The 115,343-nt window shown below is 45.0% G+C and carries 98 protein-coding genes, 2 tRNA genes and 3 rRNA genes (2 of these 103 only partly in view); 31 read left to right on the top strand and 72 right to left on the bottom strand.

Annotated elements, in window-relative coordinates:
* From FNC98_RS01540 to FNC98_RS01495, 10 genes are all read right to left on the bottom strand, one after another.
* A protein-coding gene (locus tag FNC98_RS01540) for a nitrate reductase (protein ID WP_143579608.1) crosses the window boundary here: on the bottom strand, positions 1-990 show its start. The gene continues 1,812 nt to the left of window position 1, outside the view; the window shows 990 of its 2,802 coding nt (coding positions 1-990); it begins with the start codon at positions 988-990; the stop codon falls past the left edge of the window.
* A 19-nt stretch (positions 991-1,009) separates the two neighbouring features.
* Positions 1,010-1,393: a nitrite reductase small subunit NirD gene (gene nirD / locus FNC98_RS01535; RefSeq protein ID WP_143579607.1), complete on the bottom strand. Its 384-nt coding sequence runs from the start codon at positions 1,391-1,393 to the stop codon at positions 1,010-1,012.
* A 29-nt stretch (positions 1,394-1,422) separates the two neighbouring features.
* Positions 1,423-3,954: a nitrite reductase large subunit NirB gene (gene nirB, locus FNC98_RS01530; RefSeq protein WP_143579606.1), complete on the bottom strand. Its 2,532-nt coding sequence runs from the start codon at positions 3,952-3,954 to the stop codon at positions 1,423-1,425.
* 72 nt (positions 3,955-4,026) lie between these two features.
* Positions 4,027-5,229 (bottom strand): alginate export family protein, encoded by a 1,203-nt coding sequence (locus FNC98_RS01525; RefSeq protein WP_143579605.1) that lies wholly within the window; start codon positions 5,227-5,229, stop codon positions 4,027-4,029.
* A gap of 13 nt (positions 5,230-5,242) precedes the next feature.
* Positions 5,243-6,094: an ABC transporter ATP-binding protein gene (locus tag FNC98_RS01520; protein ID WP_143579604.1), complete on the bottom strand. Its 852-nt coding sequence runs from the start codon at positions 6,092-6,094 to the stop codon at positions 5,243-5,245.
* Positions 6,095-6,107: 13 nt separating this feature from the next.
* Positions 6,108-7,106, bottom strand: a complete 999-nt coding sequence (locus FNC98_RS01515; RefSeq protein ID WP_143579603.1) for an ABC transporter permease — start codon at positions 7,104-7,106, stop codon at positions 6,108-6,110.
* Positions 7,107-7,151: 45 nt separating this feature from the next.
* Complete coding sequence (locus FNC98_RS01510) at positions 7,152-8,495, bottom strand: CmpA/NrtA family ABC transporter substrate-binding protein (RefSeq protein ID WP_409574570.1); 1,344 nt, start codon at positions 8,493-8,495, stop codon at positions 7,152-7,154.
* A 653-nt stretch (positions 8,496-9,148) separates the two neighbouring features.
* A complete protein-coding gene (locus FNC98_RS01505) occupies positions 9,149-10,213 on the bottom strand; it encodes a CmpA/NrtA family ABC transporter substrate-binding protein (RefSeq protein ID WP_143579602.1) in 1,065 nt (354 codons plus the stop codon).
* On the bottom strand, positions 10,206-10,823 hold the full coding sequence (locus FNC98_RS01500) for an ANTAR domain-containing response regulator (protein ID WP_143579601.1): 618 nt from the start codon (positions 10,821-10,823) through the stop codon (positions 10,206-10,208). The genes FNC98_RS01505 and FNC98_RS01500 overlap by 8 nt, the downstream gene beginning before the upstream one ends.
* A gap of 229 nt (positions 10,824-11,052) precedes the next feature.
* Complete coding sequence (locus FNC98_RS01495; protein WP_143579600.1) at positions 11,053-12,288, bottom strand: alginate export family protein; 1,236 nt, start codon at positions 12,286-12,288, stop codon at positions 11,053-11,055.
* Between the two features lie 158 nt (positions 12,289-12,446).
* On the opposite strand from FNC98_RS01495, the gene thpR reads away from it, so the two are divergent.
* Both thpR and FNC98_RS01485 read left to right on the top strand, forming a co-directional pair.
* Entirely contained in the window at positions 12,447-13,043 is a 597-nt protein-coding gene (thpR, locus tag FNC98_RS01490; protein ID WP_143579599.1) for an RNA 2',3'-cyclic phosphodiesterase, read from the top strand.
* Between the two features lie 96 nt (positions 13,044-13,139).
* On the top strand, positions 13,140-14,057 hold the full coding sequence (locus FNC98_RS01485) for a hypothetical protein (protein WP_143579598.1): 918 nt from the start codon (positions 13,140-13,142) through the stop codon (positions 14,055-14,057).
* 28 nt (positions 14,058-14,085) lie between these two features.
* Here FNC98_RS01485 and FNC98_RS17040 read toward each other — a convergent pair whose 3' ends face one another.
* Both FNC98_RS17040 and pepB read right to left on the bottom strand, forming a co-directional pair.
* On the bottom strand, positions 14,086-14,322 hold the full coding sequence (locus tag FNC98_RS17040; RefSeq protein WP_409574569.1) for a KTSC domain-containing protein: 237 nt from the start codon (positions 14,320-14,322) through the stop codon (positions 14,086-14,088).
* 263 nt (positions 14,323-14,585) lie between these two features.
* Positions 14,586-15,875: an aminopeptidase PepB gene (gene pepB, locus FNC98_RS01475; protein ID WP_143579596.1), complete on the bottom strand. Its 1,290-nt coding sequence runs from the start codon at positions 15,873-15,875 to the stop codon at positions 14,586-14,588.
* A gap of 155 nt (positions 15,876-16,030) precedes the next feature.
* Between pepB and sfsA the strand changes: the two genes are divergently transcribed.
* The 7 genes from sfsA (at position 16,031) to panC (ending at position 22,050) form a co-directional block, all read left to right on the top strand.
* Positions 16,031-16,738 carry a DNA/RNA nuclease SfsA gene (gene sfsA / locus FNC98_RS01470; protein ID WP_143579595.1) on the top strand — a complete coding sequence of 236 codons (708 nt, stop codon included), beginning with the start codon at positions 16,031-16,033 and terminating at the stop codon, positions 16,736-16,738.
* A gap of 149 nt (positions 16,739-16,887) precedes the next feature.
* Positions 16,888-17,337 (top strand): RNA polymerase-binding protein DksA, encoded by a 450-nt coding sequence (dksA, locus tag FNC98_RS01465; protein WP_143579594.1) that lies wholly within the window; start codon positions 16,888-16,890, stop codon positions 17,335-17,337.
* 8 nt (positions 17,338-17,345) lie between these two features.
* Positions 17,346-18,263, top strand: coding sequence for a tRNA glutamyl-Q(34) synthetase GluQRS (gluQRS, locus tag FNC98_RS01460; RefSeq protein WP_143579593.1), 918 nt, complete (start codon positions 17,346-17,348; stop codon positions 18,261-18,263).
* A gap of 291 nt (positions 18,264-18,554) precedes the next feature.
* Positions 18,555-19,862, top strand: a complete 1,308-nt coding sequence (gene pcnB, locus FNC98_RS01455) for a polynucleotide adenylyltransferase PcnB (protein ID WP_221932937.1) — start codon at positions 18,555-18,557, stop codon at positions 19,860-19,862.
* A 2-nt stretch (positions 19,863-19,864) separates the two neighbouring features.
* Positions 19,865-20,356 carry a 2-amino-4-hydroxy-6-hydroxymethyldihydropteridine diphosphokinase gene (gene folK, locus FNC98_RS01450; RefSeq protein WP_143579591.1) on the top strand — a complete coding sequence of 164 codons (492 nt, stop codon included), beginning with the start codon at positions 19,865-19,867 and terminating at the stop codon, positions 20,354-20,356.
* A 48-nt stretch (positions 20,357-20,404) separates the two neighbouring features.
* Positions 20,405-21,196 carry a 3-methyl-2-oxobutanoate hydroxymethyltransferase gene (gene panB, locus FNC98_RS01445; RefSeq protein WP_143579590.1) on the top strand — a complete coding sequence of 264 codons (792 nt, stop codon included), beginning with the start codon at positions 20,405-20,407 and terminating at the stop codon, positions 21,194-21,196.
* A 5-nt stretch (positions 21,197-21,201) separates the two neighbouring features.
* Positions 21,202-22,050, top strand: a complete 849-nt coding sequence (gene panC, locus FNC98_RS01440) for a pantoate--beta-alanine ligase (RefSeq protein ID WP_143579589.1) — start codon at positions 21,202-21,204, stop codon at positions 22,048-22,050.
* Between the two features lie 2 nt (positions 22,051-22,052).
* Here panC and panP read toward each other — a convergent pair whose 3' ends face one another.
* Genes panP through FNC98_RS01420 form a run of 4 tightly spaced genes read right to left on the bottom strand, consistent with a single transcriptional unit; the run spans position 22,053 to position 26,094 of the window.
* Positions 22,053-23,687: a pyridoxal-dependent aspartate 1-decarboxylase PanP gene (gene panP / locus FNC98_RS01435; RefSeq protein ID WP_143579588.1), complete on the bottom strand. Its 1,635-nt coding sequence runs from the start codon at positions 23,685-23,687 to the stop codon at positions 22,053-22,055.
* 43 nt (positions 23,688-23,730) lie between these two features.
* Positions 23,731-24,393, bottom strand: coding sequence for a tRNA (guanine(46)-N(7))-methyltransferase TrmB (locus tag FNC98_RS01430; RefSeq protein WP_143579587.1), 663 nt, complete (start codon positions 24,391-24,393; stop codon positions 23,731-23,733).
* Entirely contained in the window at positions 24,393-25,166 is a 774-nt protein-coding gene (locus FNC98_RS01425; protein WP_143579586.1) for an ABC transporter permease, read from the bottom strand. The genes FNC98_RS01430 and FNC98_RS01425 overlap by 1 nt, the downstream gene beginning before the upstream one ends.
* 1 nt (position 25,167) lies before the next feature.
* Positions 25,168-26,094, bottom strand: coding sequence for an ABC transporter ATP-binding protein (locus FNC98_RS01420; protein ID WP_143579585.1), 927 nt, complete (start codon positions 26,092-26,094; stop codon positions 25,168-25,170).
* Between the two features lie 180 nt (positions 26,095-26,274).
* On the opposite strand from FNC98_RS01420, the gene FNC98_RS01415 reads away from it, so the two are divergent.
* Entirely contained in the window at positions 26,275-26,742 is a 468-nt protein-coding gene (locus FNC98_RS01415) for a GreA/GreB family elongation factor (RefSeq protein ID WP_143579584.1), read from the top strand.
* A gap of 44 nt (positions 26,743-26,786) precedes the next feature.
* Here FNC98_RS01415 and FNC98_RS01410 read toward each other — a convergent pair whose 3' ends face one another.
* Together FNC98_RS01410 and FNC98_RS01405 are read right to left on the bottom strand one after the other, a co-directional pair.
* Positions 26,787-28,148, bottom strand: a complete 1,362-nt coding sequence (locus FNC98_RS01410; RefSeq protein ID WP_143579583.1) for an MFS transporter — start codon at positions 28,146-28,148, stop codon at positions 26,787-26,789.
* Positions 28,149-28,312: 164 nt separating this feature from the next.
* Complete coding sequence (locus FNC98_RS01405) at positions 28,313-28,720, bottom strand: acyl-CoA thioesterase (RefSeq protein ID WP_143579582.1); 408 nt, start codon at positions 28,718-28,720, stop codon at positions 28,313-28,315.
* A gap of 81 nt (positions 28,721-28,801) precedes the next feature.
* On the opposite strand from FNC98_RS01405, the gene FNC98_RS01400 reads away from it, so the two are divergent.
* The 3 genes from FNC98_RS01400 (at position 28,802) to FNC98_RS01390 (ending at position 31,637) form a co-directional block, all read left to right on the top strand.
* On the top strand, positions 28,802-29,497 hold the full coding sequence (locus FNC98_RS01400; RefSeq protein WP_143579581.1) for a 2OG-Fe(II) oxygenase: 696 nt from the start codon (positions 28,802-28,804) through the stop codon (positions 29,495-29,497).
* Positions 29,498-29,507: 10 nt separating this feature from the next.
* On the top strand, positions 29,508-31,088 hold the full coding sequence (locus tag FNC98_RS01395; protein WP_143579580.1) for an amidohydrolase family protein: 1,581 nt from the start codon (positions 29,508-29,510) through the stop codon (positions 31,086-31,088).
* 81 nt (positions 31,089-31,169) lie between these two features.
* Positions 31,170-31,637 (top strand): hypothetical protein, encoded by a 468-nt coding sequence (locus FNC98_RS01390; protein WP_221932910.1) that lies wholly within the window; start codon positions 31,170-31,172, stop codon positions 31,635-31,637.
* 94 nt (positions 31,638-31,731) lie between these two features.
* Here FNC98_RS01390 and FNC98_RS01385 read toward each other — a convergent pair whose 3' ends face one another.
* The 10 genes from FNC98_RS01385 to FNC98_RS01340 form a co-directional block, all read right to left on the bottom strand.
* Complete coding sequence (locus FNC98_RS01385; RefSeq protein WP_143579579.1) at positions 31,732-32,265, bottom strand: hypothetical protein; 534 nt, start codon at positions 32,263-32,265, stop codon at positions 31,732-31,734.
* Between the two features lie 12 nt (positions 32,266-32,277).
* Complete coding sequence (locus FNC98_RS01380; RefSeq protein ID WP_260680406.1) at positions 32,278-34,047, bottom strand: OPT family oligopeptide transporter; 1,770 nt, start codon at positions 34,045-34,047, stop codon at positions 32,278-32,280.
* 911 nt (positions 34,048-34,958) lie between these two features.
* The gene (locus FNC98_RS01375; protein ID WP_143579578.1) at positions 34,959-36,209 is read right to left on the bottom strand and encodes a M20 family metallo-hydrolase; all 1,251 of its coding nucleotides are present in this window, start codon (positions 36,207-36,209) and stop codon (positions 34,959-34,961) included.
* The gene (locus FNC98_RS01370; RefSeq protein WP_143579577.1) at positions 36,209-37,120 is read right to left on the bottom strand and encodes a dimethylarginine dimethylaminohydrolase family protein; all 912 of its coding nucleotides are present in this window, start codon (positions 37,118-37,120) and stop codon (positions 36,209-36,211) included. Before FNC98_RS01370 ends, FNC98_RS01375 begins: the two co-directional genes overlap by 1 nt.
* Positions 37,121-37,157: 37 nt before the next feature.
* Positions 37,158-38,555, bottom strand: a complete 1,398-nt coding sequence (locus FNC98_RS01365; RefSeq protein ID WP_143579576.1) for an NAD(P)/FAD-dependent oxidoreductase — start codon at positions 38,553-38,555, stop codon at positions 37,158-37,160.
* Positions 38,556-38,665: 110 nt separating this feature from the next.
* Positions 38,666-39,493: a helix-turn-helix transcriptional regulator gene (locus FNC98_RS01360; protein ID WP_143579575.1), complete on the bottom strand. Its 828-nt coding sequence runs from the start codon at positions 39,491-39,493 to the stop codon at positions 38,666-38,668.
* Positions 39,494-39,577: 84 nt separating this feature from the next.
* Positions 39,578-40,978 (bottom strand): APC family permease, encoded by a 1,401-nt coding sequence (locus tag FNC98_RS01355; RefSeq protein WP_143579574.1) that lies wholly within the window; start codon positions 40,976-40,978, stop codon positions 39,578-39,580.
* A gap of 154 nt (positions 40,979-41,132) precedes the next feature.
* A complete protein-coding gene (pssA, locus tag FNC98_RS01350; protein ID WP_143579573.1) occupies positions 41,133-42,473 on the bottom strand; it encodes a CDP-diacylglycerol--serine O-phosphatidyltransferase in 1,341 nt (446 codons plus the stop codon).
* A 154-nt stretch (positions 42,474-42,627) separates the two neighbouring features.
* A complete protein-coding gene (gene gabT / locus FNC98_RS01345; RefSeq protein WP_143579572.1) occupies positions 42,628-43,908 on the bottom strand; it encodes a 4-aminobutyrate--2-oxoglutarate transaminase in 1,281 nt (426 codons plus the stop codon).
* A 33-nt stretch (positions 43,909-43,941) separates the two neighbouring features.
* On the bottom strand, positions 43,942-45,393 hold the full coding sequence (locus FNC98_RS01340) for an NAD-dependent succinate-semialdehyde dehydrogenase (protein ID WP_143579571.1): 1,452 nt from the start codon (positions 45,391-45,393) through the stop codon (positions 43,942-43,944).
* Positions 45,394-45,507: 114 nt separating this feature from the next.
* On the opposite strand from FNC98_RS01340, the gene FNC98_RS01335 reads away from it, so the two are divergent.
* Complete coding sequence (locus FNC98_RS01335; RefSeq protein WP_313904111.1) at positions 45,508-46,428, top strand: LysR family transcriptional regulator; 921 nt, start codon at positions 45,508-45,510, stop codon at positions 46,426-46,428.
* A 422-nt stretch (positions 46,429-46,850) separates the two neighbouring features.
* Here FNC98_RS01335 and rrf read toward each other — a convergent pair.
* The 5 genes from rrf to FNC98_RS01310 form a co-directional block, all read right to left on the bottom strand.
* Positions 46,851-46,965, bottom strand: a 5S ribosomal RNA gene (rrf, locus tag FNC98_RS01330).
* A gap of 187 nt (positions 46,966-47,152) precedes the next feature.
* Positions 47,153-50,040: ribosomal RNA gene (locus FNC98_RS01325) — 23S ribosomal RNA — on the bottom strand.
* A gap of 374 nt (positions 50,041-50,414) precedes the next feature.
* Positions 50,415-50,491: transfer RNA gene (locus FNC98_RS01320), tRNA-Ile, on the bottom strand.
* A 30-nt stretch (positions 50,492-50,521) separates the two neighbouring features.
* Positions 50,522-50,597 (bottom strand) — tRNA-Ala (locus tag FNC98_RS01315).
* An 84-nt stretch (positions 50,598-50,681) separates the two neighbouring features.
* Positions 50,682-52,224 (bottom strand): 16S ribosomal RNA (locus tag FNC98_RS01310).
* The 16S, 23S and 5S rRNA genes sit together here with 2 tRNA genes alongside, the layout of an rRNA operon.
* A 740-nt stretch (positions 52,225-52,964) precedes the next feature.
* Here FNC98_RS01310 and FNC98_RS01305 point away from each other — a divergent pair.
* Entirely contained in the window at positions 52,965-53,417 is a 453-nt protein-coding gene (locus FNC98_RS01305; RefSeq protein WP_143579570.1) for an RNA recognition motif domain-containing protein, read from the top strand.
* A 72-nt stretch (positions 53,418-53,489) separates the two neighbouring features.
* Here FNC98_RS01305 and purD read toward each other — a convergent pair whose 3' ends face one another.
* The 6 genes from purD to prmA all read right to left on the bottom strand — a co-directional run bounded on the left by purD (position 53,490) and on the right by prmA (position 59,875).
* Positions 53,490-54,776, bottom strand: a complete 1,287-nt coding sequence (gene purD / locus FNC98_RS01300) for a phosphoribosylamine--glycine ligase (RefSeq protein WP_143579569.1) — start codon at positions 54,774-54,776, stop codon at positions 53,490-53,492.
* Between the two features lie 28 nt (positions 54,777-54,804).
* Complete coding sequence (locus FNC98_RS01295) at positions 54,805-55,611, bottom strand: class I SAM-dependent methyltransferase (protein WP_143579568.1); 807 nt, start codon at positions 55,609-55,611, stop codon at positions 54,805-54,807.
* A 113-nt stretch (positions 55,612-55,724) separates the two neighbouring features.
* A complete protein-coding gene (gene purH / locus FNC98_RS01290; RefSeq protein ID WP_143579567.1) occupies positions 55,725-57,311 on the bottom strand; it encodes a bifunctional phosphoribosylaminoimidazolecarboxamide formyltransferase/IMP cyclohydrolase in 1,587 nt (528 codons plus the stop codon).
* A gap of 172 nt (positions 57,312-57,483) precedes the next feature.
* Positions 57,484-57,771, bottom strand: coding sequence for a DNA-binding transcriptional regulator Fis (gene fis, locus FNC98_RS01285; protein ID WP_136734824.1), 288 nt, complete (start codon positions 57,769-57,771; stop codon positions 57,484-57,486).
* Between the two features lie 17 nt (positions 57,772-57,788).
* Positions 57,789-58,754 (bottom strand): tRNA dihydrouridine synthase DusB, encoded by a 966-nt coding sequence (dusB, locus tag FNC98_RS01280; RefSeq protein ID WP_185968026.1) that lies wholly within the window; start codon positions 58,752-58,754, stop codon positions 57,789-57,791.
* Between the two features lie 239 nt (positions 58,755-58,993).
* The gene (gene prmA / locus FNC98_RS01275) at positions 58,994-59,875 is read right to left on the bottom strand and encodes a 50S ribosomal protein L11 methyltransferase (protein WP_143579565.1); all 882 of its coding nucleotides are present in this window, start codon (positions 59,873-59,875) and stop codon (positions 58,994-58,996) included.
* A 460-nt stretch (positions 59,876-60,335) separates the two neighbouring features.
* Between prmA and FNC98_RS01270 the strand changes: the two genes are divergently transcribed.
* The gene (locus tag FNC98_RS01270) at positions 60,336-61,277 is read left to right on the top strand and encodes a bifunctional precorrin-2 dehydrogenase/sirohydrochlorin ferrochelatase (RefSeq protein ID WP_143579564.1); all 942 of its coding nucleotides are present in this window, start codon (positions 60,336-60,338) and stop codon (positions 61,275-61,277) included.
* An 8-nt stretch (positions 61,278-61,285) separates the two neighbouring features.
* Here the strand turns inward: FNC98_RS01270 and FNC98_RS16750 are convergent, their stop codons facing one another.
* Positions 61,286-61,462, bottom strand: a complete 177-nt coding sequence (locus tag FNC98_RS16750) for a hypothetical protein (RefSeq protein ID WP_185968025.1) — start codon at positions 61,460-61,462, stop codon at positions 61,286-61,288.
* Between the two features lie 141 nt (positions 61,463-61,603).
* Positions 61,604-62,278, bottom strand: a complete 675-nt coding sequence (locus tag FNC98_RS01265) for a type 1 glutamine amidotransferase domain-containing protein (RefSeq protein WP_143579563.1) — start codon at positions 62,276-62,278, stop codon at positions 61,604-61,606.
* Positions 62,279-62,525: 247 nt separating this feature from the next.
* On the opposite strand from FNC98_RS01265, the gene FNC98_RS01260 reads away from it, so the two are divergent.
* On the top strand, positions 62,526-62,909 hold the full coding sequence (locus tag FNC98_RS01260) for an Hsp20/alpha crystallin family protein (RefSeq protein WP_143579562.1): 384 nt from the start codon (positions 62,526-62,528) through the stop codon (positions 62,907-62,909).
* A gap of 45 nt (positions 62,910-62,954) precedes the next feature.
* On the opposite strand, the gene FNC98_RS01255 is transcribed toward FNC98_RS01260, so the two are convergent.
* A complete protein-coding gene (locus tag FNC98_RS01255) occupies positions 62,955-63,959 on the bottom strand; it encodes a Gfo/Idh/MocA family protein (protein ID WP_185968024.1) in 1,005 nt (334 codons plus the stop codon).
* Positions 63,960-64,131: 172 nt separating this feature from the next.
* Between FNC98_RS01255 and FNC98_RS01250 the strand changes: the two genes are divergently transcribed.
* Positions 64,132-64,551, top strand: a complete 420-nt coding sequence (locus tag FNC98_RS01250) for a hypothetical protein (RefSeq protein WP_143579560.1) — start codon at positions 64,132-64,134, stop codon at positions 64,549-64,551.
* Complete coding sequence (locus FNC98_RS01245; protein ID WP_143579559.1) at positions 64,548-64,745, top strand: helix-turn-helix transcriptional regulator; 198 nt, start codon at positions 64,548-64,550, stop codon at positions 64,743-64,745. Before FNC98_RS01250 ends, FNC98_RS01245 begins: the two co-directional genes overlap by 4 nt.
* On the opposite strand, the gene FNC98_RS01240 is transcribed toward FNC98_RS01245, so the two are convergent.
* From FNC98_RS01240 to FNC98_RS01230, 3 genes are all read right to left on the bottom strand, one after another.
* Positions 64,742-65,140: an MmcQ/YjbR family DNA-binding protein gene (locus FNC98_RS01240; RefSeq protein WP_143579558.1), complete on the bottom strand. Its 399-nt coding sequence runs from the start codon at positions 65,138-65,140 to the stop codon at positions 64,742-64,744. The genes FNC98_RS01245 and FNC98_RS01240 overlap by 4 nt on opposite strands.
* 89 nt (positions 65,141-65,229) lie before the next feature.
* Positions 65,230-67,047, bottom strand: a complete 1,818-nt coding sequence (locus tag FNC98_RS01235) for a S8 family serine peptidase (RefSeq protein ID WP_143579557.1) — start codon at positions 67,045-67,047, stop codon at positions 65,230-65,232.
* 353 nt (positions 67,048-67,400) lie between these two features.
* Positions 67,401-67,799, bottom strand: a complete 399-nt coding sequence (locus FNC98_RS01230; protein WP_143579556.1) for a hypothetical protein — start codon at positions 67,797-67,799, stop codon at positions 67,401-67,403.
* Positions 67,800-68,137: 338 nt separating this feature from the next.
* Here FNC98_RS01230 and FNC98_RS01225 point away from each other — a divergent pair, with 338 nt between their 5' ends.
* Both FNC98_RS01225 and FNC98_RS01220 read left to right on the top strand, forming a co-directional pair.
* Positions 68,138-69,391 (top strand): serine protease, encoded by a 1,254-nt coding sequence (locus FNC98_RS01225; RefSeq protein ID WP_143579555.1) that lies wholly within the window; start codon positions 68,138-68,140, stop codon positions 69,389-69,391.
* Entirely contained in the window at positions 69,382-70,362 is a 981-nt protein-coding gene (locus FNC98_RS01220; RefSeq protein ID WP_143579554.1) for an FHA domain-containing protein, read from the top strand. Before FNC98_RS01225 ends, FNC98_RS01220 begins: the two co-directional genes overlap by 10 nt.
* A 73-nt stretch (positions 70,363-70,435) precedes the next feature.
* Here FNC98_RS01220 and trpS read toward each other — a convergent pair whose 3' ends face one another.
* Together trpS and rpe are read right to left on the bottom strand one after the other, a co-directional pair.
* Positions 70,436-71,440: a tryptophan--tRNA ligase gene (trpS, locus tag FNC98_RS01215; RefSeq protein ID WP_143579553.1), complete on the bottom strand. Its 1,005-nt coding sequence runs from the start codon at positions 71,438-71,440 to the stop codon at positions 70,436-70,438.
* 45 nt (positions 71,441-71,485) lie between these two features.
* A complete protein-coding gene (rpe, locus tag FNC98_RS01210; RefSeq protein WP_143579552.1) occupies positions 71,486-72,163 on the bottom strand; it encodes a ribulose-phosphate 3-epimerase in 678 nt (225 codons plus the stop codon).
* Positions 72,164-72,462: 299 nt separating this feature from the next.
* Between rpe and FNC98_RS01205 the strand changes: the two genes are divergently transcribed.
* The 5 genes from FNC98_RS01205 (at position 72,463) to FNC98_RS01185 (ending at position 78,133) form a co-directional block, all read left to right on the top strand.
* Entirely contained in the window at positions 72,463-73,113 is a 651-nt protein-coding gene (locus tag FNC98_RS01205) for a TorF family putative porin (protein ID WP_143579551.1), read from the top strand.
* A gap of 305 nt (positions 73,114-73,418) precedes the next feature.
* Positions 73,419-74,204, top strand: a complete 786-nt coding sequence (locus FNC98_RS01200; protein ID WP_143579550.1) for a gamma-glutamyl-gamma-aminobutyrate hydrolase family protein — start codon at positions 73,419-73,421, stop codon at positions 74,202-74,204.
* On the top strand, positions 74,197-75,540 hold the full coding sequence (locus FNC98_RS01195; RefSeq protein WP_143579549.1) for a glutamine synthetase family protein: 1,344 nt from the start codon (positions 74,197-74,199) through the stop codon (positions 75,538-75,540). The genes FNC98_RS01200 and FNC98_RS01195 overlap by 8 nt, the downstream gene beginning before the upstream one ends.
* Positions 75,541-75,553: 13 nt before the next feature.
* The gene (locus tag FNC98_RS01190) at positions 75,554-76,909 is read left to right on the top strand and encodes an aspartate aminotransferase family protein (RefSeq protein ID WP_143579548.1); all 1,356 of its coding nucleotides are present in this window, start codon (positions 75,554-75,556) and stop codon (positions 76,907-76,909) included.
* A 375-nt stretch (positions 76,910-77,284) separates the two neighbouring features.
* Entirely contained in the window at positions 77,285-78,133 is an 849-nt protein-coding gene (locus FNC98_RS01185) for a hypothetical protein (RefSeq protein ID WP_143579547.1), read from the top strand.
* A gap of 99 nt (positions 78,134-78,232) precedes the next feature.
* Here the strand turns inward: FNC98_RS01185 and FNC98_RS01180 are convergent, their stop codons facing one another.
* Both FNC98_RS01180 and FNC98_RS01175 read right to left on the bottom strand, forming a co-directional pair.
* Positions 78,233-79,954, bottom strand: coding sequence for an amidohydrolase (locus tag FNC98_RS01180; RefSeq protein WP_143579546.1), 1,722 nt, complete (start codon positions 79,952-79,954; stop codon positions 78,233-78,235).
* Positions 79,955-80,012: 58 nt separating this feature from the next.
* Positions 80,013-81,296 carry an NAD(P)/FAD-dependent oxidoreductase gene (locus tag FNC98_RS01175; RefSeq protein WP_143579545.1) on the bottom strand — a complete coding sequence of 428 codons (1,284 nt, stop codon included), beginning with the start codon at positions 81,294-81,296 and terminating at the stop codon, positions 80,013-80,015.
* A 220-nt stretch (positions 81,297-81,516) separates the two neighbouring features.
* Here FNC98_RS01175 and FNC98_RS01170 point away from each other — a divergent pair, with 220 nt between their 5' ends.
* On the top strand, positions 81,517-82,065 hold the full coding sequence (locus FNC98_RS01170) for a cupin domain-containing protein (protein ID WP_143579544.1): 549 nt from the start codon (positions 81,517-81,519) through the stop codon (positions 82,063-82,065).
* Positions 82,066-83,590: 1,525 nt separating this feature from the next.
* Here FNC98_RS01170 and FNC98_RS01165 read toward each other — a convergent pair.
* From FNC98_RS01165 to FNC98_RS01145, 5 genes are all read right to left on the bottom strand, one after another.
* On the bottom strand, positions 83,591-84,268 hold the full coding sequence (locus FNC98_RS01165; protein WP_143579543.1) for a hypothetical protein: 678 nt from the start codon (positions 84,266-84,268) through the stop codon (positions 83,591-83,593).
* 224 nt (positions 84,269-84,492) lie between these two features.
* Positions 84,493-84,792, bottom strand: a complete 300-nt coding sequence (locus FNC98_RS01160; protein WP_143579542.1) for a hypothetical protein — start codon at positions 84,790-84,792, stop codon at positions 84,493-84,495.
* 177 nt (positions 84,793-84,969) lie between these two features.
* Positions 84,970-85,452, bottom strand: coding sequence for an AAA family ATPase (locus FNC98_RS01155; RefSeq protein WP_143579541.1), 483 nt, complete (start codon positions 85,450-85,452; stop codon positions 84,970-84,972).
* A 122-nt stretch (positions 85,453-85,574) separates the two neighbouring features.
* On the bottom strand, positions 85,575-88,001 hold the full coding sequence (locus FNC98_RS01150) for a TonB-dependent receptor (protein ID WP_143579540.1): 2,427 nt from the start codon (positions 87,999-88,001) through the stop codon (positions 85,575-85,577).
* Positions 88,002-88,311: 310 nt separating this feature from the next.
* Positions 88,312-89,805, bottom strand: coding sequence for an aldehyde dehydrogenase (locus FNC98_RS01145; protein WP_143579539.1), 1,494 nt, complete (start codon positions 89,803-89,805; stop codon positions 88,312-88,314).
* Between the two features lie 183 nt (positions 89,806-89,988).
* On the opposite strand from FNC98_RS01145, the gene FNC98_RS01140 reads away from it, so the two are divergent.
* Positions 89,989-91,275 carry an NAD(P)/FAD-dependent oxidoreductase gene (locus FNC98_RS01140; protein WP_143579538.1) on the top strand — a complete coding sequence of 429 codons (1,287 nt, stop codon included), beginning with the start codon at positions 89,989-89,991 and terminating at the stop codon, positions 91,273-91,275.
* An 87-nt stretch (positions 91,276-91,362) separates the two neighbouring features.
* On the opposite strand, the gene FNC98_RS01135 is transcribed toward FNC98_RS01140, so the two are convergent.
* The 5 genes from FNC98_RS01135 to FNC98_RS01115 all read right to left on the bottom strand — a co-directional run bounded on the left by FNC98_RS01135 (position 91,363) and on the right by FNC98_RS01115 (position 98,079).
* The gene (locus FNC98_RS01135) at positions 91,363-92,772 is read right to left on the bottom strand and encodes an NAD(P)/FAD-dependent oxidoreductase (protein WP_143579537.1); all 1,410 of its coding nucleotides are present in this window, start codon (positions 92,770-92,772) and stop codon (positions 91,363-91,365) included.
* An 84-nt stretch (positions 92,773-92,856) separates the two neighbouring features.
* Complete coding sequence (locus FNC98_RS01130; protein WP_185968023.1) at positions 92,857-94,332, bottom strand: aldehyde dehydrogenase family protein; 1,476 nt, start codon at positions 94,330-94,332, stop codon at positions 92,857-92,859.
* Between the two features lie 126 nt (positions 94,333-94,458).
* Positions 94,459-95,133 (bottom strand): hypothetical protein, encoded by a 675-nt coding sequence (locus tag FNC98_RS01125; RefSeq protein ID WP_143579535.1) that lies wholly within the window; start codon positions 95,131-95,133, stop codon positions 94,459-94,461.
* A 56-nt stretch (positions 95,134-95,189) separates the two neighbouring features.
* Positions 95,190-96,680 (bottom strand): CoA-acylating methylmalonate-semialdehyde dehydrogenase, encoded by a 1,491-nt coding sequence (locus FNC98_RS01120; RefSeq protein WP_143579534.1) that lies wholly within the window; start codon positions 96,678-96,680, stop codon positions 95,190-95,192.
* Positions 96,681-96,741: 61 nt separating this feature from the next.
* On the bottom strand, positions 96,742-98,079 hold the full coding sequence (locus FNC98_RS01115) for an aspartate aminotransferase family protein (protein WP_143579533.1): 1,338 nt from the start codon (positions 98,077-98,079) through the stop codon (positions 96,742-96,744).
* 132 nt (positions 98,080-98,211) lie between these two features.
* Here FNC98_RS01115 and FNC98_RS01110 point away from each other — a divergent pair, with 132 nt between their 5' ends.
* Both FNC98_RS01110 and FNC98_RS01105 read left to right on the top strand, forming a co-directional pair.
* Entirely contained in the window at positions 98,212-99,123 is a 912-nt protein-coding gene (locus tag FNC98_RS01110; protein ID WP_143579532.1) for a LysR family transcriptional regulator, read from the top strand.
* Between the two features lie 39 nt (positions 99,124-99,162).
* Positions 99,163-99,378, top strand: coding sequence for a DUF2970 domain-containing protein (locus FNC98_RS01105; protein WP_221932909.1), 216 nt, complete (start codon positions 99,163-99,165; stop codon positions 99,376-99,378).
* 14 nt (positions 99,379-99,392) lie between these two features.
* On the opposite strand, the gene FNC98_RS01100 is transcribed toward FNC98_RS01105, so the two are convergent.
* The 8 genes from FNC98_RS01100 to FNC98_RS01065 form a co-directional block, all read right to left on the bottom strand.
* A complete protein-coding gene (locus FNC98_RS01100) occupies positions 99,393-100,223 on the bottom strand; it encodes a Dam family site-specific DNA-(adenine-N6)-methyltransferase (protein WP_143579531.1) in 831 nt (276 codons plus the stop codon).
* An 11-nt stretch (positions 100,224-100,234) separates the two neighbouring features.
* Positions 100,235-101,329, bottom strand: coding sequence for a 3-dehydroquinate synthase (gene aroB, locus FNC98_RS01095; protein WP_143579530.1), 1,095 nt, complete (start codon positions 101,327-101,329; stop codon positions 100,235-100,237).
* 6 nt (positions 101,330-101,335) lie between these two features.
* Positions 101,336-101,854 (bottom strand): shikimate kinase AroK, encoded by a 519-nt coding sequence (gene aroK / locus FNC98_RS01090; RefSeq protein ID WP_143579529.1) that lies wholly within the window; start codon positions 101,852-101,854, stop codon positions 101,336-101,338.
* Positions 101,855-102,007: 153 nt separating this feature from the next.
* Positions 102,008-104,071 carry a type IV pilus secretin PilQ gene (locus tag FNC98_RS01085; protein WP_143579528.1) on the bottom strand — a complete coding sequence of 688 codons (2,064 nt, stop codon included), beginning with the start codon at positions 104,069-104,071 and terminating at the stop codon, positions 102,008-102,010.
* 2 nt (positions 104,072-104,073) lie between these two features.
* Complete coding sequence (locus FNC98_RS01080; protein WP_143579527.1) at positions 104,074-104,610, bottom strand: pilus assembly protein PilP; 537 nt, start codon at positions 104,608-104,610, stop codon at positions 104,074-104,076.
* Complete coding sequence (locus FNC98_RS01075) at positions 104,610-105,212, bottom strand: type 4a pilus biogenesis protein PilO (RefSeq protein WP_143579526.1); 603 nt, start codon at positions 105,210-105,212, stop codon at positions 104,610-104,612. The genes FNC98_RS01080 and FNC98_RS01075 overlap by 1 nt, the downstream gene beginning before the upstream one ends.
* Positions 105,212-105,811: a PilN domain-containing protein gene (locus tag FNC98_RS01070; protein WP_143579525.1), complete on the bottom strand. Its 600-nt coding sequence runs from the start codon at positions 105,809-105,811 to the stop codon at positions 105,212-105,214. Before FNC98_RS01070 ends, FNC98_RS01075 begins: the two co-directional genes overlap by 1 nt.
* On the bottom strand, positions 105,799-106,878 hold the full coding sequence (locus FNC98_RS01065; RefSeq protein ID WP_143579524.1) for a pilus assembly protein PilM: 1,080 nt from the start codon (positions 106,876-106,878) through the stop codon (positions 105,799-105,801). Before FNC98_RS01065 ends, FNC98_RS01070 begins: the two co-directional genes overlap by 13 nt.
* 309 nt (positions 106,879-107,187) lie before the next feature.
* On the opposite strand from FNC98_RS01065, the gene FNC98_RS01060 reads away from it, so the two are divergent.
* Positions 107,188-109,782, top strand: coding sequence for a penicillin-binding protein 1A (locus FNC98_RS01060; protein ID WP_143579523.1), 2,595 nt, complete (start codon positions 107,188-107,190; stop codon positions 109,780-109,782).
* 89 nt (positions 109,783-109,871) lie between these two features.
* Here FNC98_RS01060 and argH read toward each other — a convergent pair whose 3' ends face one another.
* The 5 genes in view from argH to argC are tightly spaced (at most 32 nt apart) and all read right to left on the bottom strand, a layout consistent with a single transcriptional unit that may run on beyond the window.
* The gene (gene argH, locus FNC98_RS01055) at positions 109,872-111,761 is read right to left on the bottom strand and encodes an argininosuccinate lyase (RefSeq protein ID WP_143579522.1); all 1,890 of its coding nucleotides are present in this window, start codon (positions 111,759-111,761) and stop codon (positions 109,872-109,874) included.
* A 1-nt stretch (position 111,762) separates the two neighbouring features.
* A complete protein-coding gene (locus FNC98_RS01050; RefSeq protein ID WP_185968022.1) occupies positions 111,763-112,977 on the bottom strand; it encodes an argininosuccinate synthase in 1,215 nt (404 codons plus the stop codon).
* Between the two features lie 14 nt (positions 112,978-112,991).
* Positions 112,992-113,900, bottom strand: coding sequence for an ornithine carbamoyltransferase (locus FNC98_RS01045; RefSeq protein ID WP_143579520.1), 909 nt, complete (start codon positions 113,898-113,900; stop codon positions 112,992-112,994).
* A 32-nt stretch (positions 113,901-113,932) separates the two neighbouring features.
* A complete protein-coding gene (argB, locus tag FNC98_RS01040) occupies positions 113,933-114,724 on the bottom strand; it encodes an acetylglutamate kinase (protein ID WP_143579519.1) in 792 nt (263 codons plus the stop codon).
* Positions 114,721-115,343, bottom strand: partial view of an N-acetyl-gamma-glutamyl-phosphate reductase gene (gene argC / locus FNC98_RS01035; protein ID WP_143579518.1) — the 3' portion only. Its footprint extends 430 nt past the window's final position; the window shows 623 of its 1,053 coding nt (coding positions 431-1,053); its start codon lies off the right edge, out of view — the gene reads right to left on this strand; it ends in the stop codon at positions 114,721-114,723. Before argC ends, argB begins: the two co-directional genes overlap by 4 nt.

The following is a 115,343-nucleotide window of genomic DNA, read 5'->3' as shown; positions in this document are numbered from 1 at the left end:
GCGGGCAATTTTGCCACTAGCCAGGTGACAATTAATGATGGCATTACATTTATCGACACCAGAACTGGATTGATTAATGCCCATGGAATAAAAGCTAATGGCTTTATGGCTATCAATAAACCACTGATAGCATTTGACTAATTTTGCCAAAGGCAATTCACAAATCTCACTGACTCGTTCAGGCGTGTAACTGCTAGCTGCCTCTAACGCCTGCTCAAAACCTTCGCTATGGTGTTGAATAAAATCACTGTCGCAAGCATTACTGGCAGCAATGAAAGCTAATAAACCATTGAAGAATACGCCGTCGGTGCCTGGTTTTAACGGCAAGTGTAGATCCGCCATAGCTGCGGTTTGCGAACGTCTGGGGTCAATGCTGACCAGCTTCATTTTCGGATTGATTTGTTTGGCGTGTTGCATGCGTTGGAACAACACTGGGTGGGTCCACGCTGCATTGGAACCTACCAATAATATTAAGTCGGTTTGCTCTAAATCCTGATAACTGCAGGGCACCACGTCTTCGCCAAACGCTCGCTTATAAGCGGCGACTGCAGAAGACATGCAAAGACGGGAATTGGTATCGATATTACCGCTGCCAATATAACCTTTCATCAGTTTGTTAGCTAAGTAATAGTCTTCGGTAAGCAATTGACCAGAAACATAAAAAGCGACGGAATCCGGCCCATATTGATTAATGATGTCGGTAAATTTATCGGCAACATGATCAATGGCTTGTGGCCATGTCACTCGTTGATCGTTAACCTGAGGATACAGTAATCTGTCTTCAGAATTGGTGGTACCGAGAAGGTTCTGGCCTTTAACACACAAACGGCCGAAGTTAGCGGGATGATCTTTACTACCTTCAAGTGCAACCGGCTGGGGTAAATCCGCTGCCGAACCCGATTGCTGGTGAATATCAACCCCACAACCCACACCACAATAAGCGCAGGTGCTTTGTTTGATACCAGCAATATTTGTCACTTGTTCGCTCATAGTTCCCGCCACGTTAAACCTATAACTCAACGCTTAATTCGACTTTTCCGTCGACGATCCGAGCCGGATACACGGCAATGGAAACACTTTCATCATCAAGACAGCGACCATCAACAAGCGAGAAATGCTGTTTGTATAACGGTGAGGCTACAACCGGCTCACCATCGACACTGCCGACGATGCCACGATATAAAACATTGGCTTCACCGATAGGATCAAAGTTGCCAACGGCAAAGACTTTATTTGCTTCAAGCGGTAGGTGGAAAATTGCCACCTGCGCGCCATTATCGAGGAGCGCTGCAACACCGGTGTCTTCAATCAACTGACTTTGCTGACAGATTTCTATCCATTGAGATTGGGCTACTGCAACTTCAAGTTCTTCTGCATAGGCTAATGTGGTCATGTTAAGTTCCTCTGGTTAATCCTGAATCATTAGTCTTGAACGACAACGGCAATGGCTTTTTCTTCCGGGCGCGCCGGACGGATCTGACCGCGCTCGTCAACAAACTGAATATTGCTATCGGGTTTATCTGAATTTACAAACGGCTTGAAGCGTTCCAACGCTTTCGGGTCTTCAAGGGTAGTTTTCCACTCACACTGGTAAGTACCAACGATGCTATCCATGTGCTGCTCAAGACGAGCCGCAAGTCCTAAGCTGTCGTTAATGACAACGTCCTGAAGGTATTCAAGACCGCCTTCCATGTTATTCATCCACACAGAAGTACGTTGCAGACGATCGGCGGTTTCGATGTAGAACATCAATACCCGGTCGATGTATTTGATTAGGGTTTCATCATCAAGATCGGTGGCGAATAAATCTGCATGACGAGGTTTCATGCCGCCGTTACCACAAACGTATAAGTTCCAGCCACTTTCGGTGGCGATGACACCGATATCTTTACTCTGGGCTTCGGCACACTCACGGGTGCAACCGGATACCGCAAATTTCAATTTATGAGGAGAGCGGATACCTTTGTAACGGTTTTCAATAAATAGCGCCATCGACACGCTGTCCTGAACACCGTAACGACACCAGGTGCTACCGACACAGGATTTGACGGTGCGTACCGATTTGCCATAGGCATGACCGGTTTCAAAGCCGGCATCCACTAACTGACGCCAGATATCCGGTAATTCTTCTTTGCGAGCACCAAATAAATCGATTCGCTGGCCACCGGTGATCTTGGTATACAGATTGTATTGCTTGGCAACCTGGCCAATCACAATCAGTTTATCCGGGGTAATTTCGCCGCCAGGAATACGTGGCACGACAGAATAGGTTCCGTCTTTTTGCATATTCGCCAGGAAGGTATCATTGGTATCCTGCAGAGGCTGATGCTTCTTATCGAGAATATATTCATTCCACACCGATGCAAAAATCGATGCCGCCGTTGGTTTACAGATATCGCAACCCAGGCCTTTACCGTGGGCGGCTAATAAATCTTTAAAGTTGGTGATTTTTTCAATTTTGATCAGATCAAATAGTTCGCGACGCGAATACGGGAAGTGTTCACAGATATCCTTTTTCACTTCCACACCGCGGTTGCTCAGCTCGCTGGTGGTCACGTCTTTTAGTAACGCTGCACAACCACCGCAGCCCGTACTGGCTTTGGTGCAGGTTTTTACTGCATCAAAGGTAACCGCGCCGCCATCGATAGCGGCGATAACATCACCTTTGGTGACGTTATGACATGAACACAAGGTTGCGGTATCTGGAAGCGCATCGGCGCCAAGTAATGGTTTGTCGGAACTGGAGGGTAAAATCAGGCTTTCAGGCTGCTCTGGTAAATCAATACCATTTAGCATGTATTGCAGCAGGCTGTCGTACTCAGTGGTATCACCAATTAATACCGAGCCCAATAATTTTTTCTGCTCGCTATCAACCACCATGGTTTTGTAAACACCGTTTACCTGATCTTCATAGCGATAGGTTAAAGCGCCAGGCGTTTTACCATGAGCGTCTCCAATAGAACCCACATCAACACCCATCAGCTTTAACTTGGTGCTCATATCTGCACCGGTAAATGCGCCGGCCTCACCTTGCAGATGTTCAGCGGTCACTTTCGCCATAGTGTTTCCTGGAGCCACTAAGCCAAAGATAAAATTATTCCACAGCGCACACTCACCGATGGCATAGATGTTTTCATCGCTGGTCTGACACTGGTTGTTAATGACGATACCGCCGCGTTCACCCACTTCGAGATCGGATTTACGAGCCAGTTCATCGTATGGACGAATACCTGCAGAAAAAAGCACTAAATCGGTTTCTAATTCTTCGCCATTACTGAAACATAATTTATGACGACAGCTATCACCGCGAACAATTTCCGTGGTGGCACGGTTGGTATGCACCTGCACACCTAAAGATTCGATTTTCTGCTTGAGAATATCGCCGCCAGGACGGTCGATCTGCACTGCCATCAACTGCGGCGCAAATTCAACAACATGGGTTTCAAGGCCAAGATTATGTAAGGCATTTGCGGCTTCAAGACCTAACAAGCCACCACCGATAACCACGCCAACTTTGCTTTTCGAGGCGCACTGACTGATAGCCTGCAGATCTTCAATGGTGCGATAAACCAGACAGTCTGGATTATCGTTACCTTTAATTGGGGGAACAAATGGGTAAGAACCTGTGGCCAAAACCAGCTTGTCATAGCTCAGCACTTCCCCGGTTACCGTGGTAACGGTTTGTGCCTGACGGTCAATCGTATCGACCTTGGCATTCACCCGAAAGTCTACCTGCCACTGTTGATACAATTCGATGCTCGTCATCGCCAAATCGTCGGCACTTTTACCGGCAAAGTACTCCGATAAATGAACACGGTCGTAGGCCAGACGTGGTTCTGCGGATAACACAGTGATTGCAAATTGTTCGCCATTGGCCGACTGACTCAGCTGCTCAACAAAATGATGTCCTACCATGCCGTTACCTACGACGACGATGTGCTGTTTATTACTCATAATATTCCCCGTTTACATCTAAGCCGCTCTGGTTTTAGCGGCTTTAGAGCTTTTTAAACATATTTCTGCCGATTAGAACTTAGCGCCTAACCAGAACCAGACTTTGTCGGTATCAACTTTACCAGTGGCGTTATCGCCTTCCTGATACAAGCCAACTTTTACACCAGCGCTATAGTGCTTAGCGAAACCGATAGTGAATTGCGCATCCCATTCGCTTCCAAAATCATCAATTTCTGCAGTACCGTCATCGGCAGAGAAATCGTGATAAGCAACTAGCCAGTTACCGGAAAAGACCTGGCCAGATAGTGAGATATAGGCATCTTCAAGACCCTGAGCAGGTGTGCCTAAAAATTGGTCGGTCCAACCGTTAAATTTGTGCAGAGTTGCAAGTGGAGTTGAGAAACCAAAGGCACCATCATCACTGCCCAGAACCTCATAACCTAGCTTGGCGGTGACGCCAGAGAACACCACACCACCCTCTAACAGGTAGTAATCGGCGTCAAAGTCGTTGCCATTGATTTCAGCAGATTGAGTGGCGTATTCACCGGTATATACAAATGCCAGGCTGTCACCGTCGGATTTACCGGCAAAACGTGCACCCCAGGTGTCATAGGTTTTGGTCATGCCTTCGTCTTCATCAAGCAAGTAACCATAACCGGTTAAGGTACCCAGAGAGGTTTTATAACCCACATTGAAAAGGTGATCTTTTGAGTCCAGATCTCTCTGGTCGGCAAAGATACGGTTACGTTTGGTGATGTAGCTGTATTGCATCGTCAGCTTATCGATACCACCGTAAACCAAGGTAGCAGCGTCAAAGGTCTGCTTATCCTGACGCCAGCCAACATGACCAACAAAACGATGGTTATCCAGGGTAATTACCTGGCGGCCTAATTTGGCAGTAATGCCATCATTCTTGTATTGCACAAAACCTTGATCCAGCTCGGTCGTTTCCGGGTCGGCAATTACCGAATAATCGGTATTCATGCCAAGGGTGTTGTTGTAATCATCGATACCGAAAACCACGCGTGAATCTTCAAATTCAACCACACCGCTAAAGTTACCCACAGAAGGCGTGGTGTAAGTTAAGGTGGTGCGCAGTGTTAATGCATCCGCATCTTTTAACGCATTGTCCTGAGACACAGATTCGTGACGCAGACGAAAATCAATTTTCGCGCTGCCAGCGTCGGCAAATGCCTGCCCTGCAACTGGCGTTAATGTGGTTAGAAGTAGCGCACTTACAATGCTTTTGTTTAACGTTTTTTTATTAGCTAACATGATAAATTCCTTATCAGGCGACCGCATTTTCCGAATCTTCAGCGTCTTTTCTCGGTGCTGATTCGCTAGGTGCAATCACCTCTATTTTTCGTTGTTTTTCATATAGGAAGGTCAACACTTCAGACCTTAATTCGTTGTATCTTGGATCATTAGCTAAAGCGAGACGGTCACGCGGACGAGGCAAATCAACATCTAAGATTTCGCCGATGGTGGCGGCCGGACCATTGGTCATCATTACGATGCGATCGGATAGTAATACCGCTTCATCGACATCGTGAGTGATCATGATCACTGTGTTATTTAGCTCATCCTGAATTTCCATCAAAGAATCCTGCATATGAGCGCGGGTTAGTGCATCCAGGGCACCAAACGGCTCATCCATCAACAGAATTTCTGGTTGCATGGAAAGGGCACGGGCAATACCAACACGTTGCTTCATTCCCCCGGAAATTTCATCCGGGCGTTTATGCATGGCATGCTCCATATGTACCAATGTCAGGTTATGCTCAATCCAGTCCTGCATTTCTTTTGCAGACATCGATTTGGAAAACACTTGCTTAACCGCCAGCTCAACATTCTGATAGGCCGTAAGCCAAGGCAATAGCGAGTGGTTTTGAAACACAACAGCACGCTCCGGACCCGGCTCGTTTACTTCTTTGTTATTTAGAAGTACCGCCCCCTTGGTTGCCTGATGCAATCCAGCTACCACGTTTAGTACCGTGGACTTACCGCAACCGGAGTGACCAATCAAGGAAATGAATTCGCCTTTTTTGATTTTCAAATCAACATTTTTCAGCGCCGTGAAGTCGCCTTTGGGTGTTGGGAACACCATATCGATTTGGCTGATATCTAAAATGGTTGTCATCGTAATTCTCCTATTAGCGTTTTGCTGATGCTTTGTCCCAGGACAACCAACGTTGCAATTGCAACATCATTCGGTCGAGGAAGAAGCCGATTAAACCAATCACAATGACTGCAGCCATAATGCGTGACAGAGACTGGGAACTACCGTTCTGAAATTCATCCCAGACAAATTTACCCAGGCCAGGGTTTTGCGCCAGCATCTCCGCGGCAATTAACACCATCCAGGCGATACCCAACGACATACGCATACCGGTAAAAATCGCCGGAATCGATGCAGGGAGTACAATCTTGCGCACATGGGTTAACGCTGGAAGGCGTAACACCTGAGATACATTCACCCAGTCCTGATTAATGGATGCAACACCGACAGAAGTGTTGATCACCATAGGCCACAAACAACATAAGGTGACGGTAATAAGTGAATTGACAAAGGATTTGGCAAATAGCGGATCGTCCGAGACATACAAGGCACTCACCAGCATAGTTACCAATGGCAGCCAGGCCAGAGGTGATACCGGTTTAAATACCTGAATAATCGGATTGATCGCCTGGTTTAATGTCTGGCTAAGACCGATAGCAATACCCAGAGGAATGGCAATAACTGCGGCGAGAAGGAAGCCGCTCATTACCGTTTTCAAACTGGTAATAATCTGATCCAAAAAGGTTTCTTTACCTGTATAGGCGCGGATTTTTGCAACGTAAGTCGGATCTTTGGCAACGCGGTCGGCGTTACGTTTTTCCTGACGCTGATAAAACGCCTGCTCCTTTTCACGTTCATTCATGTGTTCCTGATACAGGTTGTCAAACTGAGTTGCGACCGCTCCAGGGCCAGGAAATTTACCCAGGGAAGTAGTGACATTATTGGCGGCCAGAGACCACAGCAATAAAAAGGCCAGTAACCCGAGGATCGGCAATAACGCAAGTTTCAGTTTTTGCCCTGCCAGTAACAGACTCTGATCAGAGAATGACTGCTCCCGGTTAAGGTTGATCAGGTTTCGGATTAAAAGACTCATCTTATACTCCCAGTAAATTTCATGAGTTAGCGGCCGCGGGCCAGATTAAATTTTTTCACCAGCTTTCAAGCCGATTGAAAACTTATTGATGTAATCGTTTGGCTTAGAACCGTCGTAAACGATGCCGTCAATAAAGTGCGTTTGTGGTGCACGGAAACCATCTTCTGAAGTGAAATCAGGGAATAGTGCTGCATCGATAATTTTCTCTTCGATTAGCGACTGAGCCGCTTTTTTATAGATGTCAGGACGATAAACCTTGGCAGCTACTTCTTTGTACCAGCTGTCCGGCTTGTCTTCACTGATCTGACCCCAACGGCGCATTTGCGTTAGATACCAGATAGCGTCTGAGTAATATGGGTAGGTCGCGTTATAACGGAAGAATACGTTGAAATCCGGAACCGAACGCTTGTCACCTTTTTCGTATTCAAATGTACCTGTCATGCTGTTGGCGATAACTTCATAATCAGCACCAACATATTTAGATTCCGATAGAATTTTTACCGCTTCCGGACGGTTACCATTGTCGTTAGCATCTAACCATTGTGCGGCACGGATAAGGGCACGAGTAAGACGAATCGTGGTGTTTGGATATTTCTCAGCAAACTCTTCAGTGATACCGAAAACTTTTTCAGGGTTGTCTTTCCAGATTTCATAATCGGTTACAACCGGTACCCCGATACCTTTGAAAACAGCCTGCTGGTTCCAAGGTTCACCAACGCAGTAGCCATAAATAGTTCCCGCTTCTAAGGTTGCAGGCATTTGCGGTGGCGGAGTTACAGAAAGAAGCGCCTGGGCGTCGATTTGACCTGAAGTGTCACCTTTGTGCGGTGCATAGTAACCTGGGTGGATACCACCAGCGGCTAACCAGTAACGCAGCTCATAGTTATGAGTAGAAACCGGGAACACCATACCCATGTTGAACGGCTTACCTTCGTCGATGAACTTATCAACAACCGGCTTTAGCGCGTCAGCTTTGATTGGGTGAACAGGACGACCGTCAGCTTGCTTAGGGATATTACCTTTCATCTGTTTCCAGATTTCGTTAGAAACGGTAATACCGTTACCATTCAGATCCATCGAGAAAGGGGTGATGATGTTGGCTTTAGTACCATAACCTATGGTGGCAGCAATTGGCTGACCAGCAAGCATGTGAGCGCCGTCCAAACGACCATCGATTACACCATCAAGCAATACTTTCCAGTTAGCCTGAGCTTCGATAGTGACGTATAAACCTTCGTCTTCAAAAAAGCCTTTTTCATAGGCAATGGCGATAGGTGCCATATCGGTTAATTTAATAAAACCAAAGGTCAGTTCTTCTTTTTCTGGATAACCTAACTCTTCGGCAGTAGTGGAAGTAGAAACAACAAAACTGAACGCTGCGATAGCCATAGTAAATGTATGGCTTATTCGTTTGAACATTTTGTTTGAACTCGTTTGTTTAAGTTGAAACATAATTTTCTCCAAATAAAAAAGCCTGCCGCCACCATTCCCACAAAAGAGAAAAGTTGCGTCAGGCCTCGATGCCAAACTAATGAAAGACTACGCCGTTGCAGTTCTATTAGTTGATTAATTTTTAGTGTGCCGTTTTCCGGCCAATGCCTCTTGGGGCGATTAAAGGTACGCTGTTGCACCTGAATTTAATAATGCATATAGAATGCCAAGATTATAAAACCCTTATTTTTATTGGGCTGGGAGATAAAACCCTAATTTCATTAGAGTAAATACTCCCGGTTTTGCATCCTTAGAGTGCAAGAACTTTAACGATCTTGGTGCAAATTATACCAATTCCACTAAGTTTGTGTACAACTCAGAGTTAGGGCCGAGGTTCAGTTACAACATAGATTTTATTGATATAGTCATTCTATATTAATGAAATATAGGGCCGTAAATGGGCCTCTCACTAACTCCCTACGGGTGAGTTTTAAAGGCGTTTATCCCGCGTTACTGATTTTGACAATGGAATAACCATTCTCTGCAATCAAAGCCTTGTCTAAAAGCCTTTAAATTCTCACTGAGTGAGCAATAATTTAATGGGATTGGTATTATTCAAAATATTGCTGGAATAAATCCGGACGGTAGATATGTGGCAGTTGTGCGGCGGCTTGTTCGGGATCGGCTAAATGCCCGGCTTTTTGCATCGCTTCAAGCAACCAACGGCCATCTTCAATATTCGGACAATTCAATTGCAATGACTCGGAATCGGCGAACTGGTTATAGGTGTCGATTTGCCGGGGCGGCAAGTCCTTAAAAGTCAGGCAACTACCTAACAAGGATGGCGCAATAATATTCAAATCCATGTTCAGATACTGAGACTGACTCAGAATCTGCGCCGCTTCAAAGCGATTGGGAATGGATTCAAGCCAGTGACATGCCTCATTTAATGCCTGTACTAGCGCTTTACAGGTTTGCGGATTTTGCAGCTGCCAACTGGCAAGCATGCCAAGTACTTTCTCTGGAAAATCCACCCAGATATCTGACGACGTCACACCGGTAAAACCAAGATGGGCACGAACGGCAAACGCATTCCAGGGGCCACCGACACAAAAACCATCAATGTGGCCAAGTTTCAGTGCCGTGGTCATGTTACCCGGAGGAATGATCAGAATTTCAATCTGTTCAAGGTCAATTCCCGCATTGGTAAGCCAGTCGAGTAATTGATAGTAATGACAACTGTAAGGAAAAACCGTCGCCAGTTTCAATTTCTCGCCCTGCTGTTGTTTCAATGCCACCAAAGGCTTTATTGCTTCAGCATTAACGGGCTGACCTTCCGGTAATTGATGTTCACCAAGCAAAGGGTACCATTTTTTCCCTAAGGTAATGGCATTACCATTACGGCTTAATACGAGCGGGGTGATCATCGGAATTCGCTGACCATCAACCCCCAGGCTGCTGGCAATTGGCATAGGTGCCAGCATCTGTGCGGCATCGAGTAAACCAGTACAGATTTTATCGCGCATCGTCGCCCAGGAGTTTTGTTTTTCCAAAGTGACATCGAGGCCGTACTTTTCAAAAAAACCAAACTCTTTCGCAACCACCAAAGGCGCACTATCGGTAAGCGGCATAAAACCTAAGGTTAATGCCTGCTTTTCTAATAAGGTATTAACCATGATTGCCCCCCAACATTGTCGCTAACGACAAGATATTTTTTGCGACATCTTCCATCTTCTGACTATTATCCATCGCGATTTTACGAATGTGATGATAGGCCTGCTTTTCAGAGCAGTGTTTGTTTTCCATCAGCCATATTTTGGCTTGTTCAATAACCTTTTGGCTGGATAGTTTTTGCTTAGTATCGGCCAGTTCCTGTTTTAAGTTCTGATGCTCCTGAAAACGCGCCAACGCCACTTCAATGATCGAACGAACTCTGCTAGTGGCGACATCACCAGTTATGTAAGCACTAACACCAGCTTTCACGAGCTCCTGAATAATCTCACTATCCTGATCTTCTGAAAACATGACTACGGGTTTAGGAGCGGCGGTATTAAGGACATTGAGGCTATCGAGCATATCGCGATCCGGAGACTCGATATCGATGATGATGATATCGGGTTTTGACTCTTTCACTCGGTGCAATAGCGACATTCCTGAACTGGAAGCCCATTCAATCTGATAGTACTCACTGTCCAGGGCTTCGGACAAAATATGAGTCTTGTGGCTGTTGTAATCCACCAATAACAACTTAAGCAGGGGCTGGGTATCTGAATTAGAAATACTCATCGGCACAATTATTGTTTCTTTTGACGTTTTATGTCGGACGCATGGCAATGTTGCGTCCGGAGAATGAAATTAGACCTTCAATAATTGTGCCAGAATCTACATGCCCACTAAACATGGGATGTGGCGGAATGCCGGGTAGAAATCATTTAAATCTGAGTTAAGTTAAAGCAAAGTTGCGCCAAAATGGCGCATCCTATGAGTCGGTAATAGAAAGTGATTACGATTTCAATTAAAACGTCGCACCAACCCACACCCACAATTTGTCGGTATCGACTTTTTCCGCGGCGAAATCTCCTCGCTCATAATTGGCATATTTTACCCCGGCAGAAAAATGGTCGCCGAACCCATGGGTATACTGGGCATTGTATTCCTTGCCGAAATCATCAATTAACGGCGCTGAATCATCGGCTTCAAAATCGTGATATCCGACACTCCATTTTCCTGAGAAAATGCTGCCGCCTAATGTCGCATACCAATCATTTAAGCCCTGTGCCGGGGTTGCCAGAAACTGATCGGTGAAACCATTAAATTTATGCAGGGTTGCTAAAGGTGTGGCAAAACCAACCTGACCATCATCACTGCCTAAGGATTCATAGCCCAACATAAAAGTCAATGCACTGAAGTTAATGCCAGCTTCTAACAGATAATAATGAGGTTCGAATTCACCAGCTTCGGTATCTAATGTCTGCTCGGCGTATTCAGCGTTCAACAGCCATTGCTGTCCAAGCGCCTGTAGCTGGCCCTGATAACGAATACCATAGGTGTCGTTGTCATTGCGGATACCTTCATCCTCTTCCAGCATATACGCATAGCCGATTAAGGTACCCAGACCGGTATCCCAGGCCAGGTTTAGCAGATGATCTTTACTATCAAGATCCTGCTCATCGGCAAATATGCGATTACGTTTATCGATATAGATGTAGTTAACGGTGAGAGCGTCAAAAAGCGTCCAGGCAACGCTGAAGGCATCAAAGGTCTGTTTGTCCTGGCGCCAGCCAACGCTACCAACGAATCGTTCATTATCGAGATTGATTACCTGGCGACCCAATTTTGCCGCTAGATTTTTAGTTTTAAATTGCAGATACCCTTGGTCGAACTCAGTGGTTTCCGGGTCGGCGATTACAGAATACCCGGGGTTCATCCCTAAGGTATCGTTGTAATTATCAATACCAAAAACTGGGCGAGAATCCTCCCCCTCTACATAGATAGAAAAGCCGAGAATTTGTGGCGTGCGCAATCCAATTGTGGTTCTCAGTGTCAGGGCTTCCGCATCTTTTAATGGGTTATCCTGATCAACCGCTTCGTAACGCAAACGAAAATCCGCCATGAAAAAGTCAGTTTCCTCTTCTTCGGCGATTGCTACCGGAACAAGGCCAAAGCTTGAAACGCACAGGGATGAAAATAATAGCGAACGCACAGAAAGCTGAGTATCGGGAGATGTTTTAATGGGGTTTTCCGGATTCATAACAACGACCACCTTTGATTTGTGCTTATGCCGGCAAGCTGTACCAGCCAGGCGAAAAATCCTGATACAAGTATTGTTCATGATGAAATAAAGACAAGAAAAGGCATTAACCCGAAAGGTTTTTCGACCTTTGGCCGAGAATTTATTAGTCTTGAAATATGAACACCAGTAACCAATCGAAAGTAGAAGCAGCCAAGTTACAGAGCAAACGGATATTCTTTGCCCTGGCTTTGACGGCTCGGGAAAAAGAGAGCATTGCCGACTGGCGATCGCAACATTTAACTGATCTAAAAAAGCCGGTGGCGAAGAACAACTTTCATCTTACCTTACGTTATATTGGCAACTGCCAAATGGGTGACATCACCAATCTAAAACAAGCTGCAACTAAGATTACCTGTCCCGAGTTCAAGTTTTCACTAGACACACTTGGCCATTTTAAAAAACCAAGGGTGCTGTATTTAGGCGTAAATCAGGTGCCAAACCGGCTACTGCATCTGGCCAAATCCGTGAATGCGATGGTTGACGATACCTTGAAGTTCAAAAGCAACTCAGCTACTGATCGATTTACTCCTCATGTCACCATTGCCCGCAAAGTCTCTGCTGCAATTAATGTTTCAGACCTATTCGACAATAAGTTCGACATTAAGATAGAGGCAAGGAAATTTGCCCTGTTTGAGTCAGTGTCGACAGTGAACGGTGTAGTCTACACTGAATTGATGTCCTGGCCTTTGAGCGAGTTATATCAATCAAACTAATTTTGCGCACAACTCAGAGTTAGCAATAATTTAATGTGATTGGTATAAGAGCAAGGTAGAATCCATGGCTAGTTTTTTCCGTTTCGAGAATGATTAATGTCCTTGTATTTACAATTATTTTTGGGTGCTATTCGTCCACGCAGTTTCTTTCTTCCCTGTAGCGCAATTATTCTTGGATGCGGCATGGCCGCCTACGAAGGCATTGTCGATGGCGGACTGTTCGCCGGATTGTTATTTATCACGATGTTGGGACAAGTGGTCGTAAACCTTGCCAGTGATTATCAAAGGGCATTTATCATTCACGCCAGTAAGCGCAACGACGGGGCTATCAATAAACATCAGCAACTTCAGGGAACCATGCTAAGGTTGATCCTTGGCCTGTTTGTTATCTTCTGTATCGCACTAGGCGGGCTCTCCTTCGCCAGCACCTCGGTCGCTCCCGTGAGTATGACTCTGATGGTCGTCTGTTGTTTGCTTATGCTGTCGGTACTTCGCCATAAAACTCGTCGTGGTTTACCCACCGATCGATTCGGCCAAATTGCGTCCCTATCAGTCATGGCCTTACTCAGTGGCGCACTACCGTTTCTAATTAGTCATTACCTGCACACCGCAAACCTGCAGGCAATCGATATTCTTATAGCCGTTGCCACCAGTTGTCTGGCATTAATGACCTGGTTTAGCGAGCAAATCATGCTGCGTTTATCTAGCCATGAAAATATGCAGATAAGTGCTGATGATTCACCGTTAGTGCAATCGCCTCCGGCGATTGGCAACCTGCTAAATGCACAAACCATTGTGCTTGTATTGGCAGTCGTCACCACACTTTCGTTGATTTTTGCCGAGCAACTGCCGTTGTTATCCCTGGCGTTTATCTTTGCCCTGCCCTCATTGGCGGCAACCATTATCACCACCAGGCATCTTCCTGATTTTGACACGGCGCAAAGCCAGATGACCAAAACCGGTATCGCCAGTTTCTCTTATTGGGTGTTATTTACGGTGGGATTGATGTGGTAGATTGAAAATATGTCTACTTTGGTAGCCCCTAACTTTCTGGAATACCACCTTCTCTGCAATCATATCTTCCCCGAATGTACGCAGAATAATATTGTCCTTTAGAAGAGGATGCTATCCAATCTCGATAAGTTGAACTGGGCACTCGGCAATATTGATAGTAAGTGTTTTGAAGTAAAACGAGTAAATACATTTCTTCTTCCAAATAACAAATTCTATGTACGAAAGAGCTTTGTGTATGCGAACAAGAGAAATTGTTTAAGTTCACATCCCCTCGGTATTTAACCGATACTGTTTCAGCTCTGCAATAAGAAAGACAAAGCACTGACAAAAAGACCACGCCAACAAGTTTCGACACCTTAAATCGCCGACTTTCACTAATCGAATTCAACTCCAAGCTGTTACCAATTTTTATATTGTTTCTACTTCACGCCAACGACTAATTTAAGCACATAAGGGAAATAGTATGCGAATAAGAGCAGAAAACAGTCAAACCGAAGCGTTCAACTGCCTGCTTTAGAGTTTACCTAATTATAGAATCAAGCCAGTGATCGTCGCGATACCGCTACCGGTTGCGCCAGCCGCCCACATGCTATTGCCATGCTCGTTATAACAAGCGGATAAGTCAATGTGTAACCAACCCTTGCCTTCTGGATTAACGAAACGAGCTAAGAAACCAGCAGCGTTACTGGCACCACCCATGCCTCCGCCTTTTTGTGTGGTCGAGTTAGCAGTATCGGCAAATGCTGACGGACATTTCCCTTGGTGAAATGCTTCTAACGGTAGTGGCCAGGCAGGATCGTTAACCTTATCGGCCACCGATAATGCATTCATCGCTAATGATTTATCCATAGAAAACATAGCATTGTATTCACCACCAGTGGCGAGCATTGCCGCACCGGTTAAGGTAGCGGAATCGATGATCATCTCAGGATTATTTTCGCTAGCAGCAATCAAACCATCGGCAAGCACCAGGCGACCTTCGGCATCGGTATTCGCAATCTCAACAGTTGTGCCGTTTTTATAGGTTAGGATATCGCCAAGCTTATAGGCGTGATCACTCACCATATTTTCGGCACAACAAAGGATTAATTTAACCCGCTTATCCAACCCCCATTGGATCGCTAATGCTAATGCTGCAGCAGCAGTTGCTGCACCGCCCATATCGCACTTCATAGAGAACATACCAGCACTTGGTTTAATGGAATAGCCACCGCTATCAAAGGTAATCCCTTTACCCACTAAAACCGCATAAACCGGGGCATTATCATCGCCACCAGGGTTATAATCCACGGTTAACATTGCTGGTGGATTGACACTACCTTTACCGACATTATAGGTACCGGTCCAGCCCTGCTTTTCCAATTCTTCACCGATAACCGTTTCAATGCTGATTGCATCGGGTGCCAGCGCTTTTAAGTATTCGGCGGCCTGGTCGGCTAACGAAACCGGCACTAGCTGCGATGGTGTTTGGTTAATCAAATCTCGAGCCCAGGCGTATGTTGCCTGTTTTTGCTCAAGACGAGTCACTAATGCGCTATCACCACAATAACGTACTGACTGCAATTTACCGACTTTGCTAAATCCCTGGGTAAACGCCCATTGAGCATTTTCGCTCCAGTTGTCGCCTTGCAATTGTGCAACTTCAACGCCAAGGCCTTCGATTTTTCTGCCTGCCTGCTGGATGGCACGAAGGTTAAGATTCCCGGTATCTGTAACGCGAATAAAAATCACGTCATCTTTGATCACAACAGAGTTACCCTGCTGCCAACCGGAAAAATCTTTCGATTGCGATAATTCAATAACCGCGGTATCACTCATAGTCATTTCCAAATATCAAAAAAGTTTCAATTCATTCGTTCCTCTCATTATAGAGTTTGCCATACCCCCTCTGGCAAGTAATCTCGTATCTATCTTGCTATCAAGATGTTAAATTTACGCAACACTTCAATCTCCTGAACACGACGTCACTAACAATGCAGTATCCAAAGCCTCTAGAATCCGCCACCTTAATCAAGCGTTATAAACGCTTTCTCGCCGATATAGAACTGAACGATGGTAGCCTTATTACCATACATTGCCCGAATACCGGGGCAATGACCGGGTGTGCTGAACCGGGATTTACGGTGTGGTATTCAACATCAGAAAGTAAAACCCGGAAATACCCTCATACCTTTGAATTAGCTCAAAATAATCTCGGTCACTGGGTAGGTGTGAATACCTCGCTTGCTAACAAACTTGTGGTTGAGGCCATTAAAAACGGGGTTATTGATGAACTAAGTGGTTATCAGAACTGTCAAACTGAGGTAAGGTATGGAGAAGAGCGGTCACGGATTGATGTAATGTTAACTAGTCCAGACCGGTCTGATTGTTACGTTGAAATTAAATCAACGACCTTGCTTATCGATGGAAAAGGATATTTTCCCGATGCGAAAACGACTCGTGGTCAAAAGCATATCCGCGAGTTAATGGCGGTTAAACGTCAGGGTCAGAGAGCCATTTTGTTCTTTTGTGTTCAACATACGGGTATTGAGCGAGTAAGCGTCGCCGATTTTATCGATCCCGCCTACGCAGCCCTACTTAGTGAAGCAGTCTTAGCTGGAGTGGAAATTCTTTGTTACGGTTGTGAGATCAATGAATCACACATAAATTTGGTAAAAAAATTAGAATTTGCTTTACCTTAGGCTTGATATGGAAACTAAGTGCCCTTATATAGCGATTCGATATCACCAACAGTATTGAAACTAAGGCATTGCCACGGTTTAGACATTCTGTTATAGATACACAATTAATTTAATCGCTCTACGAATGACGTTGTTTTAGGAGATTCGGCATGCCAACAAATATAATGAATAATCCGACGGGCTTTCTAGCCAAAGCTGGTGTACAGCCATATAAAGAATCGGCAGGCGAAGAATACATGAACCCTGCTCAGGAAGATCACTTTCGTAAAATCCTTGAAGCATGGCGCGCGGAATTACGTCACAATGTTGACGGTACCGTAAGTCACATGAAAGATGAAGCTGCAAACTACCCGGATCCTGTTGACCGTGCAGCCCAGGAAGAAGAATTTAGTCTCGAGTTACGAACTCGTGACCGTGAGCGAAAGCTCATTAAAAAGATTGAGAAGACATTGCAGTTGATTGAAGACGGCGAGTTCGGCTTCTGCGACTCTTGTGGTATCGAAATCGGTATCAAGCGTTTGGAAGCACGTCCTACGGCTGACCTTTGTATCGAATGTAAAACTCTTGCAGAGATTAAAGAGCGCCAAATGGCAGGCTAACGTCTGACGTGACCAATGCTAATCCTCTAAACACTTTTGTTGATAAACGCCCTCTGCAGCAATACCGAGGGCGTTTTGCTCCCTCCCCTTCTGGTCCACTGCACTTCGGGTCTCTGATTGCTGCACTTGCAAGTTTCTGCCAGGCCAAAGAGGCCGGCGGAAAATGGCTGGTTCGCATCGAAGATATCGACCCGCCTCGCGAACAGCCCGGCGCTGACAAAGCTATTCTGAAAACCCTGGAAGCCTTTGGTTTGCATTGGGACGAAGAGGTTTTGTATCAAAGCCAGCAACATCAGCTGTACCTGGAAACATTAGACTTTTTAAGCGCTGAAAACTTAAGTTACGGCTGTGACTGCAGCCGCGCAAAAATTAAAAAAATTGGTGGCATTTATCAGCGCCATTGTCGCGATTTAAATCTAAGCGGAGAAAACCTCGCCACCCGTTTGGTAAACCATCATCCGTTTGATTGTTTCGAAGATAAGATTCAAGGCCTGGTAAAACAGCCTGAAGATCTGGCCCGGGAAGACTTTATAATCTTTCGCCGCGATGGTTTATTCGCTTATCAGTTAGCGGTTGTTGTTGATGATATTTATCAGGGGATCACTGAAATTGTACGCGGCTGTGACTTACTGCAACCAACCTGTCGACAACTTACCCTTTTCAAAACCTTAGGTATTGCGTCTCCAGATTACGCTCACGTGCCTTTGGCGATAACCGATGAAGGTTACAAGCTAAGCAAACAAAATGGCGCGCCTGCCATTGATGAACACCGTCCCCAGGAATTGTTATACAAAGCATTGAAGTTTCTTGGCCAGCCAGTCACCAAGGATATTATCGATTGTAGTGTTGATGAAGTCATCCAATCTGCGATTGCCAACTGGCAGCTCTTCTCGGTCCCTAAAGATCGGGAGATCGTTTACCGCTAATGTACCTGATGGCTCAAGAACAGTTTCGGCAATCGTAAACTATACTGTTCAAACTGCTTACTCAGCGAACACATTTATCAATTAAATCAACGCATCCCTGTGCATAGTCGAATGCAAACAGGTATAATGTGCGTTTATTTTCATAACCCACATTCAACAAGCCTTAAGATTGAGTTATTGGTAGTTGAGGTAAGCAAGATTAACGTATTGAAAACGCTGGTAAAAAGAATACTAGGAAAGACGCAGAACATGGACACAGAACAGGCTGACGGTGAGCAATTACCACGCGTTCTGTCGCGCGATGAACACAATATTTCTCGCAGGGACATCAGCGAAAATGCCCTGAAGGTTTTGTATCGCCTGAATAAAAGTGGCTACGATGCCTATCTGGTAGGTGGGGGTGTGCGCGATATCCTTCTCGGTGAGCACCCGAAAGATTTTGATATCGCCACCAATGCGACTCCGGAACAAATCAAAAAATTATTTAGAAACTGTCGGTTGATCGGCCGTAGGTTCCGCCTTGCACATATTGTTTTTGGTCGCGATATTATTGAAGTAGCAACCTTCCGTGGCCATCATGCCAATCAGGATAAAGCCGAAAAGCGTGGCGGCAAACAACACCATTCCAAGCAAAGCGAACACGGCATGCTGTTGCGCGACAATATCTATGGCAGCATTGAAGAAGATGCTGAACGTCGCGATTTCACTATCAATGCGCTGTACTACTCCACCCGAGATTTTAAAGTCTATGACTTCGCCAATGGCCTTGAAGACATTGAGCGCCGCAAAATTCGTCTGATTGGCGATCCAGAAACTCGTTATCGTGAAGATCCGGTTCGTATGCTTCGGGCAATCCGCTTTGCTACTAAACTGGACATGGATATCGCCAAAGATACCGCTAAACCAATACGTGAGCTGGCGCCATTAATGGCGAATATCCCAGCGGCACGGATGTTTGAAGAATACATGAAGTTATTCTTGTCCGGTAAAGCGCTGGCAAACTTTCAATTATTAGCTGACTTTCAGCTATTGGAATATCTGTATCCACATATCAGTAAAACTTATGCCGACAATCCGATTGATAAAAGCATTGATTTCGTGCGTCAGGTGCTAATCAATACCGATAAGCGCATCAATGATGGCAAACGGGTAACACCGGCATTCTTACTGGCGGCAGTGCTTTGGTATGAGATTGAGCAGCAAAGCCAGCAATTGCAAAAAAAATCCGGCATGCCACCACAAGATGCCTTCTTCGTGGCGATGAACCAGGTACTTTCTGAACAGCAACGTAGTATTGCCATTCCAAAACGTTTCCAGCTGCCAATGAAAGATATTTTTGCCTTGCAACATCGCCTGACCCGACGCGAAGGGAGTCGCGCCTTTAAAACGCTGGAACATCCAAGATTCCGTGCTGGTTACGATTTCCTGTTATACCGGGGCATGGTTGAAGGTGGCGAGTTGGAAGAGCTGGCGAACTGGTGGACTAGCTTCCAAGACGCTTCGCCTGATACCAAACAGCAAATGATTAAAAGCTTCAAGACATCGAGAAAGCGTCGACGCTCGCCGCGCAAACGCAGTCAGTCAGCGGCCAAGGAATAACCATGACACTCGTTTATCTCGGGCTCGGCAGTAATCTCGAACAACCGGATCAACAGTTAAAGTGGGCGGTACAACAATTGGCCAAGCAGCCTGGAATCGAAATAGCTGCGCTATCGAGCATTTACCAAAGTCGACCGATGGGTCCTCAGGACCAACCCAATTATCGGAATGCGGTAATTGCCATCGAAACACAACTCGAACCGTTATCGCTATTGGACGTCACTCAGAAAATCGAGCTCGATTCAGGACGAGTCAGGAAAGATGAACGCTGGGGTGCAAGGGTATTAGATATAGACATCTTGCTTTTTGGGCAGCAGACAATTAATCTACCGCGCCTTGAAGTACCTCACTATGGGATGAAAGAAAGAGAGTTTGTTCTCTATCCTTTAGCAGAGATTGCTGAAAATTTAGTATTACCCGATGGTCAGAGTTTGACCGAACTGGTAACATCCGTTGCCCCTAACGGAATAAAAATTCAGGGGAATTTGCGCTAAAATTGTTTCTGTGCCAAGGTACGGGCATCACTGAAAAAGTATGTATTTATGAGTAGAATCACCATCAGTAAATTGCAGGCGATGAAGTCTGCTGGAGAAAAAATTTCTTCAATAACGGCTTACGATGCCAGCTTTGCACGCTTATTTGACGAAGCCGGCATGCATGTCATGTTGATTGGCGATTCTTTAGGAATGGTTCTTCAAGGCCAAAGCGATACGCTTCCAGTGAGTATCGATGATGTTGCCTACCATACAAAATGCGTACGCAGTGGAGCATCAAAAGCTCTAATCATCGGTGATATGCCATTTATGAGCTATGCCACGCCAGAGCAGGCTTATGAAAATGCCGGCAAGCTTATGCAAGCCGGTGCCAATATGGTTAAAGTAGAAGGCGGCGAGTGGTTATATGAAACCATTTCTGGTCTCGTTGAGCGCAGCGTGCCAGTATGTGGACACCTTGGGCTAACGCCTCAGGCTGTTAATGTTTTTGGCGGTTTTAAAGTTCAGGGGCGTGATACCGAACAAGCTCAAAAGATCCTTAACGAAGCGGTTAAGCTGGAACAAGCGGGTATCCAACTGCTGGTGCTAGAGTGTATTCCGGCTGATTTGGCTAAAGCCATCAGCGAAACCTTAACCATACCTGTGATTGGCATCGGCGCTGGTAAGCATACCGATGGACAAATCCTGGTAATGCATGATGCATTAGGCATTTCCTTCAGTAAAATTCCTAAATTTTCACGCAATTTCCTAAAAGATACGGGCAATATCAGTGACGCTGTTGCTCTTTATATCGAAGAAGTAACACAAGGACGTTTTCCGGGCGAAGAGCACAGCTTTTAGTAGTCATGAAAACCGTTGAATCCATTATCGAGCTTCGCTCCGTATTAAATCAGTTTCGCGCACAGGGCCTGACAATAGGCTTTGTCCCGACAATGGGCAATCTGCACCACGGGCATCTGTCGCTTGTTGATGAAGCGAAACAGCAAGCCGATATTGTCGTTGCCAGTATATTCATTAACCCAATGCAGTTCGGTGTTAATGAAGACATTGATAATTACCCACGCACTCTGGAAAAAGACAAAGAAAAGCTGGTAGCCGCCGGCGTTGAAATCCTGTTTACTCCAACACCAGACATTATCTATCCCAAAGGTCTTGATAAACAGACCTTTGTCGAAGTACCAGGGCTTTCATCCAGCTATTGTGGAGAAAGTCGCAAAGGCCATTTTCGCGGCGTAACCACCATCGTTTGTAAGCTGTTTAATTTGGTTCAGCCTGATATCGCCTGTTTTGGCCTCAAGGACTATCAACAGGTGCAGATGATTCAAACCATGGTCGATGATTTATCAATGCCGATTAAAATCATCCCGGTTGCAACCAAACGTGAAGACAGCGGTCTGGCGATGAGTTCACGAAACACTTACCTTTCAGATGCGGAAAAAGCTCAGGCAACGGCCTTGTATAAGACTTTGCAATGGGTAAAATCGCGCCTGGCAGAAAACCAGGAATTTGAAAAAATTGAGTTGATTGCCCGCTCAAAAATCGATGCTGCAGGCATGCGCACCGATTATATCGATATCTGTAATGCCGAGACTCTTGAACCTGCCTCAGCAGGCGACTCCAACCTGGTTGTGCTCGCTGCTGCCCATTGTGGCAAAGCCCGTCTTATCGACAATATTCAGGTCAGCTTGAGCTGACCTTAAGCGTCAATAATCGACTGTAATTGAGCAAGCAGTTCGGTTTGCTCAGTTGCGATACTTTCCTGTTCCACCAAAACCTGTTGCAGAATAGCTTCTGTGGTTAACGGGTTTGCCAATACCACTCGAAATACGCTAATTGCGCCGCTATATTTTCCCTGCTCTGGAATTCGGGTTCGGGAGACAAAAGATTTGCCGGCTTCACGCTGCAGTTTTTGCATCGCTACGGTTAGCTGATCCAAAACCTCATTAATTTTCTTTGCTTTATCCGCGGAGCAGGATTGCAGATAGGTTTGAACATTTTCTGGAACATATCGATACGTTAACAGGCAGAGCTCGGGCTTGCTCACTAATTGAAAATTCCTATCCTGTTCGATGAGGTTGGCAAAATATTTGGCCTTTTCAATGCTTTGGTTAATCAATAATTCATAACCTGGACGAGAGATGATATGCAGGCTGGCATAAAGCAGCATGGCCATTCCCGGTCGGGAACCTTCCAGGGTATGGCTACCCAGATCTTTTGATCCTTTGCGAAGAATATATTCAGCATGATGTTCAATGGCAGCGACAGCTTTCGGGTTTTTAAAGACCACCAAACCGGCGCCCATTGGTACATACATTTGTTTGTGGGCATCTATGGTTACCGAATCGGCCTGCTCGATACCAGCAAGTAAATGACGATATTTATCCGACAATAAGGTCGCCCCACCCCAAGCGGCATCAACATGAAAATGCGCCTGATACTGTTGAGCTATTTCTGCCATCTTTGCCAGCGGATCTAAGGTTCCGGTTTCAGTGGTGCCAGCAATACCGACTATCGCCATGACTTTCACATTTTGCGAATGCAGCCGGGCACACTTCTCTTTGAGCTTGTCACAATCCATGCGATGCTCACCATCGGTAGGAATGGCGATGATGCTATCATGGCCAAGGCCAAGAATATTCGCCGCTTTTTTCAGTGAATAGTGGCCACGTTCAGATACCAAAATTGCCAGGTCATCATAACCATAGGCTCTCAGGCCTTTATTCAAACCTTCTTCCGATACCCCTTTAAAACCAGGTTTAGCTGCCAGCAGGCTATTGCGGGCAACCCAAAGCGCGGTAATATTTGCGACCGTACCACCCGAACAAAATGCACCTAAGGATGAGTCGGCAGAATGCATCCAGGTATCATAGAAACTATCGGTTTGACCATAAACCAGGCGGTGCATCATCCCTAAAACCTGGCGTTCCATCGGTGTGAATGCTTTCGAGGTTTCGATTTTCACCAGGTTCTGATTGAGTCCAACCATCAATTTTGACAGCGGTAACAGAAAATACGGCAAAGCAGAAGTCATATGACCGATAAAACTCGGTGCCGAGGTATGCACTGACTGAGCGATTAACTTATCTAATAACTGGCGAGTATGGTCGGATACATATTCCGGTTGTTCCGGCAATGCCGAGCTGGCAAAATCCAGTTCGATTTCCGATAAGGGTTTATCCGTTGCAACAATGTGATGGCTCAAAAATCCATTGAGGTTTTTTGAGATTTCTTCTTCAATCAGACTCAGGGTTGAATCCGGTGCCTCCGGAATGGTGAATATCCGATGAAGGGAATCGTTATTTGCCTGCGCGTAGCGCTTATCATTCGCCATGATGTTAATTCTCGCTAAACCCTGTGCTCAGCTGCTGTAATCTCTAAAGTTGTGCAAATTTAAGCTGCCAACACAGTTGACCGCTCGCCTGATATTTTGCTTCAAACGGTGTTAGAGGCTGCTCATCGTTAATCTGAGAAATATTTCCCGATTTTCCCGCCAATTCCGCGGCGCGCTGAAATTCCTGAAGGTATATCAGCCAGTTAGAGCGTAAGGTCAGGCTTTTGCCAATTTGCAGAATATACGGAAACACTGAACTGCCATGCCATCTGCGTTGCAAATGCTTGGCCTTTGGCCAGGGGTTTGGATACAGCAGAAAATGCTCGCGAATCGGCCATTGATGTTGCACCACCAGACGATAAAAATCATTTAAATCAGCGCGGATGAGACGAAAATTATCCGTTTCATGTTCATCTTCAACATTACGTTCAATGCGATTTAATGATTTATCCACGCCAATCACTAGCGCTTCTGGATAACGTCGGGCTAATATCCGGGTACTCTGACCAACACCGCAGCAGGAATCAAGAATGACAGGCCCGGAAAAAGCTGCTATTTGCTGATTGATTTTATCGAACGCCTGCTGGGTATGATCAGAAATCGGTTTCAGAAACGGATGTGATAAATGCTTATTAACCACCTCATCAAGATGTTCATTGAGGCCATCCTGATTGGTAACTATTGCCTTGGAATCGCCAAAACTCATTAGCTTCTTAAACCTATACCCCGAGAAATCAGAAACATGGCAATGGCGTAGAGGGTGACAATAAATACGCCGATTACGCTAAACGCAACCGTTAAGCTGACGTCACTGATCCCTAAAAAGCCGTAACGAAATGCGTTAACCATGTAAACAATTGGATTTATTTTCGAGACGCCCTGCCAAAATTCCGGTAACAGGGAAATAGAGTAAAACACACCGCCAAGATAGGTTAGCGGGGTTAACACAAATGTCGGAATAATCGAGATATCATCAAAGCTTCCGGCAAATACCGCATTGATTAACCCGCCTAATGCGAAGACCGCGGAAGTTAACATAACCGTTGCGATAATTACCCAAATATTATGTATTTGGATATCAACAAAAAATAGTGCCACTAAGGTAACAATAGAGCCTACCAGAATACCCCGGGCCATGCCGCCGCCAACATAACCGGCAACTATCACCCAGTTAGGCACCGGTGCTACCAGCATTTCTTCGACATTACGTTGCCACTTGGCGCTAAAAAACGACGAAGCAACGTTGGCATAAGAATTGGTAATAACCGACATCATGATGAGTCCGGGTACGATAAAAGACATGTAATCAAATCCGCCCATGTCGCCAATGCGTTTACCAATTAACGAGCCAAAGATGACGAAATACAAACTAATGGTTATCGCAGGGGGCACCAGGGTTTGCACCCAGATACGCATAAAACGATGCACTTCTTTGTGCAAAATACTGCTAAGAGCAATGCGAGTGGATGATAAAGACATGTTATTTCGCTCCCTTGTCATTATTGGCCACCAAAGTTACGAATAACTCTTCCAATCGGTTGGCTTTGTTACGCATACTCTGTACGGAAATGTTTTGCTCAGTTAACTGAGTGAATACGTCATTGACACTTTGTGATTTGGCAATGTCCACTTCCAACGTGTGATCATCAATGACCCGGTAGTCGACACCATCGAGCTGAGGTGTTGCCGCCCCAGGATTCAGATCGAGAACGAAGGTTTCAATATGAAGTTTAGACAGCAGGCTTTTCATGTCGGTATTTTCAACAATAGTGCCTTTATCAATGATGGCAATATTGCGACACAGCATTTCTGCTTCTTCCAGATAATGAGTGGTCAGAATAATGGTGATGCCCTGCGCGTTTAATTCTCGAAGGTAATCCCACATGTGACGCCGCAATTCGATATCTACACCGGCAGTTGGCTCATCGAGTATCAAGACTTTTGGTTCATGCATCAGCGCCCGAGCGATCATTAAACGACGTTTCATTCCCCCGGACAGGTTACGCGATGGCTGGTCTGCCTTATCCCACAAATCCAGCTGCTTTAAATACTTTTCAGCACGTTGTTTGGCTAGTTTGCGCTCAACGCCATAATAGCCCGCCTGATTTACCAGTATTTTCATTGGTGCTTCAAACTGATTGAAATTAAACTCCTGAGGAACCAGGCCAAGATAGCTTTTCGCTTTATCCAATTCATTGTCAATGTCGTGACCGAATACCTGGACCTTGCCTTCAGTTTTATTTACCAAAGAAGTAATCACGCCAATAGTCGTGGATTTACCGGCACCGTTAGGCCCCAACAATGCGAAAAAGTCACCTTGCTGTACCTGTAAATCGATACCTTTAAGCGCCTGAAAACCACCTTTATAGGTTTTTTTTAAGCCTGCAATTTCTAAGGCTGCCTGCATTTATCATTTCCTCAAATCCCAGCGGGAACGGCATATGTCGATGATGAGTAAGTCTAATAAGGATAGTTGAAAGCAATCACTAAAATACGCTTACCCTTTAAGGGCTAGCATTTTAACAACAAGCTTTGCTAATTTCCTGTAAAATTTACCAATTCCCTATGTAATGAAAATATATTGCGAATGAACAAACAGGTCCTGATAGATAAGCTTATTGCCTTAGTCCAGAGTAAATTAGAAGAAGCGGAGCAAGCCCTGCAGGCCGCGCATGCAGCGGCAATTGATGACCAAAGTGTTGCTGAGACTCAATATGACACCCTGGGCTTAGAAGCTTCCTATCTGGCTTTGGGGCAATCTAAACGAATTGCTGAGCTAAAGAGCAAAGTTCAGGGGCTGAAAACCTTCTCACCGGCGGATTTTGCTGAAGACGATGAAATAGGCGCTGGCGCCATTGTCTGTTTAGACAAGACAACAAGCCAGTACTTTCTGTGTCCATTTAGCAGTGGTGAATCTCTTGATATCGACGGTAAGACAATTATTGCCATTAGCCCACAAAGCCCGCTGGGAGAAGAGTTGCTGGAACTGGGAATTGGCGATACCGTGCAGCTACCTAACGGCCAACAGGCATTGGAAATCCTGTCTATTGAGTAGCCTCTGTTAATTAGCGACTATCAAATAAAGCCTATTAATTAACGTTAAGAAAACTGCGCTTTGATGGCACTGACATCTGCCAGATTCTCATCCACTTTCAGATAAGCCACGGATTCCGAATAGACAATTGTTGATTCAATCACGCCTGGCATCGCCATTAGTTTTTGTGCCACTTCCCTGGCATGTTCTTCGTCGGAGAAACTGATATTAAAGCTGACACTTTTCGCTTTCGCAGGCATTTTCATGGTTAACGCCAGCAACAACCACACTAGCAATACGGCGGCCGCAAATAAGAAAACGCCGGATTGCGAGTAATACATTTGCACCACCCCACCAGCAAGACCACCGACAAAGGCGCCAAAAAACTGACTGGTGGAAAATATTCCCATCGCGCTGCCTTTATCGCCAGCAGGTGCTATGCGTGACAATGCCGATGGCATTGTTGCTTCGAGATAATTAAACGCCACAAAGAACAACACCACGGTAATCACCAATGCAGTGAAGCTTTGCTGGAATCCCCATAGAGCCAGCGCACTTGCCGTTAACAGCACGATTGCACCGCAAAATACCAGCTTTTCTTTGTTCTTCTTAATGGCCCAAATCATAAATGGCACCATCAATACGAAAGCACCAAGTAACGATGGCAGGTATAACTGCCAGTGCTTTTCTGCGGCGAATCCCAAATCAACTAACATCGCCGGTAAAGATACGAACATTGCCGTCAGTGCCAAATGCAAGCTAAATACACCAACATTAAGACGCATCAACTGTGGATTTGCGAGCATCATTTTAAGCTTCGCCGGAACCGCAACATTATCGCCCTTCGGGGCAACATTGATGGCATCTGGGACAATAAACTTGATCACCAAAATACCGAGCAAGGCTAGCAATGCGGTGGCCCAGAAAACGCCAGATAACGCAAAGCTGTCGGCAATAATTGGACCTAAAACCATAGCCAGTGCAAAAGAGACACCGATGAACATACCTATGGTCGCCATCACTTTTGGACGTTGTTCTTCTCGGGATAAGTCTGCGGCCAGTGCCATGACTGCACTGGCGATAGCGCCCATTCCCTGCAATGCACGGCCTGCGACAACACCGTAAACGCTTTCTGACATAGCGGCGACTACGCTACCTAGACAAAAGATTGCCAGGCCTGCATAGATCACCGGCTTACGGCCGAATTTATCAGATAATATTCCCATTGGAATTTGCAGTAGCGCCTGGGTAAATCCATAGGCACCAATTGCCAGGCCAAGCCACAAGGCATTAAATCCATGGAGATCGGCACCATATACCGCAAAGATTGGCAGAATCATAAACAGGCCAATCATCCGCAAGCCAAAAACTCCAGCCAGGGATAAAGCGGCTTTTTTCTCTACAGGATTTAGTGCGTCTTGATTCATAAAGGTTACGGATTAATTCTTTTCGTGGTTAAGGTTGCAGGTGTCTCGCTGTTGAACAAATAATCGAGAGGCCTGCCTGTAAAACAAGCCGCTAGTTTAACATGCCAAGCTTATGAGAATCACCTGCCTGACAGCAGTTTTTTCTTCGCTAATAAGGACGAAGGTTAAGAGTAGGTTTCATGGGTAGGTGCGTGGCTCAACAGAATTTGTTTGAGATTATCCTCAATAGCGACAGCACCTTGTTTTTCATAGCAAAAGTGCACCATAACAGCGGTACCACTGGCTCTGCATTCACCTTGTTGCCAAACCTCTTGATAAACGTCGAATGAAGAATTCCCGACCCTGGATATAAAGGTTCTTACTTCGATTTTTTCACCGTAATAAATTTGCGCATGAAAATGCACATCGATTTTGGCGAGAATCAAAGGCCAGTTTTGTAAATCCAGTTCCGGCGTGAACAACTTAAACACCCCTTCCCTGGCGCCCTCAAACCAGACTGGAATACAGGTATTGTTAATATGGCCTAGGGCATCGGTGTCGCTAAAGCGTGGAAAAAATTCATCGCTAAACATGTAGGGTTCTCAAAAAGTTAAGCATTATGGCTAAAATTATTGCATAGTACTGCTACGATTTACCAAGAAATAATGTGCCCCGTGACCGATTTTATCGAAGTTTATGATAACGCCCTGTCAAAAGAATTTTGTCAGAAATTCATTCAGCAATTTGAACAAAGTCCCCATAAAACACCGGGGATAACTGGCGGTGGTGTCGATACCAGTAAAAAAATCAGTACTGATATTTACCTTAATAAGCACCCGCAATTTCAGGAATCTCTGAATACTATTCTGCAAACCACGACACATCATATCCAGGCTTATCTGGAAAAGTATTTTTTTGCCTTAATCAGCGGTATATCCCTTACCGTAAATCATCCGGTAACAGGAAAACCGGTGCAGTTAACTGCCGACAACTTTGTAGAAGTCGGTAAACCGAATCTAATGAACCTGGTTCGTTATCTGTTCCAACTGGCACCTATCAATGCGCAAAAATACGATAAAGGCATAGGTAATTACGGTTACTGGCACTCGGAAATTTATCCACAACCGAACGGCAATATGGCATTACATCGGACTTTGTTGTTTTTAATCTATCTCAATGACATCGAAGAAGGCGGAGAAACAGATTTTTATTATCAGGAAAAAAGTATTCGTCCGAAGGCAGGCACTATGGTGATTGCACCCTGCGGATTCACCCATACTCATCGCGGCAATGTGCCGATCTCAAGTGACAAATATGTGTTAACCTCATGGATGCTATTTAATCCGGCAGAACGTATTTATACGCAATAAAAGAGACAATATGAAAAAACGATCAGGACTAATCGCAAAGATTACCGCATGCAGCGCCCTTGTCTGCATGAGTTTAAGTTTTTCCCTAGTTGCTGCGCCACCGAAAGCACCGGAACGAGAACGGGGTGAAGGTCCGTATAAACGGCTGATACTGCGCGGGGCTAACGTCGTTACCGGCGAAGGTGCACCAGCTCAGGGGCCAATGGATATCGTTGTTGAGAATGATCGTATTGTCGCCATGGTAAGCGTTGGTCACCCAGGGGTACCTATCAAAGCCAATCGTCGTCCAGTGGCCAATCCCGGTGATCAGGAGCTGGATGTCAGTGGTCATTATATCCTGCCGGGTTTTGTCGATATGCACGGGCACATTGGTGGCAGTGCCGATAATATTCCAGCCGAATACGTATTAAAGCTTTGGCTCGCACATGGCATTACCACAGTGCGCGAACCGGGCAGTTTCAATGGCGTCGATTGGGTGATGGACCACGTAGAGCGCGCTGAGAAAAATACCATCGCATCACCTCGCATTGTCCCTTATGTGGGCTTTGGTATGGGTAACAGTCGACCTATCACCACCCCGGAACAGGCGACAAAATGGGTAAAAAGTATTGCCCGGGATGGCGCAAAAGGTATCAAATTCTTCGGCGCTGAACCTGCCATTATGGACGCGGCGCTGGCGCAGGCGAAAAAATCCGGTCTTGGCACCATGATGCATCATGCGCAATTAGAAGTGGCACGAATGAATGTTCTTGATTCGGCGCGAATGGGATTAACGACCATGGAGCATTGGTATGGCTTACCGGAAGCGCTTTTTGAGAATCAAACCATCCAAAATTATTCCCCAGACTACAACTACAACGATGAAATGGATCGCTTTGGTGAAGCTGGGCGATTATGGGCGCAGGCGGCAAAACCTGGTAGCGATCACTGGAATGCGGTTCGCGATGAATTAATTGCACTAGATTTTACCTTAGATCCAACCATGACTATCTACGAAGCCAGCCGCGATTTAATGCGGGAGATGAATGCCGACTGGCACCAAGAATATACCTTGCCAACGCTTTGGGAATTCTTCCAACCGTCCCGTTATGCCCACGGCAGCTACTGGTTTGACTGGACTACCGATGATGAAATCGCCTGGAAGCAGAATTTCAGAACCTGGATGACGTTTTTAAATGATTATAAAAACCATGGCGGTCGGGTCACCACAGGTTCCGATTCTGGATACATTTTCAAGATTTATGGCTTTGGCTATGTTCGTGAATTAGAACTCTTGCGTGAAGCGGGTTTCAATGCCCTGGAGGTGATTAAAAGTGCTACCTACAACGGCGCTGAAGCTCTGGGGTTGGAACAGGATATTGGCTCATTGCGGGTAGGTAAAAAGGCCGATATGGTAATCGTCAAAGAAAACCCGCTGCGCAACTTTAAAGTGCTATATGGTACTGGCCATTTTCGCCTTGATGACAATAACCAACCAACCCGGGTTGGTGGTGTAGTTTATACCGTCAAGGATGGCATTGTTTATGATGCCAAGCAGTTGCTTTCGGATGTGAGAGAAATCGTCGAAGAAGCAAAAACCAAGGAACAGTAAAAGACGAGTAAATTTATATCGAATACAACAAGCGTTTCATCCATCGATAAGATGGCTACCCAAAAAGAGGAATAATAATAAATGGAAAATAATGTATATGCTGCACCTGATTCCGATGTCAATGTGCAATCAAATAGTGACGTTAATAAGATTTATTCACCAACTCAGGTTGCCGTTGGCACGTTTTTGGGTGGGCCAGTCGGGCTGATGTACTTTTTGATGTCGAACTTTGGCACTTTGCAAAAGCACGATAGCAAACAGAAAACCCTGTATGCAGGTATTGGATTAATCGTCCTTCTATTACTGACGATGCCTTTCCTGCCAGATGATTTCCCAAGCCTACCATTTACCGTTGCTTACGTAATTATTGCCAGATATGTTGCAGATAATCAGCAGATGAAAAAGCAAGAAATTGTTGAATCCGATAACTATGTATTTCAATCAAACTGGAAAGTGCTCGGCATGGGCCTACTCAGTATTGTTGGTTCAATGTTAGCTATTCTTGGGCCGCTTCTGGTGTTGGAATTTACCGGCGTGATTTCATTATAACTAGCATTCTGCCAATATTCGTTGAGCCATCTATCGGACTCAAGGTAGAAATAAAAAGGGGCAAATCATGCCCCTTTTTAAATGCTAGTTTTTATTACGCAGATTCTGCTTTATTCCATTCTTCCAGCGCATGCTCAAACTGGCTGTGTGCTTTGGAAACATAAGCTAAAACCTCATCGACATAACCATCCGTTGACGCCGACCAAACGCGATTCAGATAACGTTCGCCCGCAGCAAAACTCGACATGATGTCGGCATACGCCATCAGGCCAAATAAATGCTTCATACTTTCACGGCTATCGGCAAAGTTGTTTAAATCTTCGCGGAACATACGATCAATTTCAAAGCGCATATCGTAGGTCGGAACCTTGTCTTTGCGGCCATCTAAGTCTCTAAGGTTTGCCAGAATATTGTTGAGACTGGTTTCTAATATTTGCTTATCACTGGCCAATAAGCTGTCGTCCTGAGCCGCGGCTTTTTCGCTGGATTTCAACAGAAAAATACCAACAACGCCGGCAATCATCACCGGAATGAAATACGTCCAGTTGATGGTTTCTTCATCCAGCGATGCTAAGAATGCGCCCGCCAGAAAAGACGCGATAACAATAAATTTTGCTAAGTTAATCATCTGTCTTATCTCCTACGCTGCAGTCGCAATTTTAACCACGGCGTAACCTACGCCAACCAAAGCTTCACCAACAATCAAACCTGCGGCGATTGGAATACCTTTGTTATCAGACCAATGGGTGCCCTTTTTACGATCAACAACTTCACGTAATAAGGTACCTAAGGAATAGGTCAATACGATATTGAATGGTAGGTAAAAACCAAGACCAACGGTAATACCCAGGCCGCCCATCATCGCTGATAACAAACCACCTAATAATGCGCCGGCAGTATATTTTTCTGTTGGTACGTCACCACCAGTAATACCCTGAACCATGGAAGCCAAAGCCTGACCTTGCGGTGCTGGCAGTTCATCACTACCTAAACCAAAAGCACTGTGCAGAACATAAATCAAAATGATAATAACGATTGGCCCCAACCAGGCGCCGGCAAACTGACCGAGTTGTTGCATACGTGGCGTTGCACCAACCAGATAACCGGTTTTCATATCCAGCATTAAGTCCGTAGCCTGACTCATCGCCACACAGGTGGCAGCACCTACGGTAACAGCGGCAACAATAGCGCCTGTGGTGTCCATGCCACTGGTTAGCATGATCAGAATGGTTACTGCGACAAGCGTCATACCACTCAGCGGTGACCAGTTAGTGCGGCCAATGGCTTCGGAAAGGATGATACCTGACATCCAAATCCAAAGCGTACCTAGCAGCCCCATAGCAATACCGCGGCCGATACCTACTTGCTCGGCTGACGTCCAGGCCATGATCATGAGTAAGATAGCAGCGCCAGCAACAGCGAAATAAAGCAGTTTGATTGGCATTTCATCTCTGCTCAATGCACTTTCGACTTTGGCGCTGTTTTGCATCGATTTAATTGCTGAGCGAATCAAAGGTAAGGCGAACACGACACCAATAACCGCACCGCCAATTAACATACCGATACCGGTTGGTCTGAATAGGGTAAGGCGAAGCGCGTTGGCATCGGTGATTTCATTGCCTGCGGCATCTAACGGCAACATCCCGGTTAGATCCAACATTGGTGCTAAGAAGAAATAACAGACAAAGCCACCAACGATAAAAGCAAAACCACCGCGGCCAGCGATAAAGCCAACGCCTACGGTCATCAGAGACGCATAAAACATTAGATTCAAATACGCGTAATCTTCAGGAATACTCAACCAGTCACCGACATGCAAATCATGAACGCCGTTGGCCAAGGCCAATACATGGATAACCCCGGAAAATATCATCGCGCCAACAAGTAACTTGGCTTTTTCGATACCGGCCCCAGGCGATTTCAAAATGGTTGCGACGGCAACGCCACCTGGATAGGTAAGGCGTTCAAAATCAATCATTTGCTTACGTAATGGAATGATAAAAGCAATACCTAAGAAGGCACCTGCGATGGCACCAAAGGTTACGATGTATGGATTTAGTTCCTGACCATAGCCAAGAATAAATATCGCCGGCACCGAGAACATTAAACCCGAAGATGCACCGTTAACTGCCGATGCAACGGTTTGGGTTACGTTGTTTTCGATAATGGAACGGCGACGTAAAATGCCGCGCAAGATACCAAAGCCAAGGATGGCAGCAAGCTCTGAACCCTCAATGGAAAAGCCGAGTTTCAATGAGGCGTAACCAATAGAAATGGCAATAATGACACCGAGAAAATAGCCGACAAAAATCGCATATTTCGACAGCTCAGGGTATGGACCATAGGATAGTGGCCCGTCGGAGGTAGATTTAGGTTTATCTGCCAATTGATCGGATGTTGTTTCTGACACAGACAGCTCCCTGTTATTTGTTTTAGTTATTCGGGTCGTTCGATTGTTAACGATATAAACGACTAAGGCAATCACAAAACCAATAAAACTGTTTTTGTGGATGGTATCTGTTGTTAACTTTAGATTCCGGTTCGAAGACCGGAATGACGCTCTAGGGTAGGGGCCGAATGACGCTCTAGGGTATGGGACCGAATGCCGTTACCCCTTAACTTCGTCATAACGGAGTGGTCCGGTATCTCTTGCCAAAAACTTAGATTCCGGTTCGAGGACCGGAATGACGCTCTAGGGTATGGGGCCGAATGACGTTACCCCTTAACTTCGTCATACCGGAGTGGTCCGGTATCTCTTGCCAAAAACTTAGATTCCGGTTCGAGGACCGGAATGACGCTCTAGGGTATGGGACCGAATGCCGTTACCCCTTAACTTCGTCATACCGGAGTGGTCCGGTATCTCTTGCCAAAAACTTAGATTCCGGTTCGAGGACCGTAATGACGCTCTAGGGTATGGGACCGAATGACGTTACCCCTTAACTTCGTCATACCGGAGTCGTCCGGTATCCCTTGCCAAAAACTTAGATTCCGGTTCGAAGACCGGAATGACGCTCTAGGGTAGGGGCCGAATGACGCTCTAGGGTATGGGGCCGAATGCCGTTACCCCTTAACTTCGTCATACCGGAGTCGTCCGGTATCTCTTGCCAAAAACTTAGATTCCGGTTCGAAGACCGGAATGACGCTAGAGTGATTTGGGGTCGGAATGACGTAGAGTTAAAGCGCTTTTTCTGAACTCTGTGCTCTGTATTCTGTATTCTGTATTCTGTGTTCTGTGTTCTGTATTCTGTATTCTGTGTTCTGTGTTCTGTGTTCTGTGTTCTGTGTTCTGTACACTGAATTTAGCGGCAGTTTCAGCTGACGCTATAATTCAGCCATCCTCAACATGGCACCAAGTAAGACATTAGCACCAGCAGTGATATCGTCTTTATGGGCATTCTCTGCCTCGTTGTGGCTTATCCCGCCTTCACAAGGAACGAATATCATCGAGGTGGGCGCAACTTTAGACACATACACTGAGTCATGGCCGGCACCACTGAACATTTGTTTTGCCGAATAGCCAAAAGCTTCTACTGCTGCAGATACTGCGGAGACACAATTGCCATCGAATGTAACAGCTGGCGAATTCCACTCATCATGAATGGTTGACGATAATTGGTATTGCTCACTTACCTCTGAAACAATTTCTCTAAACGCCTGATCCATTTGTTCCAGAATTTGTTGATCGGGATGACGTAAATCTACTGCCAAAATTAATTGCTCGGGTACCGTATTACGAGATCCCGGCAGCGCCTTAATATCTCCGAATGTTACCCGCGACCATGGCGCATATTGCTGTGCTAGTTGATACAGTTGCTTGGTAATGTCGGCAAGCCCCATAAAAGGGTCACGGCGCTGCTCCATTGGCGTCGGACCAGCATGAACCGGACTTCCGGTGATGGTTAAATCATACCAACGCATCCCCTGAACGCCTTGCACTATACCAATCTGTAGCTCCTCTGCCTCGAGAATTGGCCCTTGTTCTATGTGTAATTCAAATGCCGCTTTAACAGCAAAAGCACTACATTTCGCATCACCGAGCATATTATGGTTAACTAGCTCGTCCTTGATGCTTACACCCTGTTTATCCGTCCGCGACCAGCCATAATCAATATCAAACTCACCACACCAGACACCAGAGCCAATCATAGCAGGAGAAAAGCGAGCCCCTTCTTCATTGGTCCAGGCAATTACCTCAATAGGGTGTAAGGTTTCAATATTTTGCTCATTAAGCGTGCGAATAACTTCCAGGCCGGCAAGTACCCCATAGACACCGTCAAACTTTCCGCCTGTCGGTTGGGTGTCCAAGTGACTACCAGTAATTACCGGTGGTAAATCATTATTTTTTCCTGGGCGGCGGGCAAATAAATTGCCCATTTGGTCGTAACGTACTTCACACCCAGCATCTTCACACCATTGAATAAACAGATCTCGCCCGGCTTTATCCAGCTGCGTTAGCGCCTGACGATTACAACCACCTTTTTCAGTAGCGCCAATTTTGGCCATGCTCATTAATGACTGCCAAAGACGCTGGCCGTTAATCGCTAATGTTTGGCCATTGGTCAAATCATTCATTACGCATCTTCCCTGCTCAAAGGCTGACACATACAGTGAACACCACCACCGCCAGAGGTAAACATTGACATGTCCGGTGCGAAAACTTCTAAGCCATGGGCTTTGGATTTTTCAATAAGCTCGGTACTTTGTGCCGGTATCAGCACTCTGTCATTACCTAGGGCAACCACATTCACGCCGAGCTCTAGCACACTGCGATAGGAAATATCGATGATTTCAATACCTCGGTCTTTAAACCAGTCCAGCAATTCATCTTCAACCGCCTGGGTACAAACTGCTGCCAGTTTTTCCGACAACATGGCAACTTTGACATCAAGATGAAGGAAATATGGATCAAATTGATAGCTCTTAAATTCCCAACCTTCCGCTTCGATCCAGGCCTGCATCTGTTTTAATCCCGCTTCACTAGTGCGCTCGCCAGTATAACCACATAAAATCACGCCCGGCTCCAGCACCATAAAATCACCACCTTCAAAACTGCCTGCGGTAATGATGTCATAAAGTGGAATATCCATGCCCTGATAAAACTTTATAATTTCTGCCCACTCGCCACGACGCCAGGGGCTAAACATCTGAGTGACCACTGGGCCCCAAGGGGTCATAACGCTAGAATCTCGTGCATATAATTGATAAGGAAGTTGCTCGTCAGGCTTTAACAGATGGGTATTAACGCCACATTGACGATAAATATCCAGCATCTGTTGATACTGTTGTTTAGCAACCGCAATATCAAACTGACGACCCAGGCGCATCGAACGGCGCGACATCGCATTGCCGGTTTGCCATGAGTAATGATCCATCGGCCCGATTAACACATCTTTTAAAACCCCATATTCAGAGTCCATGCTCCAGGGTTGTAGCCTTGGGGTATTGCCGCCATCCAGGCGTCGTTTAAAGGTAAATGCATTCATTGATTTATCCTGATTTCATTACTCTTAACGTGTAAATTTATGGTTTTAGGGGAAAGCCCATTTTCTCGACCATTTTCAACCATGGGATCCTCCAGCCACCTTTTTCATCGGCGGTATCTAAGGCATACATGGTTAGCTTGGCACCAAGGTATCGAAATGGCTCTGGTGGAATATAGCCCGGGACGGTTTTGGCGAACGTAAGCTGTGTCTCCGGAATGTCCTTGTTATCAATAATTGCCAACCCAACCCGAGCGGCGAAACGACTTGCGGTTACTCCAAAACCCGAATAGCCACCGGCATAAATCATTTTGCCAGCAAAGAACCTTTGATAGTGCACAGCCATTCTGGTGGTGAGAGCAATCGGGCCACTCCAAGCATGGGAGACAGATACACCCTTTAATGACGGGAATGTGCGATGCAATGCCTCGAGCAAACGGTAATAAGGTTCAGGAGTTTTATCTTGCTCAGGGTCGGTATTGTTGTTGTAGAAGTAGCCAAGCCGACCACCAAATAACAGCCGGTTGTCTTTGGTTAAACGCATGTAGTTTAACTGGGTGCGGGTGTCGTAAACGCCCTGACGATTAGTCCAGCCAATTGACTCTAGTTGTGCGGCAGTCAAAGGTTCAGTAACCAGAATGCGATCGCGAATCGCCGAAACGCGACGGCTGATTTTTTTGTGATGAGAAGTAAAAGCATTGGTAGCCAGTATTACTTTAGCTGCTCGAATTTTTCCGTTAGGCACAGTGACTTCAATGCTATCGCCAAGATTTTTGGCTTTTAGCTTTGGGGTATTTTCGTAAAACGTCACCCCTAAAGACTTTGCTGCACGCTTTAATCCCCAGGCAAGTTTTGCCGGATTAACCGTACCGCTGCGCTGTTTTGACCAAAGCCCCCCAGCAAAAAGTGGCGAATTAACTTCTGAGCGAACCTGCTCTGCAGATAACAAATGCGCATCATGACCAAAGCGTTTATAAAGTTGATATTCACGCTCAATGTCCTCAATTCCCTGCTCACCAACGGCAACCGTTAGCTCACCACCCCACTCAATATCACAATCGATATCAAAATCTTCGATGGTTTTTCGAAAACCATCCATGTTTTCCTTACCAAGTTGTTCCAATTTGTCCATTTCTGCAGCGAATAGCCGATATGAGTTTTCCATACCATGCATTAACGATGTTGACAGAATCGCGCCCGGACGACCAGTGGCGCCGATGGCGATTTGTCTGGCCTCAATAACGGTTATCTGGCGATTGGGATTTTCCTGAATTGCCTGCAATGCGGCCCAAAGCCCCGTAAATCCAGCGCCAACAATCAGTAACTCGGTTTCGATATCACAGCAAAGCTCTGGCTCAGGTGCTGGTCTGTCAGCACTATCGAGCCAATAAGGAAAAAATTTAGTCTGACTGAATCCGTCAGTCATCGATGAGGGCATGAACTGCTGCTCCACAAAATTAAGGATTGTGGATACCTTACCCCAAGCATTAAAGATGAGTACCCCTATAAGGGGGGTCATACATGGACTAATTTATTGCCAGGACCTAATTATTGACGTTGCAGATAACGATGTAATTGATCCTGACCTGGATCTAAATCTTCAGATTGCAGGATCTCGATAAACAAGGCGAGAATTTCAGGCTGACCTACGGTGAAAGTTTTACCGTAAATATTCTTGCGATGCATTTTTACGGTTTCGGTTCCGATCCCCATATTAGCGGCTATGGCTTTGGTAGAGTGGCCGCGCAGTAATAATTGCATCACCTGATACTCTTTATTGGTCAACACATCCTTACCAAAATTTTGTAGCAATTGTTCAACATGGTTTTGCTTTTCGTCTTGTTGCTTAGGTGTCGCGCGAATATGCTCTGCGAAAAGCTCGGCCAATACATTTACTAATTGCGACAAATAAGCACAGGTGCGAACGCCAAAAGATTCCGCGGGAGAGAATCGGGATAAATCAATATGAATACAGCTGCCATCTTCCAGAGGTAAAAGAAATCCAACCTCGTCAGATAATTTTAGATAGTTAAAATAGAGGTTATATATGGTTTCAAACTGATCCGGACCACTGTCACTCAATCTTAGAAAGCCAGAATAATTATCATCAATGTAGGCTCGGTAAAATGGGTCGAGAACATAGAGGTTAGTCAAATAATTCCATTCATTGCGCTGCACCAGATCATTAGCAGAATGTGCATTTTTACTGTGCTGAAATAAAAGACTCGGTGCTTGTTCACGGTGAAAATGGATAACCAGCAATTCATCGTAATCTAGAAAAGATTCAAATAGTTGCTGACAGGCAGGATAAAAGTTTGGTGTCGCTACGGCTTGAGTCAAAGCAACCAGGGACTGACTAAATCGATCAAGTTCCATATGAGTGATTCGTTATTATTACATCGAAAAAGCTGACTATAACATAGTCAGCTTTACTCAGTGAACTTGTCAGTTTTTCCGTTATTACACTACCGCTTGATTAGATTCTTTTGCCTTTGCCGGTTTCTGGTGAAAAAGAATCGCTTCACCCAATAAAATTACCGCCATTGCACCAGATAGTACGTCCCAGTGGACCCCCTCTCCTGGTGTATATACAAAAAGAATGTTGGTTACAGATAAGATCAAGGCACATAAATAAGCGAGACCTTTTACCATAGAAGGATTACCCGGCACAGAGTATTGCGATGCATCGAACACGGTTTCAGACTGACGAATTTTGACGAAGGCACAGCACATGACGATATAAGGCAGGATAAAAATAACCCCGCTAAACGCGAACAAGGTCCAAAATAAGTCTTCGTTATTAGTCGCCATAAATCCATACATGATCAGTAATGCAGAAGATATCACCCCCAATAAAATTGCCGCACCTGTGGGTGTTCCGCGCGAGGACAGGATGCCAAACCATTTAGGTAATTCTTTATCAATTGCCGCCTGTGCTGCAGCCCGATTTGCGCCCATACCCCAGGTAACACCATTGGAGAAGAAGGTATACAAAGCACCGATAACCAGTGCAATTACCAGACTTTCACCCCAGGCATATTGTGAAAAAATTAGTCGCAGGGTATCAATCAGTCCATCGACCAAATCAACCTGTTGAGCCGGTATGGCTACCAGAATAGCTGTGGTAGCTAAAACAAAGGCAACAACAACGACTGCCATTGAGGCGGCAATGGCTTTAGGAAGATCGCGTTTAGGATTTTTCATTTCTTCGCTACTGGCACTGATCAGTTCAAAGCCCAACATTCCGTAGATCACTGCAGGCAAATACTGAAGACTAAGACCATCATTTTCAACAGTCGGGAGCAATGTGGCTAACGACAGGTCATTTGCCCAGCCATGCTTACTGCCATAAAAGAACGATCCTACTATCAAAAACGCAAAAATTAACAGTTTTAATATTGCCCCTAGATTTGGTACCCATTTGCCAAACTCCAGGGTCACAATATTGGCAAAGACTAATACCCAAATCAGAGCAACGCCCAGGATTATCTGAGCGGTTAAAGACATTTGCGGGAAAAACAATTGCTGGAAAATACCGGAAAATAAAATAAAGATTGCCGGTATCCAAACCGCTACGTTTGCCCAGTAATACCAGCTAACCCGGGATGCCCAACGCTGCCCATAGGCTTGTTTTACCCAGGCATAGATACCGCCTTGTTGAGGATATTTCACTCCCAGCTCTGCGCATATCATTCCTAACGGAATTAAAAAGCATAAAGTAAGTGCTAACCACCAAAAGATTATCGATGGTCCGGAAGTGGCTCCTGCCGCGAGGGTGTCTAACAGAAGTACCGCTGAAACACTGAATAGAAAAATATCGCGCTTGCCCAGCGCCTTGTGATGTAAAACCCTTTCACTCATATGACTTTCCTTAAGACGCGATAAAACGACGACGTTAACACCTCTTTTTCTATGAGGTTAATTCAGCCAGTAAAGGATTTGTACCCCTGATTGGGTAGGTAGGAATTCAGGCACCATTTTTCACAATAGTGCCGATTAGATTTATGCCGTCGGATTATAGGAAGCGCTTCAACAACCGATCAAAGCTGGTTAACTGAATGCGACGAAGTAACTCCCGAACTTTTTCCGGGTAATCTTTAATGGTTTCGATTTCGGAAAAATTTGTAACCCGAGTGGTGTGTTTGAGAATATTACTCAATTCCTGCTGCCATTTACCAACTAGCTGCTTACTCTCATCAACAATGAATAAACCATTTTCAATATCAAGATTCCAGGCTCTGGGATTCATATTGCTTCCGGTTAGTAAATGATACTTGTTGTCGGCGACAATACCCTTTAAGTGATAGCTATTAGCGCCATGATACCAAAGCTGCAAATTGAGCTGGCCTTTATCAATGAATTTCTGATTACGTTTAACAAAACGACTCAACAAGACTTCATAAAGATAAGGAACAATGCCTATGGTAGAGAACTGATCTTCATCGGCAATATAAAAATCATTGGCTTTTTTGTCACCAACGACAATCGTAACCTCGACACCGCGCTTTAAAGCACGACGCAAATCCGAAGCTAAGGGTTTAGGAAAATTGAAATAAGGGGTAAATATAACCAGAGTATCCTGAGCACTTTTCACAACCTTTCTCGCCGTTTGATTGAGCACATTACCACGCTTACCAAACCCTACGATAGGCTGTATTTGCATTGGCGCCTGCTCAGTATTTGGACTGGAAACCTGATACTTGGATCTTCGCAATAAGCTTTTTAACTGGTTAATCAGAGATTTTTGCTGTTTTTTATCAAACGTTCCCGGTTCATCAAGACGAGGTGCCAGACCTGACTGAACAAAATTATTCAATAAGTAATCAACAAATGCATTGGCAAGACCGGGTTGTTTAATCTCGTGGTAACGATCGCAGCGATACTTATCACCAACATCCAGATAAACATTATTTAAACTAGCACCGCTATACAAAACAGTATCATCAATCACAAAACCTTTAAGGTGTAACACACCAAGAAACTCTTTTTGTTTTACCGGTACGCCAAAAATTTCCACGGCCCCTGGATATTTTTCATTCAGGTCGAGATATAACTGGCGATTTCCCAGAGATTGCTTCTCTCCAATCAAGCCACGTTGGGCACGGTGGAAATCAACGAAGATGCGTATCACTAATTCCGGGTTATGTTGTTTAGCTGCAATAAGTGCATCAAGAATTTCCCGACCCGCTTCATCATCCTGCAAATACAGCGCCGTAAGGTACACACGTTTTTTTGCGGATTTAATTAGTTCGAGAAGGCGCAGACGAAATGCTTCAGCGCTTAGTAGCACATCAATTTCATCATGGTGCAAAGGCAGGGCATTGCTTAAAGGTATCTGCCGGAAACGGGCTAACATTTTAAATCTATTTAGTCTTAAATATACGTAAATTTATGCCTTGATTATAAACGTAAACTTCAGGCAAACGGAAATAAAATCTGCGCTTACCTGTTGACTTTAAGCCACAAGAATCATGGCCTTGATACCATTCAAGGCCATTTTATATCAGATATTATTGAGCTGCTGAGTGGAACAGTTCGACAAATTTGTCTAAGCCTTCAGAAGCAAGTTCATCACTCATCGTAAGCGCTGGTAGGAAGCGAATGACATTGCCATAAAAACCACAAGCCAGCAAAATAAGTCCATGCTCTGCAGCTTTTGCTATCAAAGATTGGGTTAATTCTGGATTGGGAATAAACTCGTCAACGGATTTACCTAACTCTAACGCGATCATCGCCCCTTGATTACGTACATCGTGGATAAGCGCCGGATACTCGTGTTGCAACGCACGAAGACGCTCATTGAATAATTGACCAAGTTGGTTCGAACGGTCAATCAGATTTTCTTCGGCAATGATATCCAATACCTTAAGTGCCGCAGTACAAGCGACTGGTGAGCCGCCATAAGTTCCACCTAAACCACCGGGTAGAGGTGCGTCCATCACTTCACTTTTACCAATAACCGCGGCGATTGGAAAGCCACCAGCGATACCTTTTGCCATGGTAATTAGATCGGGCTCAACATCGGCATGTTCGAAGCTGAACATCTTGCCGGTTCTGCCAAATCCGGTTTGAATTTCATCAGCAATTAAAACAATACCATGCTCATCACAACGAGCCCTGAGGGCTTGCAGGAATTCTGCAGGAGCAGGGTAAAATCCTCCCTCCCCTTGTACCGGCTCAACAATGATCGCCGCCACGTCACTTGGTGCAATATCAACTTTGAACAGGGTGTCCAGGGCCTTTAAAGAATCCTTAACGGAAATGTCATGGCATTTAATTGGGAAAGGCGCGTGAAATATATCGCCCGGAAAGGGGCCAAACAAGTTTTTATATGGAGTGATTTTTCCGGTTAATGCCATCGCCAGGTTAGTGCGGCCATGAAAGCCACCGTTAAACGCGATCACGCCGCGACGCCCAGTGTAGGCTCTGGCTATTTTCACACAGTTTTCCACGGCTTCCGCTCCCGTGGTTACGAAAATCGCTTTTTTATCGGAATCGCCCGGCGCTGCTGCCGTTAACTTTTCGGCCAATTCCACAGCGCTTTCATAAGGATTTACCATGACACAGGTATGGGAAAATCTATCCAGCTGCTCTTTTACTGCGGCTACGATTTTGGGGTGAGAATGTCCGGTATTACACACCGCGATACCCGTGGCAAAATCTATGTAACGATTACCATCAACATCCCATAACTCGGCATTCTTGCCTCGCTCAATATAAACCGGATAAAGATTGCCCTGACCCCTGGCAATAACCCGTGTTTTTCTCGCTTGTAATTGTTCGTTATTCATAATTTTTCCTAACATGTCTCTTCGACTGGCGATTTACAGACCGCCCATACATAAATATTTAATTTCCAGATAATCGTCTAAACCGTAACGGGAGCCTTCACGACCATTACCAGATTGTTTAACCCCGCCAAATGGTGCTGCGGCGTTGGAAACGATGCCTTCGTTAATGCCAATCATGCCGTATTCCAGGCCTTCGGAAACTCGCCACACCCGGCCAATATCCCGGGCATAAAAATAGGCTGCAAGGCCAAATTCGGTATCGTTTGCCATAGCAATTACTTGCTGTTCATCATCGAACGCGATGATCGGTGACACCGGGCCAAAAATTTCGTTGCGAGCTATCGGCATATCATTGGTGACATCCGTTAACACCATGGGATTTAAAAACTGCTCCGGGTGGTCAGAGGGGGTATTGCCAGTGAGTAATGATGCGCCCTGTTCCAGGGATTGAACGACTAGCTGTTTCACATCGGATGCGGCTTTTTCAGAAATTAATGGCCCAATATCGGTATCACTATCCATGCCATTGCCTACTTTGAGGTTTGCCACCGCTTTCGTAAACTTTTCAGTAAACTCTTTCAACACGCCCTTTTGCACGAAAATACGGTTTGTACAGACACAGGTTTGACCGGCATTACGGTACTTAGAAACTAAAGCCCCCTGAACCGCTGCATCGATATCAGCATCATCAAATACGATGAATGGCGCATTACCACCAAGTTCCATCGATACCTTTTTAACCGTGGTTGCACATTGGGCAATCAATCGTTTACCGACACCTGTTGAGCCGGTAAAGGTGAACTTGGCGATATCGGGATGCTGAGTAAGCACTTCTCCGATCCCTTGGGCATCGGAGCCGACAACTACATTAAATACACCTGCTGGGATCCCAGCTCTTTCAGCCAGCTCTGCCATTGCTAATGCTGATAATGGTGTTTGTGTCGCCGGACGAACCACAAAGGTACAGCCTGCAGCCAGAGCCGCGGCGGCTTTACGGGCGATCATCGCATTTGGAAAATTCCAGGGAGTGATGGCACTCACAACCCCTACAGGTTGTTTAATCACAATGATCTTCTTGTCTTTCGATGGCGCTGGAATGGTATCGCCGTAGATACGTTTACCTTCTTCCGCAAACCATTCGATAAAGGCTGCCCCATAAGCAATCTCCCCCTTGGCTTCGACTAGCGGTTTACCTTGCTCTAGGGTCAGGATTTGCCCTAAATCCATTTGATTTGCCATCATAAGCTCAAACCATTTTCGTAAAATGGCTGCTCTTTCATTTGCAGATTTCGTTGACCACTCAGGTAATGCGGCTTTCGCAGCGGCTACTGCCAATTCCGTTTCAGCAGGGGTGATGTCACTTACACGGGCGATCTCTTCGCCCGTTGCAGGGTTTGTTACGGCAATATCTTTTTCGCTGGAATGCCAGCTGCCATTGATATAAGAGAAGGTTCTTAATAGTTCGCTATCTTCCAAAGCAATCATATTCGATACTCATTTAATTTACTGTACGTCTATTAAAGTGCAAAAATATAAGCTTATAAATACAAACTTTTCAATGTATAGTTTGATTATTATCAAACTAAATATCTACGAATCATGCAGATATCTCAGAATAACCTCAGGCAACTAAGCGACTATGACCTCAGGCTGTTAAAGGTGTTCCAGGCCGTAGTTGAATATGGTGGGTTTTCTGCTGCTGAACCACACCTTGGTATCACCAAGAGCACGATAAGTATTCATATCGGTAATCTTGAACAACGGATGGGGTTTAAACTTTGCCTACGTGGTCGTAGCGGTTTCGTGCTTACCCATGAAGGACAAAGTGTGTACCGGGCGTCTTTAAGCCTGTTTGAATCGGTCCAGGATTTTTCGATGCTGGTAAATAGTCTTGGTTCGGAATTGAGCGGTGAAATTGTTATCTGGTGTTCTGAGCAACTTGATAGAGAAAAACAATTAAAGTTTGTTGAAGTGGTGAAAGATATTCACTGCAAGCATCCAGCTTTACAAATCGAACTGGATACCATGTCAATCGACCAAATTGAAAAAGGTATCCTGCAAGGTAAGGTACATACAGGGATCTTTCCTGCTTACCACAAAATTGATGGTTTATATTACCAACCATTGCACCGTGAACAGGTGTTTTTATGTTGCTCTGAAGGGCACCCTTTTTTTAATAAGACTGACACTCAAATTGCTGACAGAGATTTTGCCAATGCAGAAACCATTCATCCAGGAATCGACATAACTGGCGAAGGTAAAACGCAATTAGAAAGGTTTAACCTTACTGCCAAATCCTATCAGTTCTTTATGCGCAAAATTTTGATTAAGTCTGGAGAATACCTGGGCTTTATGCCACAAGGTCATATCCAAAAAGAATTAAACGATGGTACCATGCGCCTGATCCGCCCAAACTCCATCAACTACCATTTCACCCTATCCTTGGTTTATAACAAGCACCCACGGGAAAGTAAGAAGCAAGAGATCGCGCTGGAAGCGATAGCGAAAGCATTTAAGTAACAAGGCGTTGCCTTGTTACTGATGAATAAGAGGGAGTCAACATATAGATATGTTGAAGGTGGAGTCGAATCAGAAAACGATTCGAAGGTGGAGTTGACGAAATCGTCAAAGGTGGAGTCAAAATCTAAAGGATTTTGAAGTGTAAGCTACATAAACACGACTGACATAGTGCTTACTCCAACATCGCCAGACTCCACCCAAGATACGACGCAGTGGAGTATTTTGTTACTGTTGAATAAGAGTGAGTCAAAATCTAAAGCATTTTGAAGAATAAGCTACCTAAACGCGACTGAAATAGTGTTTACTCCACCCTCGTAAGACTCCACCCAAAATACGACACAGTGGAGTATTTTATCCACCTTCGTAAGATTCCCTCAAACGCAAAAAGCCCGCTCAACTGAGCGGGCTTTTCTGAATTGGAAGCCTAGCGATGACCTACTCTCACATGGGAACTCCCACACTACCATCGGCGCTATTGCGTTTCACTTCTGAGTTCGGCATGGGATCAGGTGGTTCCACAACGCTATTGTCGCTAGACAAAAATCGTACGCTAGAAGATTTTTGCCCCGTTGGCGAACGGGGCCTCCTGATGCGTTCTGAGTGTTGTTTACTCCGCTATCAAGACGCTTCTAACTTTAATTCGAAAAGCTGTATTAATTTCAATTCTTACTCTATCTATTTGACTGCGTAGCATGTCAAACAACACAATTTTCTTTGGTGTTGTATGGTTAAGCCTCACGGGCAATTAGTATCAGTTAGCTCAATGCCTCGCAGCACTTACACACCTGACCTATCAACGTTGTAGTCTCCAACGACCCTTTAGGGGACTTAAAGTCCCAGTGAGAACTCATCTCAAAGCCTGCTTCCCGCTTAGATGCTTTCAGCGGTTATCAGTTCCGAACATAGCTACCCGGCAATGCCACTGGCGTGACAACCGGAACACCAGAGGTTCGTCCACTCCGGTCCTCTCGTACTAGGAGCAGCCCTCTTCAATTCTCAAACGCCCACGGCAGATAGGGACCGAACTGTCTCACGACGTTCTAAACCCAGCTCGCGTACCACTTTAAATGGCGAACAGCCATACCCTTGGGACCGACTTCAGCCCCAGGATGTGATGAGCCGACATCGAGGTGCCAAACACCGCCGTCGATATGAACTCTTGGGCGGTATCAGCCTGTTATCCCCGGAGTACCTTTTATCCGTTGAGCGATGGCCCTTCCATACAGAACCACCGGATCACTATGACCTACTTTCGTACCTGCTCGACGTGTCTGTCTCGCAGTTAAGCTGGCTTATGCCATTGCACTAACCGTATGATGTCCGACCATACTTAGCCAACCTTCGTGCTCCTCCGTTACGCTTTGGGAGGAGACCGCCCCAGTCAAACTACCCACCAGACAGTGTCCCCAAGCCCGATTAGGGCCCCAGGTTAGAACATCACGCATACAAGGGTGGTATTTCAAGATTGGCTCCACTCTATCTGGCGACAAAGTTTCAAAGCCTCCCACCTATCCTACACATGTAGGAGCAATGTTCACTGTCAAGCTATAGTAAAGGTTCACGGGGTCTTTCCGTCTAGCCGCGGGTATACGGCATCTTAACCGCAAATTCAATTTCACTGAGTCTCGGGTGGAGACAGTGTGGCCATGATTACGCCATTCGTGCAGGTCGGAACTTACCCGACAAGGAATTTCGCTACCTTAGGACCGTTATAGTTACGGCCGCCGTTTACCGGGGCTTCGATCATGAGCTTCGCTTGCGCTAACCCAATCAATTAACCTTCCGGCACCGGGCAGGCGTCACACCGTATACGTCATCTTTCGATTTTGCACAGTGCTGTGTTTTTAATAAACAGTTCCAGCCACCTGGTTACTTCGACCGACCGAGGCTTAGAGAGCAAGTCTCATCACCCTAGCCGGCGTACCTTCTCCCGAAGTTACGGTACTATTTTGCCTAGTTCCTTCACCCGAGTTCTCTCAAGCGCCTTAGTATTCTCTACCTAACCACCTGTGTCGGTTTGGGGTACGGTTCCTTATAATCTGATGCTTAGAAGCTTTTCCTGGAAGTAGGGCATCAACAACTTCAGCTCCGTAGAGCCTCGTCTCGTATCTCAGCCTTAAGAAGAACCGGATTTACCTAATTCTTCAGCCTACATACTTTCACATGGACAACCAACGCCATGCTTGCCTAGCCTGCTCCGTCCCTCCTTCGCAATTATAAGAAGTACAGAAATATTAATCTGTTTCCCATCGACTACGCGTTTCCGCCTCGCCTTAGGGGCCGACTTACCCTGCCCTGATTAACATGGGACAGGAAACCTTGGTCTTTCGGCGTGGGGGTTTTTCACCCCCATTATCGTTACTCATGTCAGCATTCGCACTTCTGATACCTCCAGCAAACTTCTCAGTTCACCTTCAACGGCTTACAGAACGCTCCCCTACCACTTAACCAAAAGGTTAAATCCGCAGCTTCGGTGCATAGTTTAGCCCCGTTACATCTTCCGCGCAGACCGACTCGACTAGTGAGCTATTACGCTTTCTTTAAAGGGTGGCTGCTTCTAAGCCAACCTCCTAGCTGTCTATGCCTTTCCACATCGTTTCCCACTTAACTATGACTTTGGGACCTTAGCTGGCGGTCTGGGTTGTTTCCCTTTCCACTATGGACGTTAGCACCCATAGTGTGTCTCCCGGATAGCACTCATTGGTATTCGGAGTTTGCAAAGGGTTGGTAAGTCGGGATGACCCCCTAGCCTTAACAGTGCTCTACCCCCAATGGTGTTCGTCCGAGGCTCTACCTAAATAGATTTCGGGGAGAACCAGCTATCTCCCGGCTTGATTAGCCTTTCACTCCGACCCACAAGTCATCACCGCATTTTTCAACATACGTGTGTTCGGTCCTCCAGTTGATGTTACTCAACCTTCAACCTGCCCATGGGTAGATCGCCGGGTTTCGGGTCTATGCCCTGCAACTAAACGCGCAGTTAACACTCGCTTTCGCTACGGCTCCCCTATTCGGTTAACCTAGCTACAGAACATAAGTCGCTGACCCATTATACAAAAGGTACGCAGTCACCCACGAAGGGCTTCCACTGCTTGTACGTATGCGGTTTCAGGTTCTATTTCACTCCCCTCACAGGGGTTCTTTTCGCCTTTCCCTCACGGTACTGGTTCACTATCGGTCAGTTAGGAGTATTTAGCCTTGGAGGATGGTCCCCCCATATTCAGTCAAGATTTCTCGTGTCCCGACCTACTCGATTTCACGGTAAGTTCATTTTCGTGTACGGGGCTATCACCCTGTATCGCTGAGCTTTCCAGCTCATTCCACTAACTTACAAACCGCTTAAGGGCTAATTCCCGTTCGCTCGCCGCTACTAAGGAAATCTCGGTTGATTTCTTTTCCTCGGGGTACTTAGATGTTTCAGTTCTCCCGGTTCGCCTCGTTAAGCTATGAATTCACTTAACGATACCCGCCTGATGACGGGTGGGTTTCCCCATTCGGACATCTGAGCCTATAACGCCTTTTATCGGCTTAACTCAGCTTTTCGCAGATTAACACGTCCTTCATCGCCTCTAACTGCCAAGGCATCCACCACATACGCTTAGTCACTTAACCATACAACCCAAAGAAAACTTTGTTTTGTATGTCTGACATTTTCACGCAATCTAATAGATTACTTGAGTAAGAATTAATAATCATAAAGATTATTAGCCGGATAACTTACGTTATCCGATTTGGTATTTATATTTGACCAACACCTCGCGCGACACGAGTTGTTGAATATAAACACCGGGTTTAATATCAGCTTTCCAAATTGTTAAAGAACAGGTTTCTAAAGATAGAAACTAAAGATAAAAACTCGCCAATTAAGCTTAGCTCTTATCTTTAATTTCTTGATGACAATGTAATTTCGGTTTTATCAAGGCGTTTTGGCGCGACGTTTATTTTTCAATAAACGAGTGGCAAAACAACGCAGAGAAAATCGAAATTGGTAGGTCTGAGTAGACTTGAACTACCGACCTCACCCTTATCAGGGGTGCGCTCTAACCAGCTGAGCTACAGACCTACAGTATTTTCAAACCTGTCAGTCGTGAAATGGTGGAGCTAAGCAGGATCGAACTGCTGACCTCCTGCGTGCAAGGCAGGCGCTCTCCCAGCTGAGCTATAGCCCCATAATTCTGACGTACAGGGTCATCGTCTTTATTCGTTATCAAAGCAATTTGTGTGAACACTCAAGAAAGTTGTTTTACTTAAGGTAAGGAGGTGATCCAACCCCAGGTTCCCCTAGGGTTACCTTGTTACGACTTCACCCCAGTCATGAATCACAAAGTGGTAACCGTCCCCCCGAAGGTTAAACTAGCTACTTCTTTTGCAACCCACTCCCATGGTGTGACGGGCGGTGTGTACAAGGCCCGGGAACGTATTCACCGTGGCATTCTGATCCACGATTACTAGCGATTCCGACTTCATGGAGTCGAGTTGCAGACTCCAATCCGGACTACGACAGACTTTGTGGGATTCGCTCCACCTCGCGGTCTTGCTGCCCTCTGTATCTGCCATTGTAGCACGTGTGTAGCCCATCCCGTAAGGGCCATGATGACTTGACGTCGTCCCCACCTTCCTCCGGTTTATCACCGGCAGTCTCCTTAAAGTTCCCGCCATGACGCGCTGGCAAATAAGGATAGGGGTTGCGCTCGTTGCGGGACTTAACCCAACATTTCACAACACGAGCTGACGACAGCCATGCAGCACCTGTCTCAGAGTTCCCGAAGGCACCAATCTATCTCTAGAAAGTTCTCTGGATGTCAAGGGATGGTAAGGTTCTTCGCGTTGCATCGAATTAAACCACATGCTCCACCGCTTGTGCGGGCCCCCGTCAATTCATTTGAGTTTTAACCTTGCGGCCGTACTCCCCAGGCGGTCAACTTAGTGCGTTAGCTGCGCTACCCACGGATCAAGTCCACAGACAGCTAGTTGACATCGTTTACGGCGTGGACTACCAGGGTATCTAATCCTGTTTGCTCCCCACGCTTTCGTGCCTCAGCGTCAGTTTTTGTCCAGGTGGCCGCCTTCGCCACTGATGTTCCTTCCAATCTCTACGCATTTCACCGCTACACTGGAAATTCCACCACCCTCTACAAAACTCTAGTCATACAGTTCGAAATGCAGTTCCCAGGTTAAGCCCGGGGCTTTCACATCTCGCTTATACAACCGCCTACGCACGCTTTACGCCCAGTAATTCCGATTAACGCTCGCACCCTCCGTATTACCGCGGCTGCTGGCACGGAGTTAGCCGGTGCTTCTTCTGCGAGTAACGTCACAGCTAGCAGTTATTAGCTACTAACCTTTCCTCCTCGCTGAAAGTGCTTTACAACCCGAAGGCCTTCTTCACACACGCGGCATGGCTGCATCAGGGTTTCCCCCATTGTGCAATATTCCCCACTGCTGCCTCCCGTAGGAGTCTGGGCCGTGTCTCAGTCCCAGTGTGGCTGATCATCCTCTCAAACCAGCTAGAGATCGTCGCCTTGGTAGGCCATTACCCCACCAACTAGCTAATCTCACTTGGGCTAATCAAAAGGCGAAAGGTCCGAAGATCCCCTCCTTTGGTCCGTAGACATTATGCGGTATTAGCAGTCGTTTCCAACTGTTGTCCCCCACCTTAAGGCATATTCCCAAGCATTACTCACCCGTCCGCCGCTCGACGCCAGAAGAACAAGTTCTTCTTCGTTTCCGCTCGACTTGCATGTGTTAAGCCTGCCGCCAGCGTTCAATCTGAGCCATGATCAAACTCTTCAATTAAAAAGTTGTTGTCCTTGCGGACCATGCTCAATGAATCACTTGTTACCAATAAAGGTAACTGACATATAAACGTATATTAAATAAATTAATAAAGACTCATGTGTCACAAATCATTAAGACTTTTATATTGCTCTTTCGAGCTATATGGTAAAACTGTCTTAACTTGAGTGCCCACACAAATTGCTTGATAACTAATTGTTAAAGATGCGCTTTTAAAAAAGCCGAGAATTAATCGCATTCGTTAATCTCGTTGTTTCGCTGCAGGCCTTGCCCGAAGCAGGATGCGCATTCTACGCCATCCAGTTTTGATGTCAACCGATTTTTGATAATTATTTCGAAAAAGTTGTTTTCGAATATTTCTCAGTTTCGGTCGTGATAACCGGGTTAAACCCTTGAGGTTATCGTATCAAAACACTTCGTTGGGATGTCCCGTGGAAGTGGATGCGCATTTTAGGGATTTTCCCGTTGCCGTCAATACCTATTCAAAGAAAAGATGCAAAAAAACGATCGTTCGGTTAAAAATAAAGCGATCCGTTCGCTAAACACTCAAAAATACACTTTTTGATAGCCCTACTCATTGAGAACAGATCCACTTATTTCACTAGAGACAGCTATAAAAGATCTTAATAGTCCTACATTAATTAAGGTTTTTTCATCGAGGTAGTTGCCATTTGTAAAGGTATTGTTAACATAGGATTGGATTAGAACATTAAAAATACAATAATAATCAGGTAATAATCATGAAATCTCCATTAGTCCTCACATCCGCCCTTATTGCTACAGGGTGCGCTTTAGTTGGTTACTTCGTTGGCGGCGCATTAGAAAATGCCGACGCTATTTCCTTAACTATCGGTTTATTCATTGGTGCGCTTGTTTCACCACTTATCGTAAAGCTCTTGTCAGGTGAACAACAAACAGCAGCTGCAATAAAAACGCTTTATGTTGGTAATTTACCTTATCGAGCAAATGAAGCTGCGGTCAGAAGTTTGTTTTCATCATATGGTGAAGTGCATTCGGTTCGCTTGATGAAAGACAAACAAACAGGCAAACGCCGCGGTTTCGGGTTTGTAGAAATATCAGCAGCTGATGCCGACGGTGCGATTGAGTCGTTAAACGACACTGAATTTCAACAACGAACCCTGAAAGTTCGTGAAGCAAAAGAAAGACCAGAACCAGGTCAAGGCAACGATTAATCTAATTCGATACAAACAAAAAAGGGCTCCATTGATATAGGAGCCCTTTTTTTATAGATTCAGAGAAATGGGTTATTTACTTTCGCGAGCGATAGCGCGATAAGCAATATCGGTACGGTAACTCATACCTTCCCAACTGATCTCTTCCAGTAATTTATACGCCGATTGTTGCGCTTCAGTAACGGAATTACCTAAAGCCGTCGCACAAAGAACACGGCCACCTGCAGTTACTACATTACCATCCTTCATCGCAGTACCTGCATGGAAGGTTTTTCTATCAGCAGATGTATTTGTATCAAGGCCGGAGATGACATCGCCTTTCGGATAGCTAGCCGGATAACCTTTGGCAGCAAGTACGACCCCAACAGCTGCACGAGAATCAAAATCAGCAGTGGCCTTATCTAACTCACCACGGCAAGCTTTAAGACATAACTGCACTAAATCTGACTGTAAACGCATCATAATCGGTTGTGTTTCTGGATCGCCAAAGCGACAGTTGTACTCAATCACTTTCGGTGTACCGTCAGCAGTGATCATAAGACCGGCGTATAAGAAGCCTTTATAAGGAGCGTCCTCTTTAGCCATGCCTGCAACCGTAGGAACAATCACTTCCTGCATAATGCGATCATGAATTTCAGCAGTTACCACAGGCGCAGGAGAATAAGCACCCATGCCCCCCGTATTTGGACCCTGATCGCCGTTTAATGCGCGCTTGTGATCCTGACTGGTTGCCATGGGTAAAATGTTCTTACCATCTACCATAACGATAAAGCTGGCTTCTTCACCTTCAAGGAATTCTTCGATAACAACACGGTGACCGGCATCGCCAAAAGCGTTGCCCGCAAGCATGTCTTTTATTGAATCTTCTGCTTCCCGCAGAGTCATCGCAACGATTACACCTTTACCTGCAGCAAGACCATCGGCCTTTACAACAATTGGTGCACCCATTTTGCGAACATACTCGATTGCCGGATCGATTTCGGTAAAGTTTGCATAATCTGCGGTTGGGATTTGGTGACGAGCTAAAAAGTCTTTAGTGAAGGCTTTCGAGCCTTCTAGCTGCGCTGCTTTTGCTGAAGGACCAAAGATCGTCAGGCCAGCTTCTTCAAAGGCATCAACCACACCATCTACAAGCGGTTGCTCTGGACCAACAATGGTCAGCTCAACGTTTTGCTGTTTGGCAAAATCTACTAAAGCAGGAATGTCGCCAACAGAAATAGCGACATTCTCTAACTTAGCTTCGGTAGCAGTACCAGCATTACCAGGTGCAACAAATACTTTTTCTACCCCTGCTGATTGCGACGCTTTCCATGCTAAAGCATGCTCACGACCACCACTACCTATCACTAAAATTTTCATTACTACTTATTCCTACATATAAGCCAGTTTATTTAGCTGGCTTCACAAATTTCAAAGTCATGCGATCACTTTCACCGATAGCAAGATACTTATCACGGTCCTGATCGCCTAAACGCAATACTGGCGGTAATGTCCAAACACCTTTTGGATGATCCGCTGTATCTTTCGGGTTAGCATTAATTTCACTGGTTTCTGCCAGTTCAAATCCTGCAGCTTCGGCCTGTTCGATTGCTAATGCTTGAGAGTAATAACCATCGGCATGGTCCATATCTTCAGGTAATCTGTGCTCAACAACACCTAAAACGCCACCCGGTTTTAAGGCTGTGTATGCATCTTTGAAAACCTGCTCAACACCCATCTTGCCCCAGTTATGAAGGTTACGGAATGTTAGTACCATATCAGCACTGCCCGCTGGAGCTAGTTCGCTTTCTTGCTTCGGCATAAAGTCAGTTAATTTCACTTCACTAAAAACGGGATCTGACGCAAGTTTTTTCTCAAGGCCTTTGCGAGAACGGCTGTAGTAGTCTTCTTTGCCAGTATCTGGATAGTGGGCACCATACAGAACACCGCTACCTTTAAGAGCTGGTGCCAAAACTTCAGTATACCAACCGCCACCTGGAGCGATTTCAACCACCGTCATATCGTCTTTGAAACCAAAAAACTCAAGCGTTTCTTTTGGATGACGATATTGATCGCGGGCTTTATTCTTTTCTGAACGATGCTCACCAGCGATGGCGTCATCTAATTTATCAAAGGCGAATGCCGAGCCAGAGGTTGCGCCAAGTAAGGCGACAGATAGTAGAGATGCTGTTACTACGGATTTGATTGTTGTCATTTTTTCTTCCACTTTCAATTAGTTCGAGATAACTACAATTGCCTAGTATATAGCACAAAGCTTGTGGAAAGGTAGTGTGATTGCATATCGCAACCACACTAACCTAAATGTTATTAATGACGAAAGTGACGCATCCCAGTGAAGACCATCGCCATACCATGTTCATCAGCCGCAGCGATAACTTCTTCATCACGCATTGAACCGCCAGGCTGGATAACTGCAGTAATACCAGCACCGGCAGCGGCATCGATGCCATCGCGGAATGGGAAGAAGGCGTCGGAGGCCATTACTGAACCCGGCACTTCTAAACCTTCGTCAGCCGCCTTGATACCAGCAATTTTCGCTGAGTAAACGCGGCTCATCTGGCCCGCACCTACACCTACTGTCATTTGATTTTTAACGTAAACGATGGCGTTAGATTTAACAAACTTCGCTACTTTCCAGCTGAATAATAAGTCTTTTAACTCTTCTTCAGATGGTTGACGCTTACTTACTACTTTCAGATCTTCCAAAGTAACCATACCCTGGTCACGATCCTGAACTAACAAACCGCCGTTAACACGCTTAAGCTCAAAACCGTCGGTTTGCGTGTCCCATTGGCCACACTCAAGTAAACGAACATTTGGTTTCGCAGAAACAATTTGTGCAGCGCCACTAGATACTGAAGGAGCGATGATAACTTCAACGAACTGACGAGATACAATGGCTTCAGCGGTATCAGCGTCTAGTTCACGGTTAAACGCAATGATGCCACCGAACGCTGACGTTGGGTCGGTTTTGAATGCGGCGTCATAAGCCGTTTGAATGTTGTCACCAATAGCCACACCACAAGGGTTAGCATGCTTAACGATCACACAGGCAGGTTCAGCGAATTCTTTTACACATTCCAGTGCTGCATCAGTATCAGCAATGTTGTTGTAAGAAAGTGCTTTACCCTGAAGTTGGGTAGCGGTTGAAACTGAAGCTTCCTGTGGCTCAGCTTCTACATAGAAGGCAGCTTCCTGGTGAGAGTTCTCACCGTAACGAAGATCCTGCTTCTTAATAAACTGGCTGTTGAAAGTGCGAGGGAACTTAGTCGCTTCGGCATCTTCAACGTCATGAGCTGGCAGCATCTTACCGAAGTAATTAGCAATCATGCCGTCATAGCTAGCGGTGTGCTCATATGCGGCAATCGCTAAATCGAAACGGGTTTGGTAAGTCAAAGAACCGTTGTTTGCGTTCATTTCAGCCAATACACGATCGTAATCTTTAGCATTAACAACGATGGATACATCTTTGTGGTTCTTAGCTGCAGCACGAACCATAGTCGGACCACCGATATCGATGTTTTCAATCGCATCTTCTAAACTGCAATCTTGGTTAGCAACCGTTTTTGCGAACGGGTAAAGATTAACCACAACCATGTCGATGGCCTGGATGTTATTTTCGCTCATTACTGCTTCATCAAGATCGCGACGAGCAAGGATGCCACCATGAACTTTCGGGTGCAGAGTCTTAACACGACCGTCCATGATTTCCGGGTGGCCAGTGTAGTCAGACACTTCAGTTACCTGAATGCCATTGTCGGCCAAAAGCTTGGCAGTACCACCAGTAGATAAAATATCTACACCTTGTTGCGCTAAACTGCGCGCGAACTCAACGATGCCAGTTTTATCAGAAACGCTTAACAGAGCGCGTCTTATTGGGCGAGGAGTATCCATAATAATCTTGTTTACCTTTTACGTGATTACAGGTTGATTAAATCTAAGTTAAGTTTACTTCATTGCCAGCAAATAGGTTGCTGTGCAAAAGTTAGGTTTTTGCCTTTGTCAAAAGGCGAAAAAAACAAAAGCACCCGAAGGTGCTTTTTCATGCAGGCGAACCTGCGCGTAATTAGTTCATGCCGTACTTTTTAAGTTTCTTGCGCAAAGTACCGCGGTTGATGCCTAGCAAGTTTGCTGCGCGAGTTTGATTACCGCGTGTATATTGCATTACTTCTTCTAACATCGGAGCTTCGATTTCAGAAAGCACTAATTCGTACATATCGTCTACATCGTTACCATTTAATTGCGACAAGTAATTTTTGATCGCGATTTTAGCTTGAGAACGTAAAGGTGAAGCCTTGGTCTGAGTTTGCTGGTCACCGATCACAAATGGAGAAGAAATATTTTGTTCAAACATAAAGTTCAGACTCTTATTTAAGTTAATTGGTCAAAAAACATATTCAATGCATTAAGTTGCTCTTCTGGCAATTCAAGAGCATTGAATATAGGCCGAAATTCTTTTGCCTGGTCATGCGCCTGCAAGTACCAGGATACGTGTTTACGAGCGATCCTTACTCCCATAAATTCACCATAAAACTTATGCAGCTCTTTAACATGCCCTAACAGGATTGATTTTACTTCTTCCACTTCAGGAGAAGGTAAAGTCTCTCCGGTTGCCAGGTAATGATTTATCTCACGGAAAATCCAGGGACGGCCCTGGGCGGCACGACCTACCATGACCGCATCAGCGCCAGTGTATTCCAGTACCTGTTTAGCTTTTTCCGCAGAAGTTACATCACCATTGGCAACAACCGGGATAGTTACCGCTTGTTTAATGGCTTTAATCGTATCGTACTCCGCATTGCCCTTGTAAAAGTCACATCGGGTACGACCGTGCACTGCCAGTGCCTGAATTCCATTTCCTTCAGCTATTTTTGCTATCTCAACACCGTTACGCGTGTTCTCGCACCAACCGGTGCGAATTTTCAGCGTTACCGGAACATCAACGGCATTAACAACGGCATCGACGATGCGTTGTACCTGAGCCGGTTCTTTTAACAATGCTGAGCCAGCGAGCTTTTTATTTACTTTTTTCGCTGGGCAACCCATATTGATATCAATAATCTGAGCACCATTGTCGACATTGACCTGAGCGGCATACGCCATCTCATCTGGGTCAGAGCCAGCAATCTGCACAGAACGGATCCCCACTTCATCACCGTGCTGCATACGCAACCGAGATTTGTCCGACTTCCATACCTTAGGATTGGAAGACAACATTTCAGACACAGCCAACCCAGCCCCTAGTCGACAGCAAAGTTGTCGAAAAGGTCGATCGGTGATCCCCGCCATTGGCGCCAGGATCACATTATTTTCTAACTGATAAGGACCAATGTTCACGTTGATGATTTTTTGAGCTCAAGTTCAAAAGGGCGCTAAGTTTACGTGTTTTTAGCACCAATGAAAAGCCTATAAAATGTACGAAAGGGTATTTTTTTGTACTTTTTTTGGTTGACATTCTGGCAAACATGTCAGCGCTGTCGGGATGTACAGCGAGAGCTGTCGTAACCCTATAAATTTGCACAAAAATACAACAAATTAATGATTATCAATTTGTTGTAACAATATTACGTATTCCGTTAACGACGAATACCATCGAGGCGAATCCACTCTTCTTTCACTGTCATTGGGTTCATCTCGCAATATTGGCCGTAAACCTCAAGCAAAGCATCGCCCTGCTCTTCTAAAATGCCAGATAGCGCCAGCAAGCCACCAGGTTTTACATAGTCGGTGATTATCGAAGCCAATTCTTTTAATGGCCCAGCAAGAATATTGGCAACAACAACATCGGCTTTAAATTCAGGTTGGTCATCAGGAAGGTATAAGGATAAACGGTCAGCAACGCCGTTTCGTTCGGCATTTGCTTTGCTAGCCTGCAATGCTTGCGGGTCGATATCAATACCAATAACGCGCTCAGCGCCAAGTTTTAATGCCGCTAGCGACAATATTCCTGAGCCACAGCCAAAATCAACAACCGTTTTACCGGTTAAATCCAGACCATCGAGCCAGGTAAGGCACAAGGCGGTAGTTGGATGAGTACCGGTACCAAATGCAAGGCCCGGATCTAACATGACGTTAACGGCATCTGGCTCTGGTACTTCACGCCAGCTCGGACAAATCCATAAACGTTGTCCGAATTTCATCGGATGGAAATTATCCATCCATTCGCGTTCCCAGTCTTTGTCTTCCAGTTGCTCAAGCTTATATTGCATATCCTGCTTGTCAGGATGAATGGATTTTAGATAGGAGATGACTTTATCCATATCATGACTGGCATCATATAAACCCATTACCACGGTATTCGCCCAGTAGGTGACTTCATCACCGGGTAGTGGTTCATAAATAGGAGTGTCTTTGGCATCAAAAAACGTTACCGCCTGTGCGCCACAAGCGGAAAGCCAATCAGAATATTTTTCGGCAGTTTCTTCATTTGCTGCCAGTCGCAATTGAATCCAGGGCATTATTACTCGCCAGTAGAGAGAAAGTACTCCATAAGTTTATCACGCTCCCTCGGCGCTTATTAACTGCTTTGTCGATAATTTCGATATTTAATACCAATCCCACTAAGTTTGTGCACAACTCATAGTTAGGGCCGAGGTTCAGTTACAACATAGATTTTATTGATATAGTCATTCTATATTAATGAAATATAGGGCAGTAAATGGGCCTCTCACTAACTCCCTTCGGGTGAGTTTTAAAGGCATTTATCCTGCGTTACTGATTTTGGCTAATTTTGAAAATGGAATAACCATTCTCTGCAATCAAAGCCTTGTCTAAAAGCCTTTAAATTCTCACTGAGTGAGCAATAATTTAATGGGATTGGTATAAGTGTCATTGTTAGTTAGAAGAAATGGTTATAGGTATTGCCGATAAAATCTGCGAAGATAAGGTCATCTTTGTCAGGAATTTCAAATATCAGGTATGCAATATTTCCCAGTCTTTTTAGATGCTGAAAAACTCTCGGTGATCGTTGTCGGAGGTGGCAGTGTCGCCGCTCGTAAAATTGAACTGGTAAGTAAAACGCCAGCGAAAATAACCATTATCTCGCCTGAGATTAACAACACGGTTGCTACCTTAATAGAACGGCATGGTATTAACTGGCAGCAGAGTATTTATGAGGCCGCCTTGCTTAAAGATGCTCATATGGTGATAGCCGCGACCAGTGATGAAGCGGTTAACGCGAAAATCAGTGAAGATGCCGGTGCCCTTAACATGTTGGTGAATGTCGTTGATTCTCCCGAGCTGTGCACTTATATCACCCCAGCTATCATCGACAGAGATCCGATGTTAATTGCTTTATCCAGCTCCGGCAGCGCGCCAATTTTACTGCAAATGTTAAAAACTCAGATTGAACAAGTACTGCCTGCTCAGTACGGTAAACTTGCCGATTTTTGTGGTTTGCACCGAAAAGAAGTCCAGGCAACTATTGATGATTTCGCGACACGCAAAGCATTTTGGCAGGAAGTACTGACTGGAACGATAGCGCAAATGGTTATGGATGATGAAGCAGATAAAGCTGAACAAGCATTTGTAGAACGCTTAACAACCTTTAAGCAAAATCCAAACGATGACAAGGGAACTCTGTCTCTGGTGATCGCCAACGATAATAATCCAGATTTATTAACCCTGGCTGCTTATCAAGCGATGCAAATCGCTGACATTGTTTTCCTGGAGTCTGGATTGAATCAACGCTTTTACGAGTTTGCAAGACGAGACAGCGAGAAAGCGCCAGTGTTTGCGCTCAAAGAAATGACCGAAGCAGTTCAAGCCGGACAACGGGTTGTGGTTATTGCCACCAGAAGCGATACCATCGATGAGTTAAAACGCCAGTGCTCAAATGTGTATGCAAGTGGCTCTTTCTAACTATGGTATTAGCTGTGGCCCTGTTCAATCTCAGCGGCTTCAAGATACTGCCAAACTTGTTCGGCCTGATTAAGGCAATTCTCACATTCCTGTGGATGGCCGTTTAACATTGCCTGTTCAGCCCTTTTAGTCAGTTGCAGGTGTTCTGCAATTAGTTGTTCAATGAGATCATGTTCGACAGCCATACGTACCTCCTATCGAGAACCCTGGCGTTATACCAATCACATTACCTTGTCGCTCACTCAGTGAGAATTTAATGTGATTGGTATGAGATTGGCGCCAACCGTCACCTTTAATTATAAACAGCGACAGCGGCGGCGCAGAGTTTATTTGAGTAAATAGTTCACGATGGCTTCGCCAACGCCGCCTGCAGATGCTGGATTTTGCCCAGTAATTAACTGGTCATCGACGATCACATTTTCCGTCCAGGGGCTTCGTTTTACATACTTTCTGGAGGTTCGGGTCAATGCTTCTTCCAACAGAAACGGAATTTTATCGATGGTGCCAAATTCCACTTCTTCTTCGCGAGTAAATCCTGAAACAACGTGTTTTTCCAATAACGGCTGTCCATTGGATAAGGTAACAGGCAATAGCGCTGCAGGACCGTGACAAACCGCGCCAATCAAACCACCGCTTTCGTAAAAAGAGGCGGTTTTCGCTGCTACGCCTTTGTGCTCAGCGAGATCGGAAAGCAAACCAAAGCCGCCAGGGAAAAATATAGCAGCGTAGTTTTCGAGCTGGATATCATCAACCGGCAGGGTGTTTTGCAATTTGGTTTTGACATCTTCGCGCGCCAGAATCATCGCGTTTATCGCATCACCTTCGGTGTCTTCGCCGTATATCGGCGCGGCTCCGCCGTGAATTGAGGCAATGTCAAAACCGAAACCGGCGGCAAAAAACTTTTCAAGGGCATGGGTGAGTTCCGGTGCATAGGTACCATTGGCTTCGTCTGTTGTACCTAAAGTTCCATGGTTGGTAACCACAACGAGTATCTTAATCATCTTGTCATCTCTTTCCAAACTGCTGGCTGCAAGTATAGTTGCTGATTTAAGGGATTATTCGATTCAACCCACAGATCAGATCACTTGTTCATCTCTCTAAAACCCAAAGATAGGAAAAAGATTTCAATTTAACCTGGTGGGTACAGGTAAAAACCTGAATCTCTGCTAAATTAACAAATATCAGCCAGAAGATTTTTCCGTTGAATAGGCACAAACCGGACGTAGACAACAAAAACAAGGAGCAACTATGACATCTTCAAATAGCGGTGATTTATGGGATTGGCGCGCCGCTATGCCAGAGTTGGCATCTATTTCCAGTCAGATCCAGACTCAGATAAAAACCGAAGAGTTCACCGACCATTACAAAGTCATTGCAAAGTTTCCGGGGTCGGTACGGGATAACATTCGCGTCCAGATTCATGAAAAGACGATGCTACTATCGACGAGCATCACACCCCATCAATTAACCGCTAAAAACAAACCTCACCTGCATTCAGCGATGCGATCCAGTGATAAATTAAGTCACCGGACCATCGAACATAAAATAGAATTTGCTCATAAAGTAAGCAGTAAACTGGTGCATCGCCATTTTCAAAACGGGGTATTAATACTTATTTTGGCCAAGCGTTAAACACCAACACAGTATTTCCCGACAAATTAAATTCGCCAGCTAAGATTAGTCAATTGCTTGCCAACCTTGTTTTTGATGGCTTTGTTGCACGGCTTCAATCAACCCTATAATAATTTGTGCATCGTCTAGTCCGTATGGTGGTGCCGTTTTCGATAAAATAGCTTTTGAAAAATCTTCAATCTGACTTAGATAATGATCATTGTATGCGACAGGGATTATTTCAGGGTTTACCTTACCGGATTCAAATAACAGGATCTGGGTATCTGCAGTATCAAGAGCAAACGGCTCATCAACGCGAATTCGGCCTCTTTCACATTGAATTTCCAAATACTGACCCGCAGCCAGTTGCGTCGAACAATTGAAGCTCGCCTGCACTTCGCCAAAATCTAATTGACCGCTCGTCATTTTGTCGGTTTTAAACTGTTCATCAAAAACCTGATTAGCGATCACCCGCTTGGGTTCACGCTCTAGTAACAATCGCGAAACCGCAAGACAATAACAACCAATATCATACAAGGCACCACCACCAATATCGGCTTTATTGCGAACGTTATCGGCATCGCGATTGAAATAGGTGAAGGTCACATGAATGTATCCGATCGCACCAAGGTTTCGGATTTTCATCAAATCTTTAATTCGTTGCCATCTCGGGTGGTGACGATACATAAAGGCTTCCATTATCGCCAAGTGAGGGTGTTTGTCCGCTTCATTGACAAGCTCACGCAGTTGCGCACTATCTAACGCAATTGGCTTTTCACATAAAACATGCTTACCGGATTTAAGAGCTGCAATACTCATCGGAACATGAAGGTGATTCGGCAATGGGTTGTATATGACATCAATATCCGGGTCGTTTAATAAAGTCTGATAGTCGCCCTGACAAGCACTTATATCGAGAGCTTTGGCCCATTTTTCAGCACGCTCCGGGTTTCTGGAAGCCATAACGATATCATCGACGAATGCCGATATTTTTAATGCTGGGATGACTTTTTCGCGGCCTATTTTGGCGCTGCTTAACACCCCCCACTTCAGTTTCTGTTGATCTTTCACTAAGGGTTTCACCTTGTTAATCACTTTCATCTGGCTACTAGACTAGCACACTCCTGACCTCAACAAATATCAAACCAACAAGACATAATGTAAAACACACTTGACACATGAAAACAAATGTTCGATAAATTATGTCAAGCGTATTTTACTTTTTGACAAAGGAGATAGACATATGAACGCAGCGACACGATCATCTGACTGGCAAAATCAGAATAAAAAGAACACCCGGAATCTGGCGATATGGACATTCGCCTGGGTATTATCGATGGCACTGGCAACCCTTGGTCCACAATTGATTTGGCAAGATAACGATCTATACAGCATTCTGGCCATTGTATTAAATGTGTTGATCGGTTTTGGCATGATTTACGCCAATGTTATTCACCTGAAAGGGCTGGATGAAATGCAGCAAAAGGTTCAGTTGCAATCTATGGGACTTACGTTGGGAATTGGTATGGTGTTAGGATTTGCGTATTCGAATCTGGATATTGCCAATGTCATTGCCTCAGACGCGGAAATTTCCCATTTAATGATTTTGATGGCACTGACTTACATGGTTTCACTTTTTATTGGACTGAAACGCTTGTCATGAAAAATAAATTAAAAGTATTAAGAGCTGAGCGCAACTGGACTCAGGCAGATCTTGCCAATTATCTTGATGTTTCCAGGCAGACCATTAATGCTATTGAAAAAGGTAAGTTTGATCCCAGTTTGCCATTAGCTTTTAAAACTGCGCGCTTATTCAGCCTGAAAATTGAAGAAATCTTCGAAGATGAGACCGATTAGAGTGTGTTTTCATCGAGATGAACCTGGACCGCCTGTCGGTCCACTTTCTTTAAGCTTTGAACAACCAGATTAAACGAGTTATCGATCATCCTTTCTATCTCTCCGTTAGGGACCGAGCCATCAAGTATAACGGTATTCCAAAGGCGCTTGTTCATATGATACCCAGGAATAACCGACTTAAAAATATCTCTGAGCATAACAGCTTCATCGGGATCACATTTTAAATTCATCCACCAAAACGCATTGTCACCTTCCCCACCTATACCCATTTTTCCAAGCGACAATGTGGCAAACATTTTTCCTTTCACTTTGTATACTTCGATCCCCTCTCCAAACGGATACTGCATTTCGGTAAATGGATTGCTAAGCAGGTATTTGCGAATGTGCTCTGTCATCTGAATTCTCTGAGATAATTTGCATGGTTTAAGCAAAAACAAAGGAGCCGAAGCTCCTTTATTATTTTGTTAAATTCTAAGAGATTTTCTTAGAAAACTACATTTACGTCCGAAGAACAGGTTGAAGTACCTTGCTCACACACCTTATAGGTGTATGTTGCACTACCTTTAACACCGATGTTATCAGTATACGCACCAGTATCAGCACCACTGAAGATTACTGAACCGTTACGGTATACATCAACATTTGTAGCGCTAGTGCCCTGCCAGGTCAAATCAACAATCGGAAGACCGCGGCTCTTGTAACCGTTAGCACTTAATGAAATGTCACCGCCGCCAGGACCACCAGTATCTCCACAAGCATTTGCCGCAAGATAATCGTAAGCCGCTTTGGCTTTAACAATACCGTAGCCGAAGTAAACATCATTACCGGCTGCGCCAGAATCTTCTGCTGTGGCTTTGATTGCCGCACGAATGTCCTCACCGGTACATTCTGGGTAGTTAGACCATACTAATGCAGCTAAACCAGCAACGGCAGGAGTTGCCATTGACGTACCGCTCATATAACCATAATCAGTAGCAAATATATCAACATCCGCATTCACCCCAGCTAAAATAGCTGCGCGGTCTTCTAATGCGGTTCCTACTACAGGAATGGTTGTGGTATTAGCTTCACCTAACGTACCGTAAAGCATGCCTGGTTCGTTGTTGATAATAATGGCACCTACACCACCTGAATCCTCACAGTTTTTAGTTTTATCGTGGAAACTGATGTTTCCGCGATCAATCAAACAGACTTTACCGTCTGCACCAGCGTCAACCGCTTCTGCAGTCCCCATAAAATAGGTTGCACCAGAAGCACTACCAAAATTTTCCATACCGGAAGATGCGTAACTACTGCCATCCAGAGACACAGTGCTCGCAGCTGCAGTACCTGCAGGGTAAGTTGATAAGGTATCTACACCACCAGCGGTTACCTCGACACAGATAGTTTCATCGGTACGAATGTTTTTACCGCGACCGGTTTCACAGCTTGGGAACTGAGAAAAATCGGCAATATTATTATCGGCATCGTTAGCACCAATCATCATTACCGAGGTATAACCGGCAGGATATGAGCGAACGGCATTACCATCGTTTCCCGCAGCGGCAACCACTAAGCCACCATTAGCGACAAAATTTTCAAAGGCGTTCGATTCTGCAGTACTGGTACCGCCACCACCGAGACTCATATTGATAATGTTAGCGCCGGCCTGTGCACAAAGGTCAGTTGCATGGGCTAAATCTGATGAATAGCCCCAGCCATCGGCATTGAATACACGAATAATGTGCATGGGTACTCCAGGGGCCATACCGACAACACCGAAGTTATTATCAGCTGCACCTACGGTCCCGGCAACATGAGTACCGTGAGCAGTACCAGCATCAAACCAGTTACCAGTACCCGGGTCATTGTCACCGGTGATATCTGCCCAATTGAAATCGTTGTTATTGATATCAAGACCTGAATCGATAACACATACCTTTACACCCGAAGAAGGGTTAAAAGATACCTGATCAGCCTGTGACTGATAAACGGCATAAGGGGTTAACTGCTGTGTTTCCGGATTACCGGCATCATCATTGAAAGCCGCGAAAAGCTTCCGCTTTTGATCCGCTTCTACCAATTTGATATGAGGATTATTAAGTAATCCCTTAATTTCAGACAGGTCTTTACCTGCAAAATCTGCAGCGATAAAATTTTTGCCATCGACTTTAATGTCACCACCAAGTTGCTTGGTAAGCGCCTTAACTACGCCTTTATTTGGGTTATCAACCTGAATGATTACGCGCTCGGCATGTGCCATGGTGCTCATCGCGGTTAATACAGAAAGGCCAATTGCTGACATCGTAAATTTTTTCAACATGACGACTGTTCCTTATATTGTTTCATTGTCATTAGTTTTTTGGGGGCTAACTTTGAAAACAGCCTATTCATGTCAAAGTAGACTCACCTTAGCTCAAAAAAAACAGAAAACCCAATAAAATGAATTAAAACAATACGTTATCACTTCTTAAAAAAGCCTATAAAAATTGAATAAGGCAAAGCTGACAAGGAATGCAGGGAAGTGAAAAACGCCAAATTGGTAAAAATTTAATTTAGAGCACAAAGACTAAAAAGATGTTTTAGCTGAAAGTAGTGAAATGATGATTTAGGAGAATATAATCGCTGATTAACATCTTCATTGTAATCAGCGATTGTTGTTTTCAAACAGTTGAATCAGGTATCGGCATTAACCGTAGAAAGTTCGCGTTCAAGCCAAACAATAGCTTTACCACGGCCCATATCAAGACCATGAAATTCACGTAAATTCAGCTTATCAACCTTACGCAAATCAACGAGCTTTGCTACATCTTCAGAATCTTGTTTGGTGTAAGAAACGACACCAATGGCTACCAAATCTTCATGAGAAGCAATGTGCAAGCGAGTTTCATAGGTCATGGTGTAGTTATGGATACGATTTACTAACACCGCAAAAGGCCCATGAAAATGACTAAGCAAAAATTCGTCATATTCTTCGCACATTTCCAACGTCATAACCACGCCTTCGTCCACCAGGACTTCTGCGATATTGTCACTAATGATATTAATATAACCAAAACTCAGGGTATATTTCATGCATACTCCAACAGCATTTATTTTTATCAAAGGGGGCTTTGACGAGCGTTATATTTGTACAAAATTACAATAGTGCGCGTAAAAAAGAAACAAAATATTACACCATATTTTTCATTTGTGAATAAAAAATTTTTGATATTTAGTAAATATTTCGTAAATTTTCAACAGGTTACTTATAGAATTGAATGCGCAACTATCCCCTCCTATGCTTGTAGACACACAAACCTCGAAAAAATTCAATTTGCCGTAAAATTAATCATTTAGATGCCAGAAATTATCAACTTTGCAGGTCTGAATATTAATGGCACAATACCTTAAAACATTATGAAGGAAGAAGAATGCGAGTTGTCGTTCTGCTACTGCTGTCTCTAAGCAGTATGTTTAGTATCGCAAATGAAAATGCTGAACAGATTTTCGCCGACATGGCCCCTGCTTTATATCAGATAAGAATCATCGATAAAGCAACGGGCGAAAAATCGGGAATTGGAAGTGGTTTTCAAATTGGTGAGAATGGTTATATTGCCACCAACTACCATGTTATCTCCGGCTACGCTCAGCATCCGGAAAAATACATCATCGAATATGAGGACCATGAGGGCAAAACTGGCCAGTTAAGCCTGCAAACCGTCGATGTTATCAATGATCTTGCCATTGTCCTGCATGAAGAAAACCCACAGCCGCTGCATTTTATTGTCTCTGAACAGACACCTAAAAAAGGAGAACAGCTTTATTCCCTGGGGAATCCCCACGATCTGGGCATGATTGTCGTCCCTGGCACTTATAACGGACTTAAAAAAGAAGCGTTCAATGATCGTATTCATTTCACCGGCTCAGTAAATCCTGGTATGAGCGGTGGCCCTGTGGTCAATGCTTATGGGGATGTAGTTGGCATTAACGTTGCCACATCGGGCAACCAGATAGGGTTTCTGATCCCCCATGACAAGCTTGCACAACTGATAAATGACTTTGACGTGCAGGTAGAGAAAAGCATTAATCAACAAATTACCGAACAACTGGAAGATAATCAGGATAAGTTAATCAATACGATTCTGGGCTCCCCATGGACAAGCAAGTCATTTGCCAAAGCCCGGATCCCAGAAACCGGAGTCGATTTTATTCGTTGTTGGGGTAATTCTAATGCGGACCGCCCTGATGACTTGCTATTCCAGGCGATAACCCAATGTCAGATGGAAGAAAGTGTATATATCTCCGATAGCTTCAGCACCGGCAAAGTATCTATGGAGTTCCACTTCTTTGAAGGCGATGACATCAGCAGCTGGCGTTTTTATCAAAATTACAAATCTTCGATTACTCAAGCCGCCGCCGATAACCAAGCGGGCAAAGAGGATGTCACTGAGTTTGAGTGCCAGCATGACATTACCCGCACCAATGAAAATACCATGACCAATAAAACCATCATGTGCGTTCGTGCTTATAAAAAGTATCAGGGGCTATTCGATATAATGTTCCTTGCTGGTTCCGTTGATAAAGGCAATCAGGCACTCGTTAGCCATTTCACATTAGCCGGCGTTAACCAGACATTGGCACAATCCTTCACCAAGCGTTTTATGGAGGCTAGCCAATGGAACTAATCATCGAAGAAATCAGTCGCGGTAATAAGCTGATTGGTCGCCATAAGTATCAAGGACAATCGCTACAAATTGGTCGCGGTTATCAAAACGATTTAATTCTCTCTGATCCTCATGTTTGCGCCGAACATCTGCAATTGCGTTATGACAACGATGAACAGCAATGGTACGTACGTGATTTACAAACTCTCAATGGCAGTGTTAATGGCTCAGGTAAGCCAATGCAAGCCGAGCAAAAGCTGCATTCTGGTGATGTGATTAGAGTTGGCAAAAGCCAATTAAAATTCCTCTCACCGGATCATCCGGTTGCCGACAGTGTTAAGTTCTCATCCATGGAGCACTTCGTTGAATTTAGCGGTCAGTGGTGGGTGATTATCGGATTAATTGCTCTGCATACCTTAGTAACTTTATTTTTTAATTACATGAGTGTAGATGTCAGAGAAATATCCTACTCGAAATTGTTTAGCGATTCGTTGATTACCAGTCTGGTGGTATTAATATGGCCGCTAATTTGCGGATTTATTGCCTTTATCAATAAACATGAAGCAAGGCTTCGCAGTCAGATTGGGGTAACCTTTGTGATCATCAGTCTGTTCTGGGTTTCCGATATCCTCGAGGCACTGCTTGGGTTTAATACTTCAAGCGCATTCTCGCTGGAGTGGCTGTTTTTTATTCTGGCGGTGATTATCACCTTCACTCTTTTCTGGTTTAACTTTTATATTGCTCTGCATCAAAAACCGCAGCGTCGACTCAAGTTTGCCGGTGGCCTGACAGCGCTAATCTACGGGGCGGTATTGTTATTTAATGCTGGCAATGAGCCAGAGTTTAATCCTTTCCCGGAATATAACGCACAGATTATGACGCCTGGCTTCTTGTTGGTTTCAGGCGAAACCAGTGAAGAATTTGTAGATAACAGTGATGCATTATTCAGTGATACTAAAAAAGCAGCAAAGAAAAAAGCTGAAGATGAGTAACGATTCACTGTCACTTTCAGAGATTAAAAAAGCGCGGTATTAACCGCGCTTTTTTGTATATCGAGGCAAAGTATTATGGACGAGCGATAAAGCCTACCGCGTCATATACCTTACTTAGCACACTTGATGCCTGTGCAGAGGCTTTTTCAGCGCCAGTTTTCATCACTTCATCAAGGAATGCCTGGTCCTGACGATATTGATGGAACTTTTCCTGAATCGGCGTCAACATGGCAACAACAGCTTCTGCCACATCACCTTTCAAATGACCATACATTTTATCTTCGTATTCAGGCACTAGCTGTTCAACAGTCTTGCCGGTAGCGCAGGAAAGCAAAGATAGTAGGTTAGATACACCCGGCTTTTCCTGAACATCAAAGTAAATGCGTGCCTGTTCGTCAGAATCGGTTACCGCACGTTTAATCTTCTTAGTAATTTTCTTTGGATCTTCGAGCAAGCCGATAAAGTTGCCTGGGTTAGTGTCCGACTTCGACATTTTTTTAGTCGGTTCCTGCAGGCTCATTACGCGGGCACCAAATTCTGGAATATAAGGATCTGGTACCGTGAATGTGTCGCCATAAATATTATTAAAACGATTGGCAATATCGCGAGCTAATTCTAAATGTTGCTTCTGGTCGTCGCCTACTGGTACACGCTCGGCCTGATACAAAAGAATATCCGCGGCCATCAATACCGGATAAGTAAACAAGCCAGCATTCATATTCGCTTCCGATTTTTGTGACTTGTCTTTGTATTGGGTCATGCGATTAAGCTCACCCATTTGCGTGTAACAATTTAGTACCCATGCTAATTGCGAGTGCTCTGGTACATGCGACTGAACAAAAATGGTGCTCTTATTATGATCAACACCACAGGCAAGGTACAAAGCCAGACCATCAAGACAGGCATTGCGTAATGCCTGCGGGTCCTGGCGTACGGTAATCGCGTGCAAATCAACCAACGAATAAAAACATTGATGATCGTCCTGCATCGCTACCCATTGACGCAATGCACCAAGATAGTTACCAATGGTTAATTCACCTGATGGCTGACAGCCACTTAAAACAACAGGTTTTGACATAATTTTCCTTTATATCAGCACTTGCTAGTGCCGTTTCATCTCGATTTAAATTGTATCTCGTTGTGCCAGTCGTGAGCGCATCTCAGTAATTGTGGCGCGATAATCATCACTGGCAAATATTGCCGAACCGGCGACAAACATATCTGCACCCGCCGCTGCGACGTCAGCAATATTGTCGAGGTTGATGCCACCATCAACTTCTAGCCGTGTCGACAATCCGTTTTCATCAAATAACGCCCTGGCTTGTTTAATCTTTGCTAATGTCTGGGGAATAAAAGACTGGCCACCAAATCCTGGGTTTACTGACATTAGCAGCAGAACATCGAGTTCCTGTAAATAAGGTAACGCGACGTCCAATGGCGTTTCGGGGTTTAATACTAACCCGGCTTTACAACCATTATCCTTAATTAACGCCAGTGTTGCCGCGACATCGCTACTGGCTTCAGGGTGAAAGGTAATGATATTGGCACCGGCTTTAGCGAACGGCGCAATTAATGCGTCAACCGGCTCAATCATCAGGTGTACATCGATAGGCGCGCTGATCCCATAATCTCTGAGAGATTTACATACCATTGGGCCTACTGTCAGATTCGGAACGAAGTGATTGTCCATCACATCAAAATGAATAACATCAGCACCAGCATCCAGAACTTTCGCAACATCGTCACCAAGTCTGGCAAAATCTGCCGACAATATGGACGGAGCAATTAAATAACCTGGCATTTTCACCCCCTGTAAATTCAAGCGCTACTTTACCCAAATACGCCCACAATTTAAAGAAAAACGCTTTGCACCAACAAAGAAAATAGCGCTCAAAAATAGTGCAATATTGGTTGGTTAACCGGACAGCATTGTGCCTTAACCTCGAGCTAACATTTTTATAACACCTGATAGTTCAACGGCTGAAGAGCAACATTAGATTAATTATTCGAATTGGCACAATAGTTGAAGTCATAGAAGAAACCTCTGGTTAATAATAATAAAAAACAACAATTTACTTTAAATAAATCTAAGGAACAAAAATGAAAATAATGAGCAAAGCTGCGCTAGCTGTATCAGCGGCATGTATGATGTCTGTATCTACTTCTGCTTCAGCGGAATTTAGCGCGAATGCCGGAGTTGTCTCGCAATACTTCTTCCGTGGTATCGCGCAAACATCGACAGCCTCAGCAAGCGCCGGCGCGGACTATGAGAATGGCGGCTTTTATGTCGGTACCTGGGCGGCGGACGTTGAGGATGGCCTGGAAATCGACTTTTATGGTGGTTATGGCTTTGAAACCGACGGTGGTTTAGGATTTAGCGCCGGTGTTACCAGCTATCAGTACACCGGTGATTTCGACTCTGCGTACAATGAAATTAACCTGGGCTTTAGTTTTGGATTCTTTTCAGCCACATATAACGTTGGTACACACGAAGATGATGCTGGACTGGGTATCCCGGAATCTGATTACGATTTCCTGTCGCTAACGGTCGAGCATGAAGGTTTTTATGCGACCTATGGTACCTGGGGCAAGGATTTTGATGGTGATTATGTGGAAGTCGGATACGGTACCGAAGTTGCGGGCTTAGATCTCGGCGTCGCCTTAATTGCCAATTCTGATGAACTAGATGTGGAAACTTTCGCTGGCGAAGGTGATGAATCTTTAGTATTCAGCATCGGTAAATCTTTCTAATAAACAATACTTCTCCCAATAAGAAAGCCGGCAGTTGTATGCAGTCGTCGGCTTTTCTCTTACTACACCTGGTTTATACCTATCCAAAGAGCATCCAAACTGCACCAACATTACTCCCTCTGTTATCAACTCCTCTGCATATTCATGCTATTTGTCGCAGTCTGTTCAAATAATCAAATCAGACCAGTGATGTTTAAAAAAACCTGCAATTTTGTTTTATTTTCTAAACATAACATCTCGACTCTAGTAGAAATACTATGCTAGTGTGTAATAAATCGAACACTTTAAGGCCAAATCGATAATTTATGACAAATTCAGGCGATCCCCATCAATCCACCCCTTTGGTTGGCGTTGTTTGTGATATGGAGATAATCGGCCCGCATCCTTTTCATGTGGCCGGCCATAAATATATTCATGCTTTGGTGGCAGGCAGTAACTGCACACCAGTATTGATCCCGGCTTTGGGAAATCTCGAACATTTAAAACAACTCATCCATACGCTCGACGGCATACTCCTTACCGGCGGTTATTCAATGGTTAATCCTGTGCACTATGATGGCTCGCCAGCAGATGCTGAAACCAAGCTAGATGGTGATCGCGATAGCACCACATTGCCTTTGATTAATTTGGCCATCGAGGCCGGTGTACCCGTTCTTGGTATCTGTAGAGGGTTTCAGGAAATGAATGTAGCCCTTGGCGGTAGCCTGCATCAAAAATTGCATGAAACCGGACAATATATCGAACACCGGGAAGACAAAGAAAAGCTATTAGAGCAACAATATGATCTTGCCCACAGTGTTCGCCTGAACCCTGACGGTCAGCTTTATAGCTTATTTGACAGTGAAGACATCGAAGTAAACTCGCTTCATACCCAGGGAGTTGACCAACTTGCACCAGGATTAAACATTGAAGCCGTAGCAACGGATGGTCTGGTTGAAGCGTTTTCAGTAAAAGATGCAACAAGCTTTGCTATCGCGGTGCAATGGCATCCGGAATGGCAATTTAATAACAATAATTACAGCCGCAAGCTTTTTTCTGCGTTTGGACAAGCTTGCCAACAGCGACAACAGGTAAAAAATAACCATGGATAACATTAAGCAGTGGCTAATTGACCACAACATTGAAGAAGTACAGTGTCTGACCAGCGATCAGACCGGTGTTGCAAGAGGTAAAACGCTACCAGCAGCAAGCTTTATTGACGGCGCTAAGGTTAAACTGGCGGAAGGCGCCATGTTAATGGCCGGCAGTGGCGAGCTTATCGAAGACGATATATTGTTTTCTCTTATCGATGAGCGTGACATGGACATGATCCTAAAACCGGTTGAAAACGGCTGTTACATCTTACCCTGGGCGAAAAAGCCTACGGCAATGATTATCCACGATGGCTACTCGCATCTTGGCCATGAATTTGATTTGGTACCAAGGAATGTTCTGAAAAAGGTACTTAAGCTTTATCAGGATAAAAACTGGCAAGCCATTATCGCCCCGGAAATGGAATTATATCTGACCGCGAAATGCACCAATCCGGATGAACCATTGCAACCGCCGAAAGGCCGTTCAGGTTATCAGGAAATCGGCCGCCAGTCTTTTGGTATGGAAGCAACCGATGAATTCGCACCGTTTATTGACGATGTATATAAATGGGCGAAACAAATGAATTTGCGACTGGATGCCGTTGTTCATGAAGAAGGGCGAGCTCAGTTTGAATTCAACTTGATTCATGGCGATCCGTTAATGATGGCAGATCAGGTATTTGTGTTTAAGCGCATGGTAAAAGAAGCGGCGAATAAGCATGGCTTCACCGCGACATTTATGGCCAAACCTATCAGTGGACAACCAGGAAGCGCGATGCATATCCACCAAAGCATTGTCGATGCTACCAGTGGTAAAAATATTTTCGCTACCGAGGACGGAGACACAGATCTGTTTCGTTACTATGTCGGTGGATTACAAACCTATACGCCAGATGTAATGGCAATATATGCACCAAATGTTAATTCATACAAACGCTTTGTTGCTGGTATTGCGGCGCCGGTAAATCTGCAATGGGGCGTCGAAAACCGTACCGTTGGCCTGCGCGTACCAGATGCGCCAATTCAGGCTCATCGAATCGAAAACCGATTACCAGGGGCTGATTCCAACCCTTATCTGGCGATTGCCGCCAGCCTGCTTTGTGGCTATCTGGGTATGGTTGAAGAGATTGAGCCATCAGAGCCGACGTTAACCAAATGCAATAAGACTCGTTCAAATGAATTACCACTGAATTTTGACGCGGCATTATCACGCATGATCAATAGCGCCAAAATTAATGAATATATGGGTGAACGTTTTGTTCAGGGCTTTACACAAACCCGCAAAACCGATTATGAAAATTATAAAAATGTCATTTCCAGCTGGGAACGACAGTTCTTACTAAATACGGTGTAAGTTGAGAATAACAATGCAATCAGAATTACAACAATTAAACAACGCCCACCACCTGCAGCCATTTAGTGACAATAAAGCACTGGCAAAATCAGGTCCTCGCATTATCGAACGCGCCAAAGGCGTTTATTTTTACGATAGTGACGGCAATAAATTTCTTGATGGTATGGCCGGCCTATGGTGTGTAAACCTGGGCTATGGCCGTGAAGAACTGGCACAAGTTGCGATGCAGCAAATGAATGAACTGCCTTACTACAACCTGTTCTTTCAGACTACGACCACACCAACTACAAAGCTGGCTTCTAAAATTGCCGAGCTCGCGCCTTCACATATGAACCGGGTATTTTTTACTGGTTCTGGGTCCGAAGCCAACGATACCAACTTCCGCATGGTAAGACGCTATTGGGATTTAAAAGGTAAACCAAATAAGAAGACCTTTATCAGCCGTGAAAATGCGTATCATGGCTCCACGGTAGCCGGCGCAAGCCTGGGCGGTATGGACTACATGCACAAACAAGGCGATCTACCCATCCCAGGTATCGTTCATGTCGATCAGCCATACTGGTTTGGCGAAGGCCAGGGCATGAGCGAAGATGAATTTGGTATCAAGGCTGCGCGTTCATTAGAAGCGAAGATTCTCGAAGTCGGTGAAGAGAATGTAGCAGCATTTATTGCCGAACCTTTCCAGGGTGCCGGTGGGGTAATTATTCCTCCAAAAACTTATTGGACTGAAATCAAAAGAATCTTAGCCAAATATGACATTCTGTTTATTCTCGATGAAGTTATTGCTGGCTTTGGCCGTACCGGTGAGTGGTTTGCCAGCCAGTACTTCGATTTAAAACCAGATTTGATCACTATCGCCAAGGGTATGTCATCGGGTTACCTTCCGATCGGTGGTGTTATTGTTTCCGATAAAGTAGCAGATGTATTGATTGAAGAAGGCGGTGATTTCAATCACGGCTTTACTTACTCTGGCCACCCAGTTGCCGCCGCTGTTGCTTTGAAGAATATTGAAATTCTTGAGCAGGAAAAGATTGTTGAGCGGGTAAAAAGTGATATCTCGCCTTATTTACAACAGCGCTGGCAAGAACTTGCTTGCCACCCTATCGTTGGCGAAGCCAGGGGCATGGGCATGGTTGCAGCGATTGAGCTGGTAAAAGACAAAGCGACCAATGAACGCCTGGATGTGGATTGCAAAGCCGGCGGCATCTGCAGGGATTTTGCCGTTGCCAATGGTCTGGTAATGCGTCCCTGTGGTGACACCATGATTATTTCTCCACCTCTGGTAATTAATAAACAGGAAATTGACGAGCTTATGAGCAAAGCGAAGAAAACCCTGGATGACACCGCCAAATTTTATGGTATAAGTTAAATATAATACCAATCACATTAAATTATTGCTCACTCAGTGAGAATTTAAAGGCTTTTAGACAAGGCTTTGATTGCAGAGAATGGTTATTCCGCTCTCAAAAACAGCCAAAATCAGTAATGTAGTCCAAACGCCTTTAAAACTCACCCGTAGGGAGTTAGTAAGAGGCCCATTTACTGCCCTATATTTCATTAATATAGAATGGCTATATCAATAAAATCTATGTTGTAACTGAACCTCTGCCCTAACTCTGAGTTGTGCACAAACTTAATGTGATTGGTATCATTGCCGCGTCCAATAGTCACTGTTGGACGTTTCCAAAACAAAAGAAATAAAGGAAACGCATCAATGGCAACGCAAAGTTCTTGGAACCAGAATATGACAAAAGCCCTTGTTAAACATTTTCATTCCTGGGGTTATCAGGCGTTTAAATATTTAATCTATGCCCTACTTGCCTACAATGTCGTCCTGTTTTTTCAGGAGGAATCGCTGGCAAGCGAAGTTACCTTTGCCTCGGGTTTTACCTTTGGTTCTCTCATCGAAGCCTTCTCATCTACCATAGATACCGCCGCCTGGGTGGTATTGCTGCTGTTATTTGAGTTGGAAACCTATGTCCTTGAAGATAACAAGATCAAAGGCACAACCAAATGGTCGTTACACGGTGTACGGATATTCTGTTATCTGTTTATCGTTTACGCCTTCTATGGATATTGCACCAAACTTGGTCTGTTAAGTGGCTTTTCTACCACTGATATTACCGAGCTTTGTTCATTAGACGGCAACTGGCAATACATGACCACCTTAAATGAATACGTGGCGATAACTCAGCAAAATTGCCAGAGTTTTGCCAATACCGGTGGATTCTTTAGTTATCCGGACATTGCCGTTGTCACTAATGATGAAGATTTATTTGCTACCTATGGCCTTGCCTGGGTTGATGTGATCAATGCCGGCGCCTGGTTATTCGTGGTGTTAATGCTTGAACTCGACGTTCGCATTCAGTTAGGACACGTTCGTAATGCGTTCTGGGAAAAATACAGCCATCTCATCAAAGGCTTTATTTACTCTATCCTATTGATAGCCGCAATCTTCTGGGGCTTTGAAGGTGATTTCGTCGATTTTTGGGATGCATTTTTATGGTTGGTTGCCTTCTTCCTAATTGAGCTGAACGTATTTGAATGGCAGGCAGAAAATGCTCAACAGCAACAGGAAGCAACTAGCGAGTAATAGGACAACCTGAAGAAAATTAAAAACCACTAAAAATACCAGTCAGTTAAACTGACTGGTATTTTTATAAAAGGAGCGCCCATCTCCTTATGGTCAATTTTAGTTGCGGTTGGTATAAACCGTTTTCCCTTCCAGTATGGTTTCCGATACCTGAACCTGATGAATCTTGTGAGGTTCGACATTAAACAGGTTTTGCTCCAGGATCACCATATCTGCCAGTTTGCCTACCTCTAAAGAACCGACTTCCGTTTCGATATTCAACTGATACGCTGAGCCTAAGGTATACCCCTTGATAAGACTTGCGATGTCCAGACTCTCGTCTTTGTTTGGCTGCACCATCGCTTCTGGCTCACCAGGGTTTTGCCGGGTATGACCAATCTCAATATTAAATACCGGCGACATGCCAAGACTACCAGCGCCGCTGGCAGGGAAATCACTACCAAACGACAGGTTAACACCGGCTTTACTCAGGCTATTGAAGCGAAAATAACGATCAAACTGATCAGCACTGACAAACGCCTTGCCGTATTCATCATAAGACGCCCAAAGTGGCGTGCTTTGGGCAATAACCCCCAAATCAGCGAAGCGTTTCACGTCGCTATCTAACATCACCTGGATATGGCACAAGGTAAAGCGATTACTATGCTTAGGGAATGATTTTTTAACGGATTCAATCGCGTTTAATGCCTCACTGATAGCGCGCTCACCGAGGGCATGAATGTGCACATCCATAGATGCTTGAGTTGCCTGAGTCAGCAGCTCTACCATTTGCTGTTCACTAAAAACGGTTTCGCCCTGATTACCCGGCTCGCCCTGATAATCTTCGTGCATGGCCGCGGTTTTGCCCTCAATGGTGCCATCGTTCATAATTTTCAGCATGCTGATGTGGTAACCATCACCTTTGGAAATGCTGCGCTTTTCGATAGCCCGTTTAACACCGGTTGCAAAGTGTTCCTGAGAGTTGATCATATGCGAGCCTATATAGCGTACAGTCAGTTGCTCCTGCTTAGCGAGATTCTCCAATACCGACAATTGCAGGTTATCAACATCCATAGCGCCGGCATCAAACACTGAGGTTATGCCGTAACTATTCATAATATCGATAACATCGCCGGTGCCTAATGCAACGCTATCGGCGGTAATAATGCCTAATTTTGCCACCGCATCCATCGCCGTATCTTCGAGCAGATAGCCTGTAGGCACATTGTTGGCATCACGCTTGTAATAGCTAAATCCTGGGACCGGATCTGCAGTGTTCGCATCAACACCTAAGACTTCAAGTGCTTTAGAGTTTACCCAGCCACCATGAAAACCCTCATCAAGAATCAACACTGGCTTATCGCTGACAATCTCATCAAGCTTTAACCGGGATGGACCTTCCGGGCCAAAGGCACTGGCAAGAAAACCATAACCAAAGAGAATGTCATCATCCTGGTGCTCTTTGGCATAGGATGCAATCTGTTGATACCAGTGTTCAGGACTTTCAAAGGTATCTAAGGATAAGCTGCGGATATATGCACCGCCCATCACCGGGTGGGCATGAGAATCGATAAACCCGGGTAATAACATCTTATTGCCGAGCTGCTGCACTTGTGTGCCCTCACCTATATAAGCGGCAACGGATTCTTTATCGCCGCTAAAGACGATTCGGCCATCTTTAACCGCCAGACTTTCTACCCAGGGATTGTTTTCATCGACGGTATAGATATGCTCACCGATAAAAACCCGGTCGGCGATTATGGTTGGTGTTAACTCATTTTCGGTTTTACTGCACCCGAACAACAATGTGCATATTCCTATTACGGCTAGCGTTGTTCTCATCAGATTCTCCTTTTTATGGTTATTTTTTAGAAGAAATCAGCCAGTGGTAACAGGCTAATTAACTAAACAGCTTGTGATACATCATCCCCAGCGCCAGCATTGGTGAGCGCAAGTATTTACCACCAGGGAATTTCATATGTTTGACCTGCTCAAAGACTTGCATTCGCTGAGATTCACCATGGATATGCTCAGCAATTAATTTCGCCGCCATATGTGTAACATTTACGCCATGACCGGAATACCCCTGGGCATAATATACATTGTTATCTAAGCGACCGATTTGCGGCATACGATTGGCACTAATACCTATCATTCCACCCCATTGAAATTCAATGCTCACGTTCTTTAATTCCGGAAACACTTCCAGCATTTTAGGCCTTAGTAAGGCCTCTACACTTTTCGGGTCTCGCCCAGAGTAATGACAAAGGCCGCCAAATAGCATGCGGTTATCTGCCGATAAGCGAAAGTAATCGAGATCGACTCGTTGATCGCAGATGGCAAAATTCGCTGGCATGATTTTATTGGCAAGCTCATCGGACAATTGCTCCGTGGCAATAATATAACTGCCAGCAGGTAACACTTTGCCGGTAAGCTGTGGCTCTAACTCCTGAAGATAGGCGTTACCACCGTAAATGAGGATTTTTGCTTTCACCTGACCTTTGTCGGTGAAAACTTGATGGGGATTGCCGCGAACGACGTTAATAACCGGGGAGTGTTCAAAAATATGCGCGCCATTTTGCTTTGCCGCGTGAGCCTCACCAAGGCAAAGATTCAACGGATGTAAGTGCCCACTCCCCATATCAACCAATCCGGCTAATGCGGTTTTTGAACCTATAACCTGCTGCTGGACCTGCTGTTTATCTAACAATTTAAGTTCGTGGGGATAGCCAGATTTTTGTAGCTGTTCGAAAGATTGTTGCAGGTAACTGATGTGCTTGTGTTGATTGGCGATATCACAATAACCAAGGGTTAAATCACAATCGATATGGTATTTTGCAATCCTATCCTTAACGACCTGCAAAGACTCATTACCGAGTTGTTCAACTAATTCAACGCCAGCATCGCCGATTTGCGAGCGAAACTTATCAACATCATGGCCAATACCACGGATCAGTTGACCACCATTTCGACCAGATGCACCCCAGCCTACGGTATGGCTTTCCAAAAGCGCTACCGTATAGCCTCGTTCAGTTAACTCAATGGCACTAGCAACACCCGTAAAGCCGCCGCCGATAATACAAACATCAACTTCCAGTTCCTGCTCCAAATTAGAGAACCCTTGCTGAATATTTTTACTGTGCTGGTAATAAGATTGTGCATCGCTGTTACTGTAAGTCGCCATATTCCGCTCACTTGTCCTTGACTGATATAATGGACTAGATGTGTGATTTAACAATCACCCTGTAAACTATATTCAACATATTATCGAAGAAATCCAATAACATCGACAAAAAGGTGACGTTGCTTAATATCCTGCACGCGATTGCTTTATTTTTTTTACACCGATATATTAGAAACTCACTGAGCTGATAACATCTACAAAGCATTTAAAAGGAAGATTCATGGACGTTGGCGCAAGATTGAAAGCAGTGCGAATTCAAAATAACTTGTCACAACGAGAGTTGGCAAAACGTGCCGGCGTGACCAATAGCACCATTTCCATGATTGAAAAGAACAGCGTTAGTCCTTCAATCAGCTCTTTGAAAAAAGTCTTAAATGGGATCCCGGTTTCATTGGTAGATTTTTTCTCCGAAGACCTCTACTCAGAAAAAACTCAGCAAGTGGTTTATAGCCAGGATGAACTGGTAGAAATTGGTACCGGTGATATTTTGATGAGCCTGGTGGGTAAAGCGTTTCCAAGACGACAAATGACCTTTCTTATCGAAACCTACCCACCAAATTCAGATACCGGCGAAGAGATGCTGCAAAATGACGCCGAAGAAGGTGGTTATGTGGTTGAAGGCAAAATTGAGTTAACTGTGGGTAATGAAGTTTATATCTTAGGTAAAAACGACAGTTATTATTTTGATAATAACCAGCCACACCGTTTTCGTAATCCTTACAAAAAAGTCTGCAAAATCGTCAGTGCGACTACGCCTGGGAATTTCTAATTAACGGGAGTTAAAACTCCCTTAGTACGTATCGTAAACGATACTCCGAGTATGTGACGTAAAGCGTCACTTCGGGTACACAATCAAAGATTGTTCCGGGTACGCGACAAAAAAACGTCGCTTCGAGTAAAAACAAAAACCCTTGCGTCATACCGTGATACTACACGGTATCTTGTGTTTGAGACGACTGTCTCTAATGTGCCCACAAGCGGGAGTTGAAACTCCCTTAGTACGTATCGTAAACGATACTCCGAGAACGTGGCAGAAAGCGCCACTTCGAGCACACAATCAGAGATTGTTCCGGGTACGCGACAAAAAACGTCACTCCCAGTAAAAACAAAAACCCTTGCGTCATACCATGATACTACACGGTATCTTGGGTTTGAGACGACTGTCTCTTGTGTGCCCACAAGCGGGAGTTGAAACTCCCTTAGTACGTATCGTAAACGATACTCCGAGAACGTGGCAGAAAGCGCCACTTCGAGCACACAATCAGAGATTGTTCCGGGTACGCGACAAAAAACGTCACTCCCAGTAAAAACAAAAACCCTTGCGTCATACCGTGATACTACACGGTATCTTATGTTTGAGACGACTGTCTCTAATGTGCCCACAAGCGGGAGTTGAAACTCCCTTAGTACGTATCGTAAACGATACTCCGGGTACGTGGCAGAAAGCGCCACTTCGAGCACACAATCAGAGATTGTTCCGGGTACGCGACAAAAAACGTCACTCCCAGTAAAAACAAAAACCCTTGCGTCATACCATGATACTACACGGTATCTTGGGTTTGAGACGACTGTCTCTTGTGTGCCTACAAGCGGGAGTTGAAACTCCCTTAGTACGTATCGTAAACGATACTCCGGGTACGTGGCAGAAAGCGCCACTTCGAGCACACAATCAGAGATTGTTCCGGGTACGCGACAAAAAACGTCACTCCCAGTAAAAACAAAAACCCTTGCGTCATACCATGATACTACACGGTATCTTGGGTTTGAGACGACTGTCTCTTGTGTGCCTACAAGCGGGAGTTGAAACTCCCTTAGTACGTATCGTAAACGATACTCCGGGTACGTGGCAGAAAGCGCCACTTCGAGCACACAATCAGAGATTGTTCCGGGTACGCGACAAAAAACGTCACTCCCAGTAAAAACAAAAACCCTTGCGTCATACCATGATACTACACGGTATCTTGGGTTTGAGACGACTGTCTCTTGTGTGCCTACAAGCGGGAGTTGAAACTCCCTTAGTACGTATCGTAAACGATACTCCGAGAACACAATCAGAGATTGTTCCGGGTACGCGACAAAAAAACGTCGCTTCGAGTAAAAACAAAAACCCTTGCGTCATTCCCTGAAACTACAGGGAATCTTGGCTAGAGCCGAACGTCTCTGAAGTGCTAAACTCGGTCCGTTAGCAACTTCTAATATAAGGTCATCGCAGGGTTGTAAGACTCTACTGCAGATGTACTGATATTCTGAACTAAATTTTCCTTCAACAGAGCGCATTATTATTCATGCGACTCTTACACGAGACAAATAATTCTCCAATGGCAATCTGTTACGCTAGGTTTCAGCCAACGTAACCAAAGTAACTCTTGATCCAATAGACTTGTAATAGTCACTTCTTCTTTCTCACCCTTAACGCGGATTTTTCCATATGAGTAATTTTCAGAAGGTATAAATCTAATAAATCCAAAACATCTGCTGCTTGGGGCATAAATATCAATCTTCTCTATATCGTCCCAATTGAAGCTACGAGTTAAAGTTTTCGATGATATCGAAATAGATGCCCCAACCTGCTTTAGGTGAAAAGCATTATTAATTATTGAATACCTAGCGTGAAGTATTAGTTGGGGGATCAAAGCTAATGCAAACCAAATTAGAATGAGAATACTATGAGACCCTGTCCATCCTTGGCCTTGCTGGATTGAAAAGTGTGCCCAAATGGAAAAACCCAAAATTAACGTAATTGCAGTAGGAAAGAATTCTTGAAGGTGAGCTTTACGAGATACGTTTAGGGTTTCAGAGGCTTGTTTGTTATAAGACTCCTCCTGGTTGATAAGCCTTTGATTCTCACCAAAAAGCTTCGATTCCAATTGAAGTTTTGCTGCCTCATATCTATCAGGATATTTGTGGTTATCGATATTAGAACAGACCTCCTCTAACTCATCAATTGAGTATTTTGAATAATCTGGAATCATGGATTTCCTACCTTGGTTAACCTTTCGATAATTAGGCCTGTCGGCACGTTTTTCCTATCATGATCTCAATGACTGTAGATCGCTCAATATAGTAATCCCAACCTGGATCAGACCATAATTATCTGGTTCGGGTCATGTCCCTGTTTCATGCGAACTACCGGATTACGCCGCCTGACGCAAACGTGCGTTGACAGTGCACTCACAGCACTAACCCGGCAATCACGCTAACGTTCGGGATCAGCCGTTTTCAACTTCACTGGTTTTATAAACGCTAAAATGCATACAATAAAAGCTAAGGGAGTTGTGCAATAAACCAGAGTTTTTCTTAGCAACTCGTCGCCAATAGATGCAGTAGTGATTAGCAACAAAAATAAAATACCTAAATTAAGCAGCGATATTAATAACCATTGAACAAAATTACCAAAGTAACTTTTCGTTCCACAAGCTTTGCATGTGATAACAGAGGCGATAAAAACTTCTTTAATGCTAAGTTGATGTTTACAGGTTGGACAATGTTTTTTCATCTTTAACTCCTTGATAAAAAATTCGCATTGGCACGTATGCTATTCCATAAGAGTGAACGCGACAATTAGCTAAAGACATTAACCTTTTCAGGATGTTAACGTCAATTGATTGCATGGTGCATTGGCAAGAAACTAGTCCCTGGCCAAAATGGCAACACCGGGAACACCTTAATATCCCTAAGCCTCATTACGCGTATGCATCACTTTCTCGCGCGGGAAAGCGTCATACATGGCCAGGTGCGAGCTTAACGAGAAGGTATCGGTACGGGACTCATAAGCCTTTATCCAATCAAGTAACATTGGCAGGTTGTCATCCTGTGCCTGTTTCGATGGATACTTATTGGGTTCCCACTGCCTCTGCTTCGCGTTCTCTATGCAATCTTCAATACTTAGGTTCATAAAGATTGCTTTATCGGCATACACCATCACGTATTCAATAAGATCAGAATAACAGCCTTCGATTACCCAGTTGCTATTGTCGTTAATAAATTCATCGATTTTCGCAAAAGATTGCTTTAATGGCTGCCTTGTTGGCGGATTAGTAGGTTGCCAGGCGATCTCATCGAGATCGAAATGCGCTACCTCATCTTGGGATGCGAGTTTTCGAGCCAGTGTCGACTTTCCTGAACCGGAGTTGCCAAAAATTACAACTTTACTCATCACACCCTCGACTTATAAACACACAATGCTATTGAATATATCTTGCCACGGTGATCGCTGGTAATAAAAAAGGCCTGTAATAACAGGCCCTTTGAATATATATGCTAAGTCAACAGGTAATATTAGAAGCTGTATTTCGCTTTAATACCACCATTGATGCCCTGACCAATACCGAAACGCGTATAGCCGGTATCGATTACTGCACCTTCGTAGTACAACTCATCGGTGATGTTGTCTACATAGGCGCTGAACTGCCAGGAACCGCTGTAAACGTTAGCAACTGCACCCAGTAAGCCATAAGCGTCTTGTTCTAACAGATCGCTACCACCCATGAACTCATCGCCAAAGGTTTCTGACTGCCAGGCATAGGATAGTTGTACATCGATATCGGTTTCACTGCTCAGAGACCAGCTGTAAGTACCGATAAAGGTAAATGTTGCTTCTGGCGCAGAAAGTTTTTGACCGACGATAGATTCACCTTCTGCACTCTCGCCTTCTTTAACTTCAGAGTTTTGTAAGGCGCTGGCAACAAATAAACGTAAGTTGTCCGTTGGTGTCCAGGTGGCATCAAACTCAACACCTTTACCTTCTGCTTCACCGATGTTTTTGATGATTACACCACCAGCATTCGGGAACGTGCCCTGGAAGTCGGTGTAGTCATAATAATAAACACCAAGGTTTACATTTAGGCTGTTGTCGAAGAAATCACCCTTCATACCAATTTCATAGCTGTCTACGATTTCAGGATCGTAGCTGGCAAGGGTACTGCCTTCTGGTAATTCACCACCGTATAGCTCTGACTCCCAATAGGCTTCGTCGATATCATCGATTACACCATCTGGCTCGTAATCAAACCACTCTTCGTCTTCGTCGAAGCCGGTCCAATCCATAAAGTTGATGTTAAAGGCAAACGTGTTATAACCACCAGCCTTGTAACCACGAGAATAGTTGGCATAAACGTTAATTTCGTCAGTTAACTGATGATTAATTGCCACACGAGGGGTAAATTCAGACCAATCTTGTTTGTCATCAATCCACTCACCTGCAGTATGGGCACCGACTAACCAGTAGTGACCTAACCAGCCATCTGGCTCTGGTAAATTAAGACCAAACTCTTTTTCATCATAGGAGTAACGAGCACCAATGGTAATATCTGTGGCATCGGTTACAGACCAGGTGATATCACCGTAGATACCCCAACCCTGATTGGTACCGCGAGCAAATACTTCTTCACGAACGCCCAGCTCTCCGCCGCCTGGAGGAGGAATATCACCCTCGTCGACCATCATCTGGATGTCATCAGCATCTTCAACAAAATCCAGCTCGTACCAACCGTCTACGAATAGCTCATGACAATCGGCATAGTATGGACCCGGGTCGGAAGTGATATCGGAAAGAGGCTCATCCCACTCTTCAAAGTAAGGTAGGTACGAACAGAAGGCATCGTCGTCATACTTGTTATAGAACTGCGAATCGATGGTTTCTTTATAGGCACTGACACCAACAAACCAATAGATGTCGGAATCATTGTCTGAATTTAAACGAAATTCCTGGCTAACGTATTCGGTATCATCAACCTGTGAATAATCACCAAATGGCATTGCGGTGCCATCGTAGTCTTCAACATAATCCCAGGTGTAATTTTTCATCGCTGTTTGCGAGGTGAAAATTACGCTACCAAAATCGTGCTCGATGTCTAACGTTACAGCAGTAACTTCAGCAACATCGCGGCTGTCTTTGCCTAAGTCAGTTTCAATCGCATCACCCGGACCTTCAGTCCAGATTGAACGATAAATACCACCGTCCATGTCACGATCTTCATAGTTCGCGCTCAGGCGAACCATAGTGTCATCGCCTTCGTATTTCAAAATACCGCGAACCGCCGCAACGTCACGACCACGCAACTCTTCGCCAGCAAGGTTTTCAACATGATTGTCTTCAGAAGAATAATGACCGGCAACGCGTAGGAATAGGTTGTCGCTTAAGTTGGTATTAAAAACGCCTGTGAACTCAGTCAGGCTATCACTGCCTAAAGCGCCTTCTATGCTACCCTCAGTACCATCAACCGCATCATTTGAATAGATTGAGATTGCGCCGGATGCGGCGTTACGACCAAATAGCGTGCCTTGCGGGCCTTTGGTTACTTCAACGCGAGAGATATCAAAAAATGAACCTAAAGCGCCACCACTGCGCCCCTGATAAACGCCATCGAAATACAGACCGATTGATGGATCGCCACCAATACCATAATCCTGAGTAACAATACCGCGAATACCAATGGTATCAACGAAGCTGTCGTTACTGGTGCCACCGTTCAGGCCGGGCGTAAACTTTGAGAGTGCTACAGCATTATCAATATTGTAATCATCGATGAAGTTTTCATTAAAAGCACTAACGGAGACAGGTACTTCCTTTAGTGTTTGAGCGCGCTTTTGAGTAACGACGATGACTTCATAGTCGTCTTCTTTAGCGGCTTCTTCCGCATACGACATCGAGCTAGTAAAAAACGATGCCACGGCTAAAGCAAGTAAGGATTTGCGATGGTTCATAACGTACGACTTCCCTAAAATTAAAAGCGATTATTGTTATTGTTAAGATGAAGCAATTATCTATGATTATTTTTTCATCATTTCCTTCCGATAATACACACCGCGTAAAATAAATCAAACACTAATGTAAAATTATCGTGAATTTTTTCGCAGACAAAAAATCAAAGCAAGAAATGAACAATTAAGGTGCAACATTGCACTCAAAAGGTTAGAAAGAAGGATAAATAACCATATGATTAAAGGTTTTCAGGGATAAAAAAGGAAGCCAGAGCTTCCTTTATTTAATCTGCGGACTTGCCAGAGAAATTCCCTAAAATTTGATCCAGGTGGCTTTGACTTCGGTGTATTTACTGAACGCATGGAGTGATTTATCGCGACCGTTACCCGATTGTTTAAAGCCACCAAATGGTGCTGTCATATCGCCGCCATCCCACTGATTTACCCAAACAGAGCCGGCTCGTAATGCTTTCGCAACCCGATGTGCTTTCGACAAGTTGCTGGTCCAAATACCGGCAGCTAATCCATATTCAGAATCGTTAGCGATGGCGATAGCCTCTTCCATGGTGTCAAAGCTAATAACCGATAACACAGGTCCAAAAATTTCCTGTTGGGCAATGTCCATATGGTTGGCGATATTATCGAACATTGTCGGCTCAATATAAAAGCCATTTTCAACTGGAGATACGGAATTTCCGCCCTGCTTTAAGCTGCCACCCTGAGATTTTGCTTGTTCAATAAAACCTAACACTCGGCTCTGTTGCGACTGATCAACAATTGCCCCAACATTAGTTTCAGGGTCGAGTGGGTTGCCCGGCTGCCAATGCTTCATGGCTTTTGCAACTTTGCCGACAAATTCTTCTTTAATGCTGGATTCAACCAATAAACGAGAGCCTGCTGTACATACTTCGCCCTGGTTAAAACAAATGGCCGCTGCCGCCGCTTGTGCCGCTTTATCCAAATCAGGTGCGTCGGCGAATACGATATTCGGGCTTTTGCCGCCCGCTTCAGTCCAAACTCGTTTCATGTTCGATTGCCCGGCATACACAAATAGCTGTTTTGCGACTGCGGTAGAGCCGGTGAACACTAAGGTATCTACATCATTGTGAAGGGCTAGCGCCTTACCTATGGTGTGGCCAAATCCTGGCAATACATTGAATACGCCATCAGGAATGCCCGCTTCAGTTGCTAACGCTGCGAGCTTTATGGCGGTAAGCGGTGATTTTTCGGAGGGTTTTAAAATAACGCTGTTTCCTGTTGCGAGCGCAGGCGCTAATTTCCAGCAGGCCATCACCAAAGGGAAGTTCCACGGTACGATGGCGGCAACAACGCCGACCGGTTCATGGGTAACCATGCCCAACTCATCGTCGGCACTCGGGGCAATTTCATCGTAAATTTTATCGATGGCTTCTGCCGTCCAGCGCAAACTACGCAACGCCCCCTGAATATCGACGTGAACGGAATCGCTAATTGGCTTACCCATATCCAGGGTTTCCAGTAGCGCCAACTCTTCGCCATGCTGCTCAACTAAATCAGCAAAATTTTGTAGCACCAGTTTACGTTTGGCTGGCGCCAGGCCTCGCCATTTCCCCTGCTCAAACGCCTGACGAGCAGCCACAACAGCATTATCGGCGTCCGCTGATTCGCAGGCACTGACCTTAACAAGGTGTCTGCCATCAATCGGACTGATGCAGTCAAATGTCTGTCCCGCAGCCGCATCCTGATAGCCACCATTAATATAGGCGCGACCTTCAATCGTTAATTTTTCAGCTTTCTCTTGCCAGTAAGCCAGACTGCTTTTACTCATTTTCTGCTCCAGTTGCATCACAGATGATGTTGCTAAGGAATAAATTTAACAGATAAACTACATAAGCACCGATGATATTTCAATATTTTTTACAGTTAACGGAATTTATTCGCAATTAATTGACATTGCCGTCGGCTTTTGTTCAAAATATAGAACACCAAATTCCACCAGTTTAAGGTACTTATGTCTCAATATCCCAATTCTTATTATGCCGCCAGCAGCAATCGAACAACCGACTATCCAGTATTGCAAGAAGCGGTAGAAACCGATATCTGTGTTGTAGGTGGCGGTTATAGTGGTCTTGCAACCGCTATCTCACTTCGGGAGAAAGGCTATCAGGTTACCTTATTAGAAGCAGCGAAAATTGGTTTCGGAGCTTCTGGGCGAAACGGTGGCCAACTGGTCAACAGTTTTAGCCGTGATATTGATCATATTGAACGTCATTACGGCAAAGACACCGCATCAGCTATGGGTGATATGGCCTTCGAAGGTGCCGATATTATTCGCGGTTTTATCGAAAAATATAAGCTCAATGTCGATTATAAGCACGGCGGCTTTTTCGCAGCATTTACTGACAAGCAAATGCAGGAACTTGCCGATAAAAAAGCGCTGTGGGAACGCTTTGGCAACGATAAGTTGCGCCTGGTGGATAAATCGGAGATCTCCCAGATAGTAAATACTGAATCCTATGTAGGGGGGTTGGTAGATGAGCATTGCGGTCATATTCATCCGCTTAAATTAGCCTTGGAAGAAGCCCGGGCATTTAGCGAGCTTGGTGGTGTTATCTACGAACAATCTAAAGTTGTCGAGATAAAACATGGCAATGGAGAAAACCTTAGTGAAGTGATCACCGCCAAAGGACGAGTCAAGGCTCGTAAAGTTGTATTAGCCGGTAACGCCTATATGGGAAATCTTGAGCCAAAACTGGCTCGAAAGTCGATGCCTTGTGGCACTCAGATAATCACCACTGAAGTATTGCCTGATGACTTAGCACAGCGATTAATCCCTTCTGGATACTGTGTTGAGGATATGAATTATAAACTCGATTATTATCGGTTAACGGCAGATAATCGTCTGTTATTTGGTGGCGGCGTAACCTATGGCGGCGGCGATCCAACTAGTATTGAGAATTACCTGCGCCCACGATTTGAAAAGGTATTTCCGGCATTAAAAGGCATTAACATCGATTATGCCTGGGGTGGTGATTTTCTGCTTACCTTAAGCCGCTTACCGCAGCTAGGTAAAATTGGTGACAATACCTATTATACCCAGGGTTACAGTGGTCATGGCGTTAACACCACACATCTGGCAGGACGCTTATTAGCCGAAGCCATTGATGGCGAAACCGGTCGTTTCGATGTATTCACCTCCCTGCCCCATTACCCTTTCCCGGGTGGCAGAATGATGCGGGTACCTTTTACCAAACTTGGCGCCTGGTATTACGGCGTGCGTGACAAACTTGGTTGGTAATCACACCCCTTACCGCTATTCGTAATACACACATACAGAAAAGCCCGGAAATTTCCGGGCTTTTTTATTAGCAAGTGCTGACGGTTATTAGCAGGTAAAGCCCATGTTGAGCTTATCAAGTAGCTTCAACCACAGGCCGCGCTTACCATTGTTTTGGTCGGCTTTGACCAGTGCGGCATGGGTCAACTTATAACCTATCCAGCGAATTGGCTCAGGTGCCCATGGCATGGGTTTTTTCTGAACAAACTGTAAATCCAGGATCTCCGATGGATCATAGCCAAGAAGCTCCAGCGCGATTCTCGCACCAAAACGAGATGCACCTACGCCAAGGCCAGTGTAACCAACGGCCCAGGCAACCCGGCCATCATAGGCACTGCCTGGCACCATACAAAAACGGGTTGAGGTGGCAATAATACCGCTCCAGCGATGGGTAAACTTAATGCCTTCTAATTGCGGAAAGGTCTCAAAGAACTCTTTTGCCAGTTGTTCAAAAGCTTCTGGAACGTCAGCACAATCGCGACGGGATATGTTTTTATTGTAATAGTAACGAACCGCACCACCGCCGCCCCAGGTGATACGCTTATCCTTGGTCAGACGATAATAGTGGAACATATTATTGAATTCACCAAGAGCATGGTGAAATTTATCCCAGCCAATCAATTCAAGCTGCTCTTGCGTTAACGGCTCGGTAGCAATCTGATAATCCCAAACCGGGATTATCGATTTCCGTATTTTACGAACCGGACTGCGAAATGCGTTGGTGCCCATCAGGACTTTTTTACAAGTGATAATGCCGCTTGGACAAAATGCCTTCATGCGCTGTCTTGAACGTGGCAATAGTTTATCGACAGGCGTATGCTCATAAATACGCACGCCCAGTTCAAGCAACACCCGTTTTAATCCCCAGCAAATTCTTGCTGGGTTGACGATACCATCAAGGCCATTGTGAAACAGTAAGCCGGCTTTATAGGTTGGCGAGTTAACCTGTTCCTGCATTTCTTCTTCATTGAACCAGGTAACGTCTTCCCCTGCCGCCTTTTCTTCTTCGTAATATTCACGCAGATCTTTCAGCTGGCCTTCATCGACCGCAACTTCGGTTTCGCCAACACATTCATAATGGGCATCAATATTGTATTTCTTGAACGTCGCTAGCATTTCCCGAAGGTTTTGCTTTCCTAGTTCATAAAGGACTTCTTCTTCACCCGGAAAATGATGTTCGGTATTGGCCTCGCCGTGGGCCAGATCGGCACTTAAAAACCCACCGTTACGACCAGATGCACCGTCGGCAATAAAGGTTTTTTCGATTAAGACGATATCTAAGTCAGGACGGCGCTCTTTAGCTTGCAGGGCACCCCATAGGCCGGTGAATCCACCACCGACCACTAATAACTCGCAGGTAATATTCTCTTCCAAAGCAGGCTCTGGTTCAGGGCGATCCGGTGAATCGAGCCATACTGAACCATATTTTGAATCTTTTAACGCTTCGGCGTACTGCATAAATCCTCTCGTTTATATTGTTATTAGTGGCTTGAGTGGTAATTTTCAAGCTTGTTGTGGTTTAAGAAACTCCACTAAACTGGGTTATTTTATGTACCATCCCCATGGCTGTTCTGGGTCGTAAGCGGTAATTTGCTTAGTTTCCAGATAGTTATTTAATCCCCATGTTCCCAGTTCACGACCAATACCGGATTGTTTGTAACCACCCCATGGCGCTTCGACAAAAGTTGGCTGTGAACAATTAGTCCAGATAATTCCAGCTCTTAAAGCGCGAGCCACACGATCACAACGTTGCAAATCTTTTGACATCACCGCACCGGCCAGACCGAATCTACTGTTATTAGCAAGGGCAACGGCCTGCTCTTCAGTCTTAAATGATTTAACGCAAACCACAGGGCCAAAGATTTCTTCATTCCAAATCCAGGAATCTTCAGAAACATCAGCAAATACTGTTGGCTCGATATAGTAACCGGTTTGTAGATGTTCAGGACGGCCACCGCCGCAAACCAATGTCGCGCCTTCTTGCTGGCCTTTGTCGATTGCCGCCAGGACTTTTTGATACTGGGCTTCATTAACCAATGGGCCTAGTAAAATACCTTCCTGGTTACCTTCTCCAATGGTAATTTTCTTCGCTTCTTCAACCAGACGTTCCATCAGTTGTGGATACAATGATTCTTCAACCAATACCCTTGATGTTGCTGAACAAACCTGACCCTGGTTCCAGAAAATACCGAACATGATCCACTCAACGGCCTGCTCAATATCGGTATCGGAAAAAATGATCAACGGTGACTTACCACCTAATTCAAGGCTGATATTTTTCACCTGATTAGCCGCCATCGACATAATTCTGCTACCCGTAGGAACAGACCCGGTAAATGCCATCTTATCGACATCCGGATGCTCGGCAAGTGGCTGACCGGCTTCCGGGCCGGTACCAGTGACAATATTCAGTACTCCGGCAGGTAACTCAGCCTGTTCGGCAATTTCTGCAAGTGCAATTGCGGTCAGCGGTGTTACTTCTGACGGCTTTAGTACCATAGTACAGCCAGCGGCTAACGCCGGTGCAACTTTCCAGGCTGCCATTAACATTGGGAAATTCCAGGGAATGATGGCGCCGGCAACACCGACTGGTTCTTTAATCGCTTTACTGGAAAATCTTGGTTCAGGAAGCTCAATTACCTGCTCTTCCTGCTCATCCATTTTTTCAGCCAGTTCCGCGTAAAATTCAAAGCAACCGGCAGTATCTTCAATGTCCCACTCCGCCTCTGGATAGGGTTTTCCATTGTCTTCAACTTCAAGTTTCGCCAGCTCTGACAAACGTTCATTAATTAATGCGGCAATTTTTCTTAAATAAGCGCCACGTTCCTTACCAGACAGACGTGGCCAGGGGCCATGTTCAAATGCATTACGAGCCGCGTTAACCGCGTTATCAATATCCACATGGTTTCCCGCAGCCACTTCCTTAATTGGTTGTTCGGTTGCCGGGTTAATGGTGACAAATGAATTCTGACTATCGGCTAACTGCCATTGGCCGTCGATGTAATGTTTAAATGTCATAATGCTGCCTTTGCTATTCCCTGAAATCGTTTGATTTATTTTGGCTTTATATTGTTAAATTTATTGAACACTTTACCTATTATGTTCATTAAATTGGTTTATGGTCAATAATATCTTGGTTTAATACTATTCGATAATAAGGACAACAAAACCACTCGATTGGGGGGTAGATGCAAACTTTGCTGATTCAAAATTTTCAATCAGCATTACCTGCTTTTCCTCACACGTATCCGTTTGGTATTGACCTCGTCCATGCTGACAGTAGACGACTGCTAACGAGGCTTCAGGTAGCTTGTCTTTATCCTGAGTAAATACTGACCAGGGATAAACCACAAAGCTTTTTGCCCCATTCAGATAAGGCTCATCGCTGTGTTCTGGTCCGAATATTCGGATATCTTCAACATCAGAATTAACCGGGCAAAGCTCTGAGTTTTCAACAATCACAAACAGCTTTTTCAGATAACCCTGTTGTTGCCACTGACAATCAGTTCCGTGGGCGATCACAAAGCCCTCATCAGTATGTACCTGGCGAACCTTTCCCGCATTCGAGCCAGATTGCAGGGCAATATCAGCTTTACCCTCCAATACCACCATAAATTCTTCCATCGGGTAAGCACCTGCGACCTCTCGCATGCTAGTGGTATCCCAAAGTCCGATATAGATACCTTTATCTTCATCGGATAAAAACTCATGGGTATGTTGAATGGGCATCTCGGATGCAAACATATCATCGCTCAGCTCATCCGGCTCAGCTGCCAATGACTCAATCTGAGTGTTAAAGATTTTGATTTGTTCTGACATAAATAGCGTTTACTGCATTGCTTTGAAGAAGGCGGGATTAACCCGCCTAATAGGTATTAACTAGGGAAAGAGAAACTTACACCTTCACGCACGCCACTTGATGGCCAGCGCTGGGTAATGGTTTTGCGTTTGGTGTAAAAACGAATACCGTCAGGGCCATAGGCGTGAAGGTCGCCGAATAAAGAACGCTTCCAACCACCAAAGCTATGATAAGCAACAGGTACGGGTAAAGGTACATTGATACCAACCATGCCAACCTGGATATGATCTGAGAAATAACGCGCCGCTTCACCATCACGAGTAAAGATACAGGTGCCGTTACCATATTCATGATCATCAATTAGCTGCATCGCTTCTTGCATAGTTTTAACACGCACTACCTGCAGCACCGGTCCAAAAATCTCAACCTTGTAACTGTCCATTTGCGGAGTTACACCGTCAATTAATGTCGCCCCGACAAAATAGCCATCAGGGTGACCCGCAACTTCTGGATTACGGCCATCGACAACAACGGTAGCGCCCTGCTCTTCAGCACTGCCAATAAGACCATTTACGCGATCACGATGCTGGCAGGTGATAACCGGACCAAAGTCATTGCTGGCATCAGAATAGGCGCCGACTTTCAGGCCTTCCATCGCCGTTTTCATTTTAGCGACCAGCTCATCTCCGGCTTTATCACCAACAGCAACCGCCACAGACAACGCCATACAACGCTCACCAGAAGAACCAAATGCTGCACCAAGAAGCTGATTAACGGCATTGTCCATATCCGCATCCGGCATAATGATGGCGTGGTTTTTAGCACCACCTAAAGCCTGGCAGCGTTTGCCATTGGCACTGGCCGTCGCATAAATGTATTCGGCGATTGGTGTCGAACCAACAAAGCTAACCGCTTTAACGCGCTCATCGGTTAGCAGTGTATCAACGGCAACTTTATCGCCGTTAACGACATTCAGTACGCCCGGTGGTAAACCGGCTTCGTGTAATAGTTTGGCGATAAACATGGTAGAGCTTGGATCGCGCTCGGAAGGTTTTAACACAAAGGTGTTACCACAGACGATTGCTAACGGGAACATCCACATAGGGACCATGGCAGGAAAGTTAAAAGGGGTAATACCGGCAACGACACCGAGAGGTTGAAATTCACTCCAGGAATCAATGCCTGGTCCAACGTTACGGCTGTGCTCGCCTTTTAACAGGTGTGGCGCTGCACAGGCAAACTCAACGTTCTCAATACCACGCTGTAATTCACCAGCAGCATCATGGCTGATTTTGCCATGCTCTTCACCAATCAAACGACAGATTTCGTCGGCATTTTGTTCTAACAATTCCTTAAAGCGAAACATGATACGAGCACGCTTAATCGGTGGTGTATTGCGCCACTCTGGAAAAGCCGCCTGCGCACTGGCAATCGCTTCTTCCACGGTGGACTGACTCGCCAGCAGTACTGATTTTTCGGCTTCGCCGGTTGCCGGGTTAAAGACCGATTGTTTTGCTTCATCTAATTGAATATCTTCGCCGTTTATCAAGTGGCCGATGGTGGACATAGTGTTGTTCTCACTTACTTCTAAAATGGGTTAATTGTTTTTCAATCAATCGCGATTGATATTATTCGGTTTCACTCAGGGCATCACCCAGAGCATTAATAAGTAAATCGATTTCGTCGGATTCTGTAGTAAATGGCAAACCCAACTGAATAGTGTCGCCGCCATAACGTACGTAAAAGCCTTTTTGCCAGCAATTCATCGCTATTTCATAAGGACGTAACGCCGGTTGACCATCTTTAGCAGCAATGGTTACGCCACCGGCCAGGCCGTAATTACGAATATCAGTGACATGATTCGCACCTTTCAGCGCATGTAGTTTTTCTGCAAATTCTGGCGCCATCGTGGCAGAACGCTCGATTAGTTGCTCGTTTTCAAGAATATCGAGTGTAGCCAATGCCGCCGCGCAAGCGACAGGGTGTGCCGAATAGGTATAACCATGCGGAAGCTCAAGCATATAATCCGGACCACCGGTTTCCATAAAGGTGTCGTATATTTCCTGCTTGGCAATCACAGCCCCCATAGGCACTACACCATTGGTAATCTGTTTGGCGATAGTCATCAGATCCGGGGTGACGTCAAACTCTTCGGCACCCGTTTTACTGCCAACACGACCGAAAGCGGTAATCACCTCGTCAAAAATCAATAAAATATTGTGTCTGTCACAAATCTCACGAAGTTTTTGCAGGTAACCTTGCGGTGGTGGAATAACCCCGGCACTGCCAGCCATAGGCTCAACAATAACCGCAGCGATATTACTGGCATCATGTAAGGCGATCAATTGCTCCAACTCATCCGCTAGATGAGCTCCAGTTTGTGGCATTCCCTCAACAAAGGTGTTTTCGGGCAACATAGTGTGCGGTAAATGAATGGCATCGATACCCTGGCCATAAAGCGCCCGGTTTGGACCGATACCGCCAACACTGATGCCACCCCAGTTAACGCCATGATAGCCTTTAGCGCGGCCAATAAAACGAGTTTTGCTCGCCTGACCTTTTTTACGCCAATATCCTCGGGCGATTTTTAATGCCGTTTCCACGGACTCGGAACCTGAGCCGGTAAAAAATACCCGATTTAAATTATCCGGCATCCACTCACTGATACGGTGAGCTAGCTCAAATGATTTCGGCTGGCCAAACTGGAATGCCGGTGAGTAATCTAAGTTCTTCGCCTGATTGGCAATTGCCTCGGCAATTTCTGTACGGCCGTGGCCGGCGCCACAGGTCCATAAGCCCGACAAGCCATCAAATATTTTACGACCTGAACTGTCTGTGTAATAACGCCCTTGAGCACCAGTGATTAATCTTGGGTCCTGCTTAAACTGGCGATTACCCGTAAAAGGCATCCAGTGGGATTCAAGCTGTTCTGAGCTGAGGCCACAAAATTTATTATCTGTTGTCATTTTTTGTACCTGTTGCTGCGGCAACGAAGATTCATTACCGTTAAATTGTTTAAGACTTATTATTGATGAAAATATAGATTATTAAATCCATATTTATTAAAGTTAAGTTAAGTAAATAGTTAACTTATAGATATGATCCAAAATACAACTCTGCTTCCTCGCCAATTGGGGGATAGCCATATTCGTCTGCTGCGGATTTACAAGTCGGTGGTGGAAAACGGCGGCTTTGCCAATGCTGAGGTGGATTTAAATATCTCTAAACCAGCAATTTCGCAGGCAATAAGTGAATTGGAATCTCTGTTAGCAATGCGCCTGTGTAATCGTGGTCGTGCTGGTTTTTCAGTAACCGAACAGGGGCAACAGGTCTATCTCTCGACGTTACAGTTATTAGCAAGTCTCGAGACCTTTCGTAGTCAGATAAATGGCATTAATACCGAACTTACTGGTGAGCTAAATATTGGTATAACCGATAATATGGTAACGGTGCCGCAGATGCGGATAACCGAAGCGTTAAGACGATTAAAGCAACAGGCTCCGAAAGTGGTGATAAATATTTCAATGATCCCACCTGATGAAGTTGAATCAGGGATCCTTGATGGACATCTACATATTGGGATAGTTCCGCACCTGCGCAGTATTGCCGGGCTAACCTACCAAAGTCTCTATCAGGAAAGATCGCTCCTTTACTGTGCCAATAATCACCCTTTGTTCGATAAAGACTTAAGCATTATCAGTGATCAGGCACTGGCTGGTTATGATGCCGTTGTGCCAACTTACCCACAGTCATTGGAGATAAAACAACAACAGGCAAAACTGAACGCAACCGCGACATCAACCGACAGAGAAGGCATCGCGTTTTTGATTCTTACCGGGCGCTTCATTGGCTTTTTACCTACCCATTTTGCCGAGCGTTGGGTAAAAGAAGATAAGATGCGAGCGGTCGATGAACATAATCGTTATTTTGCCACTAAGTTCTGCGCTATTACCCGCAAAGGTGCACGCAGCAATCTGATACTCGAAGCGTACTTGAGTGCTTTAAGTTAAGAAAATAGCTAATATAAAAACAACAAGAGTCAGCTAGGTATGACGAAAATGCAAAAGTCTGATCAGAAAAGCAATGGATTACTGCGCACCGTGCAAAGTGTATTTGCGGCTTTTATTGGTGTTCAGAGTAATAAGAATCGGGTAGATGATTTTGAAAATGGCAGTGCCATTCAGTTTATTGTGGTTGGCTTGATTGCGGTTATTTTGTTTGTATTAAGTCTGGTGGTTATTGTTTCTGCAGTGTTACCGGACTAAACAAGCATCAACATTTAGGCTTTTGGCTTATAAAGTGCCAACAACTCACCAACTTTATTACGCTTACTCCCCTTTTGAGAAATCGTTCGAGCCACTTTAATGGCCTTAATTTTATCGGCATGTTCGTAAATTTTTCGAGTCCAGATAGTATCGTGATTGGAAATTAACACGGTTACTTGTTTTTGCTGAGTGATTTCTTCAGCAGCATTGGCCAAATCCGCCTGCTCGTCCAAACCAAAACCATTGCCTGCGTAGCTGGTAAAACTTGCGGTTTTACTTAGCGGCACATAAGGTGGATCGCAATAAATCACGTCACCATCTTTAGCGCGGGCGAAAGTCTCTCGATAGTTCTCGCAAACAAATTCGGTAACTTTAGCTTTCTCAGTAAAGGCCTTTAATTCATCTTCCGGGAAGTATGGACGCTTATATTTACCAAACGGGACATTGTAGCCGCCCTTACTGTTATAGCGACACAAACCGTTATAACCATGGCGATTCATGTAAAGGAACAATAGAGAGCGAACATACGGATCATCACTTTCATTAAAGGTTTTACGATTCAGGTAATATTGTTCCGCCTGGTTTTGCTCAGGCGTAAACAAGGCTTTGGCATCTTCGATAAACTGTTCTGAGTCATGCTGCAGCACCTGATAGAGATTAATTAAATCTTTGTTGATGTCGTTAAGCAAATAGTGTGAATACTGGGTATTTAGATAAACACTGGCAGCACCAGCAAACGGCTCGATCAAGCGACCACCTTTAGGCAGCATTTTACTGATCGTATCGCTGAGGGTATATTTACCACCTGCCCACTTTAAAAAAGCGCGCTGCTTTTGCTGACTCATTATTCTTTTAGTTATTTAGCTGGTTGAGTTTCGGTCAGGCTTGTAATCACCTGTGCTAATTGCGTCTGAGTTACATCATCGAAAATATCACATTGACCAATCTTCACCGGTAAAATTAGTCGAATGTTGCCATTGAGGTTTTTTTTATCGCGACGCATATGACGGACAAAATCTTCAACAGACATGCTAGCAGGTGCGAGAACTGGCAACTCGAACTCTTCGATAAGTTGCGTAACTAAAGTTACAGCAGTTTCATCAACAAGTCCTAAATCACAAGCCAGTTGCGATGCCATTACCATGCCGGTAGCTACCGCTTCACCATGAAGCCAGGCACCGTAACCCAGTTCTGCTTCAATTGCGTGACCAAACGTATGGCCGAGATTCAGATGCGCTCGCACGCCAGATTCTTTTTCATCTTTAGCAACGATATCGGCTTTAATTGCACAGCAATGCTCAATCATTTTTGCCAGAACCGCCGTATCCTTGTCTTTGATTGCCTGCTTGTTTGTAAGTAACCAATCAAAAAATTCGCGGTCGGCTAGTACACCATATTTAATCACTTCAGCCATTCCAGCAGCGAACTCTCGGGCGGGAAGTGTGATTAACGTATCAAGGTCGATAAATACCGCTTTCGGCTGATAGAAAGCGCCGATCATATTTTTACCTAACGGATGGTTTACCGCGGTTTTACCACCAACGGATGAATCAACCTGAGACAATAATGTAGTCGGGATTTGGATAAAATCGATACCACGCTGGTAACACGCTGCGGCAAAACCGCTGAGATCCCCGGTTACACCGCCACCTAGTGCAACAATCGTTGAATCACGACCATGGCCTTTTTCCAGCATGTGAGCCATAACTTTTTCGAAGTTAGTTAAGTTTTTGCTTGCTTCACCATCTTCAAGGATGATTTCATCGACCTCGAATTGGCAGAGGCTTGTTTTGATGGTAGCTAAGTAAAGAGGGGCAACAACGTCGTTGCTGATAATACATACACGTTTGCCGCGAATGTATTGAGAAAGCAGGTTAGAGTCAGACAATAACCCGCTGTCGATATGAATTGGATAGCTGCGTTCATCCAGTGAAACGTTCAGGCTAGCCATAGTAATTTAGAAGTCCAATCGCTCGATGATTTTGTTCGCCACAATTTTAGCGCTCTGATCATCCGTTTGTACAATTACGTCAGCGATTTCTTCATAAAGAGGATTGCGCTCAACGGCCAGGTTTTCCAGAACAACTCTTGGGTCTTCTTTGGTTTGTAACAACGGACGACGACGATCGCGTTGCGTACGAGCTACTTGCTTGTCGATAGTCGTTTCAAGATATACAACGATACCTCGAGCCGATAAACGATTACGGATTTGCGGGCTGATTACACTACCACCGCCAGTTGCAAGCACGATACCTTGCATGGCTGATAAATCTTCGATAACCGCTTCTTCTCTTACGCGGAATCCTTCTTCACCCTCAAGATCAAAAACCCAAGCAATATCTGCTCCAGTGCGACGCTCAATTTCCTGATCTGAGTCATAGAACTCTAAGTGTAATTTATCTGCCAATTCGCGGCCAATCGTGCTTTTGCCGGCACCCATTGGGCCCACTAGGAAAATGTTACGTTTTTCTGCCATGAGATTACTTTAATACTCGTAAAATTGTTTGGTTAACGGATTGAGGACACTCCTCGAAAAAATTAAGGGCGCAATTATCGCAATTCTTCTAGGTTAATTGCAAGTAATGCGCCGTTAATTTACCCGAAAACTTAAACTCCGGGGTTGTAACGATTATAGAGTCTCTGTAACGATTCGTGGAGTTACGAAAATTAGAAGCTCTTTTTTCTCGTTAAATTCGCTGCTAGTTCTGAATAACCAGCCAACGTAAGGGATATCTCCGAGGAATGGGACTTTTGAAACGGCATTGATGATTTGTTGTTGGTAAATACCACCAAGAACAATTGTTTCACCGTTATTTACCAATACCTGGGTGGCAATTTCCTGAGTATCAATTGCAGTCGCCTGACCGGTACCCGTTTGTACCGTATCACCTCGGGTATCCTGTGTGATAACCAAATCGAGGATAATGCGATTGTCCGGGGTAATTTGCGGTGTTACACGCAAACCAAGAACCGCTTTCTTAAAGGTAACCGAGGTAGCACCGGAAGAAGCTGCCTGTACGAATGGGATTTCAGTACCCTGCTCAATATAGGCTTCTTTTTGGTTAGACGTAGTGATACGAGGACTGGCGATAATTTCACCTCTGTTTTCCTGCTCTAGAGCCGATAGCTCGAGGTCAAGGATGGTGCCGTCAGCAAGACGAGCAACCTGAAAGGCAATTGCACCAGCAGGATCTGCTACCGGTAAATTCACATTTAATCTGTCAGTGATATCTGGAACACCGTTAGCATTGGCAGTATCGGCGCCAACCAAGGTTCCCGACATCGCTGCATCACCATCGTTATGAGTAAGTCCCCAACGAATACCTAAGTCTTCACTAATGTTATCTTTCACCGTAACCATACGAGATTCGATAACTACCTGGCGAATTGGAATATCCAAAACATTAAGCATACGTTTAACGTCTTCAATACTCTTGGCAGTATCTCGAATAAGCAAGGTATTAGTCCGCTCATCAACGGTCACGCTGCCGCGTTCAGATAGTAAACTGGTACCTTCGTTTTTAAGGAGGTTAGCAAAATCAGCAGCTTTAGCATAGTTAACCTGCACGTATTCACTGTATAGCGGTGCCAATTCGGTAACTTGTTGCTGAGCTTGTAAATCTCTGGCTTCACGGGCAATCAGTTCATCGTTTGGTGCGATCATCAGGATGTTGCCATCCATCCGCTTACCCAAGCCTTTGACCTTAAGAATAATATCAAGCGCCTGATCCCACGGAACACCGTCTAAACGTAAGGTGATGTTACCCGCAACCGTATCGGACGTTACCAGGTTAAAGCCGTTATAATCGGCAATAATCTGCAGTACGGTACGAATCGGAATGTCCTGGAAGTTCAGGGAAATGGCTTTACCGTTAAACGATTCACCATCTTCAAGATAAGACTTTTTCGCTTCCATTTCTTTGATAGAAAGTGAAAAGATATTGTCTACTTGGTTGTGCTCAAAGCTAAATGGACGGTCAGTTTCGATTTCAATTCGGGCGTTATCACCGTTTTTGAAAGTCTCGATGCTGGTTACCAGGGTACCGAAATCCGAAACATCTAGCTTATATAGAAGTTCATCAAGAATACTGGTGTTATAAAACACCATTTCAATCTTGCCCAGCACCTCTTTTACATCAACCAATGATTGGCTATCATCCAAAAATACCAATACCTGACCTGATTCCTCGTCACCTTTACGAAAATCGATCGCCTGGATGTTATTGATGAATGACGAATCGTCGTTGTCGGCCGCTGGTGCTTGTTCGTAACCACCAAGGCTGTTTAGTAAGATAACAAACTTACCTTCAACAATTCCCGCCTGGTAAACTTTAAGGTCATCAAGATAGATATCGGCGGTAACTTTACCCCCAGATTTCTTTACTCGAATATTCTTTATACCGGCGTGATTAACGTCAGTTTGCGTTAATGGTTCAACAAATTCCTCGGCATCGAAAGTAATTTCGATACGTGCTGGGTCAGTAAAAGACTTGACCTGAGGCTCTGTGGTTAATGGTTCGTTAAAACCGAAAGTAAATTCGATTTCATCGGCCAATAACGTATTGTAATAAATGTCATTTAGTTCGGTTTCTGCTTTGGAGGAAAAAGATATTAATATCAAAACCGCAGAAAATAAAACACCAAGGGTCTGGCGCGCCACATTTAGGCCTGAATTATAATTATTATTCTTCATAATTATGAGTTCCCTTGCCCCTCTTGATCCTGGTCAATCATACTTAACGTAGTCTCACGTTCTACCCAACAGCCTGCGCCATCCGGTATCAACTCAACAATAATGACTTCTTCCTGGCCTACATTAGTAATGCGACCATTGTACAAGCCTAAATAACTCCCTATGGAAACACGATGTAAGGTGGTATCAGAAGCTTCAACTAAAGCCCAGATAATACCTTCATCTCCAAGGGTGCCTCTCATGTTAAGGCTTTCCAGCGCAAATTTTTCCAGGGGCTGCTTACGCCGCATTGGATCCGGATGCAAACAATCAGTCATTTGTTGCATTTTTTCCTGAATGGCTTCCGGTTTTGGTGCAACGAAGGGACTGCGCAGTGCAAACGCCGAATAATCGAAATGATTAAATTCGGTTAATGTTGGCATAGGCTTAATCGTGCTGGTCGTCGTTGCCTTAACATGTTCTGTATATTCTTTAATGTCGCTTAGATCATCAAAGCAAGCCGATAAGAAAAATACAGAAAGTAATACTAAATAGCGCATTATTTACTCTCCCTGTACTTATATGTTTTGGCTTGTAATTTTAAACTCAATGAGCTTTCGCCACCTTTGTCATCACCCACAATGGTAAAATCATGGAGCGTAACGATACGAGGTAACCCCGCGACTTTACTCACAAATTCTCCGAAATCATGGTAACTTCCCGTGACTTCAACTTCAATGGGTAATTCAACATAGAATTCCTGAGGAATCTCTGGCTGCCAATTTAATTTCTTAAAATCAAGACGGCTGGTTGTACCCACAAAGGTAATATCATCAAGCAAACCCGGGGTCTCATGACTTTCCGGAAGACGTTTAACCTGATTTCGAAATAACTCTTCCGCTTCTTCCATCTGTTCACGAAACTGGTCAAGATTCGCTGCAATTTTATATTTCGCCTTGTATTGGACCCGTAAGTCACTTTCTTTAGCAATTGCTCCTTCCAGCTCACCGACTTTATCGGTAACTAACAAATAGTTCGCTAAAAAGCCCAGGGAAACGACCATAATAATCGCAAGGCCTATTTTTGCGGCCTTAGGCCACTGACCAATATTATCTAACTCGAGGTTATTAAACTGATCCCAATCTATATTCTTAAAATCCATTAGCGACCTCCTACACTTTTGCCTCTGCGCTTACCTTCGGTCGATGCGTTTTCATCGATAAGGCCTTTTATGCGAAGGTTCATTCTAAAGTCACTAAGTAATTTGTTTTCCGAACCACTGGCAGTAATCGATTGCAATTCTGCATCGGTCAGTAATTCCGAACTCTGGATTTCACGAATCATATTGGCGAGATGGTTATTTGATTCGCTCTTGCCAACAATAGACAGATCAGGCCCATTTTTTTCAAGTTTTACCAAATACACCCCTGATGGAACGATTTTGGCTATTTCATCCAGTACCTGAGTACCAACGTTACGGCTTTTCTGCAATTGTTCGATTAGTTTCATCCGCTGGATAAGATCTTGTTTCTTCTGTTCCAACGTTTTAATTTCAGCAATCTTGGTATCCAACACTTTAATTTCGTTAGTAAGGTATTGGTTTCTCGCTAGTTGTCCGTCGATGCGCGCCTGATAATAGGTGCTAATCAAGAAAAACACTAAAAAGGTTACCAGCGCCAGAAACGCGAGAATGGACAAATATTGCTGTTGTTGCAGCCGTTGCGCCTCTTCCCGCCAGGGAAGGAGGTTTATATGTGGCATGGTGAAAAACTCCTTAACGCAAGTCCAGAAGCAACCATTAGTTGGGGGGCGACTTTGGCAAGTTCTATTTGGTCGACATCAACACTAATACTCATGTTGTTAAACGGATCAGCAACAATGGTATGGATACCCAATTCCGTGGTCAATAATTCTTTGATGCTTTCCAGGTTGGCACTACCACCGGAAACCACCAGATAATCAAGTTTATCTTTACCACTGAACGTCAAATACATTTGAATAGCGCGGCGAATTTGTTGAATCAAAGTCGTCTGAAAAGGTGCCAGTACTTCAAAGGTATAGGTCGGTGGCAGATTACCGGACAATTTTTCCCTTTCCGCTTCTTCAAAAGATTTATTGTAATAAGAAACAATTGAGCGGGTATATTGTTCCGAACCAAACAGCTGATCTCTCGTGTAGATATTTTTACCATCTTCAGGAACAGCAAACAAGGTCATGGTGGCACCGATATCGATGTAAGCGACGACTTTATCCTGGGCATCATCCGGCAACATAGGCAGACACAGGTCGCTAGCGCGAGCCAGTGCATAGGATTCTACGTCTACAACCTTGGTCTGAAACCCTCCGGTTTCCAATGATGAAACCCGTGCTTCTATCGTTTCGGTACGTACCGCACTTAACAGAATATTATTTTTACTTGGATCGGCATCATTAACTTCGAGTTTTTCGAAATCCAGACTAACTTCATCGAGTGGATAAGGGATTAGGCTGTCAGCTTCAATTTCGATTTGACTGGCCAGCTCATCATCCGTAAGTGAGACATCCATGTAGATAGTTTTGGTAATTACCGTTGAGCCAGATACGGCTACTGCGGCGTTACTAACCGAGGACATGACTTTCTTGCGGATTTTGCGAATGATCGCACCTACGGCCTCGATATCCTGAACCTTACGCTCAACGATAGCGCCTTTGGGCATTGGCTCGATAGCATAGGCATCCAGCTGATACCCCTGTGCACTTTCACTGATCAGTACCGCTTTTACAGAATGCGAGCCAATATCAACACCTACCATTAATGAGGCGTTCTTATTCCATAATTTACTTAGCATAACTTCCCATACATGTTGTTATTAATCTTTGCTTGGGGGCTCTGGATTGTTCTGTGTACGCTTTTTACCTGCCAAAATTGCCTGCAAAGCGATCCCTTCTTCCATGAATGTGTCAAAATTTTTTACAATTGACAAGCAGAGTTGCAAAAAAGTCAAACACTTGCGCGACATTCCACAGTAAAATGCCATCACCGTTCGAACCATTTAACCATAAGTTACAATAAAAATACATTTATTGACACCAAAATACCGATATACTAGGGGTATTAGGGATACATTATTTATAAAAATTCTATTGGAATCAGTTAAGTGGTATTGATTAAACGTCTTCTACAATTTTCTTTGCTCGTCGCAATCATTGGCATCACCACACTGGTAGGGTTTTACTTCCATATGAAGGACGACTTACCAAGCGTGGCTGTGCTGAAGGATATTAACCTGCAGACCCCGATGAAAATTTACTCTGCCGATGGCGAGTTGATTTCACAGTTTGGGGAAAAAAGACGAATCCCGGTAAAACTTGAAGATATGCCGGAACAACTAATCGAAGCGTTTCTGGCAACAGAGGATAACCGCTTTTACCAACATTTTGGTGTAGACCCTGTGGGTATGGGTCGAGCGGTATGGGGTCAGATTATCGGCGTCCATCGCGGCGGTGCTTCAACGATAACCATGCAGACAGCACGAAACTTCTTCCTGACCCGTGAACAGACCTATACTCGAAAACTTCGCGAAATCTTCATATCGTTGCATATGGAAAGCCTTTTAACTAAAGATGAAATTCTTGAACTTTATTTGAATAAAATCGAGTTAAGCCATCGAGCTTTTGGTGTTGGCGCAGCGGCGCAGGTTTACTATGGCAAGCAGCTAAATGAATTAACTTTAGGTGAGATGGCGGTGATCGCAGGACTGCCAAAAGCACCATCGACATACAATCCGATCAGTTCGCCTGAACGTGCTAAATTCCGTCGCACCACAGTTTTGCAGCGAATGCTAGCTAGTGGTTATATCACTGAAGAAGAATACCACCAGGCGAATAATGAAGAGATACGTACCAAACGACATGGTGCGCAGATTGAATTGAGCGCGCCATATGTGGCTGAAATGGCTCATAAAAAAGTGCTTGAGATGTATCCTCGCGATATTGCCTACAACGAAGGGTTTAAGATCTATACCACGGTCTCTTCTGCAATGCAGCGAGCGGCACAAGCATCGGTCAGGAAAAATATCTACGCCTACGATGAGCGACACGGTTATCGTGGTCCGGTAGATCGTCTTTGGATCAGTAAAGACAATCGCGATGCGCTCCTTTCTCGACTGAGTCAGAGATTAACCGATCAAGAATTATCCGAGTTAATGACGCAACTTGATGCGTTGCCGGAATCTGAGCCGGAAGAAGAAATCATCATTGAACAACTCGAAGATGTAGAAACCTATCAGGATTTGTTCGCAGCAATTGTCCTGGAAGTCGAAGAGCAACAAGCGTTGCTGTTATTAAAAGACCAATCCCGAGTCATGCTCGAGTGGCAAGGCATGGCTTGGGCACGAGCATACCTAGGTGACAAACGTCAGGGCAAAGCGCCATCAACTGCGGCCGAGATTCTAACGCCAGGTGAGGTAGTTTATCTTCGCAACAATGAAACCGGTTTGCAGTTAAGTCAGCTACCTGATGTTTCTGCTGCTGTGGTGGCAATATCCCCGGATTCAGGAGCGATTATTTCCAGCGTTGGCGGTTATAGCTTTAAGCAAAGCCAGTTCAACCGCGTGACACAAGCAAATCGTCAGGTTGGCTCGAATATCAAGCCGTTTGTATATTCCGCCGCCCTTGAAAATAACTACACGTTGGCAAGTGTGATTAACGATGCACCGATTAACCAGTGGGATCGTCGCTCCGGTTTTACCTGGCGTCCGAAAAATTCACCGGCTGTTTATGAAGGCCCTTTGCGCGTGCGTACGGGTCTGGCTAAATCGAAAAACGTGATTTCGGTGCGTTTACTTCGTGGTATCGGTCTTGAAACCCTGATAAACCACTTAAGTAAATTTGGTTTTGATCGTGAGGAGCTGCCTCGCAACGAATCTCTGGCTCTCGGTTCTGCATCACTAACGCCGCTGCAAATCGTTACCGGTTTTGCAGCATTTGCTAATGGCGGTTATTTAGTTGAACCGTACGTTATTGATCGTATAGAAAATCGCGATGGTGAAGTGATTTATCAGGCAAATCCAAAAATGGCCTGTTATTCTTGTGAACTGGCGCAGCTAGAATATGCGAATAACCTGGATACCTTAGATAGCATTGATTTAGAACTGTTAACTCAGCCGCTGGCAAAACGTATTATCAGCCGCCAAAACGCGTTCTTGATTGCTGATGCGATGAATTCTGTTATTTGGGGCGGCGGCGGAAACTGGTCTGAAGGCACTGGCTGGTCAGGTACAGGTTGGCGCGCAAAACAATTGCAGCGCCGTGATATCGCCGGAAAAACCGGAACCACTAACGAATCAAAAGATGCCTGGTTTACTGGTTTTAGCCGTCGTATCGCCGCTAGCTCGTGGATAGGGTTCGATGATCCAAAACGGAATCTGGGCCGCACCAGTTCTAACCGCAACCTGGGTACCGGACAAACTGTGGGCGCTGAAGCAGGTGCCAATGCCGCGCAACCATTCTGGATAGATTTTATGGCTACAGCGCTTGAGAATTACCAACCAGAGCCATTTGAGCAACCAGAAGAAGTGGTATCCATTCGCATCGATCGCCTGACTGGTAAGCGCAGTGATAAAACCGATAACAGCTCAATCTTCGAGTATTTTATCAAGGGTAGTGAGCCTAATGAGTGGGCAGCGCAGGAAGTGCTGGCGACCGCCATTGAAGGTGAGTCTGAAGAAAGTCCTGAAGACGAGCTATTCTAGTTCAGGTTTGAACTGAACTTGTTATACGTCAAATGAAAAAGCCCCTTTCGGGGCTTTTTTGTATTTGCGAGCATTTTATTTGGGGATAACTAAACGACTTCGTTTATCTCGATGGCATTAAGCATTTGCGGCATCGAATGATGATCACTCAAGTGGTACAGCAATGCTTCTTCATCACAGTTATCCTGTTTCGGACAAAGGTCACAGTCCTTCATTACCTTCTCTGGTAACGCGTCTTTATCACCCTCAATGAAGCCTAAATTAGAGAAAAATTTAGGTTTACGGGTTAGCACGAATACCTTCAGTAGTGACATGGCTTTGGCTCTATCGAGCAGATACTGACAAAGCTTTTGACCATAGCCTTTACCCTGATGATTTACCGAAACCCCTAAAGAACGGATCTCAGCTAAACCGGTTGAATAAACATAAAGCGCCGCACAAGCACATACCTGACCATTAACTTCGACAACAGCAAAATCACGGATACTGCGAATTAGATCTTCTTCGCCGCGAGGCAAATTCTCTTCTCTGGAGGACCAGTAATTAACCAGTTTTACGATGGCACGAATGTCCGTTAACTTGGCATCACGCACTACGAATTTGGCGCTGCCAAACTGATGACGGTTTTGTTCAATCACCTTCTCAACCGGTTCAATACCTGTACCACCGAGGATATTACGTTTATCAACCAGGTATTCGAGCTCAAGAATTGGATAGACATCGTCTTCGATTAGGTTCGAGAACTGCTTAAATTCATCAAGGCGCAGATTCTCAAGCGGCAAACGTTGATTGATAGCATAAAGCACCACGGCACCGGTAATTTCATGGGCGGTTCTAAATGGTACACCTTTTGAAACCAGATAATCGGCTAGCTCAGTGGCATTCGCATAACCTTCACGGGCAGCTTTCTGACAAGCCGCAGAATTCAACTCAATGGAATTGACCACTTCTTTCATCATTACCAGACAGCTCGACCATTGCTCTAGCGCGTCAAACAAGCCTTGCTTATCTTCTTGCATATCCTTGTTATACGCCAGAGGCAGGCCTTTTAATGTAACCAGTAGCGCCTGTAATGAGCCGAATACTCGCCCGGTTTTACCACGCATTAATTCCAGCGCATCCGGATTTTTCTTCTGTGGCATCAATGAGCTGCCAGACGTTACCTGATCGCCAAGGGTAATAAAGTTGGCTTCACCAGAATTGAAGAAAATCAAATCTTCAGCAAAACGGGATAAATGCATCATCCCGGTGCTGGCAGCAAATAATAAATCAAGCACGTAATCTCTGTCAGATACCGCATCCAAAGAGTTCATACATGGACCATCAAACCCTAGAGATTCTGCTAATTTATAACGGTCAATATCATAGGTTGTACCCGCAAGAGCCGCACAACCTAAAGGTGACTGATTTAAGCGCACCCGAGCATCTTCCAAACGAGAAATATCACGTTTGAGCATTTCTACATAGGCCATACACCAGTGGGCAAACCTTACTGGCTGGGCACGTTGTAAATGGGTATACCCAGGCAGAATATGGTGCTTGTTGTTATCCGCTAAATTGAGTAACTCCTGCACGCAAGACGTCAGGGTTTTCAGCAAGATGTCGACCTGTTCACGTGACCAAAGACGCAAATCCGTAGAAACCTGATCATTACGGCTTCTGCCCGTATGCAATTTACGAGCAACATCACCTAGCGTCAGGGTTAATTCCGCCTCTACCCAGGAATGGATATCTTCGGCACTGGATTCACTAAAATCCACTTCACCATTTTCAACCTTAGCAGCAAGGTCTAACAGCCCCTGCTCAAGTTGCTGTTGCTCTTCTACCGTTAATACACCGGCTTTTTGAATCGCTTTCGACCAGCCGATGGAACCCTGAATATCTTGATGCACTAAAACGTGGTCAAACGGCAAGCTGTCGTTGAACGCCTTAAATTTATCACTGCTACCGGATTGAAACCGGCCCCCCCATAACGCCATGTTATTTCTCCTGGGCCTTTAAGGCACCGATACGACTGGACAGGCTGAATAAACGAATAAAGCCTTCCGCATGTTTTTGATCATAGACATCATCTTCGCCAAAGGTGGCAAATTCTTCTGAATAAAGGCTGTTTTCCGAACGACGTTGAGTAACTGTCGCCTGACCTTTATACATTTTCACCACAACATCACCACTTATTTTCTCAGCAAAAGATTCACATGCAGCCAGTTGTGCTTTCGCTAATGGCGTAAACCAACGACCGTCATAAATGACATGGGAGAACTCTAGACCAACGGATTCTCGGAACTTCAACGACTCTTTATCTAAAATCAACGACTCAAGACCTTTGTAAGCTGCCATCAATACCGTACCACCCGGGGTTTCATAACAACCACGGGACTTCATACCCACCAGACGGTTTTCCACAATATCGATTCGCCCAACGCCGTGCGCTGCCGCTTTATCATTCAGATATACCAGAGCTTCATATGGAGATAATGGATGACCGTCGACTTTAACCAGTTCGCCTTTGTCAAAGCTTAGGGTTACAGAACCTGGTTCATTTGGCGCGTCCATCGGATCTACCGTCATCGTCCAAACTTCTTTTGACGGTTCACACCACGGGTCTTCCAGCTCACCACCTTCATGGGAAATATGCCAGGCATTGGCATCGCGGGAATAGATTTTCGTTAAGGACGCGGCACATGGAATATTACGCTCGTCGAGATACGCCAGCAGGTCTTCACGGGATACCATGTCCCACTCACGCCATGGGGCGATAACTTTTAACTGCGGTGCAAGAGCGGCAAAACAGGCTTCAAAGCGCACCTGATCGTTACCTTTACCGGTACAGCCATGACAGACGGCATCAGCACCCACTTTCAACGCCACTTCAACGTGGGCTTTAGCAATTACCGGCCGAGCCATAGACGTACCTAGCAGGTATTGGCCTTCATAGACAGCACCGGTTTTAAGAATCGGATAAATGTAATCTTTAACAAACTCTTCTTTTAAATCGACAACGTGACACTCGCTAGCACCTGAAGCGATGGCTTTTTCCTGAATACCTGCAAGCTCTTCTTCACCCTGACCAACATCAGCGCAAAAAGCCACAACTTCACAGCCATCATAGTTTTCTTTTAACCATGGAATGATCGCCGAGGTATCCAAACCACCTGAATATGCTAATACAACTTTTTTAATATTCTTAACCATAATCTTACTTCTCATTAATCTTTTAAAAGGGTTACCAGCACAGCGTTTTGTGCCCACATCCGGTTTTCAGCCTGAACAAATGCCAGAGACTTCTCTGAATCAAACAGACTGGTGGTAATTTCTTGTTGCAAATGCGCCGGTTGGCAATGCATAACAGCAGAAGCCCCGGATTTCGCCATTAAGGCTTCGTTGACCTGATACGGCATAAAGGTGTTAAGGATTTCCTCGACCTTGGTGTTATCACCCATGGAAATCCAGGTGTCGGTATAAATGGCCTGCTGTTCACCGATATCATTAATATCGTGGCTGACTTTAAATTTAGCACCACTGGCCGTAGCCAACTTATCGGCCTGTTCTATAAATTCCTGACTCGGACCGTAACCTTGTGGGGTAATAACCGTGACATTAGCACCGAGAATACTGCCCATTAGCATCAGTGAGTTTGAGACATTATTGCCGTCACCAACATAGGCTAAGTTAAGGTTTTCAACGCTACCAAAGGTTTCCGTTAAGCTTTGAAAATCAGCAAGGGCCTGGCAAGGATGGTATTTATCACAAAGGGCGTTTACCACGGGAATGCCGGCATGCTCTACCATCTCTTCCAGTACCTGGTGGTCAAATACACGGGCGACAATGGCATCGGCCCAACAGGCGAGATTTTTCGCCACATCTTTTACCCGCTCACGTTTCCCTAACTGACCATTTTGCTGGCCGATGTAAAGGCTGTGACCACCAAGCTTCTGGATCCCGATATCAAGGCTGACATGGGTACGTAACGATGGCTTTTCGAAAAGTGTAACAATCGATTTACCCTTCAGGGCCTGGCTGTAATTTTCTGGATTTTGTTTAATATCGATAGCGAGTTTAATTAAGTTTTCTAACTCAGCTTTGCTCGCCTGAGTATCAGCAATATAGTGTTTCATTGACGTAAGTATCCTGTGATTTTAAAAAGTTATTATTCGTTTGGCTCAATGCGGGTACCTAGTAGCTCGCCGTGATGCAACGTTAGAAGTTGCTCAGGTGCTTTCCAGCTGGTAACCGCGATACTTCGTCGTAATCGGTTGGCTGCCGCAAACGCGGCGTTTACTTTGGCGATCATGCCGCCGGCAATGATGCCATCGGTAATAAGTTGTTTGGCGTCTTGTTGGTTTAATGATGTTAAATATTCGCCATTGGCACCTTTAACACCAGCAACGTCGGTCAGTAACAGCAATTCTCCATCGATTAATTCACTGATGGCAACGGCGGCATCATCGGCATTGACGTTAACCAGTTGCCCATCGGCTAACTGACCAATAGAACAGATGATTGGCAACATATTTGCTGATTTCGCTGATTTTGATGATAGTAAAGAGTTAAGAATGTCAGCATTTGCAGGTGATGGAATACCGACCTGCCCCAGTTCTTTGTCTGCGGGTTTACAATGGACCATGTTGCCATCGTGCAGCGCCAGGCCAACCGCATTAATTGACTTGCTATTAGCTTGAGCGACAAGCTGTTTATTTACAGTTCCCGCTAAAGCGCCGCTGATTATCGGCATGTGTTCTTTAGCACTTACCCGTAAACCATTTATTTTGTCACTGCTAAAGCCGGCCTGAGATAAATGCTCATCGACAATACAACCGCCACCGTGAACAATGACCACGCCACGATCTTTTTGCAGTGTTAGTAACACTGAAAACAAGTTATCCAGTGCCGCGGCGTTCTCCATAATGGCGCCGCCAATTTTTATAACTAGCGGATTCATTTTAAAGCTCCCGCTTGTGTTGTTGCAGTAAGTGCGGTGCTAACCGGTTGTGCCATCGCCAGATTAAAACACTGCACCGCTTGAGATGCTGCGCCTTTTAGCAAATTATCAATTACACAACTAACCACCAAAATTTGTTTTTGCTCATCATATTGCCAGTGCAGGTTCGCAAACGGTGTATTGCTGACATCATCAATCTTTGGCCAGCTTTGCGTTACCCGCACTAACGGTGTGCTTTGTTCGCTATATGCATTGGCAAACGCCTTAGCTACATCGTTCTTAGTAACATCTGACTGACAGTGAACGGTAACTGTCGCCATCAGGCCGCGTTTAAACGGTGCTAAATGCGGATTAAAAATGACCGAATGACCACATTCCTGGCTAATTTCCGGTTGGTGCCTGTGCTTTAAAATATTGTAAGCCGTCAAGCTGACTTCATTGAATGACGAAGCCAGAGATGCTTTACGACCAGCGCCACTGACACCACTGATGCCATTAACAATGATATGGGTGTCTGCTTTTTGTAAGCCCGCCATGGTAATTGGCTTAGTCGCTAATAGACTTGCTGTCGGGTAGCAACCTGGCACTGCGACTAATGAGGTGGTGCTGATTTGTGCAT

This window comes from Thalassotalea sp. PS06 (genome assembly GCF_007197775.1).
Classification (GTDB): domain Bacteria; phylum Pseudomonadota; class Gammaproteobacteria; order Enterobacterales; family Alteromonadaceae; genus Thalassotalea_A.
Note: the sequence above shows the minus strand (reverse complement) of the source record. Positions and strands in the feature narration are given on the sequence as shown.

Excerpts from the sequence above, each read along its gene's own strand:
- nirD (WP_143579607.1), bottom strand. The coding sequence starts at position 1,393 with ATGACCACATTAGCCTATGCAGAAGAACTTGAAGTTGCAGTAGCCCAA.
- nirB (WP_143579606.1), bottom strand. The coding sequence starts at position 3,954 with ATGAGTAATAAACAGCACATCGTCGTCGTAGGTAACGGCATGGTAGGA.
- FNC98_RS01525 (WP_143579605.1), bottom strand. The coding sequence starts at position 5,229 with ATGTTAGCTAATAAAAAAACGTTAAACAAAAGCATTGTAAGTGCGCTA.
- FNC98_RS01520 (WP_143579604.1), bottom strand. The coding sequence starts at position 6,094 with ATGACAACCATTTTAGATATCAGCCAAATCGATATGGTGTTCCCAACA.
- FNC98_RS01515 (WP_143579603.1), bottom strand. The coding sequence starts at position 7,106 with ATGAGTCTTTTAATCCGAAACCTGATCAACCTTAACCGGGAGCAGTCA.
- FNC98_RS01510 (WP_409574570.1), bottom strand. The coding sequence starts at position 8,495 with ATGGCTATCGCAGCGTTCAGTTTTGTTGTTTCTACTTCCACTACTGCC.
- FNC98_RS01505 (WP_143579602.1), bottom strand. The coding sequence starts at position 10,213 with ATGGTTAATACCTTATTAGAAAAGCAGGCATTAACCTTAGGTTTTATG.
- FNC98_RS01500 (WP_143579601.1), bottom strand. The coding sequence starts at position 10,823 with ATGAGTATTTCTAATTCAGATACCCAGCCCCTGCTTAAGTTGTTATTG.
- FNC98_RS01495 (WP_143579600.1), bottom strand. The coding sequence starts at position 12,288 with ATGAATCCGGAAAACCCCATTAAAACATCTCCCGATACTCAGCTTTCT.
- thpR (WP_143579599.1), top strand. The coding sequence starts at position 12,447 with ATGAACACCAGTAACCAATCGAAAGTAGAAGCAGCCAAGTTACAGAGC.
- FNC98_RS01485 (WP_143579598.1), top strand. The coding sequence starts at position 13,140 with ATGTCCTTGTATTTACAATTATTTTTGGGTGCTATTCGTCCACGCAGT.
- pepB (WP_143579596.1), bottom strand. The coding sequence starts at position 15,875 with ATGAGTGATACCGCGGTTATTGAATTATCGCAATCGAAAGATTTTTCC.
- sfsA (WP_143579595.1), top strand. The coding sequence starts at position 16,031 with ATGCAGTATCCAAAGCCTCTAGAATCCGCCACCTTAATCAAGCGTTAT.
- dksA (WP_143579594.1), top strand. The coding sequence starts at position 16,888 with ATGCCAACAAATATAATGAATAATCCGACGGGCTTTCTAGCCAAAGCT.
- folK (WP_143579591.1), top strand. The coding sequence starts at position 19,865 with ATGACACTCGTTTATCTCGGGCTCGGCAGTAATCTCGAACAACCGGAT.
- panB (WP_143579590.1), top strand. The coding sequence starts at position 20,405 with ATGAGTAGAATCACCATCAGTAAATTGCAGGCGATGAAGTCTGCTGGA.
- panC (WP_143579589.1), top strand. The coding sequence starts at position 21,202 with ATGAAAACCGTTGAATCCATTATCGAGCTTCGCTCCGTATTAAATCAG.
- panP (WP_143579588.1), bottom strand. The coding sequence starts at position 23,687 with ATGGCGAATGATAAGCGCTACGCGCAGGCAAATAACGATTCCCTTCAT.
- FNC98_RS01430 (WP_143579587.1), bottom strand. The coding sequence starts at position 24,393 with ATGAGTTTTGGCGATTCCAAGGCAATAGTTACCAATCAGGATGGCCTC.
- FNC98_RS01425 (WP_143579586.1), bottom strand. The coding sequence starts at position 25,166 with ATGTCTTTATCATCCACTCGCATTGCTCTTAGCAGTATTTTGCACAAA.
- FNC98_RS01420 (WP_143579585.1), bottom strand. The coding sequence starts at position 26,094 with ATGCAGGCAGCCTTAGAAATTGCAGGCTTAAAAAAAACCTATAAAGGT.
- FNC98_RS01415 (WP_143579584.1), top strand. The coding sequence starts at position 26,275 with ATGAACAAACAGGTCCTGATAGATAAGCTTATTGCCTTAGTCCAGAGT.
- FNC98_RS01410 (WP_143579583.1), bottom strand. The coding sequence starts at position 28,148 with ATGAATCAAGACGCACTAAATCCTGTAGAGAAAAAAGCCGCTTTATCC.
- FNC98_RS01405 (WP_143579582.1), bottom strand. The coding sequence starts at position 28,720 with ATGTTTAGCGATGAATTTTTTCCACGCTTTAGCGACACCGATGCCCTA.
- FNC98_RS01395 (WP_143579580.1), top strand. The coding sequence starts at position 29,508 with ATGAAAAAACGATCAGGACTAATCGCAAAGATTACCGCATGCAGCGCC.
- FNC98_RS01390 (WP_221932910.1), top strand. The coding sequence starts at position 31,170 with ATGGAAAATAATGTATATGCTGCACCTGATTCCGATGTCAATGTGCAA.
- FNC98_RS01385 (WP_143579579.1), bottom strand. The coding sequence starts at position 32,265 with ATGATTAACTTAGCAAAATTTATTGTTATCGCGTCTTTTCTGGCGGGC.
- FNC98_RS01375 (WP_143579578.1), bottom strand. The coding sequence starts at position 36,209 with ATGAATGATTTGACCAATGGCCAAACATTAGCGATTAACGGCCAGCGT.
- FNC98_RS01370 (WP_143579577.1), bottom strand. The coding sequence starts at position 37,120 with ATGAATGCATTTACCTTTAAACGACGCCTGGATGGCGGCAATACCCCA.
- FNC98_RS01365 (WP_143579576.1), bottom strand. The coding sequence starts at position 38,555 with ATGCCCTCATCGATGACTGACGGATTCAGTCAGACTAAATTTTTTCCT.
- FNC98_RS01360 (WP_143579575.1), bottom strand. The coding sequence starts at position 39,493 with ATGGAACTTGATCGATTTAGTCAGTCCCTGGTTGCTTTGACTCAAGCC.
- FNC98_RS01355 (WP_143579574.1), bottom strand. The coding sequence starts at position 40,978 with ATGAGTGAAAGGGTTTTACATCACAAGGCGCTGGGCAAGCGCGATATT.
- pssA (WP_143579573.1), bottom strand. The coding sequence starts at position 42,473 with ATGTTAGCCCGTTTCCGGCAGATACCTTTAAGCAATGCCCTGCCTTTG.
- gabT (WP_143579572.1), bottom strand. The coding sequence starts at position 43,908 with ATGAATAACGAACAATTACAAGCGAGAAAAACACGGGTTATTGCCAGG.
- FNC98_RS01340 (WP_143579571.1), bottom strand. The coding sequence starts at position 45,393 with ATGATTGCTTTGGAAGATAGCGAACTATTAAGAACCTTCTCTTATATC.
- FNC98_RS01335 (WP_313904111.1), top strand. The coding sequence starts at position 45,508 with ATGCAGATATCTCAGAATAACCTCAGGCAACTAAGCGACTATGACCTC.
- FNC98_RS01305 (WP_143579570.1), top strand. The coding sequence starts at position 52,965 with ATGAAATCTCCATTAGTCCTCACATCCGCCCTTATTGCTACAGGGTGC.
- purD (WP_143579569.1), bottom strand. The coding sequence starts at position 54,776 with ATGAAAATTTTAGTGATAGGTAGTGGTGGTCGTGAGCATGCTTTAGCA.
- FNC98_RS01295 (WP_143579568.1), bottom strand. The coding sequence starts at position 55,611 with ATGACAACAATCAAATCCGTAGTAACAGCATCTCTACTATCTGTCGCC.
- purH (WP_143579567.1), bottom strand. The coding sequence starts at position 57,311 with ATGGATACTCCTCGCCCAATAAGACGCGCTCTGTTAAGCGTTTCTGAT.
- fis (WP_136734824.1), bottom strand. The coding sequence starts at position 57,771 with ATGTTTGAACAAAATATTTCTTCTCCATTTGTGATCGGTGACCAGCAA.
- prmA (WP_143579565.1), bottom strand. The coding sequence starts at position 59,875 with ATGCCCTGGATTCAATTGCGACTGGCAGCAAATGAAGAAACTGCCGAA.
- FNC98_RS01270 (WP_143579564.1), top strand. The coding sequence starts at position 60,336 with ATGCAATATTTCCCAGTCTTTTTAGATGCTGAAAAACTCTCGGTGATC.
- FNC98_RS16750 (WP_185968025.1), bottom strand. The coding sequence starts at position 61,462 with ATGGCTGTCGAACATGATCTCATTGAACAACTAATTGCAGAACACCTG.
- FNC98_RS01265 (WP_143579563.1), bottom strand. The coding sequence starts at position 62,278 with ATGATTAAGATACTCGTTGTGGTTACCAACCATGGAACTTTAGGTACA.
- FNC98_RS01260 (WP_143579562.1), top strand. The coding sequence starts at position 62,526 with ATGACATCTTCAAATAGCGGTGATTTATGGGATTGGCGCGCCGCTATG.
- FNC98_RS01250 (WP_143579560.1), top strand. The coding sequence starts at position 64,132 with ATGAACGCAGCGACACGATCATCTGACTGGCAAAATCAGAATAAAAAG.
- FNC98_RS01245 (WP_143579559.1), top strand. The coding sequence starts at position 64,548 with ATGAAAAATAAATTAAAAGTATTAAGAGCTGAGCGCAACTGGACTCAG.
- FNC98_RS01240 (WP_143579558.1), bottom strand. The coding sequence starts at position 65,140 with ATGACAGAGCACATTCGCAAATACCTGCTTAGCAATCCATTTACCGAA.
- FNC98_RS01235 (WP_143579557.1), bottom strand. The coding sequence starts at position 67,047 with ATGTTGAAAAAATTTACGATGTCAGCAATTGGCCTTTCTGTATTAACC.
- FNC98_RS01230 (WP_143579556.1), bottom strand. The coding sequence starts at position 67,799 with ATGAAATATACCCTGAGTTTTGGTTATATTAATATCATTAGTGACAAT.
- FNC98_RS01225 (WP_143579555.1), top strand. The coding sequence starts at position 68,138 with ATGCGAGTTGTCGTTCTGCTACTGCTGTCTCTAAGCAGTATGTTTAGT.
- FNC98_RS01220 (WP_143579554.1), top strand. The coding sequence starts at position 69,382 with ATGGAACTAATCATCGAAGAAATCAGTCGCGGTAATAAGCTGATTGGT.
- trpS (WP_143579553.1), bottom strand. The coding sequence starts at position 71,440 with ATGTCAAAACCTGTTGTTTTAAGTGGCTGTCAGCCATCAGGTGAATTA.
- rpe (WP_143579552.1), bottom strand. The coding sequence starts at position 72,163 with ATGCCAGGTTATTTAATTGCTCCGTCCATATTGTCGGCAGATTTTGCC.
- FNC98_RS01205 (WP_143579551.1), top strand. The coding sequence starts at position 72,463 with ATGAAAATAATGAGCAAAGCTGCGCTAGCTGTATCAGCGGCATGTATG.
- FNC98_RS01200 (WP_143579550.1), top strand. The coding sequence starts at position 73,419 with ATGACAAATTCAGGCGATCCCCATCAATCCACCCCTTTGGTTGGCGTT.
- FNC98_RS01195 (WP_143579549.1), top strand. The coding sequence starts at position 74,197 with ATGGATAACATTAAGCAGTGGCTAATTGACCACAACATTGAAGAAGTA.
- FNC98_RS01190 (WP_143579548.1), top strand. The coding sequence starts at position 75,554 with ATGCAATCAGAATTACAACAATTAAACAACGCCCACCACCTGCAGCCA.
- FNC98_RS01185 (WP_143579547.1), top strand. The coding sequence starts at position 77,285 with ATGACAAAAGCCCTTGTTAAACATTTTCATTCCTGGGGTTATCAGGCG.
- FNC98_RS01180 (WP_143579546.1), bottom strand. The coding sequence starts at position 79,954 with ATGAGAACAACGCTAGCCGTAATAGGAATATGCACATTGTTGTTCGGG.
- FNC98_RS01175 (WP_143579545.1), bottom strand. The coding sequence starts at position 81,296 with ATGGCGACTTACAGTAACAGCGATGCACAATCTTATTACCAGCACAGT.
- FNC98_RS01170 (WP_143579544.1), top strand. The coding sequence starts at position 81,517 with ATGGACGTTGGCGCAAGATTGAAAGCAGTGCGAATTCAAAATAACTTG.
- FNC98_RS01165 (WP_143579543.1), bottom strand. The coding sequence starts at position 84,268 with ATGATTCCAGATTATTCAAAATACTCAATTGATGAGTTAGAGGAGGTC.
- FNC98_RS01160 (WP_143579542.1), bottom strand. The coding sequence starts at position 84,792 with ATGAAAAAACATTGTCCAACCTGTAAACATCAACTTAGCATTAAAGAA.
- FNC98_RS01155 (WP_143579541.1), bottom strand. The coding sequence starts at position 85,452 with ATGAGTAAAGTTGTAATTTTTGGCAACTCCGGTTCAGGAAAGTCGACA.
- FNC98_RS01150 (WP_143579540.1), bottom strand. The coding sequence starts at position 88,001 with ATGAACCATCGCAAATCCTTACTTGCTTTAGCCGTGGCATCGTTTTTT.
- FNC98_RS01145 (WP_143579539.1), bottom strand. The coding sequence starts at position 89,805 with ATGAGTAAAAGCAGTCTGGCTTACTGGCAAGAGAAAGCTGAAAAATTA.
- FNC98_RS01140 (WP_143579538.1), top strand. The coding sequence starts at position 89,989 with ATGTCTCAATATCCCAATTCTTATTATGCCGCCAGCAGCAATCGAACA.
- FNC98_RS01135 (WP_143579537.1), bottom strand. The coding sequence starts at position 92,772 with ATGCAGTACGCCGAAGCGTTAAAAGATTCAAAATATGGTTCAGTATGG.
- FNC98_RS01130 (WP_185968023.1), bottom strand. The coding sequence starts at position 94,332 with ATGACATTTAAACATTACATCGACGGCCAATGGCAGTTAGCCGATAGT.
- FNC98_RS01125 (WP_143579535.1), bottom strand. The coding sequence starts at position 95,133 with ATGTCAGAACAAATCAAAATCTTTAACACTCAGATTGAGTCATTGGCA.
- FNC98_RS01120 (WP_143579534.1), bottom strand. The coding sequence starts at position 96,680 with ATGTCCACCATCGGCCACTTGATAAACGGCGAAGATATTCAATTAGAT.
- FNC98_RS01115 (WP_143579533.1), bottom strand. The coding sequence starts at position 98,079 with ATGACAACAGATAATAAATTTTGTGGCCTCAGCTCAGAACAGCTTGAA.
- FNC98_RS01110 (WP_143579532.1), top strand. The coding sequence starts at position 98,212 with ATGATCCAAAATACAACTCTGCTTCCTCGCCAATTGGGGGATAGCCAT.
- FNC98_RS01105 (WP_221932909.1), top strand. The coding sequence starts at position 99,163 with ATGACGAAAATGCAAAAGTCTGATCAGAAAAGCAATGGATTACTGCGC.
- FNC98_RS01100 (WP_143579531.1), bottom strand. The coding sequence starts at position 100,223 with ATGAGTCAGCAAAAGCAGCGCGCTTTTTTAAAGTGGGCAGGTGGTAAA.
- aroB (WP_143579530.1), bottom strand. The coding sequence starts at position 101,329 with ATGGCTAGCCTGAACGTTTCACTGGATGAACGCAGCTATCCAATTCAT.
- aroK (WP_143579529.1), bottom strand. The coding sequence starts at position 101,854 with ATGGCAGAAAAACGTAACATTTTCCTAGTGGGCCCAATGGGTGCCGGC.
- FNC98_RS01085 (WP_143579528.1), bottom strand. The coding sequence starts at position 104,071 with ATGAAGAATAATAATTATAATTCAGGCCTAAATGTGGCGCGCCAGACC.
- FNC98_RS01080 (WP_143579527.1), bottom strand. The coding sequence starts at position 104,610 with ATGCGCTATTTAGTATTACTTTCTGTATTTTTCTTATCGGCTTGCTTT.
- FNC98_RS01075 (WP_143579526.1), bottom strand. The coding sequence starts at position 105,212 with ATGGATTTTAAGAATATAGATTGGGATCAGTTTAATAACCTCGAGTTA.
- FNC98_RS01070 (WP_143579525.1), bottom strand. The coding sequence starts at position 105,811 with ATGCCACATATAAACCTCCTTCCCTGGCGGGAAGAGGCGCAACGGCTG.
- FNC98_RS01065 (WP_143579524.1), bottom strand. The coding sequence starts at position 106,878 with ATGCTAAGTAAATTATGGAATAAGAACGCCTCATTAATGGTAGGTGTT.
- argH (WP_143579522.1), bottom strand. The coding sequence starts at position 111,761 with ATGGCGTTATGGGGGGGCCGGTTTCAATCCGGTAGCAGTGATAAATTT.
- FNC98_RS01050 (WP_185968022.1), bottom strand. The coding sequence starts at position 112,977 with ATGGTTAAGAATATTAAAAAAGTTGTATTAGCATATTCAGGTGGTTTG.
- FNC98_RS01045 (WP_143579520.1), bottom strand. The coding sequence starts at position 113,900 with ATGAAACACTATATTGCTGATACTCAGGCGAGCAAAGCTGAGTTAGAA.
- argB (WP_143579519.1), bottom strand. The coding sequence starts at position 114,724 with ATGAATCCGCTAGTTATAAAAATTGGCGGCGCCATTATGGAGAACGCC.